The sequence below is a fragment of the Arthrobacter sp. 10L430 genome (assembly GCF_056395245.1).
This window is the reverse complement of sequence record NZ_JBFTJD010000015.1, coordinates 1-103,039: the sequence shown is the minus strand read 5'-3', so window position 1 is coordinate 103,039 and position 103,039 is coordinate 1. Positions and strand designations below refer to the sequence as shown.

General features: G+C 66.2%; 88 protein-coding genes, 3 tRNA genes and 1 pseudogene. 59 read left to right on the top strand and 33 right to left on the bottom strand.

What is annotated here, in order from left to right; all coding sequences use genetic code 11:
- The 6 genes from AC1DDG_RS14215 to AC1DDG_RS14190 all read left to right on the top strand — a co-directional run.
- The coding region (locus tag AC1DDG_RS14215; RefSeq protein ID WP_476876553.1) for an ABC transporter substrate-binding protein at positions 1-496 on the top strand (496 nt) is incomplete at its 5' end.
- A gap of 55 nt (positions 497-551) precedes the next feature.
- Complete coding sequence (locus AC1DDG_RS14210) at positions 552-1,277, top strand: ABC transporter ATP-binding protein (RefSeq protein ID WP_230117440.1); 726 nt, start codon at positions 552-554, stop codon at positions 1,275-1,277.
- Complete coding sequence (locus AC1DDG_RS14205) at positions 1,267-2,250, top strand: ABC transporter permease (RefSeq protein ID WP_230117441.1); 984 nt, start codon at positions 1,267-1,269, stop codon at positions 2,248-2,250. The genes AC1DDG_RS14210 and AC1DDG_RS14205 overlap by 11 nt, the downstream gene beginning before the upstream one ends.
- 188 nt (positions 2,251-2,438) lie before the next feature.
- On the top strand, positions 2,439-2,735 hold the full coding sequence (locus AC1DDG_RS14200; RefSeq protein ID WP_476876552.1) for a putative quinol monooxygenase: 297 nt from the start codon (positions 2,439-2,441) through the stop codon (positions 2,733-2,735).
- A 124-nt stretch (positions 2,736-2,859) separates the two neighbouring features.
- Positions 2,860-4,125, top strand: coding sequence for a uroporphyrinogen-III C-methyltransferase (cobA, locus tag AC1DDG_RS14195; RefSeq protein WP_476876551.1), 1,266 nt, complete (start codon positions 2,860-2,862; stop codon positions 4,123-4,125).
- Positions 4,126-4,212: 87 nt separating this feature from the next.
- The gene (locus AC1DDG_RS14190; RefSeq protein WP_476876550.1) at positions 4,213-5,679 is read left to right on the top strand and encodes an FAD-dependent oxidoreductase; all 1,467 of its coding nucleotides are present in this window, start codon (positions 4,213-4,215) and stop codon (positions 5,677-5,679) included.
- An 87-nt stretch (positions 5,680-5,766) separates the two neighbouring features.
- Here AC1DDG_RS14190 and AC1DDG_RS14185 read toward each other — a convergent pair whose 3' ends face one another.
- Genes AC1DDG_RS14185 through AC1DDG_RS14175 form a run of 3 tightly spaced genes read right to left on the bottom strand, consistent with a single transcriptional unit; the run spans position 5,767 to position 8,196 of the window.
- Entirely contained in the window at positions 5,767-7,044 is a 1,278-nt protein-coding gene (locus AC1DDG_RS14185) for an SRPBCC family protein (protein WP_476876549.1), read from the bottom strand.
- A gap of 26 nt (positions 7,045-7,070) precedes the next feature.
- Entirely contained in the window at positions 7,071-7,898 is an 828-nt protein-coding gene (locus tag AC1DDG_RS14180) for a DUF1206 domain-containing protein (protein WP_476876548.1), read from the bottom strand.
- A gap of 7 nt (positions 7,899-7,905) precedes the next feature.
- Positions 7,906-8,196 (bottom strand): hypothetical protein, encoded by a 291-nt coding sequence (locus AC1DDG_RS14175; protein WP_230117447.1) that lies wholly within the window; start codon positions 8,194-8,196, stop codon positions 7,906-7,908.
- Positions 8,197-8,372: 176 nt separating this feature from the next.
- Between AC1DDG_RS14175 and AC1DDG_RS14170 the strand changes: the two genes are divergently transcribed.
- The gene (locus tag AC1DDG_RS14170) at positions 8,373-8,906 is read left to right on the top strand and encodes an ABC transporter permease family protein (protein ID WP_230117448.1); all 534 of its coding nucleotides are present in this window, start codon (positions 8,373-8,375) and stop codon (positions 8,904-8,906) included.
- A 147-nt stretch (positions 8,907-9,053) separates the two neighbouring features.
- On the opposite strand, the gene AC1DDG_RS14165 is transcribed toward AC1DDG_RS14170, so the two are convergent.
- From AC1DDG_RS14165 to AC1DDG_RS14155, 3 genes are all read right to left on the bottom strand, one after another.
- Positions 9,054-9,641 (bottom strand): hypothetical protein, encoded by a 588-nt coding sequence (locus tag AC1DDG_RS14165; protein ID WP_230117450.1) that lies wholly within the window; start codon positions 9,639-9,641, stop codon positions 9,054-9,056.
- A 175-nt stretch (positions 9,642-9,816) separates the two neighbouring features.
- Positions 9,817-10,497, bottom strand: coding sequence for a FadR/GntR family transcriptional regulator (locus AC1DDG_RS14160; RefSeq protein ID WP_476876547.1), 681 nt, complete (start codon positions 10,495-10,497; stop codon positions 9,817-9,819).
- Positions 10,498-10,502: 5 nt separating this feature from the next.
- Positions 10,503-11,714 carry an MFS transporter gene (locus tag AC1DDG_RS14155; RefSeq protein WP_476876546.1) on the bottom strand — a complete coding sequence of 404 codons (1,212 nt, stop codon included), beginning with the start codon at positions 11,712-11,714 and terminating at the stop codon, positions 10,503-10,505.
- Between the two features lie 142 nt (positions 11,715-11,856).
- On the opposite strand from AC1DDG_RS14155, the gene AC1DDG_RS14150 reads away from it, so the two are divergent.
- Positions 11,857-13,431 (top strand): CYTH and CHAD domain-containing protein, encoded by a 1,575-nt coding sequence (locus AC1DDG_RS14150; protein ID WP_476876545.1) that lies wholly within the window; start codon positions 11,857-11,859, stop codon positions 13,429-13,431.
- Positions 13,432-13,436: 5 nt separating this feature from the next.
- Here AC1DDG_RS14150 and AC1DDG_RS14145 read toward each other — a convergent pair whose 3' ends face one another.
- Positions 13,437-14,873, bottom strand: a complete 1,437-nt coding sequence (locus AC1DDG_RS14145) for a PucR family transcriptional regulator (protein ID WP_230117454.1) — start codon at positions 14,871-14,873, stop codon at positions 13,437-13,439.
- Positions 14,874-15,015: 142 nt separating this feature from the next.
- On the opposite strand from AC1DDG_RS14145, the gene AC1DDG_RS14140 reads away from it, so the two are divergent.
- The 3 genes from AC1DDG_RS14140 (at position 15,016) to AC1DDG_RS14130 (ending at position 18,921) form a co-directional block, all read left to right on the top strand.
- Complete coding sequence (locus AC1DDG_RS14140) at positions 15,016-16,446, top strand: aminobutyraldehyde dehydrogenase (RefSeq protein ID WP_476876544.1); 1,431 nt, start codon at positions 15,016-15,018, stop codon at positions 16,444-16,446.
- Between the two features lie 70 nt (positions 16,447-16,516).
- Positions 16,517-17,890: a 4-aminobutyrate--2-oxoglutarate transaminase gene (gabT, locus tag AC1DDG_RS14135; RefSeq protein ID WP_476876543.1), complete on the top strand. Its 1,374-nt coding sequence runs from the start codon at positions 16,517-16,519 to the stop codon at positions 17,888-17,890.
- A gap of 158 nt (positions 17,891-18,048) precedes the next feature.
- Positions 18,049-18,921 (top strand): universal stress protein, encoded by an 873-nt coding sequence (locus AC1DDG_RS14130; protein WP_230117457.1) that lies wholly within the window; start codon positions 18,049-18,051, stop codon positions 18,919-18,921.
- An 84-nt stretch (positions 18,922-19,005) separates the two neighbouring features.
- On the opposite strand, the gene rarD is transcribed toward AC1DDG_RS14130, so the two are convergent.
- Positions 19,006-19,992, bottom strand: coding sequence for an EamA family transporter RarD (rarD, locus tag AC1DDG_RS14125; protein ID WP_476876542.1), 987 nt, complete (start codon positions 19,990-19,992; stop codon positions 19,006-19,008).
- A 195-nt stretch (positions 19,993-20,187) separates the two neighbouring features.
- Here rarD and AC1DDG_RS14120 point away from each other — a divergent pair, with 195 nt between their 5' ends.
- The 8 genes from AC1DDG_RS14120 (at position 20,188) to AC1DDG_RS14085 (ending at position 35,369) form a co-directional block, all read left to right on the top strand.
- The gene (locus AC1DDG_RS14120) at positions 20,188-21,186 is read left to right on the top strand and encodes a DNA topoisomerase IB (protein ID WP_476876541.1); all 999 of its coding nucleotides are present in this window, start codon (positions 20,188-20,190) and stop codon (positions 21,184-21,186) included.
- A gap of 125 nt (positions 21,187-21,311) precedes the next feature.
- Positions 21,312-22,745 (top strand): FAD-dependent oxidoreductase, encoded by a 1,434-nt coding sequence (locus AC1DDG_RS14115; RefSeq protein ID WP_476876540.1) that lies wholly within the window; start codon positions 21,312-21,314, stop codon positions 22,743-22,745.
- 155 nt (positions 22,746-22,900) lie between these two features.
- Positions 22,901-24,322: a GAF domain-containing protein gene (locus AC1DDG_RS14110; RefSeq protein WP_476876539.1), complete on the top strand. Its 1,422-nt coding sequence runs from the start codon at positions 22,901-22,903 to the stop codon at positions 24,320-24,322.
- 248 nt (positions 24,323-24,570) lie between these two features.
- The gene (gene exaC / locus AC1DDG_RS14105; protein WP_476876538.1) at positions 24,571-26,094 is read left to right on the top strand and encodes an acetaldehyde dehydrogenase ExaC; all 1,524 of its coding nucleotides are present in this window, start codon (positions 24,571-24,573) and stop codon (positions 26,092-26,094) included.
- A 159-nt stretch (positions 26,095-26,253) separates the two neighbouring features.
- Entirely contained in the window at positions 26,254-27,276 is a 1,023-nt protein-coding gene (adhP, locus tag AC1DDG_RS14100) for an alcohol dehydrogenase AdhP (protein WP_230117462.1), read from the top strand.
- 15 nt (positions 27,277-27,291) lie between these two features.
- Entirely contained in the window at positions 27,292-27,720 is a 429-nt protein-coding gene (locus AC1DDG_RS14095; protein ID WP_230117463.1) for a DUF779 domain-containing protein, read from the top strand.
- Between the two features lie 352 nt (positions 27,721-28,072).
- Positions 28,073-33,574 (top strand): peroxidase family protein, encoded by a 5,502-nt coding sequence (locus AC1DDG_RS14090; protein ID WP_476876537.1) that lies wholly within the window; start codon positions 28,073-28,075, stop codon positions 33,572-33,574.
- A gap of 223 nt (positions 33,575-33,797) precedes the next feature.
- Complete coding sequence (locus tag AC1DDG_RS14085; RefSeq protein ID WP_476876536.1) at positions 33,798-35,369, top strand: APC family permease; 1,572 nt, start codon at positions 33,798-33,800, stop codon at positions 35,367-35,369.
- A gap of 76 nt (positions 35,370-35,445) precedes the next feature.
- On the opposite strand, the gene AC1DDG_RS14080 is transcribed toward AC1DDG_RS14085, so the two are convergent.
- The 3 genes from AC1DDG_RS14080 to AC1DDG_RS14070 form a co-directional block, all read right to left on the bottom strand.
- Positions 35,446-36,081: a DUF2461 domain-containing protein gene (locus AC1DDG_RS14080; protein ID WP_476876535.1), complete on the bottom strand. Its 636-nt coding sequence runs from the start codon at positions 36,079-36,081 to the stop codon at positions 35,446-35,448.
- Positions 36,082-36,206: 125 nt separating this feature from the next.
- Complete coding sequence (locus AC1DDG_RS14075; RefSeq protein WP_476876534.1) at positions 36,207-37,706, bottom strand: catalase; 1,500 nt, start codon at positions 37,704-37,706, stop codon at positions 36,207-36,209.
- A gap of 25 nt (positions 37,707-37,731) precedes the next feature.
- Positions 37,732-38,199 (bottom strand): Fur family transcriptional regulator, encoded by a 468-nt coding sequence (locus AC1DDG_RS14070; protein WP_476876533.1) that lies wholly within the window; start codon positions 38,197-38,199, stop codon positions 37,732-37,734.
- A gap of 76 nt (positions 38,200-38,275) precedes the next feature.
- Here AC1DDG_RS14070 and AC1DDG_RS14065 point away from each other — a divergent pair, with 76 nt between their 5' ends.
- Positions 38,276-39,547, top strand: a complete 1,272-nt coding sequence (locus tag AC1DDG_RS14065) for an MFS transporter (protein WP_476876532.1) — start codon at positions 38,276-38,278, stop codon at positions 39,545-39,547.
- 75 nt (positions 39,548-39,622) lie between these two features.
- Positions 39,623-40,492, top strand: coding sequence for a zinc metalloprotease HtpX (htpX, locus tag AC1DDG_RS14060; RefSeq protein WP_476876531.1), 870 nt, complete (start codon positions 39,623-39,625; stop codon positions 40,490-40,492).
- Between the two features lie 51 nt (positions 40,493-40,543).
- Here the strand turns inward: htpX and AC1DDG_RS14055 are convergent, their stop codons facing one another.
- The 4 genes from AC1DDG_RS14055 to AC1DDG_RS14040 form a co-directional block, all read right to left on the bottom strand.
- Positions 40,544-41,032 (bottom strand): GNAT family N-acetyltransferase, encoded by a 489-nt coding sequence (locus AC1DDG_RS14055; RefSeq protein WP_476876530.1) that lies wholly within the window; start codon positions 41,030-41,032, stop codon positions 40,544-40,546.
- Positions 41,029-42,297, bottom strand: coding sequence for an iron uptake transporter deferrochelatase/peroxidase subunit (gene efeB / locus AC1DDG_RS14050; protein ID WP_476876529.1), 1,269 nt, complete (start codon positions 42,295-42,297; stop codon positions 41,029-41,031). Before efeB ends, AC1DDG_RS14055 begins: the two co-directional genes overlap by 4 nt.
- Positions 42,294-43,244 (bottom strand): iron uptake system protein EfeO, encoded by a 951-nt coding sequence (efeO, locus tag AC1DDG_RS14045; RefSeq protein WP_476876528.1) that lies wholly within the window; start codon positions 43,242-43,244, stop codon positions 42,294-42,296. Before efeO ends, efeB begins: the two co-directional genes overlap by 4 nt.
- 252 nt (positions 43,245-43,496) lie before the next feature.
- The gene (locus AC1DDG_RS14040; protein WP_230117474.1) at positions 43,497-43,988 is read right to left on the bottom strand and encodes a YajQ family cyclic di-GMP-binding protein; all 492 of its coding nucleotides are present in this window, start codon (positions 43,986-43,988) and stop codon (positions 43,497-43,499) included.
- Between the two features lie 244 nt (positions 43,989-44,232).
- Here AC1DDG_RS14040 and AC1DDG_RS14035 point away from each other — a divergent pair, with 244 nt between their 5' ends.
- From AC1DDG_RS14035 to AC1DDG_RS14025, 3 genes are all read left to right on the top strand, one after another.
- Positions 44,233-44,487 carry a hypothetical protein gene (locus tag AC1DDG_RS14035; RefSeq protein WP_476876527.1) on the top strand — a complete coding sequence of 85 codons (255 nt, stop codon included), beginning with the start codon at positions 44,233-44,235 and terminating at the stop codon, positions 44,485-44,487.
- A 116-nt stretch (positions 44,488-44,603) separates the two neighbouring features.
- Positions 44,604-44,685 (top strand) — tRNA-Tyr (locus AC1DDG_RS14030).
- A gap of 428 nt (positions 44,686-45,113) precedes the next feature.
- Positions 45,114-46,133 (top strand): hypothetical protein, encoded by a 1,020-nt coding sequence (locus tag AC1DDG_RS14025; RefSeq protein ID WP_476876526.1) that lies wholly within the window; start codon positions 45,114-45,116, stop codon positions 46,131-46,133.
- A gap of 178 nt (positions 46,134-46,311) precedes the next feature.
- On the opposite strand, the gene AC1DDG_RS14020 is transcribed toward AC1DDG_RS14025, so the two are convergent.
- On the bottom strand, positions 46,312-47,190 hold the full coding sequence (locus AC1DDG_RS14020; protein ID WP_476876525.1) for a LysM peptidoglycan-binding domain-containing protein: 879 nt from the start codon (positions 47,188-47,190) through the stop codon (positions 46,312-46,314).
- 306 nt (positions 47,191-47,496) lie between these two features.
- On the opposite strand from AC1DDG_RS14020, the gene AC1DDG_RS14015 reads away from it, so the two are divergent.
- Positions 47,497-48,042, top strand: coding sequence for an acyl-CoA thioesterase (locus AC1DDG_RS14015; RefSeq protein WP_476876524.1), 546 nt, complete (start codon positions 47,497-47,499; stop codon positions 48,040-48,042).
- A 110-nt stretch (positions 48,043-48,152) separates the two neighbouring features.
- Positions 48,153-48,590, top strand: coding sequence for a thioredoxin family protein (locus AC1DDG_RS14010; RefSeq protein ID WP_230117479.1), 438 nt, complete (start codon positions 48,153-48,155; stop codon positions 48,588-48,590).
- Between the two features lie 92 nt (positions 48,591-48,682).
- On the opposite strand, the gene AC1DDG_RS14005 is transcribed toward AC1DDG_RS14010, so the two are convergent.
- The gene (locus AC1DDG_RS14005; protein WP_476876523.1) at positions 48,683-48,961 is read right to left on the bottom strand and encodes a putative quinol monooxygenase; all 279 of its coding nucleotides are present in this window, start codon (positions 48,959-48,961) and stop codon (positions 48,683-48,685) included.
- 103 nt (positions 48,962-49,064) lie between these two features.
- On the opposite strand from AC1DDG_RS14005, the gene AC1DDG_RS14000 reads away from it, so the two are divergent.
- Together AC1DDG_RS14000 and AC1DDG_RS13995 are read left to right on the top strand one after the other, a co-directional pair.
- Positions 49,065-50,741, top strand: coding sequence for an AMP-binding protein (locus tag AC1DDG_RS14000; RefSeq protein ID WP_476876522.1), 1,677 nt, complete (start codon positions 49,065-49,067; stop codon positions 50,739-50,741).
- 130 nt (positions 50,742-50,871) lie between these two features.
- Positions 50,872-51,510 carry an endonuclease domain-containing protein gene (locus tag AC1DDG_RS13995; RefSeq protein WP_476876521.1) on the top strand — a complete coding sequence of 213 codons (639 nt, stop codon included), beginning with the start codon at positions 50,872-50,874 and terminating at the stop codon, positions 51,508-51,510.
- 68 nt (positions 51,511-51,578) lie between these two features.
- On the opposite strand, the gene AC1DDG_RS13990 is transcribed toward AC1DDG_RS13995, so the two are convergent.
- Complete coding sequence (locus AC1DDG_RS13990; RefSeq protein ID WP_476876520.1) at positions 51,579-52,559, bottom strand: DNA-3-methyladenine glycosylase family protein; 981 nt, start codon at positions 52,557-52,559, stop codon at positions 51,579-51,581.
- Between the two features lie 141 nt (positions 52,560-52,700).
- On the opposite strand from AC1DDG_RS13990, the gene AC1DDG_RS13985 reads away from it, so the two are divergent.
- Positions 52,701-53,126, top strand: coding sequence for a VOC family protein (locus AC1DDG_RS13985; RefSeq protein ID WP_476876555.1), 426 nt, complete (start codon positions 52,701-52,703; stop codon positions 53,124-53,126).
- A 2-nt stretch (positions 53,127-53,128) separates the two neighbouring features.
- Here AC1DDG_RS13985 and AC1DDG_RS13980 read toward each other — a convergent pair whose 3' ends face one another.
- On the bottom strand, positions 53,129-53,560 hold the full coding sequence (locus tag AC1DDG_RS13980) for a VOC family protein (protein WP_476876519.1): 432 nt from the start codon (positions 53,558-53,560) through the stop codon (positions 53,129-53,131).
- A 93-nt stretch (positions 53,561-53,653) separates the two neighbouring features.
- A complete protein-coding gene (locus AC1DDG_RS13975) occupies positions 53,654-54,787 on the bottom strand; it encodes an SLC13 family permease (RefSeq protein WP_230117485.1) in 1,134 nt (377 codons plus the stop codon).
- Between the two features lie 120 nt (positions 54,788-54,907).
- Here AC1DDG_RS13975 and AC1DDG_RS13970 point away from each other — a divergent pair, with 120 nt between their 5' ends.
- The 7 genes from AC1DDG_RS13970 (at position 54,908) to AC1DDG_RS13940 (ending at position 63,477) form a co-directional block, all read left to right on the top strand.
- Complete coding sequence (locus AC1DDG_RS13970) at positions 54,908-56,293, top strand: cystathionine beta-synthase (protein ID WP_230117486.1); 1,386 nt, start codon at positions 54,908-54,910, stop codon at positions 56,291-56,293.
- A gap of 93 nt (positions 56,294-56,386) precedes the next feature.
- Positions 56,387-57,550 carry a cystathionine gamma-synthase gene (locus AC1DDG_RS13965; protein WP_476876518.1) on the top strand — a complete coding sequence of 388 codons (1,164 nt, stop codon included), beginning with the start codon at positions 56,387-56,389 and terminating at the stop codon, positions 57,548-57,550.
- A 122-nt stretch (positions 57,551-57,672) separates the two neighbouring features.
- Positions 57,673-58,914 (top strand): glycosyltransferase 87 family protein, encoded by a 1,242-nt coding sequence (locus AC1DDG_RS13960; protein WP_476876517.1) that lies wholly within the window; start codon positions 57,673-57,675, stop codon positions 58,912-58,914.
- A gap of 110 nt (positions 58,915-59,024) precedes the next feature.
- Positions 59,025-59,624 carry a winged helix-turn-helix transcriptional regulator gene (locus tag AC1DDG_RS13955; RefSeq protein WP_476876516.1) on the top strand — a complete coding sequence of 200 codons (600 nt, stop codon included), beginning with the start codon at positions 59,025-59,027 and terminating at the stop codon, positions 59,622-59,624.
- Positions 59,621-61,072 carry an MFS transporter gene (locus AC1DDG_RS13950; protein WP_476876515.1) on the top strand — a complete coding sequence of 484 codons (1,452 nt, stop codon included), beginning with the start codon at positions 59,621-59,623 and terminating at the stop codon, positions 61,070-61,072. The genes AC1DDG_RS13955 and AC1DDG_RS13950 overlap by 4 nt, the downstream gene beginning before the upstream one ends.
- A gap of 249 nt (positions 61,073-61,321) precedes the next feature.
- Complete coding sequence (locus AC1DDG_RS13945) at positions 61,322-62,689, top strand: glycosyltransferase 87 family protein (RefSeq protein ID WP_476876514.1); 1,368 nt, start codon at positions 61,322-61,324, stop codon at positions 62,687-62,689.
- Positions 62,686-63,477, top strand: coding sequence for an SDR family oxidoreductase (locus AC1DDG_RS13940; protein ID WP_476876513.1), 792 nt, complete (start codon positions 62,686-62,688; stop codon positions 63,475-63,477). Before AC1DDG_RS13945 ends, AC1DDG_RS13940 begins: the two co-directional genes overlap by 4 nt.
- Before the next feature lie 109 nt (positions 63,478-63,586).
- On the opposite strand, the gene AC1DDG_RS13935 is transcribed toward AC1DDG_RS13940, so the two are convergent.
- Genes AC1DDG_RS13935 through AC1DDG_RS13920 form a run of 4 tightly spaced genes read right to left on the bottom strand, consistent with a single transcriptional unit; the run spans position 63,587 to position 68,291 of the window.
- Positions 63,587-64,807, bottom strand: coding sequence for an acyl-CoA dehydrogenase family protein (locus tag AC1DDG_RS13935; protein WP_476876512.1), 1,221 nt, complete (start codon positions 64,805-64,807; stop codon positions 63,587-63,589).
- Between the two features lie 37 nt (positions 64,808-64,844).
- The gene (locus AC1DDG_RS13930; protein WP_476876511.1) at positions 64,845-66,371 is read right to left on the bottom strand and encodes an APC family permease; all 1,527 of its coding nucleotides are present in this window, start codon (positions 66,369-66,371) and stop codon (positions 64,845-64,847) included.
- Positions 66,368-67,591 (bottom strand): glutathionylspermidine synthase family protein, encoded by a 1,224-nt coding sequence (locus AC1DDG_RS13925; RefSeq protein ID WP_476876510.1) that lies wholly within the window; start codon positions 67,589-67,591, stop codon positions 66,368-66,370. The genes AC1DDG_RS13930 and AC1DDG_RS13925 overlap by 4 nt, the downstream gene beginning before the upstream one ends.
- Before the next feature lies 1 nt (position 67,592).
- Positions 67,593-68,291, bottom strand: coding sequence for a Tat pathway signal protein (locus tag AC1DDG_RS13920; protein ID WP_476876509.1), 699 nt, complete (start codon positions 68,289-68,291; stop codon positions 67,593-67,595).
- A 224-nt stretch (positions 68,292-68,515) separates the two neighbouring features.
- Between AC1DDG_RS13920 and AC1DDG_RS13915 the strand changes: the two genes are divergently transcribed.
- The 4 genes from AC1DDG_RS13915 to AC1DDG_RS13900 all read left to right on the top strand — a co-directional run bounded on the left by AC1DDG_RS13915 (position 68,516) and on the right by AC1DDG_RS13900 (position 72,319).
- The gene (locus AC1DDG_RS13915; RefSeq protein WP_476876508.1) at positions 68,516-69,169 is read left to right on the top strand and encodes an MOSC domain-containing protein; all 654 of its coding nucleotides are present in this window, start codon (positions 68,516-68,518) and stop codon (positions 69,167-69,169) included.
- Between the two features lie 432 nt (positions 69,170-69,601).
- The gene (locus AC1DDG_RS13910; RefSeq protein WP_476876507.1) at positions 69,602-71,785 is read left to right on the top strand and encodes a DEAD/DEAH box helicase; all 2,184 of its coding nucleotides are present in this window, start codon (positions 69,602-69,604) and stop codon (positions 71,783-71,785) included.
- 327 nt (positions 71,786-72,112) lie between these two features.
- Positions 72,113-72,184 (top strand) — tRNA-Thr (locus AC1DDG_RS13905).
- A 61-nt stretch (positions 72,185-72,245) separates the two neighbouring features.
- Positions 72,246-72,319 (top strand) — tRNA-Met (locus tag AC1DDG_RS13900).
- A gap of 301 nt (positions 72,320-72,620) precedes the next feature.
- Here AC1DDG_RS13900 and AC1DDG_RS13895 read toward each other — a convergent pair.
- Complete coding sequence (locus AC1DDG_RS13895) at positions 72,621-73,352, bottom strand: HNH endonuclease family protein (protein WP_476876506.1); 732 nt, start codon at positions 73,350-73,352, stop codon at positions 72,621-72,623.
- A gap of 257 nt (positions 73,353-73,609) precedes the next feature.
- Between AC1DDG_RS13895 and AC1DDG_RS13890 the strand changes: the two genes are divergently transcribed.
- The 3 genes from AC1DDG_RS13890 (at position 73,610) to AC1DDG_RS13880 (ending at position 76,618) form a co-directional block, all read left to right on the top strand.
- Positions 73,610-74,170, top strand: a complete 561-nt coding sequence (locus tag AC1DDG_RS13890) for a dihydrofolate reductase family protein (RefSeq protein ID WP_476876505.1) — start codon at positions 73,610-73,612, stop codon at positions 74,168-74,170.
- Between the two features lie 79 nt (positions 74,171-74,249).
- Complete coding sequence (locus tag AC1DDG_RS13885) at positions 74,250-74,909, top strand: NAD(P)H-binding protein (protein WP_476876504.1); 660 nt, start codon at positions 74,250-74,252, stop codon at positions 74,907-74,909.
- Positions 74,910-75,046: 137 nt separating this feature from the next.
- Positions 75,047-76,618, top strand: coding sequence for a Na+/H+ antiporter (locus AC1DDG_RS13880; RefSeq protein ID WP_476876503.1), 1,572 nt, complete (start codon positions 75,047-75,049; stop codon positions 76,616-76,618).
- Between the two features lie 18 nt (positions 76,619-76,636).
- On the opposite strand, the gene AC1DDG_RS13875 is transcribed toward AC1DDG_RS13880, so the two are convergent.
- Positions 76,637-77,839: an ROK family transcriptional regulator gene (locus tag AC1DDG_RS13875; protein WP_476876502.1), complete on the bottom strand. Its 1,203-nt coding sequence runs from the start codon at positions 77,837-77,839 to the stop codon at positions 76,637-76,639.
- Positions 77,840-78,063: 224 nt separating this feature from the next.
- On the opposite strand from AC1DDG_RS13875, the gene AC1DDG_RS13870 reads away from it, so the two are divergent.
- The 5 genes from AC1DDG_RS13870 (at position 78,064) to AC1DDG_RS13850 (ending at position 84,118) form a co-directional block, all read left to right on the top strand.
- Positions 78,064-79,353, top strand: a complete 1,290-nt coding sequence (locus AC1DDG_RS13870; protein WP_476876501.1) for an ABC transporter substrate-binding protein — start codon at positions 78,064-78,066, stop codon at positions 79,351-79,353.
- A gap of 28 nt (positions 79,354-79,381) precedes the next feature.
- Positions 79,382-80,335, top strand: a complete 954-nt coding sequence (locus AC1DDG_RS13865; RefSeq protein ID WP_476876500.1) for a carbohydrate ABC transporter permease — start codon at positions 79,382-79,384, stop codon at positions 80,333-80,335.
- A complete protein-coding gene (locus AC1DDG_RS13860) occupies positions 80,335-81,273 on the top strand; it encodes a carbohydrate ABC transporter permease (protein WP_476876499.1) in 939 nt (312 codons plus the stop codon). The genes AC1DDG_RS13865 and AC1DDG_RS13860 overlap by 1 nt, the downstream gene beginning before the upstream one ends.
- Positions 81,274-81,326: 53 nt before the next feature.
- Positions 81,327-83,039, top strand: coding sequence for a glycoside hydrolase family 13 protein (locus tag AC1DDG_RS13855; RefSeq protein ID WP_476876498.1), 1,713 nt, complete (start codon positions 81,327-81,329; stop codon positions 83,037-83,039).
- Positions 83,040-83,155: 116 nt separating this feature from the next.
- Positions 83,156-84,118: an aldo/keto reductase gene (locus AC1DDG_RS13850; protein WP_476876497.1), complete on the top strand. Its 963-nt coding sequence runs from the start codon at positions 83,156-83,158 to the stop codon at positions 84,116-84,118.
- 89 nt (positions 84,119-84,207) lie between these two features.
- On the opposite strand, the gene AC1DDG_RS13845 is transcribed toward AC1DDG_RS13850, so the two are convergent.
- Positions 84,208-85,131, bottom strand: coding sequence for a TauD/TfdA dioxygenase family protein (locus AC1DDG_RS13845; protein ID WP_476876496.1), 924 nt, complete (start codon positions 85,129-85,131; stop codon positions 84,208-84,210).
- A gap of 48 nt (positions 85,132-85,179) precedes the next feature.
- Positions 85,180-86,199 (bottom strand): ABC transporter substrate-binding protein, encoded by a 1,020-nt coding sequence (locus tag AC1DDG_RS13840; RefSeq protein WP_476876495.1) that lies wholly within the window; start codon positions 86,197-86,199, stop codon positions 85,180-85,182.
- Positions 86,200-86,573: 374 nt separating this feature from the next.
- On the opposite strand from AC1DDG_RS13840, the gene AC1DDG_RS13835 reads away from it, so the two are divergent.
- Positions 86,574-87,437, top strand: a complete 864-nt coding sequence (locus tag AC1DDG_RS13835) for an HpcH/HpaI aldolase/citrate lyase family protein (protein WP_476876494.1) — start codon at positions 86,574-86,576, stop codon at positions 87,435-87,437.
- 197 nt (positions 87,438-87,634) lie between these two features.
- Entirely contained in the window at positions 87,635-87,859 is a 225-nt protein-coding gene (locus AC1DDG_RS13830; protein ID WP_476876554.1) for a DUF3188 domain-containing protein, read from the top strand.
- On the opposite strand, the gene AC1DDG_RS13825 is transcribed toward AC1DDG_RS13830, so the two are convergent.
- Both AC1DDG_RS13825 and AC1DDG_RS13820 read right to left on the bottom strand, forming a co-directional pair.
- A complete protein-coding gene (locus AC1DDG_RS13825) occupies positions 87,847-89,538 on the bottom strand; it encodes a SulP family inorganic anion transporter (protein ID WP_476876493.1) in 1,692 nt (563 codons plus the stop codon). The genes AC1DDG_RS13830 and AC1DDG_RS13825 overlap by 13 nt on opposite strands.
- Before the next feature lie 23 nt (positions 89,539-89,561).
- Positions 89,562-89,954, bottom strand: a complete 393-nt coding sequence (locus tag AC1DDG_RS13820) for an ArsR/SmtB family transcription factor (RefSeq protein WP_476876492.1) — start codon at positions 89,952-89,954, stop codon at positions 89,562-89,564.
- Between the two features lie 119 nt (positions 89,955-90,073).
- Here AC1DDG_RS13820 and AC1DDG_RS13815 point away from each other — a divergent pair, with 119 nt between their 5' ends.
- The 7 genes and pseudogenes from AC1DDG_RS13815 to AC1DDG_RS13785 all read left to right on the top strand — a co-directional run.
- Positions 90,074-90,535: an FAS1-like dehydratase domain-containing protein gene (locus AC1DDG_RS13815; RefSeq protein WP_476876491.1), complete on the top strand. Its 462-nt coding sequence runs from the start codon at positions 90,074-90,076 to the stop codon at positions 90,533-90,535.
- 2 nt (positions 90,536-90,537) lie between these two features.
- Positions 90,538-90,975 (top strand): MaoC family dehydratase, encoded by a 438-nt coding sequence (locus AC1DDG_RS13810; RefSeq protein ID WP_476876490.1) that lies wholly within the window; start codon positions 90,538-90,540, stop codon positions 90,973-90,975.
- Between the two features lie 14 nt (positions 90,976-90,989).
- Positions 90,990-92,282 (top strand): MFS transporter, encoded by a 1,293-nt coding sequence (locus AC1DDG_RS13805; protein ID WP_476876489.1) that lies wholly within the window; start codon positions 90,990-90,992, stop codon positions 92,280-92,282.
- A 34-nt stretch (positions 92,283-92,316) separates the two neighbouring features.
- Positions 92,317-93,384, top strand: coding sequence for a UDP-N-acetylmuramate dehydrogenase (locus AC1DDG_RS13800; RefSeq protein ID WP_476876488.1), 1,068 nt, complete (start codon positions 92,317-92,319; stop codon positions 93,382-93,384).
- Between the two features lie 51 nt (positions 93,385-93,435).
- Positions 93,436-94,578, top strand: a complete 1,143-nt coding sequence (locus tag AC1DDG_RS13795; protein ID WP_476876487.1) for a winged helix DNA-binding domain-containing protein — start codon at positions 93,436-93,438, stop codon at positions 94,576-94,578.
- A gap of 432 nt (positions 94,579-95,010) precedes the next feature.
- On the top strand, positions 95,011-96,045 hold the full coding sequence (locus AC1DDG_RS13790; protein WP_476876486.1) for an AAA family ATPase: 1,035 nt from the start codon (positions 95,011-95,013) through the stop codon (positions 96,043-96,045).
- A gap of 750 nt (positions 96,046-96,795) precedes the next feature.
- Positions 96,796-97,837: pseudogene (locus AC1DDG_RS13785) on the top strand (IS110 family RNA-guided transposase); the annotation flags it as partial.
- A gap of 90 nt (positions 97,838-97,927) precedes the next feature.
- Here AC1DDG_RS13785 and AC1DDG_RS13780 read toward each other — a convergent pair.
- Entirely contained in the window at positions 97,928-98,209 is a 282-nt protein-coding gene (locus tag AC1DDG_RS13780) for a winged helix-turn-helix transcriptional regulator (RefSeq protein ID WP_476876485.1), read from the bottom strand.
- Entirely contained in the window at positions 98,206-98,610 is a 405-nt protein-coding gene (locus tag AC1DDG_RS13775; RefSeq protein ID WP_056630246.1) for a VOC family protein, read from the bottom strand. Before AC1DDG_RS13775 ends, AC1DDG_RS13780 begins: the two co-directional genes overlap by 4 nt.
- A gap of 525 nt (positions 98,611-99,135) precedes the next feature.
- On the opposite strand from AC1DDG_RS13775, the gene AC1DDG_RS13770 reads away from it, so the two are divergent.
- Positions 99,136-100,392: an IS110 family RNA-guided transposase gene (locus AC1DDG_RS13770; protein ID WP_476876484.1), complete on the top strand. Its 1,257-nt coding sequence runs from the start codon at positions 99,136-99,138 to the stop codon at positions 100,390-100,392.
- A 73-nt stretch (positions 100,393-100,465) separates the two neighbouring features.
- Here the strand turns inward: AC1DDG_RS13770 and AC1DDG_RS13765 are convergent, their stop codons facing one another.
- Positions 100,466-100,951 (bottom strand): hypothetical protein, encoded by a 486-nt coding sequence (locus AC1DDG_RS13765; RefSeq protein ID WP_476876483.1) that lies wholly within the window; start codon positions 100,949-100,951, stop codon positions 100,466-100,468.
- 1,004 nt (positions 100,952-101,955) lie between these two features.
- Here AC1DDG_RS13765 and AC1DDG_RS13760 point away from each other — a divergent pair.
- On the top strand, positions 101,956-102,333 hold the full coding sequence (locus AC1DDG_RS13760; protein WP_028275079.1) for a hypothetical protein: 378 nt from the start codon (positions 101,956-101,958) through the stop codon (positions 102,331-102,333).
- Positions 102,334-103,039: the final 706 nt, after the last annotated feature.

The window sequence follows — 103,039 nt, the reverse complement described above, 5'->3', positions numbered from 1 at the left end:
GCTCGACGGCGCGTGGCTGCCGGAGCCGTGGGCCTCCCGCCTGGTGCTCCAGGCCGGCGCGAAGGTCCTGGTCGATGAGAAGGACCTGTGGGACGGGTCGCTGACGGGCAAGCCGGGCGAGTTCCCCACCACCATCCTGATCGTGAACAGGAAGTTCGCCGCCGAGCACCCGCAGACCGTCGAAGGGCTGCTGAAGGGCCACGCCGAAGCGGTCAAGTGGCTCAACGACACTCCCGCCGCTGAGAAGGCCGCCAAGGTCAACGCGGCCCTGAAACAGGACGCCGGCAAGGCGCTCCCGCAGGACGTCATCGACCGGTCCCTGAAAAACATCGTGTTCACCGTTGACCCGCTGGCCGGAGCCTTCAACAAGCTGCTGCAGGACGGCGTGGACGCCGGCACCACCAAACAGGCCGACCTCAACGGCATCTTCGACCTCCGGGCACTGAACGCGGTGACCGACGACAAGACATCCGCGGCCGGGCTGGGCCAGGACTAGCCCAACCGCTTCACCGCACACCAAGCTCCACGCACCACGAACAAAGGACGGGACCATGCCAGTCGTACTGGAAAACCTGGGCAAGCGCTTCGGCGAAGGCGCCCCGGTGCTGGACGACGTCAACGCCACCATCGGCAAGGGCGAGTTCGTCGCCCTCCTCGGTGCGTCCGGCTGCGGCAAGTCCACCCTGCTGAACATCATGGCGGGACTGGAGGTCCCGACGTCGGGCGCTCTTGAGGTGCCCAGCGACGGCGCCGCGTTCATGTTCCAGGACGCCGCTCTGTTCCCGTGGCTCACCGCCCGGGAGAACGTGGAGCTCGCGCTGAAACTGCGCGGCGTCGGCAAGGCCGAGCGCCGCACGAAAGCCGATGAGCTGCTGGATCTGGTGCACCTGGCGGAGGCCGGCGACAAGCGCCCGCACGAGCTCTCCGGCGGCATGCGCCAGCGTGTGGCCCTGGCGCGTTCGCTCGCGCAGGACCGCCAGCTGCTGCTCATGGACGAGCCGTTCGCTGCCCTGGACGCCATCACCCGCGACCTGCTCCATGACGAACTCGAACGCATCTGGAAGGAAACCGGGCGCACCATCGTGTTTGTGACGCACAACGTCCGCGAAGCCGTCCGGCTGGGCCAGCGAGTGCTCCTGCTGTCCTCCCGGCCCGGCCGCGTGGTGCAGGAATGGAACGTCACCGAAGAACACCGTACCGACGCCGGTCTTGCCGGACAGCTGACCGGGGTCATCACCGCCCGGCTGCGAGAGGAGATCCGCCGCCATGCCAAGTAACCCGACCCCTGTGGCAGAAGAGAAGCCGGCGGTCCTCCCTGACGAGGCCCCGGTGTCGGCAGGCTCAGCCACCGGTTCCACAAAAATCCATGCGGCCCTGACCCGTTCCTCGACCGGTTCAGCAGACCTGCGCGAACTCGAATCCGGGCTCGACTCGCTGCAGTCGGACGCCATCCGCAAGGCGCGTGTCGACTGGAGCCGCATCCTGCTGCCGGTGGCCGCCCTTGTGGTGCTCATCATCATCTGGCAGTTCTACGTGTCGCTGGGCCTCAAGCGCCGCGACCAGGTGCCCGGACCGATGGACGTGCTGGAGCAGTTCGGCACGCTGTGGGCTGAGGGATCGCTGCAGGAGGCCGTATGGACCTCGTTGCAGCGCGGGATCATGGGCTTTCTGATCAGCGTGGTGATCGCGACGCCGATCGGCCTGCTGCTGGCCCAGGTGGCTCCGCTGCGCAGGGCGTTCGGCCCGCTCATCTCCGGGCTTCAGGTCCTGCCGTCCGTGGCGTGGGTGCCCGCGGCCATCATCTGGTTCGGCCTCACCGACGCCACCGTGTACTTCGTGGTTTTCATGGGCGCCATCCCGTCCATCATCAACGGCCTGATCTCCGGCGTGGACCAGATCCCGCCGCAGTACCGCAGCGTGGGCACGGTTTTGGGTGCGTCCCGGTTTCAGATGGCTGTGCAGATCATCCTGCCGGCCGCATTGCCGGGCTACCTGAGCGGGCTCAAGCAGGGCTGGGCATTTTCTTGGCGGTCGCTCATGGCCGCGGAAATCATCGCGGTGGGCGGCACCATCGGCTTCGGGCTAGGCTCCATGCTGAACCAGGGCCGCGACCTCGCCGACATGACCATCGTGATGTCCGCAATCCTGCTGATCCTCGCCGTGGGCATCCTGATCGAGCTGCTCGTGTTCGCGCCCATCGAGAAGCGCCTGCTCCAGCGCCGCGGCCTCCTGGCCGGCAGCACGCGCTAAGCACCTCCGCACTGACCCAACAAGAAAGCCCGACGGCGATACTCGCCGTCGGGCTTTCTGCTGTCCATTGTCCTGGCACCGTCGCACCCTTGTTCCACCGATGCACCCTTGTTCCACCGATGCAGCGTGCCTACACTCACGACAAGGCCGGCAGCCGGCCCGATCCCACAACTGTTCAGGAGGTAGCCGTGGCACCAAAATTTGGCTTGCTGGCACTGGTCGAGGCCAAGCCCGGGAAGGAACAGGAAGTTTGGGACTTCCTCAACGGAGGCCGCGAGATAGTACTCGGCGAGCCTGGCACGAGGACCTGGTACGCGTTCCGGGTCAGCGAGAACACGTTCGGCATTTTCGACACTTTTGACACCGAGGAGGACCGGCAGGCCCACCTCAACGGGGCCATTCCTGCCGCCCTGGGCCAGCACGGCCCGGCCCTGCTCGCCAAGGATCCGGACATCCGGCCGATCGAACTTATCGCCGTGAAGTAGCGGCCCGCGCGGGGCTGGGCGGCTCTACGCAGCGACCGCCCCTATGTGACGCAGCGTTACCTTACGTGAACTGGTGTTTCCGCCGCCGTTGTTGGTGAATGTGACCCGGCCCTACCGTTGATTCATGGCAATTCAGGACATCTACCCAACGGCACTGCGCCTGCTCGGCCGCCCCGTGCTGGTGGTGGGCGGCGGACCCGTGGCCACGCGCCGCGCCAGGGGCCTTCTCGACGCCGGTGCACGGGTCACCGTGGTGGCCCCGGTTGCCTCTGCCGCGCTCCAGGAACTCGCCGACGCCGGCCTGCTCACCTGGGTACCGCGCGCCTACTCTTCCTCCGACGTCGACGGCGTGTGGTTTGTTCAGACCGCCACTGGCGATTCCGCCGTGGACGCGCAGGTTTCGGCCGATGCCGAGGCGCAGCGCATCTGGTGCGTCAACGCCTCCGACCACGAAGCTTCGGCTGCCTGGACCCCCGCCGTCGCCGTGGTGGACGACGTCAAGATCGCCGTCAATGCCGGCGGAGACCCGCGCCGCGCGATGGCCCTGCGTGACGCCGTCGCCACGGCACTGGAAACCGGTGACCTGCCGCTCCGCCGGCGCCGCGCGTCTGCCGGCTCCGTGGCCCTCGTGGGCGGCGGCCCCGGAGACACCGGCCTCATCACCGTCCGCGGCCGCAGGCTACTGGGCCAGGCCGATGTTGTGGTGGCAGACCGCCTCGGCCCCCGCGAACTGCTCAACGAACTTGCCCCCGATGTGCGCGTGATCGAGGTGGGCAAGACGCCCGGCAACCATCCCGTGCCGCAGGCCGAGATTAACCGCATCCTCGTCGACGAGGCCCTCGCCGGACACCGCGTCGTGCGCCTCAAGGGCGGCGACCCCTACGTCCTGGGCCGCGGCGGCGAGGAAGCGGAGTTCTGCCGGCAGCACAGCGTCGAGGTTGAAGTGGTCTCGGGCGTCACATCCGCGATCTCCGTCCCGGCCGCCGCAGGCATTCCGGTAACGCACCGCGGCCTGGCCAAGGGCTTCAGCGTGGTCACCGGCCACGAGGAACTGTCCGAGGTCCCGGCCCGGGCAGACCATACCGTGGTGCTCCTCATGGGCGTGGGCCAGCTGCGCGAATCGGCGGCCGCCCTGGGCAAAGCCGGACTGCCCGAGGACACTCCGGTTGGTATTGTGGAAAACGGCTACCTGCCGAACCAGCGCGTGACGATTGGCACCCTCGGGTCCATCGCCGACCAGGCCGAGGCCACCGGCGTCGCGAATCCTGCCGTGATCGTGATCGGTGACGTTGTCCGCGTGAGCCCCTTTGCGCCGTCGCACTTCAAGACCGCTGACTACAGCACCACCAGCCCCAATAAGCCCCGCACCACCCGCGTTCTCACCCCGTAAAGCCCGTCGATTGCTCCATAACTGCCGTTATCAAGCCTCAGAAGGGCAGTTGTGGAGCAACGGATGCAGAAGAAAAGGAACACAGCCGTGTCATCAAGCACCACCGTAGGTTCTGCCGAACGTCCACTGCGCGTCGCCGTCGTGGGCTCCGGCCCGGCCGGCGTCTACGCTGCGGACATCCTCACCAAGAGCGAAGCCGTCAAGAGCGGCGAGCTGACCGTGAGCATCGACCTCTTTGACCGCTACCCGGCGCCCTACGGACTGATCCGCTACGGCGTGGCCCCGGACCACCCGCGCATCAAGGGCATCGTCAATGCCCTGCACAAGGTCCTGGACCGCGGCGACATCCGCTTCTTCGGCAACGTGGACTACGGCACGGACCTCTCCATCGAGGACCTGCGCACCCACTACGATGCCGTCATCTTCGCCACCGGTGCCATCAAGGACGCCGACCTGAACATCCCGGGCATCGAGCTTGAGGGGTCCTACGGCGGCGCGGACTTCGTTTCCTGGTACGACGGCCACCCGGACGTGTCCCGCGAATGGCCGCTGGACGCCAAGGAAATCGCCGTGATCGGCAACGGCAACGTGGCGCTTGACGTGGCCCGCGTCCTCTCAAAGCACGCTGATGACCTCCTCGTCTCCGAAATCCCGGACAACGTCTACGCCGGCCTGAAGTCTTCGCCCGTCACGGACGTCCACGTCTTCGGCCGCCGCGGCCCGGCCCAGGTCAAGTTCACCCCGCTGGAACTCCGCGAACTGTCCCACTCCAAGGACGTGGACATCATCCTGTACCCGGAGGACTTCGAGTTCGACGAGGAATCGGACCGCCAGATCCAGAGCAACAACCAGACCAAGACCATGGTGGGCACGCTCACCAACTGGATCGCCGAGCAGCCCGAGGACCTCTCCGAGCTCAAGGCCTCCCGCCGCCTGCACCTGCACTTCCTGCACAGCCCGGTGGAAATTTACGACGACGCCGCGAACCCCGGGCGCGTCAGCGGCATGAAGTTTGAACGCACCGAGCTGGACGGCACGGGCAACGCCCGCGGCACCGGCGAATACGTCGACTACCCCGTGCAGGCCGTCTACCGCGCAATCGGCTACTTCGGTTCGGCCCTGCCGGAGATCGAGTTCGACCACAAGAAGGGCGTCGTCCCGAACGCCGGCGGCCGCGTCCTGGACGCGTCCGGCGAGCACGTTCCGGGCATTTACGCCACCGGCTGGATCAAGCGCGGCCCCGTGGGCCTCATCGGCCACACCAAGGGCGACGCCCTCGAAACCGTGACGTACCTGCTGGAAGACCGCGAAAACCTGCCGGTGGCCGAGGCACCCGCCGCAAGTGCCGTCGTCGACCTTCTCGAAAGCCGCGGCGTGGAGTACACCAGCTGGGAAGGCTGGCTGGCACTGGACGCGCACGAGCTCGCCCTGGGCGCCGAGGCCACGGCGGCCGGCGGATCGCACGGCGTAGAGGTCAAGCGTGAGCGCATCAAGGTTGTGCCCCGCGAGGACATGGTGTTCATCTCCCGCGACGGGGTCGCCGCCAGCGTCTAGCTCTTTACACAACGCGGGGTCACTTACCGCCCGTTCCATTCGGATCACCGGGCGCAAAGTGACCCCGCATTGTGCTTTAACGTCCGGCTAGCGGCCGGCCCCGCCGGCGGCCATGAGTTCGAGCCGCTTCAGGGTTTCCCGGTTCCGCACCGAGATCAGCGGATCCCGCACTACTTTGGGCACGGCCAGGCCCGGACCTCTGACGGCGTCTTCGGCAATCGAGACGCGGCATTGGGTCCCCTGGTCCTCCAGCGTGATGACCACCTTGGCCTCGCCCAGGGGCCAGCCGCGGGCCATCAGTTCCAGCGACTTTCCCGGATCAACGGCCGTGACCTTGGTGGAGTCGTTGATGATCAGGGGCCATGCGCCCACGGAATGATGCAAGCGTGCGCCAACCTTGGGCCAGTGCGCGTCGACGGAGCGGATCCGCGAGGCGCCGACAACCCAGCCGGAGTACAGCCAGCCATCGGCGATCACCTTCCAGACGTCCGGTGCCGGGGAGTTGAAGACCTGCGTGACGGTTGACATGGGTTTCCTCTCGAGGGGCGGCGGGGTGTGCTGCTGCGTTGTTGTGTCAGCCGCGGTTTTCCGGGCGTCGGGCTGCCCTGGCGCGGCCCCGCGGGCGGTGCGGTAGGAACGTTCCCGGAGGCGCCGCGCCCACGGGTAGGTCCCGGCTCCCGGCAGCGGGTGTTCGAGCGGGTCGAAGCGGATGGTGGTGTCGTCGGGCCCGGGGACGGCCCGCAGCCGCAGGGTCCCCGCGTGGACCCACCGGCCGGCGGGTTTGGCGAAGGAGAGCGCGAGGACCCAGTCGCCCGCGATGAGGGCGTCCCTGAAATCTGCGCCGGTTTCGGCGCGGCCTGTGGCGCCCGGAGGCAGTGAAAGCGTACGCAACCCCAGCAGGACCGGGCCCTCCGCACCCTTGTACGGCATCAGCGTGGTGAATCTGGCGGCACCGACGTCGAGCTTGGGAAGCAGCGCATAGCGCGCCGGAAAGCCCCAGCCGGTCGATGCGAAGAGAATATCTGCCGGCTGGCCGGCAGAAGTACCGTCGGAGGCGGCGCCGATGCGGAGGGCGAGGCCAAGAATGTCGGGCAGCGCTTCCGGCAGGCCCACGGAGCGGGAAAAACGGGCCTGCACCTGTTCACTGCCTGCAGCGTCGAGCCAGCTGATTCCGCTGCGCGCACCCTGGAGCCCGCCGGCAGCGTGTTCGTCCACGCCATGCCTCGACAGCTCGCCGACAAGGCTGAGGCCGTGGGGATGGATCGGACGGACAGGGCGTACTGCCTTGATCGCCTTGAAGACAGCGGCGAAGGCCTGCCCTGCCAGCGCGCTTGCCCGGCCTGCCGGTTTGCGTGTCTGCGTCATTCGAGCCCTCCTCAGGGGTTACCTCGTCACATCCTGCCAAACCGTGACCGGACCAAGGCAAAAATGCCGTAGCAAATGAAGCCGGCGCCGATCGCCAGGAGCAGGTAAGGGCCGTAGGCGTGCTCGCGCAGGGCCTTGAGGCTGCCGTCCAGCCCGGTGGATTCTTCCGGGGTGTGCTTGGCGGCGGCGATCACGAAGAGCAGCCCGGCGAGGTTCAGTGCGATGCCTTTTGCCACATGGCCGGTGACGCCCAGGGAATCAATGACCCTCCCGCGGCGGGTGCCGTCAAAATGAAAGAGCTCCTCCTTAAACCCCCGCCGGACTCCTTTCACGATGAAGTAGACGCCCACGCCCATGACGGTGAGGCCCAGCGCGCTGAGCGCCACAGCGCCAAACGGGGCACTGAGGAGCGCCGTGCTGACGTCCTTCGTTGATTCACCCGAATCACCGCGCAGGCCCAACGCAAAGCCGCCGAAGCTCAACGCCACGCTGCCGTAGGCGATGGCCAGGAAGCCTGAGGAGATGTTCTTGCCGATTCGTTCCTTGCGCGGGAGATGGCGTGCCCGGAGTGTCGCCTCGCTGAGTTGCCACAGGGCCAGGCCGATGCAGGCGACCGTTCCTGCCCACATGACGGCGGGTCCCCAGGCGTTGGCGGCCAGTTGCTCGATTGCCCCGGTGGCTTCGGCCTGCCCTGGCTGGCCGAGGGCCAGCGCGATCGCGATGCCGCCGATGACGACGTGGAGCAGTGCCATGACGGCAAACCCTGAACGCGCGACGACGTCAAGCGCCTTGGTGTTCGACGCGGCCTCTGCGGCGTCGGCCGCCTCTCCGATGGGGGTTGTGCTGTCCGTCATTCCCGTATCAGCCGTTCATGGGTCCCTCGGCATGGACCTTGCTGGCTCCCTCACCCGTCAATTTCACAGTGCAGCGCACCACAAGGTTGTCCGGCGCGGTGTCGATGTCCACCAGGGCGTCACCGGCGCTGAGGATGGTGAAGACCTCCGAGCCGGGCTCCACGTCAAAGCCCTTGGACCGTGCAGCCTGCCGGGCGTTTTCCAGCGCTTCATGGCGGAGCCCGTCCACATAGACTTGGTCGTCCTCGCGGGCAGAGTCGCCGAAGGCCCAGCCGAACAATGTTCCCGTTGCTTCCATGGCGTTGATTTTACGCACAAAGCCGGCGCCATTACGGGCTTCCGTAACATTAGTAAGTGTGCTTACCATACTCGCACCATGACTTTGGTGCGGCGGCCGTCCGCGGGAAGAGCCTGAGGGCGGCAAAGCCATCTTTTCCAACTTCAGGTTCCGATTTCTACGTTAGGAAGCACATCATGGCAGGAAATCTACTGGCCCGCTCTGTTCACGATCTGACGGCGGCCGCATGGTTCGGCGGCTCGCTGATGGGTGCCATCGGCCTCAACGGGGCTGCGGCGGAAGCCAAGGACCCCGCCGAACGAACACGGCTGTCCAGCCTTGGCTGGATGAAGTGGGCGCCGATTCAAACCGCCGCCTTTGCCACGCACCTTGTCGCGGACCTGGCCATCGCCTGGGAAAACAGGGAGCGGATCGCCAAGCAGGACAGCGTGGGCGCCGACACCATCTACAAGACGGCAGTCACGCTGGCGGGTGCGGCCGTCACCTTGTATGCGGGCATCCTGGGCAAGAAGGTCGAAAAACTGGCGGACGAGGGGGCGGAAGGCGCCACCGAGCCCCGGCGCGGAGCGTCGGACAAGTTGCAGGCGGCGCAGAAGCAGCTGAAGGTGCTGCAGTGGACCATTCCGGCATTCGCGGCATGGGTCATCGTCCTCGGTGCCAAGCACGGTGAGATGCAGCGGCCCAAGAATGTTTTCAAGGGCCTTCGGTAACGGCGGTCAATTCTTTGCCTGAACGCACGACCTGACTGAATATACGACGGCGGGCGGGCACCTAAAGTGCCCGCCCGCCGTCCTGCGTGGGAACAGTTCCGCCACCGCAGGGCGCCGTGTCTACGTGGGCTGGGTTGGAACCCGGCTTCAGAACTCGGCGTTGACGAAACCGATGACGATGGCCGTCCACCAGCAGACCTGCGAAATCGTCAGGCAGGCGAGCATATGGAAGCGCTGGCCGGGGGTCAGCGCCCCGAACGTGGTGGTGGGTGGCATGACAAGCAGGCGGCGCATGAGGGGGATCAGCATGATGCCGTTCAGGATCAGGATCAGTACGGCGGCAAGTTTGATCACCGTCAGGGGATTGTTCAGGTGCGGGCTGAGAAACGCGCCCGTGAACAGCATGGCGGTGATGCCCACCCAGATCAGCGGGCTGGCGGCGTCGTCCAGCCGGATGGTTTCGGAGAGTTCGCGTTTGCCGATGAGCCACAGAAAGCCGTGCCAGTCCACCAACAGGATGGCGCCAAAAGCCAGGACCATCGCGAGGATGTGTGCGGCAATGGCTAGGACGTGGAGCGGCCCCTGGAGGGTCACGGACGTTCCCACCATGACGGCGAGTGACCAGGTCACGAAGGCAGCCACGCAGAGGATGCCGACCAGCCGGCGGGACGACTTGTGCGATTTCGGCCGCACGCGCCTGCCCGCGGAGCGGCCGGCCGATGCACTGTACGCCACGGAATACCTCCAACTGCCTGAAGGACTGTGTCCGCGGCCGTCCCGGTGTTGACGGAGGGTAAACCGCTGGTTCGAGCATCAGTCCGTGGCATTGGAAAAACCTTGGAAAAACCCTAGAAAAACCTCGCAGCCCCCCCATCTGGGGGAGTCATGCCCGCGGGCGGGGGCTTCGGTGTTAATCCCGCAGCCACTCGGCGCAAGAATTAAGGTTCCGGTTCACGCTGGCCACGGCGGCATCGCCGTCGTGCGCCTCGATGGCGTCCACGAGTTCGCCGTGGCCCTCATGCGGCAGGCCGTCGAAGCCGCCACGGCGCTGCTGCTTCAGCAGGTCGTTGTGGAAAACCTCGCCGAAGCTGACATAGAGCTCGTGCAGCAACGGGTTGCCGGAGGCGTGGGCCACGCGCTCGTGGAAGCCCCAGTCCGCTCCGGCCCACCCGGCGTAGTCGGCTGCCTTCCAGGCCGCATCGCGCTCGGCGAGCAGCGCGCGCATGGCGGCGACGTCGTCGGCTGTGGCGTTCCTGGCCGCGAGGCGTGCCGCCTGGGTGTCCAGCCCCAGCCGGACCTCGAGGATGTGCTCCTGGGTGTGGTCCTGGTACATGCGGCGGGCTGCCCCTGAAATCTCGCTCGTGGCGCGGACATAGGTGCCGTCGCCGCGGCGGACCTCAAGCATCCCGCTGTGGGCCAGGGCCTTGACCGCTTCGCGCAACGTCCCGCGGGATACGCCCAGGCCTGCCATCAGTTCGGTCTCGGAGGGGATCCGCTGCTGAAGCGGCCACTCCCCGGAGTGGATCATCTCCCGGAGTTTGGCCGTGATTTCGTCTGCCAGCGGCTGGCGGTGCGAGGTGCTCAGAGTCACGGCGGCTAACCTTTCGTCTTGGCCGTGAGGAGGTGCACCACGACGATCTGGGCCAGCGCGATGGCCAGCAGCAGCGCCAGTGGCAGCGTCCAGCCGCCCGTCGCGCTGTGCAGCAGGCCCATCCCGAACGGCCCCACGGTGGCCAGAAGATAGCCGGTGGACTGCGCCAGAGTGGACAGGGCTGTGGTCTCGGCGGTGTCCCGCCCGCTGCGGCTGATCATCACCATGACCAGCGGAAAGATGCCGAGCCCGAAGCCGAGCAGCACCGCGGGGACGGCCGCCAGGGAAACGGGCAGTACCAGGAGCGCGGCCACCCCGACGAGCATGGTGACGCTGACCAGATAAAAGGCGGGGCGCAGCATCCGGGGGCGGGACCCAACGGCGATCAGCACCATGCCGGCCGGAACCGACACCAGCTGCATGAGCCCGAACATCAGGCCGCTCTCTGCCGCGCTGAGTCCCATGGTGGTCAGCATGTAGGGGAACCAGCTCAGCAGTGCGTAGGCCAGCAGGGCCTGCAGCGTGAAGATCGCCGTGAGCAGCACGCCTTTCCGGGTCCGGAGCAGCGGCCAGGGCGAAACATGGGCGGAGGTTCCCCGGACGCTGTTGCGGTGCGCATGCAGCGCCACGGGCACGAAGCCCAGGAAAGCTGCCACGCCGAGAATCCCGATTGCGCCGACTCCCGCAGACGGTGATCCAAGCACTTGGGCCAGTGGCACCACGACCACGGCCGTGACGGTGGCGCCAGTGGTCATGGTCACGGTGTACAGCGCCGTCATGAGGGAGGTGCGGTCGGCAAAATGCTCGCGGATGAAAGAGGGCATGGCGACATTGCAGACCGCCAGGCCGGACATGCCCAGCACCGTGCCGGCCACCAGCATGCCGGTAGACGGGATGCCCCGCACCAGCAGCCCCGCGGCCAGCATTCCGAGGGAGAGCAGGATGGACTTCTCAACGCCGAGCCGGCCCGTAAGCCACGACGTTGCCGCCCCCGCCACCGCGAAACACAGCGTGGGGATGGAGGGGATGACCGAAGCAACCAGGGGACCGTAGCCCAGCACCAGCTGAAGGTCGTGCAGCAGTGCGGAGGCGCCGGTGATTCCGGCCCGGAGGTTCAGCCCGATCAGCACCAAGGCAATGACACTGACGACGACGGCGGCGCGCGGTTTGGGCTGTCGGCCGGCGGTAGCCGGGGGCGCTGAAGAGATGGAAGCCATTCCTTAACGTTAGACGTTAGACGTTTGATGTCTAGGGTTTTGTGGTCAACCTCTCGCGGCCCTGCGTTCCCGGGGAATAGACTCGGGCCACCGACACAGTGGGCCGCTGCGGGCCGCACATGCGAAAGGATGCTGTCCGGTCATGACTCCCGAGGGCCTTGAAACCGAGAAGAAGTACGACGTCGATCCCGGGGCCGGGCTGCCGGCACTTCGGGAGATCCCGGGGGTCGGACGGGTGGGCGAGCCCTCCGAGGCAGTCCTGGAAGCGGTCTATTTCGACACCGACGATCTTACGCTCGCCTCCCGGGGCATCACCCTCCGGCGCCGGACGGGCGGTGCGGACGCCGGCTGGCACGTCAAGCTGCCTGCAGAATCAGGAACGGAGTCAGCACCTCAGCAGCGCCGGGAGATTCATGCGCCCCTCGGCCAGGCCGCCGTCGTGCCCGAAAAACTGCTGTCGTATGTGTACGTTTACCTCCGCGGCGCCCAGCTGGCGCCGGCCGCCCGGCTGACGACCAAGCGCACCACCCATGCGCTGTACGGGGACGACGGCGTGCACCTGGCTGACTTCGCCGATGACAGGGTCGGGTCCGAGTCTCTGGGCGGGGCGGGACAGCACCAGGAGTGGCGCGAATGGGAGCTGGAGCTCGTCCACGGCGGGGCGGAGCTCTTCCCGTCCGCCGAACCAATCCTGGCTGCGGCGGGTGCCCGGCCCGCAGCGCATAAGTCCAAACTCGGCAGGGCGCTGGGGCAGGCCTGGCCGCAGTCGTCCGGACAGCGCCGGGAAATCCCGGACGAAGAGGCGACGGAACCGCACAAAAAGGCGAGGGACAAGAAAGAGCCCGTGTCCGGCGTCGTGACCGCGTACCTGGGCGGGCAGATCGGCGAAATCCTCGCGTGCGATCCCGGCGTGCGGCTGGAGGAACCGGACGCCGTGCACAATATGCGCACGGCCACCCGCCGCCTGCGGTCTACCCTGGCGGTCTACCGCACGCTGTTCGGTGCTGCCGCCGTCCGGAGGCTACGTGATGAACTCCAGTGGCTTGGCCGGATCCTCGGTTCCCCCCGCGACGCCGAAGTCATGCGCGAACGGCTGCGCGCCCACGCGGCCGAACTTCCGCCGGGCCAGGCAAGCCGAGCCGTGCAGGACAGTGTGGAGCGCGAACTGGGCAACCGGTTCGACGCCGGATACCGGAGGGCCCTGGAAGTGCTCGCGGCCGACCGCTACTTCCGGCTGCTGGATGACCTCGAGGACTTCCGGGACAACCCGCCGGTTCGGCCGCCGGCGTCGGGACCCGGCGGTAAAGTGGCGGCCAAACGGGTGAAAAGGACTGTCCGACGGCTGCGCCGCTCCCATCGGGCGGCCATGCGTGCCGAGGAGGGTGCGGCCCACGAAACCGCGCTGCACCAGGTGCGCAAGGACGCCAAGCGCCTGCGGCACGCGGCGGAATCGGTGGTGCCCCTCTATGGAAAGCGTGCGGCGAAGCTCGCCAAAGCCGCGCACCGGCAGCAGAAAATCCTCGGCGACCACCACGACAGCGTGATGGCCCGGGTCTTCCTCGGGAAACTGGGGCGTGGCCCGGAGCTGCCGGAGGCGGTGGCCGACGCCTACCGTTCGCTGCTGGAGCGGGAGGAGAGGATCGCCGCCCGCGACGAGGCCAAGTACCGCAAGGCCCGGCGGAAGGCCCGCAAGCTCCTGAAGCGCGGCGTCAACTAGGTTTGTCAGCCGGAGTGCCGCGACCCCAGCCGCGAAACCGCCAGGGAGAGCCACAGCTGGACGCGGTCGGCGGTGACCGAGGGGTCGTAACCGGTGAGCTCGGTGATCTGGGCGAGCCGGTAACGGACCGTGTTCCGGTGCAGCGTGAGGGCTTCGGCGACGGCGGCCACCGAACCGTTGTTGGTCAGGTAGCTCTCCAGCGTGGTCATCAGCTCGGCGCCGTGGGCGGCATCGAAGGTGCGGAGCGGGTTCAGCGATTCATTGGCCATGTCCGCGAGCGGCACGTCCTCGCTCGCCAGCAGCAGGGATGTCAGGCTGAGCCGCTCCGGTTCATTGACCGGCAGCCCGTGGCTGGCGGCGTCCCGGGCCTCGAAGTAGCTCCAGCGCAGGCCGTTGGGCTTGGTGTACGCACCGCCGATGCCGATGGTCGCGTGGATGCCGGCCTCGGCTAGATGGTCGCTGAGGTTCCGGGCCAGGGCCGTGGCGCCGCGGCCGTCGTCCGGCACCACGGTGATCAGGTCCTTTCCGACGACAGCGGTCACCGCCTTCTCGAGCGTCCGCGGCAGCGAGGAAGTAACCAGCTGCTTGTGGTGCGCCTCGGATCCGGCCAGCAGCACCACGTTCTTGCGGGTGCTGTTGATGCCCGTCCCCGCCAGCCGGCGGGTGGCTTCACTGGGATCCAGGGTTCCGTGAATGACGTCCTCCAGCACCTGCCCGCAGAGCGCCCGCTCGGCCTGGCGCTGCTTGACCATGTTGTTCAGCTCCACGCTGATGAGGTTTTGCGCGTAGCCGATGATGCCGGAGTCCTCGAACGGCTGCTTGACCCACAGCGTGCACGCGTCACGGCGGCCGGTGGGAATGGGATAGGACGCCCACGAGTGCGCCACCGGCGGCTCGGAGCCGCTGTTGTAGAGCTGGGCCGTGAACTGGGTCAGGACAATTTCCGTGCGCAGCATGCCGCCCAGGTGCCTCAGCAGTTCGGCCAGCCCGCCGCCGGTGAGCAGCGCCCGCGCCAGGATCTGGTGACCGGCAATCAGGCGTTCCAGCTTGGAATAGTGGTCGGCCGACTGCGCGTCCGCCACGAGCTTGCCGATGGCGATGAACGGCGTCTTATAGGGGACTTCGACTACCGGAAGCCCCCATCGGTTCGCTTCCGCGACCAAAGCCGGCGGAACGGCGTCGTGCGTTAATCCCACACCGAAGCCGATCCCCACCGCGCCGGCGCGCTGGACCTGGCGGACGAAGCGTCGCTGCTCGGGTGCGCTGCGCAGGCGCATGCCGGTGGTGAGCACCAGCTCACCGCCGTTGAGGAAGCGCTGCGGATCCTCCTGCTCGGTGACGGCAACCCAGTGGATGTCCTGGTGGGAGGTGGTCTCGGCGAGGCCGGATTTCTTCAGCCCAAGGGACTGCACGGCCAGCAACGCGGCGAGGGAGATTGCCATGCATCAAGCGTAGCCGGAGGCTGGCCGATCGCACTAAAACTCCGGCAGGAGGGTGTGCAGGTGGCTATTCCCCGGCTTGCCGCGCTGACATAGGCTCGGAGCAGCTGCATCACATCATTCAGTACGAAAGAGGTTGTACACCGTGGTTCAAACCTTGCAGAACTTCATCAACGGCGAGTTTGTCACGCCCGCCGGCACCGGACTGCTTGACATCGTGAATCCCGCGACCGGTGACGTGGTGGCCAAGTCGCCCATCTCCGTCGCGGCGGACGTCGACGCCGCCATGGCTGCCGCCAAGGACGCCTTCAAGACCTGGAAACACACCACACCCGGACAGCGCCAGCTCATGCTCCTCAAGCTCGCAGATGCCGTCGAGAACAACAGCGACGAACTTGTCGATGCGCAGCACCGCAACACCGGGCAGGTCCGCTCCCTGATCGCGTCCGAGGAAGTTGCCGCCGGCGCCGACCAGCTGCGCTTCTTCGCCGGCGCCGCCCGCATTCTCGAAGGCAAATCGGCAGGCGAGTACTTCGAGGGCCACACCTCCTTCGTGCGCCGCGAACCCATCGGCGTCGTGGCCCAGGTTGCGCCCTGGAACTACCCGTTCCTGATGGCCATCTGGAAGATCGGCCCCGCGCTCGCCGCCGGCAACACCGTGGTCCTAAAGCCCTCCGACACCACTCCTGAATCCACGCTGGTGCTGGCGAAGCTGGCCAAGGACATCTTCCCGGCCGGCGTCCTCAACGTCATCCTGGGCACCGGGGAAACCGGCGCCATGATGGTGGAGCACAAGGTCCCGGGCCTGGTCTCCATCACCGGCTCCGTCCGTGCCGGCATTGCCGTTGCCTCCGGCGCCGCCAAGGGCCTCAAGCGCGCCCACCTGGAGCTGGGCGGCAAGGCCCCGGCCATCGTGTTCAAGGACGCCGACATCAAGAAGAGTGCGGCGGCCATCGCCGAGTTCGCCTTCTTCAACGCCGGCCAGGACTGCACCGCCATCACACGCGTGCTGGTCGAGGATTCGGTGCACGACGACGTCGTGGCGGCAATGGTGGAACATACCAAGACGCTGCACACCGGTTCGCAGAACGACGAAGACAACTACTTCGGCCCGCTGAACAACGTCAACCACTTCAACGCGGTCAGCGCCGTGGTGGAGTCGCTGCCGGAGAACTGCCAGATTGAGACCGGCGGACACCGTGCCGGGGACAAAGGCTTCTTCTTCGAGCCCACCATCATCACGGGCGCCAAACAGACCGATGACATCGTGCAGAAGGAAACCTTCGGCCCCGTCATCACCGTGCAGAAGTTCAGCACGGAGGCCGAGGCCGTGGAGCTGGCCAACGACGTCGAGTACGCCCTGGCCTCCAGCGTCTGGACCTCAGACCACGGCACCGCCATGCGGCTCAGCCGCGACCTGGACTTCGGTGCGGTCTGGATCAACACCCACATCCTGCTCACCGCCGAAATGCCCCACGGCGGGTTCAAACAGTCCGGCTACGGCAAGGACCTCTCCATGTACGGCGTCGAGGACTACACGCGCATCAAGCACGTCATGAGTGCACTCGACTCCTAACAATTCGCTGGTTGAGCTTGTCGAAACAGATCTCGACAGGCTCGATCACCTGGCACCGAAAGGCCTCCCCATGACTACCACCGCAAGCGAAATCACCTACCGCCTTGAGCAGAAGCGCCGTATCCAGGCTGACTTCCCGGGCCCCAAGTCCCTCGCGCTGACCGAACGCCGTAAGGCGGTCGTCGCTGCCGGCGTCGCCTCGAGCGTCCCCGTTTATGTCGCGGACGCCGACGGCGGCATCATCCACGACGTCGACGGCAACTCCTTCATCGACCTCGGCTCGGGCATCGCGGTGACCAGCGTCGGCGCGTCAGATCCCGCCGTCGTCGGCGCCGTCAAAGAAGCCGTGGAGCACTTCACCCACACCTGCTTCATGGTCACGCCCTACGAAGGCTATGTCGCCGTCGCCGAGCAGCTGAACCGCCTCACCCCGGGCGACCACGAGAAGCGCACCGTGCTGTTCAACTCCGGGGCCGAAGCTGTGGAAAACGCCGTCAAGGTGGCGCGCCTCGCCACCGGCCGTGACGCCGTCGTCGCTTTTGACCACGCCTACCACGGCCGCACCAACCTGACCATGGCGCTGACCGCCAAGGCCATGCCGTACAAGACCAACTTCGGCCCGTTCGCGCCCGAGGTCTACCGCATGCCCATGAGCTACCCGTTCCGCGAGGAAAACCCGGAGATCACCGGTGCCGAGGCCGCCAAGCGCGCCATCACCATGATCGAGAAGCAGATCGGCGGCGAGCAGGTCGCCGCGATCATCATCGAACCCATCCAGGGCGAGGGCGGCTTCATCGTTCCGGCCGACGGCTTCCTGCCGGCACTGGCTGACTGGGCCAAGGACAAGGGCATCGTCTTCATCGCGGACGAGGTCCAGTCCGGATTCTGCCGCACCGGCGAGTGGTTCGCCGTCAACCACGAGGGCGTCGTTCCGGACATCATCACCATGGCCAAGGGAATCGCCGGCGGCATGCCGCTGTCCGCGATCACCGGCCGCGCCGACCTGCTCGACGCCGTCCACCCGGGCGGTCTGGGCGGCACCTACGGCGGCAACCCGGTGGCGTGCGCCGCCGCGCTGGCCTCCATCGGCTCCATGGAGGAATACAACCTCAACGGCCGTGCCAAGCACATCGAGGAACTCGCCCTTGGCCGGCTGCGTGAGCTGGCAACCGAGCTTCCGGGCGGTACCGGCGGCTCCGTGATCGGCGACATCCGCGGCCGCGGCGCCATGCTGGCAATCGAGCTGGTGCAGGCCGGCTCCAAGGAGCCCAACCCCGAGCTGACCAAGGCGGTGGCGGCCGCCTGCCTCAAGGAGGGCGTGATCATCCTGACCTGCGGCACCTACGGCAACGTCATCCGCCTGCTGCCGCCGCTGGTCATCAGCGACGACCTGCTGAAGGACGGCCTTGAGGTGCTGGCTGCGGCCATCCGCGCCAACGCGTAGTTACTCGATCGGGCCACGGGCCGGGCACCCTCTCAGGTGCCCGGCCCGTCGCCGTTTCCGCGGGTAGAGTCATGCTTATCACTGCAACGCAGACCAGGCAGCGTCGCCGGGAACCCGGGCGGCGCCGTCGTCTGCCCTGAACCCAAAGAGGGGTTTTCATGCGATACGTAGTCGGCTACACACCCAACGAGCGCGGCGCGGACGCCGTCGCCCTGGCCTCATCCCTGGCACGCGCACAGGACGCGCACCTGGACATTGTCTATGTTGTGAAGACGGGCACACCGTACGTGGCGCTGAACCCGCAGGGGAACCGGATCAGCGTGGCGGAGCAGGACGTGCTGACGGCCGAACGCGAAGGTCTTGCGCTGGTGCCGGAGGGTGTCAGCGCCAAGTTCCACGTCCGTGAAGCCGACTCATTTGCGACCGGTCTTATTGAGGCGGCCGGGGAGCTGGAGGCGGGACTGATAGTGGTGGGCGCGGCCAACAACGGCCTGTTCAAGCGCTACTCGGTGGGCAGCATGGCCAATGCGCTGCTGCACGCCTCGCCCGTCCCGGTGGCGCTGGCTCCCCGCGGCTACCGCCGTACCGACCCCATCACCCGGCTGACCCTTGCCGTGGGCAAACGTCCAGGCGCGGAGGCTGCGATCGCTACGGCCGTCGGTGCCGCCAATCGCCGTGGCGTCCCGCTGCGCCTCGTCTCGCTCGTGGAACTGGACGAGCACGGCGACGGGGGCGAGAACGTCAACGCTGCCCACCGGCACGCGAACACGGTCCTGGACGAAGCCTCGCGCAGGCTCCCCGCCGGGCACCGGGTCACGGTGGAGGTGGCGCACGGCCGGAACATCGAAGAGGCGATCGATGACCTTGAGTGGGACGACGGCGAAATCGTCATCATCGGTTCCTCGCGCCTGGCCCAGGGCAACCGGCTTTTCATGGGCAGCACGGCCTACAAGGTGCTGCGGGCACTTCCCGTGCCGATGGTAGTTGTTCCGCGGGACTACGAGCGGGTCGACTCAGTCCCCGAAGTCTGACACCCGCCCGCGCTGGTGAAGCGCGAACGAACAGTTAACGCCCCGCCTTCGCGCAACGCCCCGCCGTCGCGCATAAACAGGGCCTTAACTGTTCGTTCGCGCTTCCCGCAGGGAGAGCTTCCGCGCCACCGAGTTCTTGCGGGCAGTCGCCAGCATGTCCACGCTCAGCAACAGCAGCGCCAGCCACACCACGCCGAAGCCGATCCACCGGTCCAGGGTCATCGTCTCCCGGAAGACGGCCAGCGCAACGATGAACTGCAGTACAGGGGCGAAGTACTGCAACAGCCCGATAGTGGTCATGGGCAGCCTGCGCGCGGACGCGCCGAAGAACAGCAGCGGCACCGCAGTGATGATGCCGGACGCCGCGAGCAGCCAGAAATGCCCGGCCCCGTTGCTTGCCAGCGAGGCGCCGCCGCTGACACCCAGGAAGATCATGGTGGCGGCCGCCAGCGGGGTGAGCACGATCGTCTCCATGGAGAGGCTCGTGATGGCATCCACGCGCGGCCCCACCCGCTTCTTGACGAATCCGTACAGCCCGAAACTGATGGCCAGCGTCAGCGCGATCCACGGCAGCTTGCCGTAGGAAAAGGTGAGCACTCCCACGGCAATGAAGCCGATTCCGACGGCGGACCACTGCAGTGGGCGGAGCGTTTCCTTCAGGACGAACACGCCGAGCAGGACGGACACCAGCGGGTTGATGAAGTAGCCAAGCGAGGCTTCAACGGCCTGCCCGGTGGTCACGCCATAGGTGTACGTCAGCCAGTTCACGGCGATGAGCCCGGCGGCGATCGCCAGAGTGCCCAGCACGGAACGGTCCCGGAACGCTGCGCCCAAAACCCGCCAGGCCCTTGTTACGGTGATCAGCAGGGCGCAGAACAGCAGGGACCAGACCACGCGGTTGGCCACGATTTCAACGGCCCCGGCCGGATGCAGAACGAAGAAATACAGGGGGAGCAGCCCCCACAGCCCGTAGGCGCCGATGCCGAACAGGACGCCCGCCGTCGTCTCCTTGTCCACGGCCTTCAAGCCGGGCGTCTTGCCGCTTCCGGTCTGGCGGCCGGGACTGGTCATCGCAGAGGGCGCCGCACCGGGCGGGGCAGAAGCAGGAGCAGCGGAGGAGACGGATCCGTCGGGGGTAGGCACAAGACCAATAACACCATCCGGCGGCCCGGTATTCCGTCCTGGCGGGTCGGTGTTGGCCTGCCGACGCCAAATAGTCAGTAGGCTTGCCATCATGAGCATGATGCATGGGCAGGTTGCGGCCCAATGAGGCTGCGCCACAGCAATGCCTCCGGCCGCGGCTACCGCAGGGTGGCGGCCGGCACGGGGTTCAGCTACCGGGACGTCGACGGGTCAACGCTGCCGCCGGGACCGGTCCGGGAACGGCTGGAGAGCATCGGCATTCCGCCGGCCTGGACGGACGTGTGGATTGCCCCCTTTGAGAACGGCCACATCCAGGCCACAGGGCTGGACGCCGTGGGCCGCCGGCAGTACATCTACCATCCCGAGTGGCGCGAGCGGAAGGACCGGCTGAAGTTCGACCGGGCGCTCCAACTTGCGGAGTCGCTGCCCACCGCACGCCGGCTGGTCACCATCGACCTGAGGAGCGACGGCGTCACCCGGCAACGCGTCCTGGCCGCCGCTTTCAGGATGCTTGACAGCGGATCCCTGCGGGTGGGCTCGGAGCGGTACACGAACGAAAACGGCAGCCATGGCCTGGCCACGCTGCTGTGCGCCCATGTGCAGGTCAGAAAAGGGCGCCTGCAGCTCAGCTTTCCCGCCAAGAGCGGCAAAAACTGGGAATCCGAGATCGCCGACGAGGACCTCGCCGCCTTGGCCCGGGTCCTCAAACGGCGCGGCGGCAACGCCCGGCTGCTGGCCTATAAGGACGGCCGGACCTGGCGTCCGCTGACCAGTGCCGACATCAACGGCTACGTCAAGGAACGTACCGGCTCTGATTTCACCGCGAAGGACTTCCGGACCCTGCGGGGCACGGTGGCGGCGGCCGTCAGCCTGGCCCAAAGCGGCCCGCAGAACCGGGTCGCGGCCAGGAAGGGCGCCATCAGCACAGCGATGCTGGAGGCAGCCGCGGTGCTGGGGAACACGCCGTCGATCGCCCGGAAAAGCTATGTGGACCCGCGGCTGCTGGACCACTTTGCCGCCGGGGAAACGATCGACCCCAAGCGGCTGGACTCCGCGGAATCGGAGCTGCGGGCCCTGCTGTACCGCGAAGGCGACGTGGTGGCGCTGCGGAAAAGCGGCTGAAGTGCTCCCGCGCAGAGAGCCGAAGCGCCGCGTCACGGGTTTCACTTCAGGATCGTACGGACAATTAGAATTGGTAACTGTGCGCAGGATGAGCAGGCGCAGTCTCCGTTCCAGAAGGGCTCCCGGTGTCCAACTCAGCTGAATCCGCCTCCCAACGGCCGCTCCGCGTCGCGATCGTCGGCGCCGGACCCGCCGGCGTCTACGCTGCGGACATCCTCACCAAGTCCAACGAGGTGAAGGGCGGGGACGTCGAGGTCAGCATCGACCTTTTCGAGGCCTACCCGGCGCCGTACGGCCTGATCCGCTACGGCGTGGCCCCGGACCACCCGCGCATCAAGGGAATCGTGAACGCGCTGCACAAAGTGCTGGACCGCGGCGACATCCGATTCCTTGGCAACGTCACCTACGGCCGGGACCTCACCCTGCACGATTTCCGGGCCTTCTACGATGCCGTGATCTTCTCCACCGGTGCCATCAGGGACGCCGATCTGGACATCCCCGGCGTCGAGCTTGAAGGGTCCTTCGGGGGCGCGGATTTCGTGTCCTGGTACGACGGCCACCCCGACGTCCCGCGCGACTGGCCACTCGATGCCAGGGAAATCGCCGTGATCGGCAACGGCAACGTGGCGCTGGACGTGGCGCGGATGCTGGTCAAGCACGCCGACGAACTGCTCGTCACGGAGATTCCCGCCAACGTCTACGAGGGTCTGAAGAATTCGCCCGTCACGGACGTGCACGTGTTCGGCCGCCGCGGCCCGGCGCAGGTCAAGTTCACGCCGCTGGAGCTTCGCGAGCTCAGCCACGCGCGGGACGTGGACATCGTGCTGTACCCGGAGGACTTTGAGTTCGACGAAGCCTCGGACGACGCGATCCGCAGCAACAACCAGACCAAGACCATGGTGAACACCATGACCAACTGGCTCGTGGAGGAGCACGCCGAGGCCGAGCAGCCGTCCTCCCGCCGCCTGCACCTGCACTTCCTGCACAGCCCGGTAGAGATTTACGACGACGGCGGGTCCGGCCAGGTGGCCGGCATCAAGTTTGAACGCATGCAGCTGGACGGCACCGGAAACGTCAAGGGCACGGGGGAGTTCATCGACTACCCGGTCCAGGCCGTCTACCGGGCCATCGGCTACCACGGCTCCCCGCTGGACGAGCTGGAATACGATGCCAAACGCGGTGTCATCCCCAACGAGGGCGGCCGCATCCTCGACGCCGACGGCAACCCCGTTCCCGGCATCTACGCCACCGGCTGGATCAAGCGCGGGCCGGTCGGGCTCATCGGGCACACCAAGGGCGATGCCCTGGAGACCATCGGCTTCCTCCTCGAGGACCGGCTGACCCTGCCGCCGGCGAAAAACCCGGACCCGCAGGCCATCATCGACCTGCTGGAAGAGCGTGGCATCGAGTACACCACGTGGGAAGGCTGGAACAGGCTGAACGCGCACGAAGCAGCCCTCGGTGCGGCGTGGTCCGAATCCGCGGCGGCCGACGGCGTCGTGCGTGAACGCATCAAGGTAGTGCCGCGCGAGGAAATGATCGACATCTCCCGCGCCTAGCGGTCGCGCTTCTGCTGTCGCAGGTTCCACGGCCATGGCCGTGGATCGGCGACAGGGCTAGACTTGCCGGACGGAGCGACGCCCCTTGATGAGGCGTGCCCGTCGGCAGCGCCCTCAATGCGGCACTGCCCGAGAGTGTGGCACATGGGAGTTCGATGAAGAACCTGATCCAGCCGGCAGCACCCGAAGGCGACGCCGCGGCGCTGCTCCAGCGGCGCGCCCTGGCCGGCCACGAGTATCTGGACGACCAGCTGGCCGGCAGGTCCGGCGGCCACGGCTATGTCCCCGGCAGCATTCCGGAAGCCCATGCCTTTCCTGACGCCCCGGAGATTCCCGGCCTGCGCCGCCTGATCCGGGAATCATGGCAGCGCTCGGCGAAGCTGCACGCGAACCCTGACGTTCCGGAGGCGCCACTGGCCATGGACCGGGACGAGCTGGAGGAATACCGCCGCCAGCACCCGCTCGCCAGCATCATGCCCGTGATCCAGAAGCTCCTGATCCAGCCCAGCCATGACAGCGGCCTGCTGGTCGCTGTCGGTGATGAAGTGGGCCGGCTGCTCTGGGTGGAAGGCGATCCGGTGATGCAGCGCCGCGCGGAGGGCATGATGTTCGTCCCCGGTGCTGACTGGTCCGAGGCCACGGTGGGAACCAGCGCGCCCGGAACTGCGCTGGCGCTTGGCAGGGGCCTCCAGATCTCCGGCGCCGAGCACTACAAGCGTTCCGTGCACGCCTGGAGCTGCACGGCAGTCCCATTCCAGGACCCTGATTCGGGCGCCCTGCTGGGCGTCGTGGACATCACCGGCACGGAGTCGGCGGTGGCGCCGCACACCCTGTCACTCGTGGAGGCCACCGTGGCCGCCGCCCAGGCACAGCTGCGCGTCGAACGGCTCCAGCTGGCGGCGGCGCAGGCCCGGACGCCGGCACGACGGCGGAGCAACGGTTCCGCCGCCAAGTCCGGTTCCACAGCCGAAGGCAGCCTGTACCGCAACAGCCTGCAGCTGCTCGGCCGCGACCAGGCGCTGCTCAGCATTGAGGGCCGGACCGTTCCTTTGTCCGCCCGGCACAGCGAAATCCTGGCCCTGCTCAGCACGCACCCGGACGGCCTCAGCGCCGAGGAACTCAGCACCCTGCTCTATCCGGGGGACAACTCCACCATGACCCTCCGCGCCGAGATGGTGCGCCTCCGCAAGGTCCTCCAGCAGCTCAACCCCGCCGCCGTCCCCGGGTCCCGTCCCTACAAACTGACCATGGACCTCGTGCCGGACAGCGGCCAGGTACTCAGCTGCCTGCAGCGCGGCGCCCACCGCATCGCCCTCGAGATCTACCGCGGCGCCGTGCTCCCGCGGTCCGAGGCCCCCGGCGTCGTGGACCTGCGGGACCGGGTGTCCTCGCTGCTGCGCGAGGCCGTCCTGACGGACGGCAGCGCGGAGTCGCTGCTCAGGTATGCGGAACTGCCGGAGGCGAGGGACGACGTCGGCGTCCGCCTTGCCGCCCTGAAGCTCCTGCCGCCGCGCTCACCCAAGCGGGCCGCCGTCGTCGCCGATCTTGAACGGCTGGAAACCGAGCTCAGCGCCTGACGATGGTTGCGACCGTGCAGTGAGCTGGCTCCTCCCCGCCTGCCCCCCTGGCCTCGCAAGCTCGGCCAAGGAACCGTGCAGTGAGCTGGCTCCTCCCCACCTGCCCCCTGGCCTCGCAAGCTCGGCCAGGGAACCCTGCAGGCGTGGCCCCCGCTTGCAACCTTGCTGCAACCTTCCCGCTCCTAGGCTGGGTGCAACGGCGATCACCCTGCGTGTCGCCATCATGTTGCAGAGCAAAGGAGCCAGCAATGACCGTTTACGCACAGCCCGGTACCGAAGGTTCGAAGGTCACCTTCAAGGACCGCTACGAAAACTGGATCGGCGGCGAGTGGGTTGCCCCCGTCAAGGGCCAGTACTTCGAAAACATCACGCCGGTCACCGGTAAGGCATTCTGCGAAGTTGCCCGCGGCACCGCCGAGGACATCGAACTGGCACTGGACGCGGCGCACAAGATCGCACCCTCGTGGGGCAAGACGTCCGTCGCCGAACGCGCGGCGGTCCTGAACAAGATTGCCGACCGGATCGACGAGAACCTCGAAATGCTGGCCGTCGCCGAATCGTGGGACAACGGCAAGCCCATCCGCGAAACCCTGAATGCGGATATCCCCCTCGCCGCCGACCACTTCCGCTACTTCGCCTCCGCAGTCCGGGCCCAGGAAGGCCGGCTGTCCCAGCTCGACGACGACACCACGGCCTACCATTACCACGAGCCCCTTGGCGTGGTGGGCCAGATTATCCCCTGGAACTTCCCCATCCTGATGGCCGTCTGGAAGCTGGCGCCGGCCCTCGCGGCGGGCAACGCCGTGGTGCTCAAGCCCGCCGAGCAGACGCCGTCCTCCATCCTGGTCCTGATGGAACTCATCGGCGACCTCCTGCCGGCCGGCGTGCTCAACGTGGTCAACGGCTTCGGCGTGGAGGCGGGCAAGCCGCTGGCCTCCAGCCCGCGGATCCGCAAGATCGCGTTCACCGGCGAGACCACCACGGGCCGTCTGATCAGCCAGTACGCCAGCCAAAACCTGATCCCGGTCACGCTGGAACTCGGCGGCAAGAGCCCCAACATCTTCTTCAACGACGTCGCCGAGTCCAATGACGCTTTCTACGACAAGGCACAGGAAGGCTTCACGCTCTTCGCCTTCAACCAGGGTGAAGTGTGCACCTGCCCGTCCCGTGCCCTCGTCCAGGAGGATATTTACGATTCGTTCATGGCCGACGCCGTGGCCCGTGTGGAGAAGATCATCCAGGGCAACCCGCTGGACACCGAAACCCAGGTCGGCGCCCAGGCCTCCAACGACCAGCTGGAAAAGATCCTCTCCTACATCGACATCGGAAAGCAGGAGGGCGCCAAGGTGCTCACCGGTGGCGCCCGCGCCCAGCTCGACGGTGACCTGGCCGGCGGCTTCTACGTCCAGCCCACCGTCTTCGAAGGCCACAACAAGATGCGGATCTTCCAGGAGGAGATCTTCGGCCCCGTCGTGTCCGTGACGCGCTTCAGCGACTACAACGAGGCCATGGGCATAGCCAACGACACCCTCTACGGCCTCGGCGCCGGCGTCTGGTCCCGCAACGGCAACGTCGCCTACCGCGCCGGCCGCGAGATCCAGGCCGGCCGCGTGTGGGTCAACAACTACCACGCCTACCCGGCCGGCGCCGCGTTCGGCGGCTACAAGTCCTCCGGCATCGGACGCGAGAACCACGCCATGATGCTGGACCACTACCAGCAGACCAAGAACCTCCTGGTCAGCTACAACGAAAACAAGCTCGGCTTCTTCTAAGCCGCATCGACCCGGGCACTCCGACCCGGGCACCCCGAACCAGGCGGGGACGGCCCATTCCGTCCCCGCCTGCCCCACCTGGCCACCCCTCAGGAAGGCAGCACCACCCGTCACCGCACTCAGTTCAACAAATGCTCTAACGACGCAAGGATTTCGCCAATGACGACGACAATGCAAGCAGCCGTAGTAACCGAATTCGGCAAGGACCTCCAGATCCTGACCGTTCCCGTTCCGACGCCCGGCCCCGGTGAGGCGCTGGTCAAGGTTCTGACCACCGGAGTCTGCCACACCGACCTGCACGCCGCGGAGGGGGACTGGCCCGTCAAGCCCTCTCCGCCGTTCATCCCCGGCCACGAGGGCGTGGGCGAAGTGGTGGCTCTCGGAGAGGGAGTCACCGACCTCGCCATCGGAGACCTGGTAGGCAACGCCTGGCTCTGGTCCGCCTGCGGCGACTGCCAGTACTGCCGCACCGGCTGGGAAACCCTCTGTGAAGCACAGAAGAATGCCGGCTACAGCGTGGACGGCTCGTTCGGGCAGTACATGCTGGTAGACACGCGCTTTGCCGCCCGCATTCCGGCGGGTTCGGATCCGGTGGAGGTTGCGCCCGTCCTGTGCGCCGGCGTCACGGTCTACAAGGGCCTGAAGATGACTGAGACGAGGCCGGGCCAGTGGGTCACCATTTCCGGCATCGGCGGGCTGGGGCACATTGCGGTCCAGTACGCCGTGGCCATGGGCCTGCGCGTAGCGGCCGTGGACATCGCCGACGACAAGCTGGCCCTCGCCAAGGCGCACGGTGCCGAGCTCACGGTCAATGCCTTGCACGAGGACCCGGTAGAGGTCATCCAAAGGGAAACGGGCGGCTGCCACGGCGTCCTGGTCACGGCCGTCCACCCGTCCGCTTTCGGCCAGGCCATCGGCATGGCACGCCGCGGCGGCACCATCGTCTTCAACGGCCTTCCGCCCGGCGACTTCCCGGCGCCGATCTTCGAAATCGTGTTGAAGGGCCTCACCGTCCGCGGCTCCATCGTGGGCACCCGCCAGGATTTGGAGGAGGCCCTGGACTTCTACGCGCAGGGCAAGATCCATCCCACGGTGTCCGCCCGGGAGCTCTCTGAGGTCAACGCGGTCTTGGACGAGATGAAGCACGCGAAAATCGACGGCCGCGTCGTGCTGAGGTTCTGATGAGCGGAATCGGTGATGACTGAAGCCAGTCTTGACGCCGCTGTGACGCTGCCCGGGGAGGACTTCTCCCGGGTGGCGCTCACGGCCGAGTCCGTGCACCTCCTCAGGAAACTCTGGGCCCAGCACGGGCCGCTCATGTTCCACCAGTCCGGCGGCTGCTGTGACGGCTCCTCGCCGATGTGTTTCCCGGCCGGGGAGTTTCTGACCGGGGACTCCGACGTCCTGCTGGGGCGCTTTGAAATTCCCGACGGCGGTCCCGGCGCCGATGCTGAAATGGGCACCATGCCGCTGGACTTCTGGATGTCCAGGGAGCAGTTCAACTACTGGAGCCACACCCATTTGACTGTGGATGTGGTGCCGGGCCGGGGGAGCGGTTTCTCGGTCGAGGCACCGGAGGGCAAACGGTTCCTGATCCGTTCCACCCTCATGGACTGGCCGGTCTGAGCCACCTCAGACCGGATGTAATACGCCTTGGCAAATGACGCACAGGTGGGGCCGCGAACTAGCGGCCCCACCTGTGCGTTGCCGGTTAATTGACTGGTTGAAAACCCCCAATTTGGGTGGCTCAGCAGGTGAAACAGCGGCAGAGAGGTTGCTGCCACAAGGTTTTCACGGGCACACCATCGCACGATGGCACGGTTACATCCCTCCTAGCGGCAGGTGTGCCATGAAAATCTCAGCCTGGAAGTCAGACGGGGGCGCGGATCAAAGTCGATCCGCGTCACCCACCGATCCACCAACAAACCGACGTCAACGACGCAAAAAGCACGGCAAGCAGGCCATCTCCTTCCGGACGGTGGCAGCAGTAACCACGCTCATGATGCCAATCGCCATGGGACTTCCCGTGGTGGCAGCCAACGCGGTACAGGCACCGGTGGGGGAGGGTTTCACCATCACCCCCTCCGATCTCTCCTTCATCCTGAAGCAGATCAAGATCGCTGAAACCCACGTGGCCAACACGACCTCAGCCACCGGCCCCTGCGGTGCGCTGATCGGGACTGGCCCCAACCAAATCCCGAGCCCCCTGGTCTCTCAGGGGCTCCGGACGGTGGACGGGTCATGCAACAACCTTCAGGCGGGCCAGGAGACGTTCGGTGCGGCAGACCAGAAGTTCCCGCGCCTGACCACTCCGGTGTTTAAGAATGCCGAAAACTCGCCTCCCGCGTTTGGGCCTTCCCAGCCGACGTCGTACGCGCAGAAGAAGGGCAACGTCTTCGACTCCGAGCCCCGCGTGATCAGCAACCTGATCGTGGACCAGACCTCGACCAACCCGGCAGCCGTCGCCGCGGCCGGAAATCCGGTCCGGACGCAGGGCAACACCGGCGTCGTTCCCTGCACCACCGACCCGCAGCCGCTGGCCACTCCGCCCGTCGCTGGCGTTCCCGTAGACTGCGTGCCGTCCCACAGCACGCTGTTCATCGAGAACGTGACCACCGACGTGGGCCTCTCCCCGCCGTACAACTCGATGTTCACGCTGTTCGGCCAGTTCTTTGACCACGGCGTTGACCAGACCGTCAAGAGCGGCGGAACTGTCTTCGTGCCGCTGAAGGATGACGACCCGCTGATCGCAGGCCCGGACCACGTCTTCGGCAATGCGGACGACCTCGATCCGAACCTGCGCTTCATGGTGCTGACCCGGGGCCAGAACCAGCCCGGTCCGGACGGCGTCGCGGGCGACAACCCCGCAACCCCTGCCGATGAAAGCGCTGACGATATCCAGGATGCGACCAACACGGACTCGCCTTGGGTCGACCAGAGCCAGACCTACACCTCGCACCCCTCGCACCAGGTGTTCCTGCGCGAGTATGTCGACAACACCGCCGCGAGGCCGGTCGCCACGGGCAAGATGCTCGGCGGGGAATCGGGAACCAATGCGGTCAACGGCATGGCCACCTGGGCCACGACCAAGGCCCAGGCCTCGGCGCGGCTCGGCATCCAGCTGCTCGACAAGGATGTCCTGAATGTCCCGATGGTCGCCGCGGACGCGTACGGCAAGTTCATTCCCGGCCCCGCCCGCGGTCTTCCGCAGTTCGTAACAGCGACTGGGCTCGTGGAGGCCAACCGCGCCGACAACGGCGGCCTGGGCACCCTGGTGCCAGCGAACGTCAAGTACTTTGACACTCCGTTCCTGACGGACATCGCGCACAACGCGGACCCGAGTCCGCAGGACACCGACCACAACCCGTCCACTCCGCCGGTGACACCCGCGAAGGATGGCGATAGCACGGCATCTGCCGATTTCGCCAGCCAGGCACCCGGCACCTACGACGACGAGATGCTGAATGCGCACTTCATCGCCGGTGACGGCAGGGTCAACGAGAACATCGGCCTCACCACCATCCACCAGATCTTCCACTCTGAGCACGATCGGCTCGTCGACGACATCGAGAACGTCCTGACCACCGATACCACCCCCAGCGGCGTTGCGGCTTTGGCCGAGTGGAAGCTGGCTGCCGGAGCCGCCGGCTGGAACGGCGAGCGCCTCTTCCAGGCCGCACGGTTCATCACTGAGATGGAGTACCAGCACCTGGTATTCGAGGAGTTCGCCCGCAAGGTTCAGCCTGCGATCAACCCCTTTGAGCCGTTTGCGTTCACCCAGACGGAGCTCAACCCCGCGATCAAGGCGGAATTCGCCCACGCTGTGTACCGCTTTGGCCACTCCATGCTGACCGAAACGATCTCACGCAGGAACGAGGACGGCGCCGGCCCGGACACCGTTTTCGGCACGTCCGATGACACCAGGGGTAGCCAGAACGACATCTCGTTGCTCAATGGCTTCCTCAACCCGCCGGAGTACACCAATGGCGGTCCTGCCGGGCTGCTGACCTCGGAAGAGGCTGCCGGGAGCGTCATCATGGGAATGTCGGACCAGGCCGGTAACGAACTGGACGAGTTTGTGACGGACACGCTCCGCAACAACCTGCTGGGCCTGCCCCTGGACCTTCCGACGATCAACATGACCCGGGCCCGTTCTGAAGGAATTCCGCGGTTGAACGTCCTTCGCCGGGAGCTTTTCAACTCAACGAATGACGGCCAGCTGAAGCCCTACACCAACTGGGTCGACTTCGGCGAGAACCTCAAGCACCCGGAATCGCTCGTCAACTTCGTGGCTGCCTACGGTCTGCACCCGTCCATCACCGGCGCAACGACGCTGGCGGGCAAGCGGGAGGCTGCGCGGCTGATCGTCAGCCCCGCACCCGCGGATGTTCCTCCGGCTGACGCCGCGGCGTTCATGAACAGCACGGACGCCTGGGCCAACACCGGCACGAGCTCGATTACGGGCCTCGACAACGTGGACCTCTGGGTCGGCGGCCTCGCGGAGCAGACAGTTGTATTCGGCGGCCTGCTGGGCAGCACGTTCAACTACGTCTTCGAGAACCAGCTGACCAACCTGCAGAACGGCGACCGCCTGTACTACCTGGCGCGCACCCCGGGCATGAACCTCAGGGCGCAACTGGAGGGCAACTCGTTCGCCGAGATGATGATGCGCAACACGAACGTCAAGAGCCTGAAGGCCGATGCGTTCGCCACGGCGGACTGCAAATTTGAACTGAAGAAGCTGGCAGGCACCACAGCTGGCTTTGCAACCGCCGGCAACACCGTAGCAGACGACCCGGACTCAGAATGCAGTGAGGCTGATCTGCTGATCCGCATGCCCGACGGCACCATCAAGTACCGTGCAAGGAACACGGTCGACCCCTCCGGGATCAACGGACAGAGTGTCTATAACGGCACTGCGGGCGTGGACCGGATCTTCGGCGGAAACGACAGCGACACCTTCTGGGGCGGTGAAGGCAACGACGTCATCGAAGGCGGTGACGGAGCCGACGTCGCGCTCGGTGGCGAAGGTGACGACATCATCACGGACCTCGCAGGTGACGACGTCCCGAAGGGCGGACCCGGCAACGACGCGATCGACGCCGGACCCGGCCTGGACATCATCATGGGTGGAGACGGCAAAGACTTCACAAACGGTGGAGCCAACGCCAACGAGACCTTCGCCGGAGCCGGTGACGACTTCGTGATGCTCGGTGAGAGCCTTGACGCCGCATTCGGCGACAGCGGCGATGACTGGGAAGAGGGCGGCGACCAGCCGGACCTGATGCAGGGAGACAGCGGCAACCTGTTCTTCCTGGATGATTCACAGAAGCCCGGACACGACATCCTCGTCGGCCAGGGCGGCGACGACGACTACGACATGGAGGGCGGCGACGACATCGGCGTCGGCGGTCCCGGCATCGAGAAAGTCGCCGGAGCCTCCGGTTACGACTGGGAGATCGGTCAGGGCGACCCACAGGCACAGGATCTTGACCTGGCCCTGCCAATCCCCCCGCTGGACATCCTGACGGTCGGTGTCCGCGACAAGTTCAACGAGGTTGAAGCGCTCTCGGGCGGCAAACTCGACGACAAGCTTCGCGGTGACGACTTGGTTCCTAGCGCCGTAGGCGGCGCCGGGTTCATTGGATGCGACGTGCTGGATCAGGCCGGTGTGGACCGGATCGCCGGACTTGGCGACCTGGTGACGACCTTCCCGACGCTGACATCCGACGTTGTGGCCGCCTCGGCGTCCAAGGACTGCCCGCTCCTCACCGGTGCGAACGTCTGGGGCGAAGGCAACATCCTGCTCGGCGGCAGCGGAAGCGACCTTCTCGAGGGGCGCGGCGCCAACGACATTCTCGACGGCGACCGGTACCTCGGTGTTCGTCTCAGCGTCCGCACCAACGCAGCCGATCCGGCAAGCGAGGTCGGCAGCGCCAGCATTGAAGGGTTGGGGCAGAGCGCCATGGCCAGCAGGTACCTGAAGGACGCCAATGGCAACCTGACGGGACCGACGCTCCAGGAAGCTGTCTTCGCGGGAACCGTGAACCCCGGCAACATCGTGGCGGTCCGCGAGATCCTCACGGGTTCCGGCGGCACCGACTCGGCAGTATTCACCGGCGCGCAGGCCGACTACACCGTCACCACCACCGGTGGAACTGGCGTCCTTGGCTCTCCGGGGTCAACGACCACGGTGACCGACAACGTGGGCACTGACGGTACCGACACCGTGCGGAACGTCGAACGGCTGGTGTTCGCTGACACTGTCGCACCATCCGTTCCCGTCATCGGCGCGGCTGCTGCTACCGGCAGCGGCCAGGCCACGGTCAACTTCACGCCGGCAGCAGGCGGCCTTGCCACCAGCTTCGACGTGCGGGTGGTCAACGCAGCCGGAACCCAGGTAGGTGCACTTCAGACGGCTGACGCCGGTGCCACCAGCCTGGTGGTGACGGGTCTGGCCAACGGAACCGCTGTTAGGTTCCAGGTTCGGGCAGTGAACGCAATCGGCACCAGCGCCTTCTCGGGACTGTCCAACGCGGTCACGCCGTCGGCTCCTGTCCTTGCCAGCGCTCCGGCGATTGGCACGGCCACCGCGGGCAACGCCCAGGTTACGGTGAGGTGGACCGCCCCCGCGGCTGTCCCCAGCGCCGCAGTCACGCAGTTCCGGATCCGCGTCTTCGTGGGAACGAGTGCCACTCCGACCCGCGAGGTCACAGTAGGGAACGTCACGAACAGCGCGGTGGCGGCCCTGATCAACGGCACGGGATACACCTTCGACGTCTCGGCAATCAACGCAGCAGGCACGGGCGCTCCATCGGCCCGTACTCCGCTGATCACGCCGCGGACCGAGTTTGTGGCTCCGACGATCTCCGCCAGGACGCCGGCCCTCGGTGCCAAGTCCGTCAGCCAGACAGCAAACGTGACGGCCACGTTCAGTGAATCGGTCACGAACGTCGGCTCCGGAACGGTTGTTCTCCGGCTCAACGGCAGTGCAACGCCGATCCCGGCCAGTGTTACCTACAACAACGCGACGAGGACCGTCACGGTCAACCCCAACGCGACCCTCCTCGCGGACCGTACGTACAACATGGCGTTCTCCTCGATCCGTGACACGGCAGGCAACACCATGGCCGCGCCGCCGTCATGGCAGTTCACCACCGGGCCGGCCCCGACGGTGGCTTCGGTGACACCGGCGATCGGTGCAACGAACGTGGGCCGCACGGCCAACGTCACAGTCCGTTACAGCGAGCCGGTAACGAACGTCAGCACGGCCACGGTGGTCCTGAGGCGCGGCAGCCTCACGGGACCGGTCGTGACCGCAACGGTGACGTACAACGCGGCAACGAGGACGGCGACGCTCAACCCGTCGGCGACCCTCGTGGCCAACACCACATACACGATGGCCACCTCCTCGGTCCTTGACCTCGCCGGCAACCCGCTGGCGTTCCGGTCCTGGACCTTCAGGACAGGCTCCGTGTAATTCAATTGGCCGGCTGGCGGTTCCCGCAAGGGGCCGCCAGCTGTCCTCCCGGACACCACGCCCGGCCCTCCACCACACCGCGCAGCCGCAGCGCGGAGGAGGGCCGGGCGTGGTTTCGTGTGTGCCGCCGTCTCATTATTTGGGACAAATATGGCCGTCCACTGGATGGACACTATTATTGATAGGTCTGTTTCCTACCCCCAATCAGGATTGTGGATTTCCTATGAATCTTTTCCGGACCAAGTCCATCGAGCAGTCAATGGCCGACGCCGATGAACCCGGACGCAAGCTCAAGCGCTCCCTCAGCACCTGGGACTTGATGATCATGGGCGTCGCCGTTGCGGTTGGCGCCGGCATCTTCTCGGTGGGCGCCAAAGCCGCGGCGAACTTCGCCGGACCGGCTGTTACCCTCTCCTTTGCCGTGGCTGCCGTCACGTGTGCCCTGGCGATCATGTGCTACGCCGAGTTCGCGACCGCCATCCCCGTGGCCGGCTCTGCGTATGTCTTCACTTACGCCACCATGGGCGAGGTGCTGGCGTGGATCATCGGCTGGAACCTCATCCTGGAGCTGTTCACCGCCGCCGCGGTGATTGCGAAGTACTGGGGCATCTACCTCAGCAAGGTCTTCGCCCTCATGGGCGTGGAAATACCGCCCGCCATCTCCCTCGGAGGAGTTGACCTCTACTGGGGAGCGTTCCTCATCGTGGCGATCTTCACCGTGTTGCTCGTCCTCGGGACGAAGCTGTCCGCCCGCGTGGGCAACATCTTCACGCTGATCAAGATCGGCGTCGTGATATTCGTGATCGTCGTGGGCTTCAGCTACGTCAAGTTCTCCAACTACACGCCGTTCGTTCCCGCCTCGGAGCCCACCACAGGCACCGGAGCGGCCGACGTCATGAAGCAGTCCTTCTTCGGTTTCCTCACCGGCGCCGCACCCGCCCAGTACGGAACGTTGGGCATCTTCGCCGGTGCCGCCCTGGTCTTTTTTGCGTTCATCGGCTTTGACGTGGTGGCCACGTCCGCGGAAGAGGTCAAGAACCCGCAGAAGACCCTGCCGCGCGGCATCTTCGGCGGCCTGGCGCTGGTCACGCTGCTGTACATCCTGGTGTCCCTGGCCCTGACCGGAATGGTCTCGTACAAGGAGCTCTCAGCGGTCAAGAACCCGACGCTCACCACGGCCTTCGAAGCCGTGGGGAACACCGACGCCGCCAAGGTCATCGCCTTCGGCTCACTCGTGGGCCTGACCACGGTGATCATGGTGCTGCTGATGGGCCTCTCACGCGTTGTGCTGGCCATGAGCCGCGACGGACTGCTGCCGCGCTCCTTGTCCAAGACCAGCGCGAAGCGTTCGACGCCGGTCCGGCTGCAGATCATCTGTGGTGCCGCGGTGGCACTGGTAGCCGGACTCACCAACGTGGATCTGCTGGAGGAGATGATCAACATCGGCACGCTCTCCGCCTTTGTGATGGTCAGCCTCGGCATCCTGGTCCTGCGCAAGAAGCGGCCAGACCTCAAGCCTGCCTTCCGGGTTCCGTTCGGCAAAGTGCTGCCGGTTGTGTCCGCAGTGCTCTGCCTGTACCTCATGACGAACCTGGCAGTGGAGACCTGGATCTTCTTCGCCATCTGGCTTGTGATCGGCCTGGGCATCTACTTCGCGTACGGCCAGCGGCACTCGCGCCTTAACGAGAAGTTCGCCGAGGCCAAGGCAGCCGTGAACCCGGCAGCCGTGAACCCGGCAGCTGTGAACCCGGCGGCCGTGGACCCCGAAGACGACGACGCCTACACGCGGGTCTAACGCGGCCCAGTAGAGCGCGAAAGGTCACCCGGGATCTTCTTGATCCCGGGTGGCCTTTCCGATTCCCGGGCTGCCATTATGGGGCCGCATACTGGCCGACCCAGTCGACGAGCGGGCGGAGCTCTTCCCATCGGCTGGCCACCTCCCGTTTGGCGCCAGCAGTGCCGAGCCACCCGGCGTCCTTGAACGTGACTCCCGCGGACAGCGACTTGTGCTTGAGCAGCTCGGCCCGCGGGTGGTCCTTGTCGAAGCCCCGGGGCACGGTCTTGAGCTTCTCGCCCTCCACCAGGAACCCGGCAGCGGCGATCCGGTCCACGATTTTCTGCAATGCCGCGCCGCTGGCCTGGGCATCCACGGCGCTGCGGAACCGGGCAAGCTGCGCCGGCGTGTGTGAGTGGTAGCCGCCGCCGATCAGCAGACCGTCCGCGCTGACCTGGATGTAGTAGCCCACGCCTTCCTGCCGTGCGGCGAAGGCTCCCTGGGCGGTCTTGTACGGCGACTTGTCCTGCGAGAACCGGATGTCCCGGTTGGGCCGGAAGATCTTGCCCGGGCCGAACTTATCCTCCAGTTCGGCGAGCAGCAGCGCGAGCGGCTGCCTCACCTCCGTGTCATAGGTGTCCTTGTTTTCAAGCCACCATTCACGGTTGTTGTTGTTCTCCAGCTCCGCATAGAACCGGAAGGCGGCATCCGGGATGCCTTCGAATGTGTCCATACAAGGATCGTAGGGAGGCATCGTCAATACAGCCAGAGAAGGCATCGGCTATGTGGAAAAGGCCCACCCCGCCACGGAAATCCGTGACGGGGTGGGCGTGCCCGGTAAGGGCGGTAAAGCTGGGGTCAGAACTTCGCGGCCGCTTCGGCGTCCGACTCGGTCTGGGCTGCACCCAGGTTGGCGCGCAGTTTGGCGCCAAGCTCGGCGTCCACGTTGGTCCAGTACTGGATGGCGCGCTCCTTGATGCCCGGGCTCTTCACGCCGCCCACAGCACCGGTGATGGTTTCCAGCAGACGGGCCTTCTCGCCGTCGTTGTAAACCTCGCGGTACAGGGTGCCGGCCTGGCCGAAGTCGCCGTCCTCAGCGTGCAGGGAGTGCGCGGCCAGCGTCAGCGCGCCGTCGTTCTCCCAGCCGCCGGCCGGGTTCTGCGGTTCCACGGCAGCCGGGCCGCCGAGGGAGTTCGGGGCGTAGACCGGAACGGAAGGGGCGTTGAAGTGGTAGCGCCCGGCACCGTCCTGGCTGTAGTTGTTGACCTGGTTCTTGGGCAGGTTCACCGGGATCTGGGCGTGGTTGGTGCCCACGCGGTAGCGGTGCGCGTCCGCGTAGGAGAAAATGCGCGCCTGCAGCATCTTGTCCGGCGAAGCGGCGATGCCCGGCACGAAGTTCGACGGCGCGAAGGTGGCCTGCTCGATCTGCGCGAAGTAGTTCTCCGGGTTCCGGTTCAGCTCCATGGTGCCCACCTTGATCAGCGGGTAGTCAGCGTGCGGCCACACCTTGGTGAGGTCGAACGGGTTGAAGCGGTAGGTCTTGGCATCCTCGTAGGGCATGACCTGGACGTGCAGGTCCCAGGACGGGAAGTTGCCGGCGGCGATGTTTTCCTGCAGGTCGCGGATGTAGAAGTCCGCGTCCGAGCCGGCGAGAGCCTCGGCGTCGTCGCCCGTCATGGACTTCACGCCCTGGTTGGACTTGAAGTGGTACTTGACCCAGAAGCGCTCGCCCTCGGCGTTGATCCACTGGTAGGTGTGCGAGCCGTAGCCCTGCATTTCGCGCCAGGAGGCGGGCAGGCCGCGGTCACCCATGAGCCAGGTGACCTGGTGGGCGGACTCGGGGGACAGGGTCCAGAAGTCCCACTGCATGTCGGCGTCGCGCAGGTGGGTGCCCGGGAGGCGCTTCTGCGAGTGGATGAAGTCCGGGAACTTGATGCCGTCGCGGATGAAGAACACCGGGGTGTTGTTGCCCACGAGGTCGTAGTTGCCCTCGGAGGTGTAGAACTTGACCGCGAAGCCGCGGGGGTCGCGCCAGGTGTCGGGAGAGCCGTTTTCACCGGCGACCGAGGAGAACCGGATCAGCATTTCGGTCTCCACACCCGGCTGCAGGAAAGCGGCCTTGGTGTACTTGGAGATGTCCTCGGTGGTCTTGAAGCTGCCGAATGCGCCGCCGCCCTTGGCATGCACAACGCGCTCCGGGACGCGCTCGCGGTTGAACTGTGCGAGCTTTTCGACCAGGTAGTGGTCGGTCAGGATGATGGCGCCGTCGGCGCCGGTTGCCTGGGAGTGGGCGTCGGACGTGACGGGAGCACCGGACTGTGTCGTGGACACAGCGGGCGCAGAGATGTTCTGAGTCATCTTTCTCCTATTTCTTTATTACTTGTCAGTTGCGTTCAGAAGGAAGTTTTTGGGCCCGCTGGCAGTCCCCGCAGATGCCCTGGTACATGACGTCGGCGATCTGGATGGTCATGGGATGGGAGTTCTCGTTCCAGTGCGGGGTGAGGCACGGGGCGTGGCCGACCGCACAGTCAACGTCCTCCACGCGGCCGCAGCTGATGCAGATGGCGTGGTGGTGGTTGTCACCCACGCGCGTCTCGTACAGCGCGGGGGAGTGCGGCGGTTCGAAACGGCGGAGCATGTGCAGGTCGGTGAGGTCCCCGAGGACCACGTAGACGGACTGGGCGGTCAGCTCCGGAAGTTCCTTGCGTGCCGCCGCCAGAATGCTGTCCGCCGGGGAATGCGGGTGGTGTTCGACGGCGGCCAGCACCGCCAGCCGCTGTTTGGTCACCCGGCGGCCGTGGGCGCGCAGGGCCGCGGCCCAGGCTTCGTGGCTTTCCGGTTGCTCCGTCATGTCCCTATTCAACCACTTATTTTGACTAGATCACAATAAGGCGGGACTAACTCCCGTCCGCGGCTAGAGTTGCCGGGTGGGAAAACTTCTGGCTGACATCACTCCGCTGCGCGAAAGTCCGGCCTTCCGGCGGCTGTGGCTGGGTTCGGCCATCTCGAACGTGGGCAGCCAGCTCACCCTTGTGGCCGTCAGCCTGGAGGTTTACCGGCTGACGCAGGACAGCCTCTACGTGGGCCTGCTCAGCATCTTTGCCCTGGTTCCGCTGGTGCTCGGCGGACTGCTGGGCGGATCCATTGCCGATTCGCACGACCGGCGCATTGTGGCGCTGCTTTCCTCCTTGGTGCTGTGGCTGACCACGGGCGGACTCGCTCTGCAGGCCTGGCTGGGGCTGGGAAACGTGTGGCTGCTGTATCTGCTGGTGGCCGTCCAGAGCGGGGCCCAGGCCATCAACCAGCCGGCCCGCAGCGCCATCATTCCGGTGCTGGTGCGCAAGGAGCTCCTTCCGGCGGCGAATGCGCTCAGCATGATCACGTTCGGCCTGGGCATGACGGCGGGGCCGCTGCTGGCCGGCCTGCTGGTGGCGTCCGTAGGGTTTGGCTGGACCTACAGTCTGGACTTCGTGAGCTTCGCTTTCGCCTTTTGGGCATTGTTTAAGCTGCCGCCCATGCCGCCCGGCAAGGAGGCCGGCCGGGCGGGGCTGCGGTCCGTGGCGGAAGGATTTCGGTTCCTGGGCACCCGGCCCAACCTGCGCATGACATTCATCATCGACCTCGTTGCCATGATTCTTGCCCAGCCGAGGGCGCTGCTGCCCGCGGTGGGGGCCCTCATGATCGGCGGCGGCGAAACCACGGTGGGCATCCTCCTTGCGTCCACGGCCGTCGGCGCCTTTCTGGCGGGGCTGTTTTCCGGACCGCTGGGCCACATCCGGAGGCAGGGCAGGGCCGTGGTCTGGTCGGTCATGGGCTGGGGTGCCTCCATCGGAGGTTTCGGCCTGGTGGTGGTTCTCGCCGGCCGCTCCGGCTCCGGCGGCGTGACGCTGTGGCTGGTGCCCGCCGTGCTGTGCTGCGCCCTCGCGGGCATTGCGGACTCCGTGAGTGCGGTTTTCCGCACCACCATCCTGCAGTCGGCCACCCCGGACCACCTGCGCGGACGTCTCCAGGGGGTCTTCATTGTGGTGGTTGCGGGAGGGCCCCGGCTGGGCGACATGCTTGCCGGCGGCGGGACTAAAATTCTAAGTGAGGGCTGGGTCCTGCTGATCGGCGGAGTCCTGTGCATCGTGGTGGCCTGGGCGGCGGCGCGCTGTCAGTCCGGCTTCCTGACGTACGACGCCCGGAATCCCGTTCCGTAGCTGCCTTGCCGGAAGCAAGACCTCTGTGGGCAAGACCTGGAGTCCGGCCCCGACTCACGAGCAGTGGAGGCAACAGTGCACAATCACCACAACGGACTGAAGACGGCAGCGCTTTTCGGAGTGCTGTGGGCGGTTCTGCTGGCGCTTGGCGCACTGATCGGGTCCAGCATGCGCAGTGCCGCGCCCCTTTGGATCATGGCGCTGATCGGCGTCGGAACCACCGCCTACGGTTACTGGAACAGCGACAAAATCGCGCTCCGTTCGATGCAGGCCTACCCCGTGACCGAAGCGCAGGCCCCGGAGCTCTACCAAATGGTCCGGGACCTCTCCATGCGCGCCAGCCAGCCCATGCCGCGCATCTTCGTCTCGCCCACCATGGCGCCGAACGCATTCGCAACGGGGCGGAATCCCAGGAATGCGGCCGTCTGCGTGACCGAAGGCATCGTGCAGCTGCTGAGCCCCCGCGAGCTCCGCGGCGTCCTGGGCCATGAGCTCATGCACGTCTACAACCGTGACATCCTGACTTCGTCCGTGGCTGCCGCCGTGGCCGGTGTCATCACCTCGGTGGGGCAGATGCTGCTGTTCTTCGGCGGCGGTGACCGCCGCAACTCGAACCCGCTGGCCCTCATTGCCATGGCGCTGCTCGCGCCGCTCGCGGCGTCACTGATCCAGGTGGCCATCTCCCGCACCAGGGAGTACGACGCCGATGAGGACGGCTCGCAGCTCACCGGAGACCCGCTCGCGCTGGCCTCAGCCCTGCGGAAGATCCATCAGGGGGTTCAGGCAGCGCCGCTGCCGCAGGACCAGCGTCTGGTCAACACCTCGCACCTGATGATCGCCAATCCGTTCCGCGGCGGCGCGATGACCAAGCTGTTCGCTACCCACCCGCCCATGCAGGACCGCATCGCCAGGCTGGAGCGGATGGCGGGCCGGCCGCTCAACTGACCTCCCGCCGTCGTACTTCAACGGGGCGGGATGCAGGTACTGGATGCAGGCTTACCCGAACGAACGCGCGTAGCACACGGACAGCGGCTCGCCGGCGTATGGCCCGAAGTTGTCGATCGGCCGGTAGCCCTCGCGCTCGTAGAACCGGATGGCGTCCGGCTGGGCTGTCCCGGTCTCGAGCTTGAGCTCGCGCAGCCCCAGGCGGGCCGCCTCGGACTCAAGGCTGCGCAGCACCGCGGCAGCCACTCCGCTCCCGCGGTGGCCCGGCAGCACGAACATCCGCTTGATCTCCGCCGAGGCCGCGTCCAGCTGCCGCAGCGCGCCGCAGGCCACGGCCGCGCCCTGCCCGTCGCGGGCGACAAGGAAGACGGTGATGTCCTCGGCGGTGGGTGCCGAGCCGGGTTCATGGTCGTCGCAGCCGTACCGCGCGTCCAGTTCGGCCCGCTGCATGGTGCGGAGCCGCGTGCCGTCCGCTGCGTCCCATGGCTCAGCTGCCACGCTGTAGTCCACGCCGGTGTTTGCGCCCTGGGTGGTTGTCATGCCGTAAAAAGCCCTTCGCCGAAGAATCCGCCGGGCCGCACTCCGGGAGGAACAGCGAACAGGCCCGAGCCGGTGTGCTGCAGGTATTCTACGGACAGGGTGTCCTGCCGTGCCATGGCCAGCTGCATCGGCACGTAGTGCGTGCGCGGATCCTTCACGAACGCGATGAAGAACAGGCCAGCATCCAGGTGGCCCAGGCCGTCGGAGCCGTCCGTGAAGTTGTAGCCGCGCCGCAGCATGCGCACGCCGTTGTTGTGTGACGGGTGCGCCACCCGGACGTGCGATTCCCTGGCGATCAGGGTTTCCTGGTCCGGGCCCTTCGTGCCAAAGTCCGGGGCAGTGAACTCGGTGCCGCCGGAAAGCGGCGCACCTTCGGCCTTGGTCCTGCCGATCAGGCCCTCCTGCTCGCGAAGGGATGTGCGGTCCCAGATCTCTATGTGCATGCGGATGCGGCGGGCCACAAGGTAGCTGCCGCCTTCCATCCAGGCTTCGGTGGCTTTGCCGCCGCCGGGGACCCAGACGTGTGCGTCGAGGAGCCCGGTGTCCTCGGCCTTCACATTGCTGGTGCCGTCCTTGAAGCCGAAGAGGTTGCGCGGTGTCTGCTGGGACCGGGACGTAGAGGATGTGCGGCCGAAGCCGAGCTGGGACCAGCGCACGCGGGTCTTGCCGAATCCGATCCTGGCCAGGTTGCGGATGGCGTGGACCGCCACTTGGGGATCATCGGAGCAGGCCTGGACCACCAGGTCGCCGCCGGTCCGCTGCTCCTGCAGGTCGTCCCCGGGAAAATGGGGGAGATCAATCAGGGCCTCGGGGCGGCGCCCCGCCAGCCCGAACCTGCCGGTTCCGTCCTTTTCGAAGAGCGTGGAGCCGAATCCGAAGGTGAGCGTCAGCCGCGCCGCATTCAGGCCCAGGGCTTCGCCTGTATCCTCGGGCGGGGCGTCCGCAGGCCCGCCCACGGCGCCGGTGGATCCGGTTTCCCGCCCTGCCGTCAAGGCAGCGGCAGCCTCCGTCCAGTCCTTCAGCAGCTGGATGAGCTCCGCCCGGTCCTCGGTGATGACATCGAAAGCCGCCATGTGCAGCCGGTCTTGGGCCGGCGTCGTGATTCCCGACTGGCGGTCACCGTAAAAGGCGACGGTGTCATTTGCCGGGCCCGCAGCCTCGGCGACGGCGTCGTGCCCCAGGAATCCTGCGGCCAGGCCGGCGGCAGCGCCCACACCGCCGGCCCCGGCGAGGGACAACAGTCCGCGACGACTTACCTGGCTCACTGCACCACTGCCGACGTGAGCCGGGAAAGCGGTTCGCCCAGCGCATCGACCAAGGCCGCCAGTTTCTGGACCTGCGCGGGCGTGAGCTCGTCGTAGTAGGCAAAGCCGTCACCCTTGGCGTGTTTCTTGAGCTCCGTCTGAAGTGCCGCGAACTTGGTGTCGAGTTCAGTGGCCAGCCCGGCGTTCTTCTGCTGGAGCGCGGGGCGAAGGATCTCGAAGGCGGTCCGTGCGCCGTCCACGTTGGCCTGGAAGTCCCAGAGGTCCGTGTGGGACCAGGTCTCTTCTTCGCCGGTGACCTTACCGGTGGCCACCTCGTCGAGAAGTTCCTTTGCGCCGTTGCCCAGTTTGTCTGCGGTGAGAGTCACCGTTCTGGTGCGCCGGCGGAGGTCTTCCGTGTCCGCAACGAGCTGCTTGGCCAGCACTGCGCGCTCGGACGTCGTCATCGGCTGGTAGCCGGCAGGGGCGAAGAGGTCCTTCTCCGCCCGGTGCCACCCGGTCCACTGTTCGCCCGGCGCCAGGTCCGCCTCCCGGAGATCCAGCTTGGGGTCCAGATCGCCGAAGGCCTCGGCCACCGGCTCAATCCGTTCCCAGTGCATGCGGGTGGGGGCGTACAGGCTGCGGGCAGTGGCGGCATTGCCGCCCGCGAAGGCGGCGGCGAACGCTTTGGTGCCGGCCACGAGCTGGTCAGCCTGGTCCTCGACGTAGGCGGAGTACTTGGCGGCGGCGGTGTCATTGAGTTTCTGCAGGGTGGCATCGCCGGAGACATTCCCGGCAGGACTGCCGGCGGGGGAAGCGGGGGCTCCTGCGCCTACTCCCGCGCCGGCGCAGGACGTGAGGACCAGGGGAAGGAGGACTGCGCCGGCAACCAGTCCGAGTGCGGAGGTGATGCTGCGGGCGGCCGGGCCCCGGGGAGCGCGGGATTGCCGGTCAAAGTAGGGCGCGTTCATGGTGTCCTCGGGGTCTCGGTGCGGGGGCGTGGGTACCGGCCTCGTGGTCAACTGACCCTAAGTAAGGCTGGCCTAAGCAGGAGACTACCCGTGGCTGAGAATTATGCGAAATTTCCGTGCCCTAATTACGGGGGCTCGTAAGGCTGAACGTCCGTGGGCTCAGAAAAACGCATGAGGCCGGGTGTCCGCGCCAGATGTGACGCGGGCGCCCGGCCCCGGCGGTCCAGCCGAAAGGGCCGGATGTGATGCTTGCTAGCTGCGGAAGTTCACGAACTGGAGATCTGCCTCGTCAAAGTCCTTCAGCAGGGCCATGGTGGCCTGGAGGTCATCGCGGGACTTGGAGGTCACCCGGAGTTCGTCGCCCTGGATCTGGGACTTGACGGACTTGGGCGCTTCGTCGCGGATCAGCTTGTTGATCTTCTTGGCGAGATCCTGGGCGATACCCTCCTTGATGGAAGCCTCCAGCCGGAATTCCTTGCCCGAAGCGTACGGCTCACCCGTGTCCAGGGACTTGAGTGAGATCCCGCGGCGGATCAGCTTGGACTGCAGCACGTCCAGAACGGCAAGGACGCGCTCTTCAGAGTTCGCCTTCATGAGGATCTTGTCATCGCTGAAGTCAACCTCGGCCCCGACGCCCTTGAAGTCGTAGCGCTGCACCAGCTCCTTCTGCGCCTGGTTCAGGGCGTTCGCCACTTCCTGCTTGTCTACTTTGCTTACGACGTCGAATGTGGACTCGCCTGCCATGACTCTCCTCTTGATGGTGGTTGCTTTCACCCGGCCGGCGCCGGCTGTGCCCGCGCATGGACTGCGCCATTGCAAAGTTGTGCCGGCCCGGCCTGGCGTGGATATCTGCAGTCCAGCGTAGTACGGATGGGCCGGTTGTGAAGGTGAAACCCCTTTCACAGTTCTCTCATAGCGAAGGCACTGGTGGAACGAAGGTTGGCTGCGCAGAGTTGTAGGAGTTGGAAGCCGCCCCGGAAGGAATGCAATGACCCACCAGGCAGTCCGCTATGTCAGCCGATCCACCGCAGCCGCCGCCGGGGTGATCGTGACTGCAGCCACCTCGGTCACCGCCGCGGCCGTGGCCGCGTCGATCATCCTCAGCCCCGCCGCGGACGCATCATCGAGACTGGACGGCGTGCACGCGGACCTCCAGCGGGCAGTGCAGCTCCATCAGATCACCGAGGAGCAAGCTGTCCGTTTTGAAGCGAAACTCGCCGGGCGCATTCTCGGAGAAGCCTGAGTTTCCGGGCTTTTTGGGCCGTTTCCGGCTCGATTCGATTCTTCGGCAGAAGTTCTGTAAAGTTGTCTTGCCCGCGGTTACTGGAAGCAATAACCCGGGTAACTTCTTTGAAGTTCGGCAGATTACCCGAGCGGCCAAAGGGGGCTGACTGTAAATCAGCTGGCAACGCCTACGGGGGTTCGAATCCCTCATCTGCCACGCACGGGAAAACCCCGTCTGACCTGCGAAACGCAGGCCGGGCGGGGTTTTTCGTCCCTGGAGGGCCCCTACAGCCTGGTGACCCAATGAGGCACCACCCGGGTCCAGCCTGTGCCGCGGGAACCCGTTCATGCTGCCGTTCAAATGCCGCCTCCGCACCCCTTCTCAAATAGACCAAATAGGGCCATGCTTTTGCTAACCCTGTCCGGACTTGGCAACGGTCTCAGGTAGAGGAGGCTGAATGCATCTTCTGGTCGTTCCTCGGTGAGTCGTCCCGAGAGACACTAATCCGCGCCCCGTCCACGGAGACTTTGCACGTATCCGTACTGGGTGCGGTTTCGCCAGCGCTGCCCTCCAGATGAGCCCAATGCGGCGGGCCGGGCGCAGCTGCTGGAATCCAGTAATTCCAACAGCGAAAGGCTACAGAGATGTTCAAGCCAAAAAGACGACCGGCAGCGTTGGGTTCCGCTTTCACGCTGCTCATAGCGATGTCCACAGTGGCGTCGTGTGGCGCGCCCAATGCCGCGCCGGCCCCGGCAACGACTTCGGGGTCGTCGCAGTCGGCCTCTGCTTCGGCGACCCCGTCAGTAACAACCGAAACGACTTCGCCGGCAGCGTCGCCGACGGGCAGCGCGGACGCCACAGAGCTGTGCGGGCCCGGCTCTGCCATCAACTTTGACCTCAGCGCGTTCCAGGCGTCGCCGAAGATCGACAACAAGTGGTTCCCGCTGAAGCCGGGCGCGCAGTACACGACGACGGGCACCGTGAAGACCGAGGAGGGCACCGCGGAGCGGAAGGTTGTCCACGAAGTGACCGGCCTGACCAAGACCATAGACGGCGTGAAGACCCAGGTGATGTGGGACCGGGATTATGCTGACGGCGTGCTGGTCGAATCCGAACTGGCCTTCTTTGCCCAAACGGAGTCGGGGACAGTCTGGCTGTTTGGGGAGTACCCGGAAGAGTACGAGAACGGCAAGTTCACGGGCGCCCCCAGCACGTTCATTCACAGCATCTCCGAAGCCCAGGCCGGCGTCGCCATGCCGGGCGAGCCCAAGACCGGCACTCCGGAATATGTTCAGGCCCATGCACCGGCAGTGGACTTCCTGGACTGCGGCAAGGTCTTCAAGGAGAACGATCGGGTATGCGTGCCCACTGGCTGCTACGACGACGTGCTCGTCATTGATGAACACAACCCGCTGGAACCGGCTGTTGGGCACCAGCGGAAATACTATTCAGCGGGCACCGGACTGGTGAAAGTGACGGCAGTCGGCGGCGCAGACCAGGAGACCCTCGAACTGGTCAAGATCGAGCAGCTGACAGACGCCCAGCTGAAAGAAGTCAACCAGGGGGCAATGAAACTCGACGCGCACGCGTACCAGGTCAACAAGACCGACTACGCCAAGACACCCCACGCCGAAGAGGCGGCTGCGGGCACAGGCGGCTACTGAGGAGTTGCACCACCAGGACGACATGGGTTTCCGGACCCATCGACCGGTCCCCATCGCGGCGAACGGCCGCCCTAAAGGGACCGGTCATTCCTGAAGCCAGCAATATTTCGGCCGAGGGCAGCCACTTACGGGCATGGGGTAGCGGCTGCCGGGTATCGTGGACCGGGCCACCCTGCTGCTAGTTAAGGGCTATCACGAGCATTTGGGTGGTACCGGGAATGCAGGTCTGCAGCACCGCCCTGGGGAACCCGCCAAACACAGCGGCAACATCGTTGGTGGTACCGCCGTTGGGAACCTGGCCCCGGGCGGCCACCGTGTAGGTGCCGTAGCCCGGAACGTCCACTCTCTCGCCTACCTGGATTCCGGAGAAACGCGCCCAGCCGCCGCAGAAGTCGTGTTCAGTGATGAAAAGCGAGTACCCGTCGTCTGGTGTGTAGTGGATGGGTCCGATGCATTGGTCCACCATGGCCTGTCCACCTGCGCCAGCAACGTAGATGGTCCGGACGACCGGCACCGGAGCCGGTGCCGGCTGCGGAGGCGCGGGTTTTGCCGGGGCCGCGACTGGAGCCGGGGCCGTTACCCGAACGGGTGCCGCCACCGCGGCACGTGCCGGAGCGGGTGCCGCCACCGGGGCAGGTGCCGGAGCACGCACCGGCACCTTGGCGGCGGGGGCAGTTCTGTGCGGGGCCGCAGTCACCCGGGCCTTCGCAGCAATCGAGGAGGCGGATGTCTTCTTTGGGACCGTGTGGCTAACTGCGGCGGACACTCGCGGCGACGGCCTGGCGGCGGGTTCGGAAGCGGGCGTGTCTGACACTGAGCCCGGCCGGCCGGACCACGGCATCGCGTCATCCTGGAGGGCGGCCGGTACGGGTTGGCTCGCTGAAGCAGGAGTCTCGTGCGCGGGAGCCGCTGACCAAATGGGGGCCGTAGCGCTCACCAGCAGCACGCCGGCGAGCACGAGGACCCGGATGCCGAATCCGGTGTGCAGCGAGCCTGGCTGCAGATCAAATAGTTGAACCGCCGCACGGTGCTGGCTGGCGATTTCCTGCTGATTCATGGCTGACCCCTGAACCGTTGCGCGGCCGGCAGTATCTCGCGGCCGCTTGCTGGGCGGTCAGGCGCAGGCAGGGGAGGCGCTCAGGCGGGATCGCTTCCTGTTCACGCTTGACCATTAAATTGAGAGGGACGCGCTCACAAACGCATCTGCCCAGCAGTGTTGAGTGTAGGAGCGCGGGGCCGGGGGCACCCGCGTGGGCAGTACCTGTCTTTCCGCGCGACCCCTACTTGAATCCCGCAGGCCTCGCCGGGAGCCTGCGGGCGCGGGGAACTGCGAAAGTTGTTACTCACGAGTAACATGGACGTCATGCACCTGCTTCTGCGCACCCTGATGCTGCTGTTCAGCTCCTCCAAACGCTCTGCAATCAGCGTCTGGGAGGAGTCCTCGCTTCCGCTCCGCGTGCTCCCGACGGACATCGACATCGCCATGCACGTCAACAACGGGATGTACTTCTCGCTGATGGACCTGGGCCGCTTCGACCTGATGGTTCGGAGCGGCACGTGGGCGAAGATGCGCCGGCGCGGCTGGAGTCCCGTGGCCGCGGGCGAGACCATCGCGTTCCGCCGCTCCCTGCGGTTATGGCAGCGCTACACGGTCGAGTCCAGGATCATCGGACTGGATGCCAAGGCGATTTATTTCGAACAGCGCATGGTCGTGGATGGCGAGATCTATGCCCGGGCATATATCGCCACGCGTCTTGTGAGCGCGGGAAGGCCCGTGAGCCAGGAGGAAATTCTCGCCGAGTTTGGCGAGCCCCCGGCCGGGCTGGAGCTCCCGAAGTGGATCCATGACTGGCGCGAAACCAACGCGCTGCCCGGGGCTCGCAGGCCGGCACCGCACGCCTGGGTCTGACCACGCAAGAGGCCGTCGAAGAGCCGGGCGGAGATATTCCCGGTGACGCGGGGAGCGAACAAGCCGCCCGGCGGAGGGACATCGGGACCGGCCTCGCGTACGGTTGAACCATGGCTACCGTTGACATCACAGGTGAACAGTTCGCATCGACCATCGAGGGCAATGACATTGTCCTGGTGGACTTCTGGGCCGCCTGGTGCGGGCCGTGCCGCCAGTTCGCCCCCACATACTCCGCCGTTTCGGAGAAGCACAGCGACGTTGTCTTCGCCAAGGTGGACACCGAAGCAGAACAGCAGCTGGCCGCGGAAGCCGGCATCACGTCCATCCCCACGCTCATGGCTTTCCGCGAGAAGGTCCTGGTCTTCTCGCAGCCCGGTGCGCTGAACGCCCCGCAGCTTGAACAGGTGATCGACGCCGTCAAGGCCCTCGACATGGAGGAAGTCCACGCCCACGTGGCGCGCTCGCAGGCCGAAGCCGCCGCGTCCGCAGGCAACAGCACGGGCAACAACGCCGGCACGCAGGACGGCACCCAGATCCCGGATTTCTAGTTCGGCTTTTAACTGCAACGCGGGGTCACTCCGCACCCACGAACCTCGGTTCCTTGGGTGCGGCGTGATCCCGCGGTATTTGTAGGGACGGACTAGAGGCGCACGAGCTGGACAGGCTCGGCCAGCAGGGCGCTGAGGGATTCGTTGAGGTCTTGGACCGCGGTCCCCTTGGAATGCTTGTGGAGGTCTTCTTCCGAGGCCCACTGCTCGGTCAGGACCAGCTTCTCTTCGCTGGCTTCGGTGAGCTCGTACTGGATGCAGCCGGGCTCGCTAACTACCTCGTCGATGGCGATTTCCAGGGCCAGCTTCACGCGGAAGAATTCGCCGTCGTTGGGGATGAACGTTGCCTGCAGGTCGATGGGTGCACTCATGGATTTCACAATACCGGCCGCCGACTGCGGGTCCGGACCTGTTTACGCCGAACACCCTTCTGTTGCGCTTCTCTTGCCCGGAGCCAGTTGATAGCGTGCCATCATGCGCGCTTACACAGCCGGGGACACTGACGTCCCGCTGCTCGAAGAAACCATCGGCCAGAATTTCGAGCGGGTGGTGGCCCGGTTCCCGTTCCATGATGCGCTGATCGAGGCGGCCGCGGTGCCCGGCGCCGACGCCCGCCGCTGGAGCTACACCAAACTGAACGACGACGTCGACCGGCTCGCCCGCGCGCTCCTCGCCCTGGGCGTCGCGAAGGGGGAGCGGATCGGCATCTGGAGCCCCAATTGCGCCGAGTGGACCATCCTGCAGTACGCCACGGCCAAGATCGGGGCCGTTCTTGTCAACGTGAATCCGGCCTACCGCAGCTATGAGCTGGAGTTCGTGGTCAGGCAGAACGGCATGCGGATGCTGGTTACGGCGCCGTCGGACCGGAACAGCGATTACGTGGCGATGGCGCGGCAGGCGCTCGCCCAATGTCCGGAGCTGCGCGAGCTCGTGTTCCTGCCGGATCTTGGTGCGGAACAGCTCGACGCCGGCGTCCCCCAAGCCGGGCAGGAGCTCACTTACGCCGAGCTGCTCAAGCGGGCGGACGACGTCGGGCATTCCGGGCTGAAGGCCCGCATGGCGGAACTGGACGCGCACGACCCCATCAACCTGCAGTACACCTCCGGGACCACGGGCTTCCCCAAGGGCGCGACCCTGACGCACTCCAATATTCTGAACAACGGCTACTCGATCGGCGAGCTGCTGGGGTACACCGAGCAGGACCGCGTGGTGATTCCGGTGCCGTTCTACCACTGCTTCGGCATGGTGATCGGGAACCTGAATGCGCTCAGCCACGGCGCGGCCACCATCATTCCCGGCCGCAGCTTCACGCCGGCCGCCGCGCTGGAAGCGGTGCAGGACTTCGGCGGCACGTCCCTCTACGGCGTGCCCACCATGTTCATCGCCGAACTGGCGCTGCCGGACTTCGCGTCGTACGACCTCTCGACGTTGCGCACCGGGGTGATGGCCGGTTCGCTGTGTCCCATCGAGGTCATGAACCGGGTGATCTCGGAAATGAACATGGAGGACGTGGCCATTTGCTACGGCATGACCGAGACCTCGCCGGTGTCCACCATGACCCGGAGCGGGGACACCATGCAGCAGCGCACCGAAACCGTGGGCCGGACCATGCCGGGGCTGGAGAGCCAGGTGGTGGACCCCGCCACGGGGGACGTGGTGGAGCGCGGCGAAATCGGCGAACTCTGCACCCGCGGCTACGCCGTCATGAAGGGCTACTGGAACCAGCCGGACAAGACCGCGGAGGCCATCGACGCCGAGGGCTGGATGCATACCGGGGACCTGGCCCGCATGGACGACGACGGCTACGTGGTGATCGAGGGCCGGATGAAGGACATGGTGATCCGCGGCGGCGAGAACATCTACCCGCGCGAGATCGAGGAGTACCTCTACACGCACCCCTCGATCCAGGACGTGCAGGTGATCGGCGTGCCCGATGCCACGTACGGCGAGGAACTCATGGCGTGCATCATCCTCAAGCCCGGGGCGGAGCCGCTCGACGCCGCCGCCGTGGCTGATTATTGCCGCGGGAAGCTGGCCCACTACAAGATCCCGCGCTACGTCGACGTCCGCGAGAGCTTCCCCATGACGGTCTCGGGCAAGATCCGCAAGGTGGAGATGCGCGAGGAAGCCGTGGCCCGCCTCGGCCTCTGACAGCAACGCGGGGTCAGATATCGCCGCATAGAGCGCGTCTATTGGGCGCCATCTGACCCCGCGTTGCAAAAGCTGAAGTCAGGCTGTGGATAACTTTTGAGGACCGCGACGAGCAGCCAGAATAGTTCCCATGGCCCGGTCAACGCCGCTACCCGACACCCTGAACCATTTGCCCTTTACCGTGTACGAATCGAGGGCGCAGGGCGTTTCCGCGAAACGGCTCCGCGCCAAAGACCTTGCCGACGGCGGCCGCCTTATCTATCTGCCGCGTGGCCGGGAACTCGAACTGTGGGAACGAGCCAGGGTATTGGCGGCCGCCACGCCGGGAGAATGGGTGTCCCGGACCACGCCTTATGCCTACAAGGACGGTCTGCGCCTGCTCATCCGGCAGCACCCGAACATGAAGGGCGTGGAGAAGGCCCGGCAGGCGCTGGATGAGATGCGTGTAGGGGCAGACTCCTACCCGGAAACGTTCCTGCGGCTCGCCATGCTGGACGCCCACCTGCCCGAGCCGGAACTGCAGCTGCGCGTTGACCCGTCCGACCCATGGTCGCCGACGGCCGACCTCGGGTACCGGCGCTTTCGGATTGCACTGCAGTACGACGGCGCCCATCACCTTTCGCGGGAACAGCAGTCCCGCGACAACCGTCGCGACGAGGCTTTCATCAGTGCGGGCTGGACCTACTTCAAGGTCAACGCCGACGATTTGGAGGACGGATTCCAACGCGTGATCAGCCGGGTCAAATGTGCGAAGCGCCGCTCATCCTAAGGCAACGCGGGGTCACTTGGCGCCCAACGGAGGCAGGGAATTGGGCTCGAAGTGACCCCGCGTTGGTTTCAGTGCCGGCGGTGATCCTGGATGGTCATGCGCGGGCCGAACGTGGGTTTCCGGAAGCCGCTGAGACCGATCATGCGGACCACCCGCTGCCGGTGGCCCTTCCACGGCTCCAGCAGGGCCAGCATGCCGGCGTCGTCAGTTCTCCTGCCGGTCAGCGCGGCGCCCACATAGGCTGCCAGATGGTAGTCGCCCACGGCGACCGAGTCCGGGCAGCCGTGCGTCCGCTGCACCACCTCGGCGGCTGTCCACACACCTATGCCAGGAATGGTCTGCATTTTCGCTGCAGCCTCCGCCGCCGGCAGTTGGGCCAGCCGTTCAAGCGCGACGGCGGAACGCAGCGCCCGCATGACGGTGGCCGAACGCTGGGGACCCACTCCGGCCTTGTGCCATTCCCAGGACGGAATGCGGAGCCACTGCTCAGGAGTGGGCTTGACGAGAAGCCCGGCCGGTGCACTGGAACCCGCGCCGGGTGCTGGCGTGCCATAGCGGTACATGAGGTAGCGGTAGCCGCGCCGCGCCTCAATGACGGTGACCTTCTGTTCCAGGATGGTGGGCACGAGCGAGTCCGCCATGCGCCCCGTGGAGGGCAGCCGGACGGCGAGGTTCCGGCGTCGGGCGTCACGGACCATGCGGGGGAGCGTCGCATGGAACACGGCCTCGTCAAACGCCGACCAATCGTCCTCGGCGCCCAGCAGGCGGGGCACGGCGGCCAGGGCCGCAGCGGAACCGGGACCCCACGCCTGCACACCGACGTAGGGTTGCGGCCCTGTTTCGGCGCTGGTGAGCCGCAGCGTGACCGGACCGTCCGCCATCGTGAATGCCATCCACAGGCCCTCCGGCCGGGAAGCAAATGAGGGATCTCCGTTGCCGCGCATGAGCGTGCCCAGGGTCTGGCGCAGGCTGTAGGGGCCTCCGGGGTGCCACCGCAGGGAGGCGTCAGCGGCAGCGGCAACGCTGGCGGGGACGTCTGTGATGGTCATTGAATCATCGTCCCACGGACCGCTGACACCGCGTGCCGGGGAGCTTCCGGACAGCCCTTAACCAGTACGGTGCGGAGGACTACAATCCCAGGTGTGGCGCGGGTCCGCCGCGTCTTCCCTTCAAACTGTCAGGTGAGCGCAATGGGTGGAGTGGTGCATTTCGAAATCCCCGCGGACGACCAGGACCGGGCGAGAAACTTCTACAGTCAGGCCCTCGGCTGGCGGATCGACCCCATGCCGGAGATGGACTACAACGTGGTCATCACCACCCCGATGGATGAACAGACCGGCAGGCCTACTGAACCCGGAGCCATCAACGGCGGCATGATGGCCCGGGAAGGCGAGCTGACGACGCCCGTCATCACGGTGGACGTCGACGACATCGACGCCACCCTGCGGACGGTCGAGCAGCTGGGCGGTTCCGTGGTCAAGCCAAAGGACGCCATCCCCGGCATGGGCTTCTATGCCTACTTCAAGGACACCGAGGGCAACGTCCTGGGCCTGTGGGAGAACCTTCCGGCCGAAGCGGCCGGGGCTGCCGGCGGTGCGGAGGGCGCAGCGGGCTAAAGCTAGTCCTCGCCGAAGCGGGAGCGGGCCTCCGCCGGGATCAGCGGCTTCTGGGCGCGGACCTTGAGTTCCTGCACGGCCCAGGTGTTGCCGTCGGGATCGCTGAACCCGAAGAAGGTGCCGCCGTCGCGCTCGTCAAAGACGGTTATTTCGCTCGCCTCCACGCCCCGGCTGAGCAGCTCGTCGCGCGCGGCCCGGGCGTCCGGCACCACCAGCTGCAGTCCGCGCATGGACCCGGGGGCCATCTCGTTTTGGGCGGGGAGATCGCCGATTACGATCGAACAGCCTGAGCCAGGCGGCGTCAGCTGGACCACGTGCATGTGCTCATTCTTGGTGTCGTGATCAAGGTTGAAGCCAACCTTGTCGCGGTAAAACTCCACGGCGCGGCCGATGTCACTCACCGGCAGCACCACCACTTCGAGGGTCCAGTCCATGGCAGGGGTTCCTTTCGTCGAAAGCTGAGGGAGGATGCGTAGCCAGCCTGCCGTGCCGGGATGGTTTTTGGCTAGGGCGCCCCAGCAGAAAATTCAGGGCATCCCGTTGCCCAGCCACAGCGCAAGCACTGCCAGCGGCAGCGCCAGCAGGACGACGACGAGGCCGGCCAGTGCGAAGCCACCCCACCGGACTCGCAGGTTCAGGGTCTGGAGCCGCTCGTGCCACAGCAGTGTGGCTAGCGAAGCCCACGGCGAAACGAGGGGCCCAAGGTTGACTCCGATGAGCAGGGCCGCCAGCCGCACCGGCGAGCCGGCCACAGGCTCCAGGGCCAGGTACGCGGGAAGGTTGTTGGCGATGTTGGCCGAACCGGCTCCCAGCGCGGCCAGCCGCAGCAGCTCCGGGAACGTCTCACCCGACCCGGCCGCCGGGGCCAGCGCCTGCGTGAGGCCGTGAGAGTGCAGGGCCTCCACCACCATGAACAGCCCGGCCGTCAGCATGAGCGGGCGCCACGGCACCATGGACCAGCGCAGCGCGGACGGGCGGCGCCACAGGAATACCGCCAGGAGGAACGCTGCCGCGGCCATGGCGGGAATCGCCACCGGGACGCCGGAAACCAACGCCGGAAGCAGCACGAGCAGGGTTCCGCCGGCCGCCTTCAGCAGGCTCCGGTCCCGCACCCAGTGCGCCGGCTGGGGACCGTAGCGGCCACGAAGGTCCTTGCGGAACGCAAGCCACAGCAGTGCGGCGGGCACCAGGACGCCCACTAGCCAAGGTGCCCACATCAGCCCGGCGAAACGCAGCGGAGTCAGTGAAAGCCTTCCCTGAGCGAGCAGGTTGGTGAGGTTGGAGACGGGGAGGAGCAGCGACGCCGTGTTGGCCAGCCATACCGTGCTCAAGGCGAACGGCAGCGGAGGGATCCGGGCATGCACCGCCAGGAGCACCACAACTGGTGTCACCAGCACGGCAGTGGTATCCAGCGACAGGAACGCCGTGGCGACGGCGGACAAGGCAAGCACCAAGAGCCACAGCAGGAAGACGCTGCCCCGGCCCAGCGCAGCGATGCGGTCGGTCACCACCCGGAACAGCCCGGCGTCGTCCACCAGTTCAGTGACCACCGTCATCGCCAGCACAAAGGCCAGCACGGGAACGGTGCGTCCGGCCAGCTCCCGGAACGAGTCCCAGGGCAGGAACCCGGCGGCGAGGGTTCCGGCGCCCGCGGCAAGCATGACGCCTGGGAGAAGATAACTCCGCAAGTTCTTCGGCAGGCGCAGGGGCGTCACCGCATAATCTTCGCACCGAAAGCTGCCAAGAGGACCGCATGCGGGCAAGACGGTAAGTTTGTACCCATGAAGTACGCCCAGTCCGTTTTGGACCTAATCGGCAACACCCCGCTGATCAAGCTCAACCACGTCACCGACGGCATCAAAGCCACCGTCCTCGTGAAGCTGGAATACGTGAACCCCGGCGGTTCCATCAAGGACCGCATCGCGGCCAAGATGATCGAGGAAGCCGAACGGGACGGCAAGCTGAAGCCCGGCGGCACCATCATCGAGCCCACCTCCGGCAACACCGGCGTCGGGCTGGCCCTCGTGGCACAGCAAAAGGGCTACAAGTGCATCTTCGTGGTGCCGGACAAGGTGGGGGAGGACAAGAGGGCCGTCCTCCAGGCCTACGGGGCCGAAGTGGTGGTGACGCCCACCGCCGTCGCGCCGGACAGCCCGCAGAGCTACTACGGCGTTTCGGACCGCCTGGTCACCGAGATCCCCGGCGCCTACAAACCGGACCAGTTCTCCAACCCTGCGGCACCGCGCAGCCACTATGAGAGCACCGGTCCGGAAATCTGGCGGGACACCGACGGAACGGTGACGCACTGCGTGATCGGCGCCGGCACCGGCGGCACCATCACCGGCACGGGCCGTTTTCTCAAGGAGGTCTCGGCGAACCGTCCGGAGTCCGACGGCGGCCGGGTCAAGATCATCGGGGCGGACCCCGAAGGGTCTGTCTACTCGGGCGGCACCGGCAGGCCGTACTTCGTTGAAGGCGTGGGCGAGGACATGTGGCCCGCCAACTACGACAAGTCAGTTCCGGACCAGGTCATCGCCGTCACCGACGCTGATTCCTTCGCCATGACCCGGCGGCTCGCCCGCGAGGAAGGCCTCCTGGTGGGCGGTTCCTCCGGCATGGCCGTCGTCGCCGCGCTCCAGACCGCCCGCGACCTCCCCGAGGACGCAGTGGTGGTGGTGATCCTGCCGGATTCCGGCCGCGGCTACCTCGCCAAGATCTTCAACGACCAGTGGATGCGCTCCTACGGCTTCCTGTCCGGCGGCGAGGAAGCCTCCGTGGGCGAGGTCATCAAGTCCAAGACGGGCGAACTGCCGGACCTGGTCCACATCCACCCGAACGAGACCGTCCGCGATGTCATCAACATCATGAACGAGTTCGGCGTCAGCCACATCCCGGTGCTGTCCCAGGAACCGCCCGTGGTGATGGGCGAGGTCCTCGGAGCCGTGGACGAGCGCTCGCTGACCGCCAAACTGTTCCGCGGTGAGGCCAAGCTCACGGACAAGATTTCCGAGCACATGGGCGCGCGGCTCCCGGTGATCGGCTCCCTGGAAACGATCTCGGCCGCCCGCGAACTGCTCTCCGACGTCGATACCGTGATGGTGACGTTCGTCGGCGCTCCCGTGGGCATCCTCACCCGCCACGACCTCCTCGCGTACCTCAGCAACTGACCCGGTGGTTGAGCCTGCCAGTCCGTTGGTTGAGCTTGTCGAAACCTTGATCTCGACACGTTCGATCACCGGATACCAGCCGAAAGGAACTTCATGTCTGTCTCTGAAAACCAAGGATTCAACACCCGCGCCGTGCACGCCGGCCAGGCTTTCGAGCCCCGCACCGGCGCCGTGGTTCCGCCGCTGCACTTCAGTTCCACCTATGCGCAGGACGGCATCGGCGGCCTGCGCGACGGGTACGAGTACGGCCGCGGCGGGAACCCCACCCGGGACGCCCTGCAGGAACAGCTCGCGGCGCTTGAGGGCGGCACCCACGCCTATTCCTTCAGCTCCGGCCTGGCCGCCGAGGACTCGCTCATCCGCGCCCTGTGCCGGCCGGGCGACCACATTGTGCTGGGCAACGACGCCTACGGGGGTACGTACCGGCTGATCAGCCGCGTGCTCGGCGACTGGGGGATCGGCAACACCCCCGTGGACATGTCAGATCTCGAATCAGTCGCCGCCGCAGTGGCCGCCAACAAGACCCGTTTCGTGTGGGTGGAAACCCCCTCCAACCCTCTGATGAAGATCACCGACATCGAGGCCCTCGCCACGGTGGCGCACGACGCCGGCGCCCTCCTGATCGTCGATAACACCTTTGCTTCCCCCTACTTGCAGACCCCGCTCGCCCTGGGTGCCGACGTCGTGGTCCACTCCACCACGAAATACATCGGCGGCCACTCCGACGTGGTGGGTGGCGCGATCGTGGTCAATGACGCCGAACTGGCGGAGAAGATCGGCTTCGTGCAGTTCGCCGTGGGCGCGGTCTCCGGTCCGATGGACGCCTTCCTCACCACCCGCGGGCTGAAGACTCTGGGTGTCCGCATGGACCGTCACAGCGACAACGCCCAGGCCGTGGCGGAATGGCTGCTGGACCGCCCGGAGGTTGAGGCGGTGCTGTACCCGGGCCTGCCCTCGCACCCCGGCCATGAGCTCGCCAAGAAGCAAATGAAGAAGTTCGGCGGCATGATCTCCGTGCAGTTCAAGGGCGGCGAAGCGGCTGCGCGGAAGGTGGCCGAATCCACCACGGTGTTCACCCTGGCGGAGTCGCTGGGCGGCATCGAATCCCTGATGAACTACCCCTCGGAAATGACGCACGCCTCTGTGAAGGGCACCGAGCTGGCGGTCCCCGTTAACCTCATCCGGCTTTCCTGCGGCATCGAGGACGTCGAGGACCTCATCGCGGACCTCGAGCAAGCCTTCACGTTCATCCAGTGACGGCGGCTCCGGAGACCCCCGACCGGACGCAGACGCCGGCGCAGTCAGCACTACCCCAGTCAGCACTTCGGAAGTCGGCACGGCCGCCGGCCACAGGGCGGCAGACCGCCCGCGGATGGCTGATGACGGCGGCCGGTGCGCTCGCCGTCGTCGCCTCCCTCGCGGTGCTGTACACCCAGTACGCCCCGATGATGAACGACTTCGAGGTGTACTACTACGGCGGAACCAAGGTGTTGCAGACCGGTGAGAGCGGGGTCAGCGAACTTTACGCCGTCCGCGACGGGCTGCCCTTCACGTACCCGCCGTTCGCAGCCCTGCTGTTCGCCGGGCTGGCCACCATGAGCCTCGGCCAGAGCAGCATGCTGTTCATTGGCGCGGCGCTGGCCGGAGCCGCGGTGGTCTCGGCCTGGCTGAGCCGGCATTACTTCGGCCTGGGCCGCTGGCGCGAGACCTTCGCGGACTGGCGTTTCCGGGCCGTGGCGCTCGCCGGAACGGGGGCCATTCTGCTCCTGGGTCCGTGGCGCGACACCTTCGTTTTCGGGCAGATCAACATCATCCTGATGGGCTTGATCCTGACGGACTTCGCCCTGCACGGAAAGGCCCGCGCCGGAGAAATCCGCTGGCCCGCCGGGCTGCTGATCGGGATGGCTGCCGGGATCAAGCTCACGCCGCTGGTGTTCGGGCTGTACTTCCTGGTGCGCCGCGACTTCAAGGCGCTGGGATGGATGGCCGCCGGATTCCTCGGATCCATCGCCGCGGCCTGGGCCGTGCTGCCCAACGCCTCGGTCATGTTCTGGACAAAGATCCTTCCCGACACCGGCCGCATCGGCGATCCCGGCTACGTGGACAACCTTTCCGTCAAGGGACTGCTGCTGCACCTAAGGCTGCCGGACTCAGGGGTCACCAGCCTGCTGTGGCTTGTGCTCTCCCTCGCGCTCGTGGCGGTGGCCGCGCTGGTGATCAAGTGGACCGTTGCCGCCGACGAAAACTTCGTGGCGGTGTCAGCGACTGCGGTGCTCATGCTTCTCATCAGCCCGATCTCTTGGTCGCACCACTGGGTGTGGATGGCCGTGGCACTGCCTTCCATGGCCTTTGCGATGCACCGGGTTCCCTCCCGGGCGGGCCGGATGCGGCTGGCCGGCTGGATCCTCGTGGCAGCGGCGGCAGTGGCGTTTTACCTCACCCCGAAGGACCTCGCCATGATGGCCGGAGCCGAAGTCTGGGGCGTGAATCCGCGGACGGCGTGGCCGCTGATGGTCTCCAGCCTTGGCGTGTTGTGCGGCATGGCGATGCTCGGCTACTGGGCCCTGGCGTACCGGCCCGCGCGGGCCGCGCTGCGGAAGGTACCTTCTGCGCCGAAGTGACATTTCGCCGACAGTGTTCCCGAGGCGGATTGCCGCCAAATGCCCATCTCAACGCCCGAATCAACGCCCGGGGCCTGGCTTTCTTCAAGAAAGTCATCTAGGCTCGCCTCATGGCACTCCGCTCGGACTGGTCCCAACGCACCTGCAGCATGGCCCGCGGCCTCGACATTCTCGGCGACCCCTGGGGCATGCTGGTCCTGCGCGAGGTGTTCTTCGGCAACGGCCGCTTCGACGCCATGAAGGAGCGTCTCAGGGTGGCGGACTCGGTCCTCACCAAGCGGCTCGCCGCCCTCGTCGAGTCCGGGCTGCTGACCAAAAAACCGTATGACGACGGCGGCCGCACCCGCCAGGAGTACGTGCTCACACCCAAGGGCGAGGATGCGCTGCCGGTCCTCAACGCCGTGGTGATCTGGGCGGAAAAGCATCTCCCCGCACCGTCCGAAGCCGCCCATATGTACGTGATCCATTCCCGGTGCGGGCACCGGACCAACTCGGCGGACACCTGCGTGGAATGCGGTGAACGGCTCACGGCCGACAACACGAGCTGGCACAGCCTGACGCGCACCGGAAGGCCGGTACAGCTGGCAACCGCGCCCGATTCCGACCAGGAACCGATGAGGTTCGAGCAAGCAGGGCACGAGCAAGCAGAGCACGGGCAAATAGAACCCGCCGCCACGGAAGCAACCGGACAACAAGGGGCCGCAGCATGAGCAGCAACGAAGTGAGCGAAGCCGAAGCCCCGGACGCCAGAACCCAGGAACACGGAAGCCCCGGCACGCAGACCGCGACCCCCGGGACGCAGCCCGCGACCCCCGGGACGCCGCGGCGGCGCCGGTTGCACCCGGCCTGGATTGTGGCGTCCGTGGCGTTCCTGGCTCTTGTTGGCGCCGCCGGTTTCCGGGCCGCGCCCGGCGTGCTCATGGTCCCGCTGCAGCAGGAATTCGGCTGGTCCACCACGGTGCTGTCCGCCGCGGTCAGCATCAACCTGGTCCTGTTCGGCCTCACGGCCCCGTTCGCCGCCGCCCTCATGGAACGGTTCGGCATCCGAGCCGTGACGGCCGTGGCGCTCGTCCTGATCGGGGCCGGCAGCGCGCTGACCGTGCTGGTCAGCCAGTCCTGGCAGATCCTGCTGACCTGGGGGCTGCTTATCGGACTGGGGACCGGCTCCATGGCGCTCGTATTCGCGGCGACCATCGCCAACACGTGGTTCGCCAGGAGCCGCGGGCTGGTGATCGGCATCCTGACCGCCGGCAGCGCCGCCGGCCAGCTGGTCTTCCTGCCCTTCATGGCCATGCTGGCGCAGGATCCCGGCTGGCGCCAGGCCTCCCTCCTCATCGCGGCCGGCGCCCTGGCGGTGGTCCCGCTGGTTCTGAAGTTCCTGAAGAACTCGCCGGCCGACGTCGGGGTGTTGCCTTACGGCGCGGAGGCGTCGGTCAGCGACTCGGAACCGGAGTCCGCCCCTCCGGCCAACACCGTTGCTGTCACTGTGGTCACCGGATCCGCCGCCCAGCCCAGCGGCAACGCGGCTGTCCGCGCGCTGCAGGTGCTCAAGCGTGCAAGCAAGGTGCGCACGTTCTGGGCACTCGTGGCCGGATTCGCCATCTGCGGCGCCACCACCAACGGACTCATCGGGACGCACTTCATTCCCTCCGCCCACGACCACGGCATGCCGGAGACCACCGCGGCGGGCCTGCTGGCGGTCGTCGGAATTTTCGACATCCTGGGCACCATCGCTTCCGGGTGGCTGACCGACCGCTTTAACCCGAGGATCCTGCTGGCCGTGTACTACCAGTTCCGCGGGATCGGGCTGCTGGTGCTCCCGCTGCTCCTGAGCGCGTCGGTTCAGCCCAGCATGATCGTGTTCGTGGTGATCTACGGCCTCGACTGGGTGGCCACCGTGCCGCCCACGGCCGCCATCTGCCGCAAGGTGTTCGGCGCAGACGGCAGCGTGGTGTTCGGCTGGGTCTTCGCCGCGCACCAGCTCGGCGCCGCAGCGGCAGCCCTGGCCGCAGGGGCGATCCGTGACGCCACGGGCCAGTACACCTACGCGTGGTTCGCCGCTGCCGCGATGTGCACCATTGCCGCGGTCATCAGCGCCACGATGCGCAAGGATGCCGGCAAGGCGCAGCCAGCACCGGTCGCCGCTGGCGCTGCCTGACATTCGGCAGTGGCGTTCGGCGGCCCGCAGCGGCGACGCCGCCGGCTTCGTAGAAGTCCGGCGCTCCGTCATGAGCGGCCACATTCCGGTGCCGGCAGGCGGGGCGCCGGAGCAAGCGGCCAGCGGTCAGTAGAATGAGCGGGTGGCGCCTGGTCGGGCGCGGGTCCTGCGGCACGGCGCAAAACGCGTGCATCAGGCGCACATACAGGATCCACGCTTCGGCAGGATTGCACATCAGGGGGACACTGAATGGCACTGCTCGACGCCCAAGCACAAGGCAGTACGCCCGCTGACGCACAAGACGGAAGGGTCGCCTGCCCGGAGGGGCGCCTGCGCCGTCCTTTGGCCGCGGTGCTTTCCGCGGAGTTCCTGACGCTGCTCGCGGTGCTGGCGGCCGCCATCTTCATCTCATCGCGGCTCGACGCGTGGGGCGAGAAGGGCCTGGACTTCAGCGTTTACTGGCACGGCGGCAAGGTCCTGAACGAAGCCGGCCTCGCGCCGTCGGGCCTTTACCGTCTGACACTGGAATGGGCAGGTGGTCCGCAACTTCCGTTCACCTATCCGCCGTTCGCGGCGCTCCTCTTCAGCCTGCTTGCCAGGCTGCCGCAGGAAACGGCTCTCTTGCTCTTCAACGCCGCCGGGGTGGCCGTCGCCGCATGGGTGGCGGCGCGCGGAGTCCGCTACTGGAACGCCAAGTCCGACTGGCGCAGCACCTTTGCCTCCGCCACGCTGCCCTCGCTGCTCAACCGCCTGGGCGCGGTGGTGCTGCTCCTGGCCGTTCTCAACCTGGGCCCGTGGCGCGAGACCCTGGCCTTCGGCCAGATCAACATCCTCCTGATGGGGATGATGGCGGCAGACCTCCTGGCCCGCAACCCGCGCTGGAGCCGAGGCCTGCCCGGCAGCGGCTTCCTGGTGGGCGTGGCGGCCGGAATCAAGCTGACACCCCTGGTGTTCGGCCTCTACTTCCTGGTGCGCAGGGACTGGCGCGGGCTGCTGAACATGGGCGCCGGCTTCGCCTCCACCGTGCTGTTGGGCTGGCTCATCAGACCCGCAGAGTCCCTGCAATTCTGGCTTGACATCCTTCCGGACACCTCCCGGATCGGCGGGGCAGGCTACGTGGACAACCTGTCTATTAAAGGGGCGCTGCTGCACTTCGGTGTTCCTGCTGCCGGAGTCACTCTCCCCTGGCTGGTCCTGAGTCTCCTGGTGGTGGCCCTCGGCGCGGCCGTCATCAAGTCCGCCAGCGACCAAGGCTCCAGGGTGGTGGCCATTTCCGCCACGGCCCTCACCATGCTGCTCGTCAGTCCCGTTTCGTGGTCCCACCACTGGGTCTGGATAGCGGCGGTGCTGCCTGCATTTGCCTGGACCCTGCGCGAGACGCCTCACCGTCATCGGCTGATGCGCTGGCTCATGGGAGTAGTCCTCGGGGTTTCAATCATCGTGTTCCTCTTCTCGCCCAAGACCATCGGCACCGCGTTCGGGGCAGGGAACCTCAACATCCAGACGCCCGGGCTGTGGATCATGGCCTCCAGCGCAGGCGTGTTCTGTGCCCTGGCCATCATGGCCTGCTGGCTCGTGGTGCTGCGGCGGGGCAAAGTGGCGGAGCTGCCGGCATGAGCCTTGAACCCGACCACGCGCAACTCCAGGCGGTTGAACCCCAGCGCAAAACGGCCCTCGTCACGGGCACCGGCCGGCTGGCCGGGATCGGCGCCGGGATCGCCCGGCAGCTGGCTGCCGACGGCTGGGACCTGGTCCTGACCTACTGGCAGGAGTACGACGCCCGGATGCCCTGGGGAATCCAGCCTGACGACGTCGAACAGCTCACCGCCGAGCTGGAAGCCATCGGTGCCCGGGTGCTGGCACTGCCCGCCGATTTCCAGGATCCGCAGGCCGTGGACAGGCTGATGGCCGGCATCGCGGAACAGACGGGCACGCTCCACGGATTGGTGCTGAGCCACGCCGAGTCCGTTGATTCGGGCGTCCTGGACACCACGCTGGAAAGCTTTGAGCGTCACTTCGCCGTGAACACGCGCGCCAGCTGGCAGCTGATCGCTGCATTCGCCCGGCAGGCAGCCGACGACGGCGGTGCGATCGTCGCGCTGACCAGCGACCACACAGCGTTCAACCTGCCGTACGGGGCGTCCAAGGGGGCACTGGACCGGATCGTCATCGCCTCCGCCCGGGAACTTGGCCCGCTGGGCATCACGGCGAACGTGCTGAACCCGGGGCCGGTGGACACCGGCTGGATGGACGGGGAGCTTCGGGAGGAACTGTCCCGTCGCCAGCCCGGTGGCAGGCTCGGGACTCCGGCGGACGTAGCGGGCACTGTCGCCTTCCTGCTGTCCCCGGCGGGACGCTGGGTGTCGGGCCAGCTGATCAAAGCCGACGGCGGCTTCTCGGCCTGAGTGCTTTAGCGCGCGTCGGCGTCTGGCGTGCCGGGGTGCAGCTTGTTCGCTGGTTGAGCTTGTCGAAACCGGTTTCGACAAGCTCAACCAGCGGCTCCTGCCAACCTCGTCACCGGAAGGCGGACAGCCCGGTGATGTGCTGTCCGATGATCAGGGTATGGACCTCGTCCGTTCCCTCGTACGTGCGGACGGACTCCAGGTTCGCGGCGTGCCGCAGCGGCGAGTAGTCCAGGGTGATCCCGTTGCCGCCCAGAATGGTCCGTGCCTCGCGGGCGATCCTGATGGCCTCACGGACGTTGTTCAGCTTGGCCAGCGAAATCTGTTCGGGACGGAGCCTGCCGGAATCCTTGAGGCGGCCCAGGTGCAGCGCAAGCATGGTGCCCTTCTGGATTTCCAGCAGCATGTTCACCAGCTTCTCCTGGGTGAGCTGGTAGCCGGAGAGCGGCCGGCCGAACTGCATCCGTTCCATCGAGTAGTTCAGGGCCGCCTCGTAGGAGTCACGGGCGGCGCCCATCGCGCCCCAGGCTATGCCGTAGCGGGCCTCGTTGAGGCAGGAGAACGGCCCGCTGAGTCCGACCGCACCCGGCAGCAGGGCCTCCGGTCCCAGCCGCACGCCGTCGAACACTACATCGCACTGGACGGAGGCGCGCATGGAAAGTTTCCTGCCGATCGGCGCGGCGGTGACTCCCGCAGTGCCTGCCGGCACGAGGAAGCCGCGGACTCCGTCATCGGTCCTGGCCCACACCACCATGACGTCGGCGATGGAGGCGAGCCCGATCCAGCGCTTGGCGCCGTCCAGGATCCAGCCCGCGTCCTCCCCGGTGCCGTCCTGCCTGGCCATGGTGGTCATGGACGACGGATCAGAACCCGCGGACGGCTCGGTCAGCGCGAAGCAGCCGATTACCTCGCCGGCGGCCATGCGGGGGAGCCACTCCTGTTTCTGGTCCTCGGAGCCCCATTTGTAGATGGCGGTCATGGCCAGCGAGCCCTGCACCGAGACGAAGGTGCGGATCCCGGAGTCGCCGGCCTCCAGTTCCATGGCGGCCAGGCCGTATTCCACCGCGGAGCGGCCAGGGCAGCCGTAGCCCTCCAGGTGCATGCCCAGCACACCCAGCTCGCCCAGTTGGGCGGGGAGGTGCTGGGGAAAGACGCCGCGGTCATACCAGTCGGCGATGTCCGGGCGGATCTGCTGGTCGGTGAAGTCGCGGATCCGCTGCCGGAGGGCGAGCTCGTCATGGCTCAGCAGCGAATCCAGCGCCAGGACATCAGAGGGATCGGGGAGACCGTACTCGGCCGTGGCTGCAGCGGGATCAAGGGCGTCGTTGCTCATGCCAGCATCCTACGGGCTGGCGCCACCCTGGCTGGGGCTATTGACTGGCGGAGACCTGCTGCCTGCCCAGGAAGTAGTTCCGCGTGGACGGCAGGAACCGGCACACCACGGCCAGCACCACTCCCAGGGCCAGCAGCACCACGCCGCTGACGAACGCCCCGCCGACGCCGAAGATCTGGCTGTCCCCGTAGGCCGGGTCCCACATCTGTGCCGCAGAGACGAAGAAGGCTGCCGTGAGCAGCACGGCGCCGATCAGCGGCAGGATCCCGCGGAACCACAGATTGCGGGCAGATCCGCGGAGCGTGCGCCGGAAGTACCAGACGCACGCGAAGCCGGTCAGGGCATAGTAGAACGCGATGAACAGGCTGATGGAGCTGATCGAATCGGAGAGCAGGTTCTCGCTGAGGAAGCTCATGGCAAAGTAGTAGACGACCGCCGCTGCTCCCATCACCTGGGTGGAGAAACCGGGAGTCTGATTCCTGGCGTGGACCGCGCCGAATTTGGGCGGCAACGCGCCGTGGACACCCATGGAGAGGGTGCCGCGTGCCGTCGGAAGGATGGTGGTCTGCGTCGAGGAGAGCACGGAGGCCAGGACGGCGACGACGATCAGCCAGCCCCACGGGCCAAGGACCACGTCCTTCATGGCAAGGAAGACGTCGCTCTGGTTCTCACTGTTGCCGAGGCCTATCCCTTCGGACCCCACGGTGGCGTACATCATCACCAGGAGCGCCATGGACACGTAGATGGCCACCAGGACGAAGGCCGAGATGACGGCGCCGCGGCCCGGAGTGGTGGACGGATTCTCCGTTTCCTCGTTCACCGCAAGGCAGGTGTCCCACCCCCAGTAGATGAACAGTGCCAGAAGGGAGCCGTGGACCACCGCGCCCGGATCAGCGAAGGCGCCCGCGGGATTGAACCACTCGATATCGAACGGCTGTATGGCTGTGGCGCTGCCGGATGCCCCGCCCGCGATCCTGAAAATGATGGCCACCGCAAAGATGCCCAGCGAGATGTACTGCACGTAGGTCAGGACGCGCTGAACATGCTCGCCCAGCCGGATCCCGCGGTAGTTCACCAGAGTCATGAAGGCGATGAACATAACTCCCGTAGCCGTGACCAGCAGGCTGTTCTCCGCAAGGGAACCGTCGCCCACCAGCAGCCACAGGTACTGCCCGGCCACCTGCGCCAGATTGGCCAGGACCACGATGCCGGCGAGCGCAACACCCCAGCCGCCCAGCCAGCCTGCCCACGGACCGAAGGCGGTGCGGGCCCAGATGAAGGTGGTGCCGCAGTCCGGCATGGCACTGTTGAGCTCGCGGAACGCGTACGCGATGAACAGCACGGGAATGAAGCCCAAGACCAGGACCAGCGCGGTGTATTTCCCGTTCACAGCCGCAATCAGCCCCAAGGTGGCGGCGAGCGAATAGACCGGCGCGGTCGAGGCCAGGCCCAGCATGACGGAGTCGCCGAGGTCCAGGATCCCGGCGCGCAGCCCCTTGCCGGGAACCGCGCCAGGCGGCCGGTTTCCGGCGCCGCCGCCCGCCGTCGTGGTTCCGGTGCTCATAGTGCGATACCTGCCTTGCTGGAGTTGGCCGCGGAGTGGGCCTGGACGGAGAGGGGCGCCGGTGCGTCGATGGTGTTTGGCACGAAGCGGCAGAAGTAGTCGGTGATGGGGCCGTCCGATTCGCGGATGCCGCAGCCGACGGACTCGCCGTCCACCACCCACAGGCCAAGGACGGGGTGGTTGCCGTCAAAGTCGGGCAGCCGGTGGAACTGCTGGTAGCACCAGCCCTCGCGGCCATAGCCGCCGGGCTGCTCCAGGCTGATGCCCTCGGCGTGGATCCTGATGTTGTCGCCCTCCCGCCCGTGCAGCGGCTTGGCCACCCACTCCTTCAGGGGCCCGGGCCCGTCGAGGTAGGCCGGCAGCAGGTTCGGGTGTCCGGGGTAGAGGTGCCAAAGGGCGGCGAGCAACGCCTTGTTCGAAAGAAGCATCTTCCAGGCCGGCTCCACCCAGCGCGGATTGTGGGCCCGCTCGAGCAGGCGGTGGCCGAAGGGCTCCTTCATCATCAGCTCCCACGGGTAGAGCTTGAAGATGGTGCTGATCATGAAGTTGTCCAGGTCCACAAAGCGTTTCAGGTTGGGGTCCCAGCCGATATCTGACATGTTGATGCCGATGGTGGTCCAGCCTGCCTGGCTGGCGACGTCACGCATGTACGCGGCGGTCATCCAGTCCTCCCCGGATTCCTCCGCCTCCGAGTGGGCGATGTGCAGGGTGCTCATGCCGGTCCGGTACTGAAGCTTCTTCCACTGCCGGATGAGGGCCTCGTGGATGCCGTTCCACTGGTCCTTGTCCGGAAACACGTCCTGCAGCCAGAACCACTGGGCCACGGCGGCCTCGATCAGGCCCGTGGGCGTGTCGGCGTTGTACTCGAGCATCTTGGCTGCGCCGCCCTGGCCGTCGTAGATGAAATCGAAGCGGCCGTAGATGTCCATGTCCCCGGCCTGCAGCGATTCGGCCGCCAGTTCCAGCCCTTGCTGGCCGATGCCTATGGGCCCCATGGCTCCGGTGGCCAGGAATTTTGCGGCCTCGAGGCACATCCCGTGCATGTCCTCGGCGGTCTGCTCCAGGGCCTCCACCTCGTCCATGGTGAATTCGTAGTAGGCGGACTCGTTCCAGTACTCGATCTTCTTGCCGTCCGGCATGGTGGTGGTCGAGAAAACCAGGCCCTGCTCTTCGATTTTCTGTTTCCAGTCCGGCCGGGGCGTTGCGGAAAGTCTCTTCACCCTAGCCTCCCGTGCTTCCGCCCTTGGAGCTGCTGCCGAAGCCGCCCCTGCTGACGGTGCCGCCCTTGCTGCTGTACCCCGTGGACGTCTTGGCCCCCTGCGGAACCGTCCGGGTGAAGCTCGGGTAGGAAGACCGGTTCTGCCCCACGCCCGGAACACTGGCTCCCCGGGCGTAGAAGTACCAGGCGTAGAGGCCGCCGCCCCGGCCCGCTGTGCTGTTGCACTGGGTGTCCTCCACCCGTTCGCCGGTCTCGTCGTTGAAGCAGACCTGCGCGTAGTCCGCATCCTGTTCATTGCTGGCCACGATCGCCGTGATGGTGCCGGCCAGCAGCGCAGTCACGCCGAGGCCCACCACCACGGTGCGGCGCTGCGAGCGCTTTTTCCGGGCCGCTGCGGAGTTCAGTTCGCGCTCGCGCTCCCGGGCGAAGGGGTCGATGATGGGGCTCGGCGCGGGGAAGTCCGGCTGCCCCGGTTCCCCGGAGGGGCCCGCCGGGGACGTGGAGCCGGGCTTTCCGGGGCCCCGTTTGCCGGGCTTCTCCGGACGCTGTCCGGAGGGCTTGAACAACTCGGGGTCCAGCAGCTCGGGCCGGAGCTCCGGCTTGGGCACCTGCCACGGTGGCGGCTTCGGCGCGCCGGCGGCGGACGCATCGTCGCGCGCATCGCCGTCGCGGTCTTTTGGCGGGTCCTTCTCCGGGTTCACGGGTCCCCCTGCTGGTCCATGCTGTCGGGTCACTCTGATTAAGTCATTGATTAAGTCACGGGATCGGTTCACGCCGGTGGCGTGCCGTCTTGAGCGGGCGGCGCCCGCAACGGAATCCTGCAGTCAGCCTAGTAGTTGCACCGGCGTGCCGCTAACAAATATGTGGGACGGGCCGCTATCGGCACACGGAATACAGCACAGTCCCGAGAACCTAGACTGTTGCCATGGACACCGCCACTCTGCTTGCCGTCTGCCGGGTACACCAGCTCCTGCCTGATGAGGGGAGCGTGGGTGTCACCGCGATCGACAAACGCCCTGTCGAAGGGCCCGTGAAGGTGCACAAACTTGGCCTGCACGGCGATATCCAGGCCAGCAGGATCCACCACGGCGGCGAGGACCAGGCGCTGTATGCCTACTCCCAGGCCGATGCGGACTACTGGGTCGGTGCACTGCAGCGCGACCTGCCGCCCGGCATATTCGGTGAGAACCTGCGCGTTGCCGGCATCGAGACCACCGGCGCCGTCATCGGCGAGCGCTGGAAGATCGGCCTGGACGTCGAAGTCGAGGTGACCTCGCCGCGCGTTCCGTGCGCTGCCTTCCAGCGGCGCATGGGGGAGAGCCAGTGGGTCAAGCGCTTCACCGAGGCCGGACGCGTGGGCACCTACCTTCGGGTGATCCGCACCGGCTCCATCCAGGCCGGGGACCACATCCATAGGCTTTTCGTTCCGAGCCACGGAGTGACCGTTGGCCGGTGGTTCAGCCAGCCGGATGTTGAAGCCATGGAGGCCCTCCGCGACGCCGACGCCGACGGCGAAATCCGTCTCCAGCCCGAGTACCAGGACGAATTCGAGAAGCTTCTGCGCCGCGTCGGCAGCTAGCCGCCGGCGGCTGCCGGCATCCAAAAAAGCGGGGAAGAACGACGGCGGAAGACCGTCGTGTGGGCAAGCTCACCGAAGCCTGCGGGACCCTCGGTTACCCATGGGCGGAAGTATGCCCTACACTTGAAATATCCCCCACTCCGGAAATCCCTTATTCCTGCCCAATTTTTGAGGCAGGACTGGCAAGTGTTGGAGTCCGCAAATGTGATGCGGGCATTTTCATAGGGAGAGCCGGCTAAAGAAAACGCTGTACAGACTGCTGGGATAGCAGCCAAGAGATGCAGCGGGAAGTCCTGCCACGGGATTGCGAAAGCGCCGGACTTCTACGTGACCGGCCGGTCAATGTATGCCCGGCACCCACGGCACATGTACTGCGGCTCCGCTCACCTCGGGTTGTGCCGCCTGGCCCCCTATGGATGAGGAAACTTCCCTATGCCCGAAAATCACAACGACAACATCGACGCCGAGAACACGGTCAACACCGAGAGCGCGACCGTCGAATTCACTGAGGCCGCTGTCCCTGCAGCAGAGCCCGCCGACGCTCCCGAAGCCACGGCCGTCCCTGCCGATGCTCCCGCAGCAGAGCCCGCCCCTGCCGACGCTCCCGCAGCCAAGGCCGAGGAAGACGAAGAAGAAGGCGTGAAGTTCGCCGATCTCGGCATCGACGGCCGCGTCCTGGCCGCCCTGCAGGACGTCGGCTACGAAAAGCCGTCCCCCATCCAGGCAGCAACCATCCCGCTGCTGCTTGAAGGCCGCGACGTCGTGGGCCTCGCCCAGACCGGCACCGGTAAGACTGCAGCATTCGCAGTACCGGCACTGTCCCGCCTGGCCGAGCTCCACGACCTCAACGGCCCGTCACGCAAGACGCAGGCCCTGGTTCTCGCGCCGACCCGCGAGCTCGCGCTCCAGGTTGCCGAGGCCTTCACCTCCTACGCCAAGCACATCGATGACTTCACCGTCCTCCCCGTCTACGGCGGCTCCGCCTACGGCCCCCAGCTCGCCGGCCTGCGCCGCGGTGCGCAGGTTGTCGTCGGTACCCCCGGCCGTGTGATCGACCACATTGCCAAGGGTTCCCTGGACCTGTCCGAGCTCCAGTACCTGGTGCTGGACGAGGCCGACGAAATGCTCCGCATGGGCTTCGCCGAAGACGTGGAGCAGATCTTCCAGCAGACCCCGTCGGACCGCCAGGTGGCACTGTTCTCCGCCACCATGCCGAGCCAGATCCGCCGCATGTCCAAGCAGTACCTGAACAACCCGGCCGAGATTTCGGTGAAGTCCAAGACCACCACCGGCGCCAACACCCGCCAGCGGTACCTGCAGGTCATGGGCCCGCACAAGCTCGACGCCCTGACCCGCATCCTCGAGGTCGAAGAGTTCGACGGCGTCATCGCCTTCGTCCGCACCAAGATGGCCACCGAGGACCTGGCTGACAGGCTGAAGGCCCGCGGCTTCCAGGCTGCCGCCATCAACGGCGACATCCCGCAGCAGCAGCGCGAACGCACTGTTGAAGCGCTGAAGGAAGGCCGCATCGACATCCTGGTGGCCACCGACGTCGCGGCCCGTGGCCTTGACGTTGAGCGCATCAGCCACGTTGTCAACTACGACATCCCCCACGACACGGAGTCCTACGTCCACCGCATCGGCCGCACCGGCCGTGCAGGCCGTTCGGGCGACGCGATCCTCTTCATGACGCCGCGGGAGAAGTACCTGCTGCGCTCCATCGAGAAGGCCACCCGCCAGCCGGTCGAGCAGATGCACCTGCCCACCGCCGAAACCGTGAACACGCTGCGCCTGGGCAAGTTCGCCGAGCGCATCACGGAGACTCTCGAGTCCGAGGATGTTGCGGCCTTCCGCGACCTCATCTCGTCCTACGAGGAAGAGCACAACGTTCCCGCGTCGGAGATCGCTGCAGCACTTGCCGTCATGGCGCAGGGCGGTCAGCCGCTCCTGGTCAAGGAACTGCCGGCGGCTCCCGAGTACCAGAAGCGCGAACGCGCCAAGGACGGCTTCGGCTCCCGTGGCCCGACCCGCACTCTGACCGAGGGCAACGCCACCTACCGGATCGCCGTCGGACGCCGCCAGCGCGTCATGCCGGGCTCCATCGTGGGTGCCATTGCCAACGAGGGTGGCATCTCCTCGGCCCAGATCGGCGGCATCGACATCCGTTCGGACCACTCCCTCGTGGAGCTGCCGGCGGACCTGAGCCCGGAGCAGCTGCGTGCCCTCTCCCGCACCCGGATTGGCGGCGAGCTGATCCACCTCGAGCTGGACAACGGACGCAAGCCTTCCGGTGGCGGCGGTGAGCGTGGCGGTTACCAGGGCAACCGTGGCGGCGACCGCGGCGGCAACTTCAAGGGCAACGGCGGCTTCAAGAAGGAATTCCGCAAGAACGACGGCGACCGCGGCGGTTACGCCGGCGGCGGCGAGCGTTCCTCGGCGGACCGCGGCGGACGCTCCTACAGCGACCGCGCGGAGCGCGGCGTCAGCGCCGACTCCGGTGCAAACCGCGGCCAGGCCAGTGATTCCCGCTTCGGCGGCCACGGCGACGGTGCACGCAAGCCCCGCCACGGCAACGAAGGCGGACACCGCGACTTCAACCGCAAGGGCAAGTGGTAACAAAGTGTTTGGGGAGTAGTAGCTCCCCGGCAGTAGTTCCCGGCTAACACCCAGGGACCGGCTTTCGAGCCGGTCCCTGCGTGTTTAAGGGGCGGCTGAGGGAGGTTTAGGCGTGGGGCCGGAACCGGCGGACGGTGGGAGACGCGGGGCCTCCAGAGACGCTGTCAGGCGTCCGCAACGGCGCCGCCCGGGCTGCGATCCAGGGGCGCCAGGCGGGCGTTTTGAAGGCCATAAAAATGGTTCCGACGCAACTGTTTCGTCGGCTCCGGAGGCGTTGTTCCGCCGATTTGTTGGGTGGGAAATCTTCCGGTAGAGTATTTACTCGTTGCCCCCCTAGCTCAGTGGTAGAGCGCGTTCTTGGTAAGAACGAGGTCACCGGATCGATTCCGGTGGGGGGCTCTGAATGAGGGCCTGTGTCAGGGCGGTCTTGACCGGCTTGACACAGGTTTTTCTCATTCGTGGCGGTGTAGCTCAGTTGGTTAGAGCGCACGACTCATAATCGTGAGGTCGGGAGATCGAGCCTCCCCACCGCTACAGTTTCCGCAGGCCAGAGGCATTCAGCCCCTGGCCTGCGTCTGTTTTAAGTACCCCATCCACCAATGAGCACCGTGTGCCGCACGAGGCAGGGACGGTGGCCCGCTCATTCCCCGTGCACCAGAGCGGGCCACCTACCGCGCCGTAGATGATCGAGACCCGTTACGGCCGCGGTAGACGGATGGTACGTCATCGACCTTGGGACCCGGGGGCACGGGACAAGAAAATGCCCTGCGCGGCCATGAAAGGCGGTGCGGGGCTTCCCCGGGGCTTCAGTTCCTGTCCGGCTGGGCCCGACGCCTTAGACCCTGGTGACGCCGATCCTTACGTTGGGGCAGGAGTCCGCGTACCGGATCAGTGCAGTCTTCTCTGCGCTGTCCACCCGCAGGCCCCACCGGATCTTCACCGCGATCCACTCACCGATGTACGCGCATTTGTTCGCGGGAGGCATCCACGACTCCGGGCCCCTGGCCTGCTTGGCGGAGTTGAGCGCCGACGTCTGGGCACTGAGGGACCGGGCGTCGCCGAGATCGTTGTAGAACGCCACACGGCGCGCCTGCGACCAGTAGCGCGCGCCCGAGCCCCACGCCTCGTGGACGGGGACGGTGTGGTCTATCTGAACCGTTGAGGCATATGTGTGAACACGGTTGTCCCACGAGGTCACCCACCCTCCCCTGCTGGCGGTGCAGCCGCGGCTGGTGTAAGCGAGGGCGGCTTTGGACTCCTGGACCAGGACTTCCTGCCTGGTGTTTTGGCAGTCGCGGTTGGTGTCGTTCCAATCGCCAAAATACCGGGCCCTGTCGTAGTCGACGTTGTTCTCGGCCGCCACCGCGAGCGACCGCGCCGCGGTGCGCAGCGGCGCTGAGTAGTATGTGGCAGCCTCCGCCGGGACGGCCAGTCCGGCGAGCAGAAGGCCCGCGGCCACGGCGGACGCGGCGAGGGACCGGCCCAGCACCACGGGACTGGTGAATGTCGCGAGCGACGCCCGGATTCGGGCGTGCTTGAACCGGCCTGCCGGCATGGTTTCCCCCATTTGAGTTTATGAAAAGTGGCACTGATGGATGCGAAGACCAGCATGACAGTCCGGAATGCCCCCAAGCCGATCCTTGATGGGGTCTTGATGCAATCCTGTGTGAATGCTGCGACTGGCCGCCCGGCCGGGGCCAGATACAGAGGCATTGTGCCGGGCAGCGTTGGTTCCCGTTCGCTGTTATCCGCAGGCGTTGTAATCCGGACCAGCCGAACCTAACGTCGGACTGACTGCAGGCAAGCGGAAGCGGGAGGCGCGTCATGGCCAAACTGATCTACTCGGGAATCATGTCGCTCGACGGCTACACAGCGGACCGGGACGGGAACTTCGACTGGAGCGTCCCGGACGAGGAAGTGCACACCTTCGTCAACGAGCGCCAGCGGGATGTGCGCACCTATCTCTACGGCCGGCGGCTCTACGAAGTCATGCTCGCCTGGGAGGATCCTGGCGCCTTCGCCGGCGAACCGCCCTATGTCCAGGAATTCGCGCAACTCTGGAAGGCAGCAGACAAGGTGGTGTACTCCCGAACGCTGCAGAATCCCGCCAGCACGCGGACACGGATCGAACGGGAGTTCAGTGCCGATGCGGTCAGCCGGCTCAAGACGGAAGCCGGCCAGGACCTGACGGTGGGCGGCCCGGAGCTCGCAGCCTCTGCCATCCGGGCGGGACTGGTGGACGAGTTCCAGATGTTCGTCTCGCCCGTGGCCGTTGGCGGCGGCAAGAGGTACCTCCCCCACGACGTCCGCCTGAACCTTGAACTGCTCGAAGAACGGCGGTTCGGCAACGGCGTCGTATTCCTCCGCTACGGCAACCGCACCTGACGCGTGCCGGCACACAACCTCGCGCAGCCACAAAAGTGTGTGCTGGGACAAAACCCCGCGCTGGGACAGAATGGGAGGCATGACCCGAATCGCAATCATCGGCGGCCACGGTAAAGTGGCCCTCCAGCTGTCCGCCCTTCTCACCGAAGAGGGGCACAGCGTCACCTCCATCATCCGGAACCCCGATCACGCCGCGGACGTCGCAGCGACCGGCGCGTCGCCGTCGGTGCTTGACGTTGAAAATTCGACGACGGCGGAAATCGCCGCCGGGCTCCGGAACCACGACGCCGTGGTCTGGTCAGCCGGCGCCGGGGGAGGCAACCCGGAGCGCACCTTGGCGGTGGACCGCGACGCCGCCATCCGCTCCATGGACGCCGCGGCGGAGGCTGGGGTGCGCCGATACGTCATGGTCTCCTACTTCGGTGCGGGCCCCAACCATGGCGTGCCGGCCGGCCACAGCTTCCATGCCTACGCCGAGGCCAAGGCGGCGGCAGATGAATACCTGCGCGGCAGCACGCTGTCCTGGACCATCCTCGGCCCCGGTTCACTGACCGACGGTCCCGGGAACGGCCTGATCGACGTGGACCCCGCCGACGCCGCCTCCGGAACCAACACGTCCCGGGCCAACGTGGCCATCGTCGCCGCGGCCGTGCTGGACCTGCCGGGATGCGCAGGCCGGACCATCGAGTTCCGGGACGGCACCCTCCCGGTCTCGGCCGCACTGGAGCCGGTCAAGTAGCAGCCGGCGGAGCGGCGGCAGGCCCCTCGGGCGGCCGCCGTCGAAGAGTGCGGCCCGGCCCCCGGTAGGGTGGAATCGCACGGTCCGCCCTCCGGCTTCGGGGGCGCAGAGCCCAACACTCCGGGGAAAGTGAGCACATGGACCAGCTGGCACTCATTATCGGACTGCTGCTCGCCACGGTGGTGGCTGTAGGCCTGGGGGACCGGCTGCGGCTGCCTTACCCGGTCCTGATGCTCCTGCTGGCCGTGGCGCTGACTTTCATCCCCGGTTTCCCCGACCTGGAGATCTCGCCGGAGCTGATCCTGCCTATCTTCCTGCCGCCACTGCTGTTCGCCACCGCCCAACGCAGTTCCTGGGCGGTGTTCCGGGTCCGCTGGCGCACGCTCATCATGCTCGCGGTGGCCCTCGTGGTGATTTCCACCGCGGTGGTTGCCGGCGCCGCGTGGCTCATGATCCCGGGCATCGGCATCCCCGCCGCCATCGCACTCGGCGCCATGGTGGCTCCGCCGGACCCGGTGGCGGTCGAGTCGGTTGCCGGTCGCGTCCGCATGCCCCGCCGCCTGATCACAGTGCTGCAGAGCGAAGGCCTCTTCAACGACGCCGCGGCCATCGTCATCTTTCAGGCCGCCGTCGCTGCAGCTGTTGGCGGCACCAGGATAGGACCCGACGTCGTCCTGCTGTTTGTGGTGGGCGCTGCCCTTGCGGTCGTGGTCGGGATCGCCATGGGCTGGCTGACGTCGCTGATCACCCGGCTCGTGCAATCGATGGTCGCGCGCAGCGCAGTCACCCTGGTGGTGCCGTTTGCCGCCTACATCCTGGCGGAAGAATTCCACGCGTCCGGTGTTATCGCCGTCGTGGTCACCGCCCTGGAGATGCAGCGGCACTCCCGCCCGCAGGACGCCGCCGAGCGGGTGACCCGGACGGCCTTCTGGGACGTGGTGGAGCTCCTCGTGACCGGACTGGCGTTCGGCCTCGTGGGCCTCGAAATCCAGGACGTCGTCCGCAAGGAAGGTGCCGGCATCCTCGGCATGGTGGGCACCGCCGTCGTGGTCTGCATCCTGGTGTTCGCCGTGCGGTTCGGCTGGCTCGGCCTGCTGGCCCTGTCGGCGCGCAAGCGCAAGAACCTGCTGCAGCCCACCTCCGCCAAAGAGGTGCTGATCCTGACCTGGTGCGGGATGCGCGGACTCGCCACCCTGGCCCTCGCGCTGGCTCTCCCGCTCACGCTTGCGGACGGCACGCCGTTCCCGGCGCGGGACGAGCTGCTGGTCATTGCCTGCGCGGTGCTGCTCGCCACGCTGGTCCTGCCGGGGCTCACGCTGCCCTGGCTGATGCGCGTCCTGAAGGCGTCCCAGGACGGAACCGAGGAGCGGGACGCGGCCCGGCTTCTGGCCAGGCGGGCCCAGGCGGCCGCCGTGGCGGCGCTCAAGGACACCGAGTTGATGAAGGAGCTGCCGCCAGAGAAGGTGGCGCTGGTGAAGGAAAAGATGACGCGCCTGCACGCCGAGCTGCTGGATGGCAGCCTCCGCAACGAGAGCCTGGCCGAGAAACGCGAGCGCGGCAGGGAGCTGGCCATCGCAGTCCAGACCATCGCCCTGGACGCCGCCCGGCAGGAAGTGGTGGCCGCGCGCAACGAGGCCGACATGGACCCGGAGGTCGCGGACAGGGTGCTCCGCCAGCTCGACCTGCGGACCATGATCATGCCGGAATAGGCTATTCAGGCAGGCGGCTTAGGCCGGGACGGACAGCTCCAGGTCCAGGGTGTTTTTCTCCACGTAGTCCAGGGCGCACCTGACGGCACCCACCGTCACGATTGAGTCGCCCAGCGGGGAAACCGCCACCCGCGGCGGCGTCGCAGTGAACTCGGTCAGGCGTTCGGCGATCGGCCCAAGCAGCACACCCGCGGAATTTGCCACCGCGCCTCCGATGACCACCAGCTCCGGGTTGATGACCGTGGCCACGGCGCCAATCACCCGGGCCATCCTGTCGGCCAGCCTGTCGAGGATTTGCAGGGCCACTGCATCGCCCGCAGCGGCCGCGGCGAAAACATGTTCCGCTTCGGCGCCCTCCCGGGCATGCTCGCGGAGCGAGGTCTTGGCCCGCCCGGCAAGGGCCTCCGCTGCCCAGACACGCGCCAGGGTGGCAATCCCGAAGGTGTCGCCCACGCCCTCGACCATGTCGAGGAACGCCAGCTCGCCGGCGCCGCCACCGCTGCCGTGCAGCAGCCGCCCGCCGTCGATCACTCCGGAACCGAAGCGTTCACTGGCCAGGATGACGACGACGTCGTCCACACCTGCCGCTGCGCCGCGCCAGCGGTCGCCGAGGGCCGCGAGGTTGGCGTCGTTTTCGAGCAGTACTGTCCACCCGCGGAGATCTTTCAGCGCGGCCTTGAGGCCGACGTCGAACAGTCCCCAGAAATGCTGGGCTGCCAGCACATTTCCGTGACGATCCACCGGCGCGGCGATGCCCGCGCAGACAGCGAGGACCGACTCGGGGGCGGCTCCCACACTGTGCAGCGCCGTCATGGCTGTCCGGTCAATGACGGCTATGCGTTCCTGAGCCGAGATTTCGGCGCCGGCGAACGGCTGGCTGGACCGCCCCAACGTTTTACCGCGGAGATCGGACACCACCACTGTGGCCTTGGAGACGCCCACATCCATGCCAAGGACGTAGCCGGCGCGTTCGTTGAGCTCGAACCGGCGTGCCGGCCGGCCTTTCTGATAGCCGCCGAACGCCCGCTGGTTTTCCAGCTCCCTGATCCAGCCCCGCTCCATGAGGTCTTCGCACACCGAGATGGCCGTGGCGCGCGTGAGCCCGGTGGACTGCATGACTTCCGTGACCGTCACCGCCTCGGAGGCCCGCATGAAGTCCAGGACCGCACCGGCGCTCACACGCCGCAGCAGCTGGGGCGTTGCCGCCGTCATTTCAGACATGGTGTTGACCTCCCTGTGCTTTGCACCACATAATACTTGAGGAACTAAATTTAGATTCCATATAAACTTTGAGCGTGTGGGCCGGACGGCCGCCGACCACAGGCTTTTCTTCCAGACATTCACCCAGCCTTTTGCAAAGGAGCAACCGTGAACAGCATCCTGAAGCACCGCCCGCCCGGACCCCAGCCCCAATCCCGCCAGGCCCGCACGTCGGCCTCTGCCCTGTGAGCCCCGCCCCGATTAGCCGGCGCGCGCTGCTGAAGGCCGCGGGCCTCGCCGGCGCCGCCTTCATGGTCCCCCTCTCCGGCTGTGGCGCCACGCCCAGCACCCAGAACGGCGTCACCACGCTGCGGTTCATGCAGAACAAGCCCGAAGTGGTGGATTACTTCAACCAGGTAATCAAGGACTTCGAGGCACTGAACCCGGACATCCGCGTGGTCCAGGACTTCAACGAGGGCAACTTTGTTCCGGGACTGGTCCGCAACGATCCGCCGGACGTTGTGACCCGCGGCTTCGCGCAGGCCACCGCAGACTTCGTCAGGAAGGGCATCTTCGCCGACCTTTCGGACATGCCCGTGGCTGCCACCATCGATCCGAAGATGCAGGACCTCGTCAGCTCCTGGGGCCAGTACAACGGCAACGAGATCAGTGCCCTGCCGTTCTCCCTGGCGGCCGCCGGCGTCATTTACAACCGGGACATCTTCGAGGCACAGGGCGTCTCAGTACCCACCACCTGGGACGAGTTCGTGGCGGCCTGCGAAAAGTTCAAGGCGGCCGGCATCGCGCCGATCTATGGAACGTTCAAGGACCCCTGGACCCTCGCCCAGGGCATGTTTGACTATGTGTCCGGCGGCGCTCTGGATGTCGGGGAATTCTTCACAAAGCTCAACGCCAAGGGTGCAGACATCACCGCGGACGCCCCTGAGTCGTTTGCCAGCAACTTCGGACCGGCACTGCCCAAAATGCTCCAGCTGGCGTCCTTCGCGCAGAACGGAGCCGCCAGCAAGAACTATGCAGACGGCAACGCCGCCTTCGCCAAGGGCCAGGCGGCCATGTACCTGCAGGGTCCGTGGGCCCTCTCGCAGCTTGTCGCGGCCAACAAGGACATCAGGCTCGGAAGCTTCCCGCTGCCGGTGACGAACAACCCGGACGAGACCAAGGCCCGCGTGAACGTGGACATGGCGCTCTCCATCACCCGCAACACGCCGAACATGGCTGCCGCCCAGCGGTTCGTCAACTACCTGCTCGCGCCGTCAGTAGTCAACACCTACAACGAGAAGAACGCTGCGTTCTCGCCGCTCAAGGACGCCCCCGCCGTCAGCAATCCGCAGATCAGCGGGCTGGGCGCAGCGGTCGATGAGGCGCGCTACTTCCAGGGCGCTGCCACCTACTTCCCGCCGTCGGTGCCGCTGAACAACTACATCCAGTCCTTCGTGTACAGCAAGAACGGCGAGCAGTTCCTGTCCGCCCTCGACGACGAATGGCGCCGCGTCGCCGAACGCACCGCGGTCTGACCCCCCCACCCCGAATCCAGGAGCCTTCATGACTACAACATCCCGGGTGGCCCAGACAGCCCGTCCCGCAGGACGCAAGAAACCGACTTCCGCCCCTGCCAGCACCCAAACGTTCCGGTCCAAGCACAAGATCGACCCCGCGTACTACTGGATGGTGGTGCCCGTACTGGCGCTGTTCGCCTTCTTTATCACCCTGCCGGCACTCGTGGGCGTCTTCTTCAGCCTCACGAACTATGCCGGCTACGGTGACTGGAAGTTCATCGGACTGTCCAATTACGTCAATATCTTCAAGGACCCGGCGATACTGCAGTCCTACATCTTCACGTTCGTGTTCGCTCTGACCACCACCGTGGTGGTCAACGTCGTGGCGCTCGCCATCGCCCTCGGCCTCAACGCCAAGATCAAGTGGCGCACCGGCATGCGCACCGTGTTCTTCATCCCCATGGTGCTCTCCGCCCTGATCGTCTCCTTCGTGTTCAACTACCTGTTCTCCAACACCCTCCCCGTGCTGGCTGAACAGTTCGGCTTCACGCCGCTGGCCACGAGCATCCTCGCCAACGAGAACCTTGCCTGGCTGGCCATCGTGATCGTCACCGTGTGGCAGGCAGCGCCCGGCGCCACCATCATCTACCTGGCCGGCCTCCAGAGCGTGCCGTCCGAGGTCTATGAAGCCGCGGACCTCGACGGCGCGGGCAGTTTCCGGCAGTTCCTCAGCCTGACACTGCCCCTGATCGTGGGGTACCTCGTGATCAATGTGATCCTCGGGTTCAAGGGCTTCCTCGGAACCTACGAGATCATCGTTGGCCTCACCGGCGGCGGTCCCGGCATGGCAACGCAGTCCGTGGCAATGCGCATCTTCTCCGGCTTCACGGGCGGCGACTATTCCTACCAGATGGCGAACGCCGTCATCTACTTCCTGATCACCTTGCTGATCTCCGTCATCCAGCTGCGCCTCATCCAGCGCCGGGGGGTTTCTCTCTAATGACCGCATCCACACTTCCAGAGCCCATTGCCAGGGCAGCAGCGTCCACGGGCATCAAGAACGGCTTCCGCAGGCACGGGTCCTCGCCCGCGGGTAAAACCCGCCGCTCCAACCGCGAAGGCTTCAAGATCAACTGGTGGCTCACTGCCCTGATGCTGGTTACCTCGCTGACCGTCCTGCTGCCGCTGTACTTCACCGTGGCCATGGCGCTGAAGTCGCCGGACCAGATCGGCACCGGTACTGGCCTGGAATGGCCAAACCCGATGAACTGGGAAAACTTCGCCGCCGCCTACGTGGCCACCAACTTCCCGCGGGCCTTCATGTCCACGGCGTTCGTCACCGTGTTCAGCGTCCTGGGGTCCCTGGCCTGCAGCTCACTCGTTGCCTACGCAATTGCCCGGAACTGGAACCGGAAGTTCTTCCGCGGCTCCTTCGTCTACCTGCTCTCCGCCATGTTCATCCCGTTCCCGGTGATCATCCTGCCCCTGATCAAGCAGACAGCACTGCTTGGCCTGGACAACCCGGCCGGCGTCGTGTTCCTGCACGTCCTCGGCGGCATCTCCTTCAACACGCTGCTGTACATCGCCTTCGTCCGCTCCATCCCGGTGGAACTGGAGGAATCGGCCCGTATGGACGGCGCCACCACGTGGCAGGTGTTCCGCAAGATCATCTTCCCGCTGCTGGCTCCGATGAACGCCACGGTGGGCATCTTCGCTTTCCTTGGCTCGTGGAACGACTTCCTGCTGCCCCAGATGATGATCGCGGACCCTGCCCTGCAGACCCTTCCCGTGGTGCAGATGCTGTTCCAGGGCGAATTCAACACCAACTACAGCCTCGCATTCGCGTCCTACCTGATGGCCATGGCACCCACCCTGGTGGTTTACATCCTGGCCCAGCGGTGGGTACTCTCCGGAGTTATGCGCGGGGCCGTCAAATAGACCCAACTTTCCCAATCCAGCACCAACCGCAACCACAAGAAAAGGATCATCCCTTGTCCACCACTGCCACGCTGGCAACCCTGTCCGATTCCGACCGTCTGGCCGATCCGAACTGGTGGCGCCAGGCCTCCGTCTACCAGATCTACCCCCGAAGCTTCTCCGACTCGAACGGTGACGGCCTGGGCGACATCAAGGGCATCACGGCCAAGGTTCCGTACCTGAAATCACTGGGGATCGACGCAGTCTGGCTGAGCCCGTTCTACCCGTCGGCTCTCGCCGACGGCGGCTACGACGTCGACGATTACCGCGACGTGGACCCGAAGCTGGGCACGCTGGAGGACTTCGACGAGATGGCCACCGCGCTGCACGCCGCGGGCATTAAGCTGATCGCCGACATCGTCCCGAACCACTCCTCGGACCGGCACGAGTGGTTCAAGGAAGCCCTCGCCTCCACGAAGGGCTCTGCTGCCCGTGACCGCTACATCTTCCGCGACGGCAAGGGCCCCAACGGCGAGTTCGCGCCGTCGGACTGGGACTCAGTGTTCGGCGGACCGGCCTGGGAGCGTATCACCGAAGCTGACGGCACACCCGGGCAGTGGTACATGCACATCTTCGCCAAGGAGCAGCCGGACCTGAACTGGGCCAACCGGGAGGTCCGCGACGACTTCCTCAAGACCCTGCGTTTCTGGTCGGACCGCGGCGTGGACGGCTTCCGCGTCGATGTGGCGCATGCCCTGACCAAGGACCTCACCGAACCGCTGCTGTCCAAGCTGGAGCTGAGCGCGGCAAACACCGGCACCGATGGTTTCGCCGACGGCTCGCACCCGTTCTGGGACCGCGACGAAGTCCACGAGGTCTACGCCGAGTGGCGCGAGGTCTTCAACGAATACAACCCGCCGCGCACTGCCGTTGCCGAGGCCTGGGTGCACGCCACCCGCCGTCCGCGCTACGCCAGCCCGGAGGGCCTGGGCCAGGCGTTCAACTTCGACCTGCTGCAGGCCGACTTCGACGCCGAGGAATTCAAGGAGATCATCACCCGCAACCTGGCCGAGGCCGCCGCCACCGGTGCGTCCTCCACCTGGGTGTTCTCGAACCACGACGTCGTCCGGCACGCCACCCGCTACGGCCTGCCAAAGGGATCCAAGGGCAAGAAGCACTCCAAGGGCCAGGACGGCAAGGACTGGCTGCTGGCCGGCGGGCCCAAAGAGGAGCTGGATGTGGAGCTCGGTCGGCGCCGCGCCCGCGCCGCCACCCTGCTGATGCTCGCGGTGCCCGGCTCGGCCTACCTGTACCAGGGCGAGGAACTCGGCCTCCAGGAAGTCGCCGACATCCCGGACGCAGAGCGCCAGGACCCCTCGTTCTTCCGCAACAAGGGCGTGGAGGTCGGCCGTGACGGCTGCCGTGTGCCGCTGCCGTGGTCCGTTGAGGGAACCTCGTTCGGATTCGGCGACGGCGGCGCCCACCTGCCGCAGCCGGACTGGTTCAGCAAGTACGCCGTCGAGGCGCAGGACGGCACCGAAGGCTCCACCCTTGAGCTCTACCGCACGGCACTCAAGCTGCGCCGCGAACTGCAGGCCGAGGAAGAGCTCGAGTGGCTCGAAACCGGCAACCCGGAGGTCCTGCACTTCACCCGCCCCGGCGGCTGGCAGTCTGTGACCAACTTCGGGGACGAGGCTGTTGAGCTCCCCGCGGGCACGGTGCTGGTCAGCAGCGCCCCGCTAGAAGACGGCAAGCTGCCGGCCGACACCACGGCCTGGCTGCGCTGACGCCACAGCTGAGAACGGCTCAGTAACCCGTCCCGGTGGCGGTACCCGTTGGGGGTGCCGCCACGGGGCTTTTTAACGGACTGTGCCTCCGCTGGAGGAAGTGAAAGAGTGATGCAATGACTGAAAATTCGACTCCGTCCGGCAGGCTCCTCTATGGCTGCATGGGCCTGGGAGGCAGCTGGTCAGATGACCCGCACACAACCACGGATGTGGAAACCGCCGCTGCCGCCATCGAGGCCGCGATGGACATCGGCGTCACGCTGTTCGACCATGCGGACATCTACCGCGGCGGCAAATCCGAGGCGGTGTTCGGCGAGGTCCTGGCCGCTTCGCCGGGCCTGCGTGACCGCATCCAGCTGCAGACCAAGTGCGGCATCCGGCTCAACGAGCGGGGACTGGAGACCCACTACGACCTGAGCGGTGACGCCATCATCGAGCGGGTCAACGGCAGCCTCGAGCGCCTGCGCACGGACTACGTGGACGTCCTCCTGCTTCACCGCCCCGACCCCCTGGTGGACCCGGCGGAGGTGAGCGCCGCCGTCGGGAAGCTGATGGCCGAGGGCAAGGTGCGGGCGCTGGGCGTGTCCAACATGTCGGCTGCCCAGATCGAGTTCCTGCAGGACAGCCTCGAGACACCGGTGGTGGCCAACCAGCTGGAACTCAGCCTGCTCAAGCGGGACTGGCTGGAGAGCACGGTCCTCGTCAACCATCCGGAAGCCGGAAGCTACAGCTTCCCGCACGGGACGCTCGAATACTGCGCCAGGCACGGTATCACCCTCCAGGCCTACGGCGCCCTGGCGCGGGGACACTACACCGGCAATCCGCCCGAACGGGTCACACCTGCCGAGTCCGCCACCGCCGAGCTGCTTTCGGACATGGCGCGGGAGAAGGGAACCACCCGGGAGGCCGTGCTGCTGGGCTGGCTCATGAAGCACCCGGCGGGGATCGCCCCGGTGATCGGGACGGCGAATGCGGACCGGATCCGGGCCTGTGCCGGTGCCGCCCGTATGGCCGAGACCATGACCCGCGCCGAGTGGTACCGGCTCTGGGTCACCGCCCGGGGGAGCAACATCCCTTAAAGCCCAACGAGCTCGCAGTTGGTGTCGTTTTCACGCCTCAAAACGACACCTCATGCGAGCTAGATGGGGCAGGGCCCGACGGCGGGCCGCTAGTTCAGGGGCGCGACCTCCGAGTAGGTGGAGGAGTCGCCCTTGAGCGCCTGGCTCTGCGTGCCGTCCACGCTCACGGGAATGTCGCCGGCAATAGTCACGCGGTTGAGCTTGCGGGGCTGGCCGTCGTAGTTGTCCGGCGCGTAGTGCTGGGTGATCCGGTTGTCGAACAGCACCAGCTGGTTCGGCTCCCAGTTCACCCGCACTACGTTCTCGGGCCGGGTGACGTACGCCTGCAGCAGCCGGATGATGTCCTTCGACTCGGTGTTGGACAGGCCCACGATCCGCAGGCGCTGCGCGAAGCCCCCAATGAACAATCCGCGCTCGCCGGTCAGCGGGTGGACACGCACCACGGGGTGGGCAGTCTCGAACTTCAGCCGGGTGAACTCCTTGCGGCGCTCCTCAGCGTTCTGGTGCTCCAGGTTCTTGGGCACCGAGTAGTCGTAGTCATTGGTGTGGATGGCCCACAGCGTGTCCGCAAAGTTCCGCAGCTCATCGGGCAGGTCCCGGTAGGCGGCCGCGGAGGAGGCAATGAGTGTCTCGCCGCCGTAGGCCGGCAGGTCGATGCTGCGCAGCGTGGACGCCTGCGGCGGATTGACCACGAACGTGACGTCGGTGTGCCAGTTGTTGGCGGAGCCGTTTTCACTGTCCACCGGCAGGACGTTTTCCTCGCCCTCCACGGAGGCAACCGTGGGGTGGGCCTTGGTGAGCGGTCCGAAGTGGCTGGCGAACTTCACCTGGGCCTCGTCGGAGAGGATGTTGGCTTCCCGGAAGACGAGCGCCTTGTGCTCATTCAGGGCGGTGCGGATCTGCGCCACTGTCTCGGCACTGAGGTCCCCGCTGAGGTCCAGTCCGTGGATCTCGGCGCCGATGCGGGAGCCCAGCTTGGCGAATTCGAGCTTGGTTTCGGTGATAACGGTCATTGTTCTTCCTTACTGTTGTGTCGCTTGCGGTGGATGATCTTGCGGTGGTTACTTGGCAATGAGGCCGTTGAACTCGTTGGTGTAGAGCTTCTTGGGATCAAGGTCGTCCTTGATGATCCCGACAGACTTCAGGTAGTCGTTCCAGCGGGTGAAGTCCTCGTCCTTGATTTCGCCCTTGGCGGGCACGCCCACGCTCTTCCAGTACTGCAGAGCGGCGGGGTTCTCATTCCGGCCGCGCTCCTTGATGATCTTCGTGAAGCGCGCAATCACTTCCTCGCGGGGGGTGGTGCGTTCCCATTCGATCGCCTTCGCGACGCCCGTGGCGAACGTCCGGGTGGTGTTGGGGTTCTGGGCGATGAAGTCTTCGCGCAGGACGTACGGGCCGCCGGCGAACGTGCCGAACAGCTGCGAATCACTGAAGACGGACCGCAGCCCGCCGTTCGCGATGGCCTTGTCCTGAAGGATGCTGCCCAGCGAGCCGGCGTCCACCTGGCCGCGGCGGATGGCTTCCTCGGTGTCGTTGGGCGGGACCACCACGAGCTGGACCTGCTTGATCTCGTCGGCGGTAAGACCGTTCTTGCGGAGGTACGTGTTGATGACGGCTTCCGAGTGGGCGCCCAGGGTGTTCACGGCGATCTTCTTGCCGATGAAATCCCTGGCTGTCCGGATGGGGCTGTCCTCCTTGACGTAGAAGCCGTTGAAGGTCTTCTTGTCCTCGCCGTAGTAGTTGATGACTGCCTTGACCGGCGCCCCGGCCTCGATCAGTTTCACTACGGCTCCGGCGAAGGCCCCGCCGAAGTCCGTCTGCCCGGTGGCTGCCGACTGGATGTCCTGCGGGCCGCTGATGGTGTTGCCCACCCAGTTCAGCTTCACGTCGCCCAGGTAGCCGAGGTCTTGGGCGAGTTCGGGGAGGGTCACGGTGTTCGCCCACCCCTGGTAGCGGAGTTCCTTCACCTCGTTGGCTCCGGGTTCGCCTGTGCCGGCCACCGAGGGGCCGCCGCAGCCGGACACCGTCAGGGCGATGACGACGGCGGCCGCAGCACTCAGGATGGTCAGGTGTCGTTTCATGTGGGGTTCCTTCAGTGGATTCATGCTTGGCGCTGGGTGAATGGTTCGGTGCGGAGTGGATCAGTGCGGCGGGTTCACGGCGGCTGTCTTGCCGACCGTTCCCTGCCGGCCGCCGCAGCGGCCGATGGATCGATGTAAGCGCACTTCCGCGCCGCACGAAAGTGCCCGGTTCACGGCGGGAAACCCTTGGAAATCCGCGGAAATACGGCGAAATGAAAGGTCATGAGGCGCCCGGTTTCGTCAGGTGAAACCCTGTGACGGCAGGCATGCGGAGTTGCCCGCGGGACAATAGACTTCCGCTTTTGGTCGTATTGGTCGCCGCCGGGGACCGGTCATCTTCGCCTTACCGGGCGCGGGCCGGATACGGTAGAAGCATGACGTCTTCTTCCACCGCCGAGATCACCCGGCACGAACGCAACATCCCTGCCGAAATCGCCCGTTCGTGGCTGCTGGTCAATGCAATGAAAACTGAGCTCTTCGACCAGTCGGCGGTGTCCCGTGCGGATTCCGTCATTCTGGACATCGAAGATGCGGTGGACCCCTCGCAAAAGGATGCAGCCCGCGACAACGTGGTGAACTGGCTGACCGGCGGTGGCCAGGCCTGGGTCCGGATCAACGACGCCACCAGCCCGTTCTGGGCGGATGACCTCGCGGGCCTTCGCGGCACCCCGGGTCTCCTGGGCGTCATGCTGGCCAAGACTGAATCGGCGGACCAGGTCACGGAAAGCTTCCACCGCATGGACGGCAAGACGCCCGTCATCCCCCTCGTGGAGAGCGCGCTCGGCATCGAGGAAGCCAACCACATCGCCAAGGCCCAGGGCGCGTTCCGCCTCGCCTTCGGCTCCGGCGACTTCCGCCGTGACACCGGCATGGCCGCCACCCCCGAAGCCATGGCCTACCCGCGCGCCAAGCTCGTGGTGGCCAGCCGCGTCGGCAACCTGCCCGGCCCCATCGACGGCCCGACCGTCGGCACCAACCACCCGATCCTGCGCGAGCAGACCGGCATCACCGTGATGATGGGCATGACCGGAAAGCTCTGCCTCGCCATCGACCAGACCAGCGTCATCAACGAGGTCATCAGCCCCACGCCGTCGGACGTCGCCTGGGCCACGGACTTCATGGCCGACTTCGAAGCCAACGGCCGCGTGATCCGCGACGGGTCCGACCTGCCGCGCCTGGGCCGTGCCGAAAAGATCATGAAGCTCGCGGTAGCCTTTGGCGTGCAGCCGGCGCTGTAGCCCGCACCAGCATTTCCAGGAGACCCCGTGACCGATACCCGCTATCTGGTGCACGGGGTCTTTTGGGAGGGGCCTCCGGCGGCTTTCGCCGGCACCCGCCCCGGTCTCCGGCTGTGCGGACGGTGGCAAACACTGCCTCGGTCATGCCAGGGTCTTTTGGCCCACGGAGTGCGGGCACGGACTAGTAGACTGTCATGGTGCTGAACGAATTCTGGGCCGTTGCGCCCGTATCCTACAAAATCCTGGTTTTCAGCGCGATGGGCCTGATCGCCGCCGGAATAGTTCTCAACATTGCCGGCTACGCCGCCCACATTCAGGGCCTCATGGTCGCGTCGCTGCCGGTGATCGGCGTGGGCCTGCTCCTGCACGTCGTGGCGCTGGTGATCCGCGGCCAGCACGTCAGGAAGAGCTACAAGAGGTAGCCTGCGTTCCTTCGGACATGGCTGCGCGCGTGCTCTATCGCCGCCGGCAGGTCGGTGAAGAGGTGCTTATGGTGGCGCAGGGACCGGATGACACCCACGTTCGTGACCAGCGCCAGGTGCTCGGGCCGTACGCCCTTCAGCAGCACGGTGATGCCGCGCAGCTCCAGGGCAGCGATGACCTCCACCAGTGCGTGGGCTCCCGTGGCGTCCAGCAGCCGCACCTGAGACAGCCGGATGACCGCCACCTGGATGTCCTTCACTTGGCTGATCTCCTGCAGGATGCGTTCAGCCGCGCCGAAGAACATCGCGCCTTCGAGCCTAAAGATGGCAATGTGGTCGTCGCCCTCGACCGGCTTCTCTGCAATCTGCTCGCGGCGTACCCCGCTGAGCGAAGCAAACTTCCGCAGCGTCAGCAGTGCCGCGGCCGCCAGCCCGATCTGGATGGCAACAATCAGGTCAAAGGCCACCGTGATGACCGCCGTCAGGACAAAGACGGCGGCGTCCGCGCGGGTGGATCGAAGGATGGCGTTGACAGTGCGGGTTGAGACCATCCGTGTGGCTGTCACCATCAGAATCCCGCCCAGCACCGCCAGCGGAATTCTGCCCACCAGCCTTGCCGCGAGGTAGATGATGGCAAGCAGCACCAGGGCATGGACGATGGCCGACACCCGGGTCCTGGCGCCGGAGCGAACGTTGACGGCCGTCCTGGCGATGGCGCCGGTGGCCGGCATGCCGCCGAACAGCCCGGCCGCGATGGAAGCCAGCCCCTGCCCGGTGAGTTCGCGGTCCGGGCTGTAGGGGCCGCTCGGCCTGCTGTCCGGTCCGGCCATGCCGGACGCAACGCGTGCTGACAGCAGGGACTCGATCGCCGCCAGCGAGGCGATGGCTACGGCAGGCATCAGCAGCCCGCTGAGCGCGCCCGGGTCAAGAGACGGCAGGCGGGGCGCCGGCAGGGAATGGGGGAGGGTCCCGATGCGGGGGATGTCCAGGCGTAGCAGTTCCGCCGCCACAGTCACCAGCAGCACCGCGATCAGGCTTGCGGGAAGGGACTTGTGAAGCTTGGATGCCACCAGCATCACGGCGGCCACGGCTGCGACCACTGCCAAAGTCTGGATGACCATCGGTGACCTGGCTTCCGCGGCTGCCTCGACTGCTGCCAGAAGCGTGTTGTGTCCGGGAAGCCCCGCTGTGCCGGTGGCCAGCGGCACCTGCTGGAGGAAAATGATGGCTGCGATGCCCAGCGTAAAGCCCTCCACCACGGGCCAGGGGATGAACGCAACGGCCCGCCCCAGGCCGCTGATCCCCAGTGCACAGACCATCAAACCGGCCAGCAGAGTCACGAGTGCGACGCTGCCGGGCCCGTGGGCGGCCACCACAGGGGCCAAGACCACCACCATGGCGCCAGTGGGGCCGGACACCTGCACATTGGATCCGCCCATGATTGCCGCCACCAAGCCCGCCACCACGGCCGTGATCAGTCCTGCCTCGGCACCCACGCCTGAACTGACGCCAAAGGCTAGAGCCAGCGGAAGGGCCACGATGCCTACGGTGATGCCGGCAAGAAGATCTGTCCGCCAGGAGGAGCGCAGACCGTCATAGTCGCGCCCGGACGGAAGGAACTTCCAGAGGGCCGATTTCAGCCCGGCCCTCCGCAGCTGCGCCTTGTCTGGCCGTTCCATGCCTGCCGTTTCCGAGCCGGCGCTCATGCCGAGGGGCCGGCGGGGTGTCCGCTGGGCAGGTGCGTGCTGGGCAAATCCTGCGCAAGCCGGAGCTGCTCGTTTGAATCCGCAAGGGTGTCCAGCAGGAATGCCCGGGCGATGGCCAGGAGCTCGGCGATCTTGGGGTGCGCGATGCGGTACGTCACCACGTTCGCTGAGCGGACGGACGTCACCACCTTATGCCGGCGCAGTGTTGCCAGGTGCTGGGACAGATGCGAGGCTTCCAGGCCTGTTTCGGACAGGAGGAAGCTCACCGGGGCGGCGGTGTCCGGGGCGGCCGCCAGCAGCTCGAGGATCCGGATCCGCGCCGGATGCGCAAGCGCCTTGAAGAGGTTCGCCTTGATTTCGTACAAGGGTGCCTGGGCTGCGGAAATCATCGTGACCTGCCGTTCCTGTTCAGGCCGGCCCGTGGCCCGAATTGATGGAATGATGAATTCATCATATCACTCGGCGGGTAACAGCCGGCTGTGGAGGGGGAAACGATAGGCTTGAGGCCATGACTATCAATCCGGATCTGCAGGGTCGGAGCTACCCTGCCGCAGAGGTGTACGACGTCGGCCGCGAGAAAATCCGCGAGTTTGCCCGCGCAGTCAAGGCCACGCATCCCGCCCATTTTGATCTCGACGCCGCGCAGGCCCTGGGCCACCGCGATCTCGTGGCTCCGCCAACTTTTGCGATCATCATCGCACAGCGCGCCGACGCCCAGCTGATCGAGGATCCCGAGGCCGGCATCGACTTCTCCCGCGTGGTCCATGCCGACCAGCGATTCACCCACCACCGCCCCATTTTCGCAGGTGACCGCCTGGTGGCTGAGCTGCACGTCGACGGTGTCCGTGCCATGGGCGGCGGTGCCATGATCACCACCCGCGCGGAGATTTTCGCACTCACCGATGCAGACGGGCGGGAGCCTGTTTCCACCACCAAGTCATCCATCCTGGTCCGCGGAGAGGGACAGTAACCATGAACCCCACTTTCGAAGAACTGAGCGTTGGCCAGGACATCGGCACCCGCAGCATCGGCGTCACCCGGCAGGACCTGGTCAAGTACGCGGGCGCCTCGGGGGATTTCAATCCCATTCACTGGAACGAGGCCTTCGCCACGGGCGTGGAGCTTCCCGGCGTCATCGCGCACGGCATGTTCACCATGGGCGCTGCGGTGCAGCTGGTGACCGACTGGGCAGGCGACCCGGCCGCCGTCGTCGACTACCAGACCCGCTTTACCAAACCGGTGCTGGTCACCGACACCACCGGAACCGCCGACGCCGGAGCCGTGATCGAGGTCAGCGGAACCGTCGGCTCGCTCGACGCCGAGGCGCGCACCGCACGCGTGGACCTCGCCGTGGTCTTTGACGGGCAGAAAGTCCTCATGAAGGCCCAGGCCCTGGTCAGGGTGTCCTGAAACGTGATGCGTTCTTGAGCTCCACAGCCGTCCAGGCGCCGGAGGTCACCCACTGGCGAAATGCGGTGGTGGTGGCCTACGCCGCCAGCGGCATTGCCTTCGCCTCCTGGGTCTCCCGGCTGCCTGCCATCCGGGACGGCCTGGACCTTACTCCGGGGACCATCGGGCTGCTGCTGCTCTGCATGACGGCGGGCTCCTTTCTGTCGGTGTCCGCCTCGGGACTGATCGTGCTGCGGCTCGGGTCCAAACGGACCATCCGGACCGGCAGCATCATGGTGGGCATCGGACTTGTTCTGGCCGGATTCGGAACGTCGGTGCTGGCCAGTCCGCTGGCGGTTGCCGCCGGACTGGCCGTCATCGGGCTGGGCACGGCGAGCTGGAACACGGCCTCCAATGTGGAAGGCGCCGCGGTGGAGCGCGCCGTGGGACGGCACATCATGCCGCGCCTGCACGGCGCATTCAGCCTCGGAACCGTGGCCGGCGCAGGCCTTGGGGCCTGGGCGGCCGGAACCGGCGTGCCGGTGTTCTGGCACCTCGCCGCCGCGGGCCTGGTGGTTGCCGGTTCGGTGACGACGGCGGCCCGCTGGTTCCTCGCGGACGTCACCCCGATTGGACGGGACTCCACGTACCGGCAGGACACCTTCGAAGACCCCATCACGGGCCCGATCCCCGTCATCCGCCAGGGAGCCGAGACAAGCGAGGCCCCGCTGGACAACAAGCGCAAGATCGCCCAGGCCTGGCGCGACAGGCGGACACTGCTGCTGGGTGTCATGGTGCTCGGCCTGGCGTTGGCCGAAGGCGCGGCGGGGGACTGGGTGGCGCTGGCGCTTGCCGACGGCCACCACCAGTCGGACGCTGCCGGTGCGGCGGGCTATGGCATCTTTGTCACGTTCATGACGGTCGGCCGGTTCGCCGGAACCGTGGTGCTGGACCGGTTCGGCCGGGTTCCCGTGATGCGCTGGTGTTCGGCGCTCGCCGTCGCGGGACTGGCACTGTTCGTTTTCGCGCCAGTTCCGTGGCTGGCCTACACCGCCCTGGCTGTGTGGGGACTTGGCGCGTCGCTCGGTTTCCCGGTGGGAATGTCCGCCGCCGCCGACGACCCCGCCAAGGCAGCTGCCCGGGTGTCCGTGGTCTCCACCATCGGCTATGGAGCTTTCCTGTGCGGGCCGCCGCTGCTGGGCCTTCTGGCCGAGCACGTCGGGATCCTGCACTCCCTGCTTGCTGTCATGGCTGTGCTGGTGGTGAGTTTCCTGCTGTCACCGGTGGCGCGGAAGGAGCCTGGCCCCCGGCGGGCGCAGGCACAATAACTGGCGGGGCGGCAATCCAAGTTAAGCTGGACGGGTGACTCCCACCATGCTTTCCGATCTGACCACGGCTGCCGTCGGCGGCCCCGCCGGCAACTATATCGAGGCCCGCACGGAAGCGGAGATCATTGACGCGGTGCGGACTGCCGACGCCTCCGGGGAGCCCCTGCTGATCATCGGCGGCGGATCCAACCTGCTGATTTCCGACGACGGGTTTCCCGGAACCGTCGTCAGGATCGCCTCCGAGGGGTTCACCGTCAACGCGGAGGATTCGTGCGGCGGCGTTGCCGTGGTGGTCCAGGCCGGCCACAACTGGGATGCCCTGGTACAGCATGCGGTGCTGCACGCGTGGTCCGGGATTGAGGCGCTCGCCGGCATCCCCGGAGCCACGGGCGCCACCCCGGTGCAGAACGTGGGAGCGTACGGATCCGATGTTTCGCAGACCATCGCCGCCGTCCGCACCTGGGACCGGGAACGCAGCGCCGTGCAGACATTCACCAGCTCCGAGCTCAAGTTCGGCTACCGGGACTCCATCCTCAAGCAGACTACCGTTAACGGCTCCCCGCGCTACGTGGTGCTCACCGTCGAGTTCCAGCTGCCGCTGGGCCGGATGAGCGCCCCCGTCCGCTACGCCGAGCTGGCCCGGGTCCTCGGCGTCGAGCAGGGCCAGCGGGCCTACTCCAACGACGTCCGCCGTGAAGTCCTCCGGCTGCGTGCCTCCAAGGGCATGGTCCTCGACCCGGCAGACCGAGACACGTACTCCACGGGCTCCTTCTTCACCAATCCCGTCGTCTCCGCAGAGGTGGCGGCAGGGCTTCCGGAGAATGCGCCGCAGTATCCGGCCGGATCGGACGGCCTGGTGAAACTTTCCGCGGCGTGGCTGATCGACCAGGCCGGGTTCGGCAAGGGCTTCGGGCTGGAGCCCGGAAGCGTTTCCGGTGGCAGGGCTTCGCTGTCCACCAAACACACCCTGGCCATCACCAACCGGGGCTCTGCCAGCGCCGCCGACATGGTGGCGATCGCGCGGGAGGTGCGGGCCGGCGTCGTCGGGCGTTTCGGCATTGAACTTCACCCGGAGCCGCTGCTGATTGGCGTGGAGCTCTAAAGCCGTGGTTGCTGCGCTGACCTGACTTGCCGGCCGTCCTAGGATGGGCTCATGGCATCGGTGGCGCGGACACGGGTTACGGCAAAGATTCTCGGCCGGCTGCGGCTGGCCTCGCAAGGGCTGCTGGGGGAGAGGCTCGCCGGCGTTCCGGAGGCTGTCCGCCGGATGACGGCGATGCAGGCCCAGGACCTTCAGGCCGCGCTGTGGGCCGTGGGCCTGCGGGTTCCGGGCGCGGGGCTCAGCGACGTGCGGGCCGCCCTGGACGCGGGAACCGTGGTGCGATCGTGGCCCATGCGCGGCACCCTCCACCTGCTGGCACCGGACGATCTGCGCTGGATCCTGAACATCACCACGGCACGGCTGGTCCAGGGCATGTCGAGCCGGCACCGACAGCTGGAGATCACCGGCAGCGACGTTGACGTCTGCCGGAAGGTCGCACTGGACCTCGTCTCCGGCGGGCGCGGGGTTTCCGGAGGGCGGGACGTTACTGGAGTGCAAGGCGCCACGCGCGGGGAGCTGTTCGCGGCCTTCGACGCTGCCGGCCAGCCTCCCACTGGGCAGCGTGGCATCCACCTGTTGGGTCTGCTGTGTCAGAGCGCTTCGCTGGTGCCCGGGCCGCTGGACCGGAACCAGCAGAAGTTCGTGGCGTTCGACGACTGGATCACCTCCTCGCGGGACCTCGGCCGCGAAGAGGGCATTGCCGAGCTGCTGCTGAGGTACCTGCGCAGCCACGGGCCTGCGACGGTGCGGGACTTTGCCTGGTGGTCCGGCATTCCCCTGACAGAGGTCCGGGCCGCGCTTCCTGCCGTCAGTGGAGAGCTCGTGGAACTGGAGTTTGGCGGAACAAGTTACTGGCTCTCACCCGAGACAGCCGCGCTGCTCGACGACGTCGTGGCCGGCCAGCGCACCGTCCTTGCCCTGCCGGGGTTCGACGAATTTGTCCTCGGGTACACGGACCGGAGCCTGGTGCTGCCGCCGGAGCATGCCCAGAAAATCGTTCCGGGCGGCAACGGGGTGTTCAAGAAGGCGATCGTGGCCGGCGGCGAGGTGGTCGGCACGTGGGCGAGGCACGGGACCGTGCGCAGTGTCTCGTTCGTTCCGGTGCCGTTCGATGACTCCAAGCCCCTAGGCCCGGCGACCTTGGCAGGGTTCACCAGGTCCGCCGCGCGGTACGAGAGGTTCCTCGCGTCCTGAGGCCTCGCGGGTGCTGGCCCAGCAGCCGCCCCGCCCCGTCTCTTCCCGCCGATAACGCTGACGCGGGCGCACGACCGGCCGCCGCCCGCATGACTGGCCCGGTTGCGCGGGATGAAGCCGGCGCGTGCGCGCGTCGTGGATATCTCCTGGGAAAAATCCCCGCTGGACCAGTAACCTCCGCAGCGACGACGCTGCACCACAGATTTCCTCGTGCTGAGGGAAAAACTGAGGCCGGCCTCTAAGGGGCTGGCCTCACCTCTTTAAACGCTGACTAAAAGGGCCTCGCTGCGCTCGGGCTGTAGAAGCGTTTTTCTGTTTTTTGCTGCGGTCCTGCGGATCGTACGTGCCCGCGTGAATACTACGACCAAAAGGGAGTTGATACGGGTGAGGCCAACCCCACCCCGGTCGGGAATCGAGTACTACAGTGGATGCATGGCTGGCAGCCGCAATCCGCTCGACGACCTGCGCGAAACCATCGGCCATCTGACCGATCAGCTCAGGCTGCACGGTTCGGAGCGCGTTGACGACCTAGTCGGCGATCTCATCGGTGCGAGGCCGGGCCCGGCCCGGCCGCTGTCCGAGGTGCAGGCCGAGCTCGACGCGCTGGTCGGACTGGAGACCGTGAAGGAACAGGTGCGGGCGCTCGTCGCACTGCTCCAGGTCCAGGCCCGCCGTAAGGCGCACGGCCTGCCGGAGGTGGCCACATCACAGCATCTGGTGTTCCTCGGAAATCCGGGCACGGGCAAAACCACTGTGGCGCGGCTCCTGGCCGAGATGTACCGCGCGGTCGGTCTGCTGCAGAAAGGCCACCTGGTCGAGGTCGACCGTTCGGGCCTGGTGGGGCAGTACGTCGGCGCGACCGCCATCAAGACGGACCGGGTGATCCGGCGTGCGCTGGACGGCGTCCTGTTCATCGACGAGGCCTACGCGCTGGCCCCGGAGGACGGCCGGATGGACTTCGGTCCCGAGGCGATCGAGGTCCTGCTCAAGCGGATGGAGGACCACCGCCACCGCCTGGTCGTGATCGTGGCCGGGTACCCGCGGCTGATGGAGTCCTTCTTGCTTTCGAACCCCGGACTGCGCTCCCGGTTCGCCCGCGAGATCACGTTCCCCGACTACTCCGTCGACGCACTCCAGACGATCTTCCACCAGATGCTGGCCCAGCACGAGTACACGCTGGAGCCGGGTGCGGACCAGATCCTGCGCCGCATCCTCACCGGGCTCCACGCGGGCGAGGACTCCGGCAACGCACGGTTCGCCCGCACGCTGTTCGAGCAGGCGCTCAACCGCCAGGCGCTGCGGCTCTCGCTCGACGAGGAACAAAGTCTCGACGCGCTCGATCGTGAGGCCGTCATGACGCTCACCGCGGACGACATCGTCGAGGCCGCGCTGGCCTTGGGCGAGGAGCCGGAGCCGGAACCGACCCCGGAACCGGAGCAGTCACGCTGGTGGCGCTGGCTGGTCTGACCGGATCTGCGGCGGCTGTCAGGCGAAGGCCCGTCCCGCCCCCGAGCGGGAAAAAGCACAACTATTCCACTGACGTGCAACCCGAGGACAGCTTTCCTACCCACCCCAAGCTTGCTCGCTACGGCCCTGGACCCCCAACGGTCAGTCCACTTTCAGGGAGCAGTTCACTATGGGGTTGGCCTCACCTCTTTTAAAGACTGCTCTTTTAAAGACTGCACAAAAGGACCTCGCTGCGCTCGGGCTGTAGAAGCGCTTTTTCTGTTTTTTGCTGCTGTCCTGCGGATCGTACGTGCCCGCTCCACCGGCTCAACCGTCCAGAGGACGGCTGCACACCGGATGGATCGTGTCGGCGCTGCGCTTATTTCCTCCCACAACCATCCGCTGCTTGCCCTTCGGGTTGCCCGGGCTCCGTCGGGCACAGCTACGCGTTGCTCCGCCAGCAGGCAAAAAACAACTGTGAGTCTTTACGTGGCTGGTCTGGGACTAGCTGGCAGTGTTGATGTCGGTCGTTCTGCCCGGTGCGTGACTCGAAAAAACAATTGCCCTTGAGGGTGCGATTCCCCCGATTTGTCCGCGCTGGGTGGAGCGGTCGGCGTTGATCTGTCCCACGTCGGTGGCTTGATTAGAAGCTTGCCCAGCCTTTGAGGTTGTGGCTCATCACAGTTTTGCCTCGGAGTGACTCTTCCCAGGTCCGGCGCCGGTCGTGCTGCGACCTGTCTTGTCCATTCGAAAGGAAGGAGGGTGGCCCCGTTGACTATCGTTGCGCAGACCCGCCCGTTCGTCATCGGCGTGGACTGTCACGCCCGCACCCATACTTACGCCATCATCGAGGCCAGCACTAAGCGACAGGTCGCGTGCGAGCAGTTCCCGACCACCTCGGCAGGGATTTCACGCGCACTTACCTGGGTAGGCCGAAGGACAGACGGCGATATGGGGTGTCTGTGGGCTGTTGAGGGTATCGGCTCCTATGGGGCCCGTCTGGCCAGGGCGGTAACGGACGCCGGTTACGACGTCGCCGAAGCTCCACGTATGAACGCCCGAGGCCGTCGGGGGCTGGGCAAATCGGACCCATTGGACGCCACGGCCATCGGAGCCGCTGTCCTGGGCTTGGAGGAGTCCCAACTACGGGTTCCGCGACGGGATGAAGGAACCCCTGCCGGGCTCAGGATCCTGAGTGCAGCCCGGGATCAACTGACGCGGGAACGAACAATGAATGTAAATGCACTTATTGCCCTCCTCCGGGCACATGATCTTGGAATCGATGCCCGTAAACCTCTGGTTCCCGCCCTGATCAACGCGATCACCAGATGGCGGGAACGGCAGGAGCAGATGGAACTAGCGATTGCGCGGGGGGAAGCGGTTCGGTTGGCGCGCCGCGTTCTCGAAGTGACCACTCAGCTGGCTGCTAATCAGAAGCGCATGACTGAACTGATTCAGCAAAGTCCCGCCGCCTCGCTGTTGGAGAGGGTGGGCGCCGGGCCGTTTCAGTCGCTGCTGTCCTGACGGCTTGGTCGCATCCAGGAAGGGTTCGCAGCGAAGCTGCCTTCGCGTCACTGGCAGGGGTGAATCCCTGCCGGCCTCAAGTGGTAACACTGTCCGGCACAGGCTCAACAGGGGCGGTGATAGGCGACTCAATCGTGCCCTGCACACCATCACCATGACGCGGATGATTCACCACCCCGGAACTCGGGAGTACGTCGCCAAACGCACCCAAGAAGGCCGCGGCTACCGCGAAATCCGAAGATCCCTCAAGCGCTACCTTGCCCGAACCCTCTACCGTCAGCTCAACACCCTTTACGCCTCTATGGATCCAGCCCGCCCAAGTGTTGCAGGGGCAGAGCCCAGCCAACTCGTCGGAGCGTATCGCGATTCCGCGCCACGCCTAGGCATCATCGCTGCCCCAGCGTCCTAGCGCGATGATCGCCTCACGCAAGGCAAGCCCGCGATCGGTCAGCGCATAGGCCCGGGTGTTGTGCCGGAGGGGCAGACGGGACAGTACCCCGGCCGCTTCGAGCTCGCGCAGGCGGGTCGCGAGAATGTTCGTCGGCACTCCGAGGTCGCGCTGCAGATCGCCGTAGCGCTGCGGCCCGTCGAGCAGCCGCTCCACGATGAGCAAGGCCCACCGTGCTCCAACGATATCGAGGGCCGCGGCGAGGTCGCTCACTCGGTCGGATCGGCGTCCGGTTTCATCCAAAACGGCGAGTAGTGGTAGCCGTCGGGGTCGTCGAACTGGCGCTGGTACATGAAGGGGTAGTCGTCGATATCACCGATCCGCCCGCCGGCGGCACCGGCGCGCTCGACGAGCTCATCGACCGCCTGACGGCTGCCGAGGTCGAACGAGACCGTGACCTTCGAGGGCGTATCTGGTCCGCCGACCAGCTCCTCGGCGCCGCCGACGCTCGCATACATCTCGCGGCTGCCGAGCATGACGTACTGCTCGGGCGCGATCGCGAAACATGACACGTTGTGATCGGACATTTCTGGGTTGAGGGTCCAGCCCAGGGCGGTGTAGAAGGCGGTCGCGCGCTCGACGCTCTCGACCGGGCAGGTGATGAAAAGGCTCATGTGGCTCATACTTGCAAAATACAAGTGTGACGTCAAGATCTCGGCCGCACGGCCCGCAACTTGCAGGAGTGTAGGAGCACGTTCAGAGGTACGGGCGAGTAATAGGGACCAGGCCGTGCGTTGACTTTCAGCGGTAAATGGCGGCGTTTTGGCGACGCTATTTGTCGCGCTCCCATGGGCCAGCTAAAAATGTCTCGAAACCCTTGGGATTTGAGACACCGAGGTTTCGAGCTGCGGAGCCGCTCCGCGGCGTTGTGGTCTTGAGAAAACGGCCTTGTGGTTGGGTTGGTGGCGGCGGATGATGGCGGTGCCGCGGTCGACGCCGCTGTGTCTTAGTGCTTAGAGCCTGTTTTCGAGCGTGGTGTGGAGGGCTTCCACGGGAACCGTGGATTGGTGCCGCAAGCCCAGCAGCCTGGGGTTTGAAGAGCCCGTTTAGTAGATTCCCGAATCATTTCCCCGCCCTTCCCGCGGCACCTGGCACCACCAGCCGGTGGGTGCTGTTGGACCGGATGCGAGGAGTAGATGATGGATATCGTGCACGAGCGTGCCGCCGGAATGGATGTCTCCAAACGCGATGCGAAGGTCTGCATCCGGATTCCAGGAGCGCGGGCACGAACGTCCAGTAGGACGGTGACCACATATGGCGCGACGACGAACGAGATCGTGCGCCTGCGCCGTGATCTGGAGGCGGCCGCGGTGACGGTGGTGGTGATGGAGGCCACCGGTGACTACTGGAAACCGTTCTACTTCCTGCTGTCGGAGTCGCTGAATGTGCAACTGGTCAATGCTAAAGCTGCGCGGAACATCCCGGGGCGGAAGAGCGATGTTTCGGACGCGACGTGGCTGGCGGAGCTTGCTGCGCACAACCTGCTGCGGGCCAGTTTCGTGCCGCCCGAACCGATCCGCCAGTTACGGGATCTGACCCGCACGCGGTCGAACCTGACTCATGAACGCACCCGCGAATACGCACGACTGGAAAAAGGACTGGAGGACTCCAACATCAAATTGTCCTCGGTAGCCAGCCGGCTGAGCACCAAATCCGCCCGCAGCATCCTCGATGCTCTCATCTCCGGAGAACGTGATCCACAGACCTTGGCTTCGCTGGCGCACGCCTCCATGCACCGCAAATCCGCGGCCCTGGTCGAAGCCCTCACGGGCCGCTTTACCGACCACCACGCATTCATGGCGCAACTGCACCTGGACCGCATCGACCAGATCGAGGCGACCCTCCAAGTCCTCGACGGCCGCATCGACACACTGATCGAGCCCTTTTCCTTAGCCCGGGAGCTGCTGATGACCGTCCCGGGGATATCAAAGAATGTCGCTAACGTCATCATCGCCGAGGCCGGCGTCGACATGACCGTGTTCGACACCGCGGGCCATCTGGCATCGTGGGCGGGAGTGTGTCCGAGCCAGAACGAGTCCGCTGGACGAATCAAATCCACCCAAACCCGACCCGGCGACCATTACCTCAAAGCCGCACTGGGGATCGCAGCGATGTCCGTCTCCCGATCAAAAACGACCTATCTCGCCGTCAAGTACCGTCGCATTCAGTCCCATGCCGGTGCCCTGCGTGCCGTAGTCGCTCTCCAACGCACGCTGCTCGTCATCGTCTGGAACATGCTCCACGACGGAGTCGCCTACGACGAACTCGGCATCGATCATTACGACAAAACAAACCCCGAACGCGCCAGAAAACGCCTCCAACGCCGAATGCTTGCGCTCGGATTCGAGCCCAACCTCACCCCCATTTCCGCGGGGAGCTCACCTTCGTTTTCTTAGTAGACACCTCGGTGAAGAGTAGGGCATGGCTTCAGCTGTCCCGTAAGGGGATCCTCCAACGGGCGCTCGACACCTAAGCGAGCTCGACCTGGCACCTTCTGCCGGTCGACTCCCCGTGGAGCGTGAAATCGAGGCTGAGAGTACGAGCATTTTTTGGCGGCTTCGGTAGGAAGGTCCAGGATGCCGCCCATTCAGTCCCGTCCCCGGCAACTTGCCCGGACGCGCAGTGATATTCAGTTCCAGCGTCGTCTGAAACAACCACCTTGATCGGTTCCAAGGCCATCACGCCGGGCATGATCGGACCGTCCCCGGCAACCTCAGGGCCATGTTCCTTCCTCTGCTCAACGCACCGGAGGCGGGCTTCGACAAAGCTTTGGTTGCGATGGGCGGTCTCATGGCTCCGAACCCCCTCAAGGTTGACCCTTATGCCAGGTTCATCTTGCGCCGCTGCGATTTGGTTTGGTGTTGGGTCTGTAAGTTCGACGCCCGCGAAACGCACGGCAATGCCATCGCTTTCGGCAACAATGAGATCAGCGGGAGCAGAGACAATCGTCATCATGAGAGCCAGCCTAGCTTCCGTAAACCCTCATGAAAGCTTCGCGGCCGCGCCAGTAAGCGCGTTAGCCGATCCTCTACAGGGCGCTCCGGTCACCCAGCGCCTTAGGTGAAGGTGTCAACAAAACCCGGGTCATTCTCAACGTGTCGAAGGTTGAACCTGTGACGGGTGATTGTGGCCGGGGTTGTGGGTCAAATACGGGACGGACTGATTACGCGGCGGGCTGCGGTTTGCGGTCAACGGGGGAGCGTCCCACTGTGGCTGTCCCGTTGCAAGGCAGTTTTGACACGTTGGTCCGATTATCCGTTGTGCCATTCCAGCAGCGTTTTCGCAACAGGAGGAGTCGCGGACAGGCGAGGATGTAGGCATGAGTTCACAAATGCCGATTGCTGTACGAGCCACCGCATATTGGAAGACGCGTCGTTGGTTTAAGAGTCGTTATCGCAGCATCCGGTATGACGCGCGATTCGCGGACGGGCACGAGGAAAATGGCGTCGATTTGAACGCCGTTCTCCAGGGAGCCCGTTTCCCCGCGGACTACTGGAGTACGGTAAACGGTGCCGACCATGCGTGCCCGGAAGAAGGTACCGGAGCCTGGGTGGACTACCCCTACGGCCGGCCGCTTTAGAACACCCTGAGTACTGGGGGTGTTTCCCACCATGGGTGTCCCGGTTCCCAGGAACTGGGACACCCGCCATTGAGGTGCGAGTTTTGCGCGGAGTGGATCACAAGCCGCAGGTTGATGCGGCACCACGGTGGCGCGTTAAAGGTTCGGCTAGCGGGCACCAAGCGTGCGGTGATCGACCGTCTAACGGGCGGTCGCAACCTGGGGACGGCCCACCGATGTCATTTTCCGAAGTCGTCTGCACGGAACGTCGGGAGTCCTCTGCACTACAGGAACGGCTCATCTGGGGCGGGGCGGGTCGAGCAAGGATCCAGCGGGCCCGCCTGATTGGTGGTGCGGTTTGGCTAATTCGTTGGTGAGGCGTGCATGCCACAATGAGGCCATGACTCGAATCCTTATGATCGGCATCCACGCGCGAGCCCTCGACTATAGCAAGTTGCCTCCTGGCCTCGACGAGGCCACGATGACCGAACGGATCGAAGCGGGGTTCGGGGCCACTACGGCCGCCGGCTTCGACGCCGTCAACTGCCTGATCGGCACCTCCCCGGACGAGGCCGAAGCAGAGATTCGCTCGGCGTTCGGTCGTGATCGTTTCGGCCTCGTGATGATCGGGGGCGGCATCAGGATGATCCCGGAGTACACCGAGCTCTTCGAACGGATCATCAACGTGTGCAATGCGGAATCGCCCGGAATCACCTTCTGCTTCAACACATCGCCCGAGACGACTCTGGACGCGTTGGAGCGTCACGCCCAGCCGTGAACGTCTGCGACGCGATCCGGTGCGTCGACTAGCCTCAGCGTTTCGTGTCGGCGGTCATGAGATGCGCCTGCTCACGTGCGGCTGCGATGTATTGGGAATAGGTGCTCGCCTTACGGGCACTGTTGCGACACGGAGCGACCAAAAAACGCCGCCACAGAACGACCAACTCCACACGTGCAGTGTTTCGTGCAAAGGTCAGTGTCGGCGTTCCGCGAATTGGCGCGGCGTCAGGAGCCGCGGACGATGCGGTGTGGCCAGCGCACGAATACGACCGTTACTGGTCACGCTCACTCGCGGCGGCGCCCGGTAAAGGATCCTCGAACGGGTCACTCCGGTGGTCCCTTTGCGCCCGGGGCGCCCGCCTCTGCCGTGCGGTCAAGGAACCTGGGGGGCCGCCCCCTAACCGACCCGCAGGAGGCCGTTGACAACACCATTGAGCCTACTTCGGATTGAGTGGCAGCACCTGGACGCACCCGCCGAGCTGAGGCGCCGGGTGCTCGCCACCCTGGCAAGGGCCGACACACAAAAGCGGCCCCGCACCGCATGAGCGGACCTGAGCCCCTGTGTGTCAGGCTCTTGTGTGACAGGTTTCTGTCTGCACCGGACGCGGCACTCGGGCGGGGAAGGTCCATGATGGATTTTGTTATTCCTGTCCGCCAGTCGAATCGTCACTTCACTGTTGACGAGAAAAACGCGATTTTGGATG

Bases quoted from the DNA above. Each gene is read 5' to 3' on its own strand.
- AC1DDG_RS14210 (WP_230117440.1), top strand. From the start codon at position 552: ATGCCAGTCGTACTGGAAAACCTGGGCAAGCGCTTCGGCGAAGGCGCC.
- AC1DDG_RS14205 (WP_230117441.1), top strand. From the start codon at position 1,267: ATGCCAAGTAACCCGACCCCTGTGGCAGAAGAGAAGCCGGCGGTCCTC.
- cobA (WP_476876551.1), top strand. From the start codon at position 2,860: ATGGCAATTCAGGACATCTACCCAACGGCACTGCGCCTGCTCGGCCGC.
- AC1DDG_RS14185 (WP_476876549.1), bottom strand. From the start codon at position 7,044: ATGACGCAGACACGCAAACCGGCAGGCCGGGCAAGCGCGCTGGCAGGG.
- AC1DDG_RS14180 (WP_476876548.1), bottom strand. From the start codon at position 7,898: ATGACGGACAGCACAACCCCCATCGGAGAGGCGGCCGACGCCGCAGAG.
- AC1DDG_RS14175 (WP_230117447.1), bottom strand. From the start codon at position 8,196: ATGGAAGCAACGGGAACATTGTTCGGCTGGGCCTTCGGCGACTCTGCC.
- AC1DDG_RS14170 (WP_230117448.1), top strand. From the start codon at position 8,373: ATGGCAGGAAATCTACTGGCCCGCTCTGTTCACGATCTGACGGCGGCC.
- AC1DDG_RS14155 (WP_476876546.1), bottom strand. From the start codon at position 11,714: ATGGCTTCCATCTCTTCAGCGCCCCCGGCTACCGCCGGCCGACAGCCC.
- AC1DDG_RS14150 (WP_476876545.1), top strand. From the start codon at position 11,857: ATGACTCCCGAGGGCCTTGAAACCGAGAAGAAGTACGACGTCGATCCC.
- AC1DDG_RS14145 (WP_230117454.1), bottom strand. From the start codon at position 14,873: ATGGCAATCTCCCTCGCCGCGTTGCTGGCCGTGCAGTCCCTTGGGCTG.
- gabT (WP_476876543.1), top strand. From the start codon at position 16,517: ATGACTACCACCGCAAGCGAAATCACCTACCGCCTTGAGCAGAAGCGC.
- AC1DDG_RS14130 (WP_230117457.1), top strand. From the start codon at position 18,049: ATGCGATACGTAGTCGGCTACACACCCAACGAGCGCGGCGCGGACGCC.
- rarD (WP_476876542.1), bottom strand. From the start codon at position 19,992: ATGACCAGTCCCGGCCGCCAGACCGGAAGCGGCAAGACGCCCGGCTTG.
- AC1DDG_RS14120 (WP_476876541.1), top strand. From the start codon at position 20,188: ATGAGGCTGCGCCACAGCAATGCCTCCGGCCGCGGCTACCGCAGGGTG.
- AC1DDG_RS14110 (WP_476876539.1), top strand. From the start codon at position 22,901: ATGAAGAACCTGATCCAGCCGGCAGCACCCGAAGGCGACGCCGCGGCG.
- exaC (WP_476876538.1), top strand. From the start codon at position 24,571: ATGACCGTTTACGCACAGCCCGGTACCGAAGGTTCGAAGGTCACCTTC.
- adhP (WP_230117462.1), top strand. From the start codon at position 26,254: ATGACGACGACAATGCAAGCAGCCGTAGTAACCGAATTCGGCAAGGAC.
- AC1DDG_RS14095 (WP_230117463.1), top strand. From the start codon at position 27,292: ATGACTGAAGCCAGTCTTGACGCCGCTGTGACGCTGCCCGGGGAGGAC.
- AC1DDG_RS14085 (WP_476876536.1), top strand. From the start codon at position 33,798: ATGAATCTTTTCCGGACCAAGTCCATCGAGCAGTCAATGGCCGACGCC.
- AC1DDG_RS14080 (WP_476876535.1), bottom strand. From the start codon at position 36,081: ATGGACACATTCGAAGGCATCCCGGATGCCGCCTTCCGGTTCTATGCG.
- AC1DDG_RS14075 (WP_476876534.1), bottom strand. From the start codon at position 37,706: ATGACTCAGAACATCTCTGCGCCCGCTGTGTCCACGACACAGTCCGGT.
- AC1DDG_RS14070 (WP_476876533.1), bottom strand. From the start codon at position 38,199: ATGACGGAGCAACCGGAAAGCCACGAAGCCTGGGCCGCGGCCCTGCGC.
- AC1DDG_RS14055 (WP_476876530.1), bottom strand. From the start codon at position 41,032: ATGACAACCACCCAGGGCGCAAACACCGGCGTGGACTACAGCGTGGCA.
- efeO (WP_476876528.1), bottom strand. From the start codon at position 43,244: ATGAACGCGCCCTACTTTGACCGGCAATCCCGCGCTCCCCGGGGCCCG.
- AC1DDG_RS14040 (WP_230117474.1), bottom strand. From the start codon at position 43,988: ATGGCAGGCGAGTCCACATTCGACGTCGTAAGCAAAGTAGACAAGCAG.
- AC1DDG_RS14035 (WP_476876527.1), top strand. From the start codon at position 44,233: ATGACCCACCAGGCAGTCCGCTATGTCAGCCGATCCACCGCAGCCGCC.
- AC1DDG_RS14025 (WP_476876526.1), top strand. From the start codon at position 45,114: ATGTTCAAGCCAAAAAGACGACCGGCAGCGTTGGGTTCCGCTTTCACG.
- AC1DDG_RS14020 (WP_476876525.1), bottom strand. From the start codon at position 47,190: ATGAATCAGCAGGAAATCGCCAGCCAGCACCGTGCGGCGGTTCAACTA.
- AC1DDG_RS14015 (WP_476876524.1), top strand. From the start codon at position 47,497: ATGCACCTGCTTCTGCGCACCCTGATGCTGCTGTTCAGCTCCTCCAAA.
- AC1DDG_RS14010 (WP_230117479.1), top strand. From the start codon at position 48,153: ATGGCTACCGTTGACATCACAGGTGAACAGTTCGCATCGACCATCGAG.
- AC1DDG_RS14005 (WP_476876523.1), bottom strand. From the start codon at position 48,961: ATGAGTGCACCCATCGACCTGCAGGCAACGTTCATCCCCAACGACGGC.
- AC1DDG_RS14000 (WP_476876522.1), top strand. From the start codon at position 49,065: ATGCGCGCTTACACAGCCGGGGACACTGACGTCCCGCTGCTCGAAGAA.
- AC1DDG_RS13995 (WP_476876521.1), top strand. From the start codon at position 50,872: ATGGCCCGGTCAACGCCGCTACCCGACACCCTGAACCATTTGCCCTTT.
- AC1DDG_RS13990 (WP_476876520.1), bottom strand. From the start codon at position 52,559: ATGACCATCACAGACGTCCCCGCCAGCGTTGCCGCTGCCGCTGACGCC.
- AC1DDG_RS13985 (WP_476876555.1), top strand. From the start codon at position 52,701: ATGGGTGGAGTGGTGCATTTCGAAATCCCCGCGGACGACCAGGACCGG.
- AC1DDG_RS13980 (WP_476876519.1), bottom strand. From the start codon at position 53,560: ATGGACTGGACCCTCGAAGTGGTGGTGCTGCCGGTGAGTGACATCGGC.
- AC1DDG_RS13975 (WP_230117485.1), bottom strand. From the start codon at position 54,787: ATGCTTGCCGCGGGCGCCGGAACCCTCGCCGCCGGGTTCCTGCCCTGG.
- AC1DDG_RS13970 (WP_230117486.1), top strand. From the start codon at position 54,908: ATGAAGTACGCCCAGTCCGTTTTGGACCTAATCGGCAACACCCCGCTG.
- AC1DDG_RS13965 (WP_476876518.1), top strand. From the start codon at position 56,387: ATGTCTGTCTCTGAAAACCAAGGATTCAACACCCGCGCCGTGCACGCC.
- AC1DDG_RS13960 (WP_476876517.1), top strand. From the start codon at position 57,673: ATGACGGCGGCCGGTGCGCTCGCCGTCGTCGCCTCCCTCGCGGTGCTG.
- AC1DDG_RS13955 (WP_476876516.1), top strand. From the start codon at position 59,025: ATGGCACTCCGCTCGGACTGGTCCCAACGCACCTGCAGCATGGCCCGC.
- AC1DDG_RS13950 (WP_476876515.1), top strand. From the start codon at position 59,621: ATGAGCAGCAACGAAGTGAGCGAAGCCGAAGCCCCGGACGCCAGAACC.
- AC1DDG_RS13945 (WP_476876514.1), top strand. From the start codon at position 61,322: ATGGCACTGCTCGACGCCCAAGCACAAGGCAGTACGCCCGCTGACGCA.
- AC1DDG_RS13940 (WP_476876513.1), top strand. From the start codon at position 62,686: ATGAGCCTTGAACCCGACCACGCGCAACTCCAGGCGGTTGAACCCCAG.
- AC1DDG_RS13935 (WP_476876512.1), bottom strand. From the start codon at position 64,807: ATGAGCAACGACGCCCTTGATCCCGCTGCAGCCACGGCCGAGTACGGT.
- AC1DDG_RS13930 (WP_476876511.1), bottom strand. From the start codon at position 66,371: ATGAGCACCGGAACCACGACGGCGGGCGGCGGCGCCGGAAACCGGCCG.
- AC1DDG_RS13915 (WP_476876508.1), top strand. From the start codon at position 68,516: ATGGACACCGCCACTCTGCTTGCCGTCTGCCGGGTACACCAGCTCCTG.
- AC1DDG_RS13910 (WP_476876507.1), top strand. From the start codon at position 69,602: ATGCCCGAAAATCACAACGACAACATCGACGCCGAGAACACGGTCAAC.
- AC1DDG_RS13895 (WP_476876506.1), bottom strand. From the start codon at position 73,352: ATGGGGGAAACCATGCCGGCAGGCCGGTTCAAGCACGCCCGAATCCGG.
- AC1DDG_RS13890 (WP_476876505.1), top strand. From the start codon at position 73,610: ATGGCCAAACTGATCTACTCGGGAATCATGTCGCTCGACGGCTACACA.
- AC1DDG_RS13885 (WP_476876504.1), top strand. From the start codon at position 74,250: ATGACCCGAATCGCAATCATCGGCGGCCACGGTAAAGTGGCCCTCCAG.
- AC1DDG_RS13880 (WP_476876503.1), top strand. From the start codon at position 75,047: ATGGACCAGCTGGCACTCATTATCGGACTGCTGCTCGCCACGGTGGTG.
- AC1DDG_RS13875 (WP_476876502.1), bottom strand. From the start codon at position 77,839: ATGTCTGAAATGACGGCGGCAACGCCCCAGCTGCTGCGGCGTGTGAGC.
- AC1DDG_RS13865 (WP_476876500.1), top strand. From the start codon at position 79,382: ATGACTACAACATCCCGGGTGGCCCAGACAGCCCGTCCCGCAGGACGC.
- AC1DDG_RS13860 (WP_476876499.1), top strand. From the start codon at position 80,335: ATGACCGCATCCACACTTCCAGAGCCCATTGCCAGGGCAGCAGCGTCC.
- AC1DDG_RS13850 (WP_476876497.1), top strand. From the start codon at position 83,156: ATGACTGAAAATTCGACTCCGTCCGGCAGGCTCCTCTATGGCTGCATG.
- AC1DDG_RS13845 (WP_476876496.1), bottom strand. From the start codon at position 85,131: ATGACCGTTATCACCGAAACCAAGCTCGAATTCGCCAAGCTGGGCTCC.
- AC1DDG_RS13840 (WP_476876495.1), bottom strand. From the start codon at position 86,199: ATGAAACGACACCTGACCATCCTGAGTGCTGCGGCCGCCGTCGTCATC.
- AC1DDG_RS13835 (WP_476876494.1), top strand. From the start codon at position 86,574: ATGACGTCTTCTTCCACCGCCGAGATCACCCGGCACGAACGCAACATC.
- AC1DDG_RS13825 (WP_476876493.1), bottom strand. From the start codon at position 89,538: ATGGAACGGCCAGACAAGGCGCAGCTGCGGAGGGCCGGGCTGAAATCG.
- AC1DDG_RS13820 (WP_476876492.1), bottom strand. From the start codon at position 89,954: ATGATTTCCGCAGCCCAGGCACCCTTGTACGAAATCAAGGCGAACCTC.
- AC1DDG_RS13815 (WP_476876491.1), top strand. From the start codon at position 90,074: ATGACTATCAATCCGGATCTGCAGGGTCGGAGCTACCCTGCCGCAGAG.
- AC1DDG_RS13810 (WP_476876490.1), top strand. From the start codon at position 90,538: ATGAACCCCACTTTCGAAGAACTGAGCGTTGGCCAGGACATCGGCACC.
- AC1DDG_RS13795 (WP_476876487.1), top strand. From the start codon at position 93,436: ATGGCATCGGTGGCGCGGACACGGGTTACGGCAAAGATTCTCGGCCGG.
- AC1DDG_RS13790 (WP_476876486.1), top strand. From the start codon at position 95,011: ATGGCTGGCAGCCGCAATCCGCTCGACGACCTGCGCGAAACCATCGGC.
- AC1DDG_RS13775 (WP_056630246.1), bottom strand. From the start codon at position 98,610: ATGAGCCTTTTCATCACCTGCCCGGTCGAGAGCGTCGAGCGCGCGACC.
- AC1DDG_RS13770 (WP_476876484.1), top strand. From the start codon at position 99,136: ATGGATATCGTGCACGAGCGTGCCGCCGGAATGGATGTCTCCAAACGC.
- AC1DDG_RS13765 (WP_476876483.1), bottom strand. From the start codon at position 100,951: ATGATGACGATTGTCTCTGCTCCCGCTGATCTCATTGTTGCCGAAAGC.
- AC1DDG_RS13760 (WP_028275079.1), top strand. From the start codon at position 101,956: ATGACTCGAATCCTTATGATCGGCATCCACGCGCGAGCCCTCGACTAT.